The sequence below is a fragment of the Winogradskyella pelagia genome, from assembly GCF_017581965.1.
Lineage (GTDB): Bacteria > Bacteroidota > Bacteroidia > Flavobacteriales > Flavobacteriaceae > Winogradskyella > Winogradskyella pelagia.
Genome location: NZ_JAGEVF010000004.1, coordinates 1 through 115,343, shown reverse-complemented (window position 1 = coordinate 115,343; position 115,343 = coordinate 1). Strand labels below are relative to the sequence as shown.

104 protein-coding genes and 1 other RNA gene are annotated in these 115,343 nt (G+C 35.4%); 66 read left to right on the top strand and 39 right to left on the bottom strand.

From position 1 onward, the window contains the following. Window positions 1–992: 992 nt before the first annotated feature. From J4050_RS06585 to J4050_RS06545, 9 genes are all read left to right on the top strand, one after another. Window positions 993–1,505: a DUF6943 family protein gene (locus J4050_RS06585; protein WP_243878570.1), complete on the top strand. Its 513-nt coding sequence runs from the start codon at window positions 993–995 to the stop codon at window positions 1,503–1,505. Between the two features lie 125 nt (window positions 1,506–1,630). After that, window positions 1,631–2,272: a DUF6266 family protein gene (locus J4050_RS06580; RefSeq protein ID WP_208153542.1), complete on the top strand. Its 642-nt coding sequence runs from the start codon at window positions 1,631–1,633 to the stop codon at window positions 2,270–2,272. 396 nt (window positions 2,273–2,668) lie between these two features. Further along, a complete protein-coding gene (locus J4050_RS06575; protein ID WP_208153540.1) occupies window positions 2,669–3,082 on the top strand; it encodes a response regulator in 414 nt (137 codons plus the stop codon). Continuing rightward, window positions 3,083–3,622: a heme NO-binding domain-containing protein gene (locus tag J4050_RS06570; RefSeq protein WP_208153538.1), complete on the top strand. Its 540-nt coding sequence runs from the start codon at window positions 3,083–3,085 to the stop codon at window positions 3,620–3,622. It begins immediately after the preceding gene. Continuing rightward, window positions 3,622–6,102 carry a PAS domain S-box protein gene (locus J4050_RS06565; RefSeq protein ID WP_208153536.1) on the top strand — a complete coding sequence of 827 codons (2,481 nt, stop codon included), beginning with the start codon at window positions 3,622–3,624 and terminating at the stop codon, window positions 6,100–6,102. Before J4050_RS06570 ends, J4050_RS06565 begins: the two co-directional genes overlap by 1 nt. 2 nt (window positions 6,103–6,104) lie before the next feature. Further along, the gene (locus J4050_RS06560) at window positions 6,105–6,422 is read left to right on the top strand and encodes an Hpt domain-containing protein (protein ID WP_208153534.1); all 318 of its coding nucleotides are present in this window, start codon (window positions 6,105–6,107) and stop codon (window positions 6,420–6,422) included. 9 nt (window positions 6,423–6,431) lie between these two features. Next, a complete protein-coding gene (locus J4050_RS06555) occupies window positions 6,432–7,142 on the top strand; it encodes a LytR/AlgR family response regulator transcription factor (RefSeq protein WP_208153532.1) in 711 nt (236 codons plus the stop codon). Between the two features lie 117 nt (window positions 7,143–7,259). Further along, entirely contained in the window at window positions 7,260–9,860 is a 2,601-nt protein-coding gene (locus tag J4050_RS06550) for a T9SS type A sorting domain-containing protein (RefSeq protein WP_208153530.1), read from the top strand. A gap of 436 nt (window positions 9,861–10,296) precedes the next feature. Continuing rightward, window positions 10,297–10,452, top strand: coding sequence for a hypothetical protein (locus J4050_RS06545; RefSeq protein WP_208153528.1), 156 nt, complete (start codon window positions 10,297–10,299; stop codon window positions 10,450–10,452). A 159-nt stretch (window positions 10,453–10,611) separates the two neighbouring features. Here the strand turns inward: J4050_RS06545 and J4050_RS06540 are convergent, their stop codons facing one another. Then, window positions 10,612–12,675 (bottom strand): tetratricopeptide repeat protein, encoded by a 2,064-nt coding sequence (locus tag J4050_RS06540; protein ID WP_208153526.1) that lies wholly within the window; start codon window positions 12,673–12,675, stop codon window positions 10,612–10,614. Window positions 12,676–12,829: 154 nt separating this feature from the next. Between J4050_RS06540 and J4050_RS06535 the strand changes: the two genes are divergently transcribed. The 3 genes from J4050_RS06535 (at window position 12,830) to J4050_RS06525 (ending at window position 15,718) form a co-directional block, all read left to right on the top strand. Beyond that, complete coding sequence (locus J4050_RS06535; protein ID WP_208153524.1) at window positions 12,830–13,108, top strand: STAS domain-containing protein; 279 nt, start codon at window positions 12,830–12,832, stop codon at window positions 13,106–13,108. A 24-nt stretch (window positions 13,109–13,132) separates the two neighbouring features. Continuing rightward, a complete protein-coding gene (locus J4050_RS06530; RefSeq protein ID WP_208153522.1) occupies window positions 13,133–14,383 on the top strand; it encodes an oligosaccharide flippase family protein in 1,251 nt (416 codons plus the stop codon). 108 nt (window positions 14,384–14,491) lie between these two features. Further along, window positions 14,492–15,718 carry a glycosyltransferase gene (locus J4050_RS06525; protein WP_208153520.1) on the top strand — a complete coding sequence of 409 codons (1,227 nt, stop codon included), beginning with the start codon at window positions 14,492–14,494 and terminating at the stop codon, window positions 15,716–15,718. On the opposite strand, the gene J4050_RS06520 is transcribed toward J4050_RS06525, so the two are convergent. Genes J4050_RS06520 through J4050_RS06510 form a run of 3 tightly spaced genes read right to left on the bottom strand, consistent with a single transcriptional unit; the run spans window position 15,708 to window position 21,518 of the window. Next, window positions 15,708–17,222, bottom strand: a complete 1,515-nt coding sequence (locus tag J4050_RS06520; protein ID WP_208153518.1) for a glycoside hydrolase family 2 TIM barrel-domain containing protein — start codon at window positions 17,220–17,222, stop codon at window positions 15,708–15,710. The genes J4050_RS06525 and J4050_RS06520 overlap by 11 nt on opposite strands. Next, a complete protein-coding gene (locus J4050_RS06515) occupies window positions 17,215–18,429 on the bottom strand; it encodes a hypothetical protein (protein ID WP_208153516.1) in 1,215 nt (404 codons plus the stop codon). The genes J4050_RS06520 and J4050_RS06515 overlap by 8 nt, the downstream gene beginning before the upstream one ends. Continuing rightward, window positions 18,429–21,518, bottom strand: coding sequence for a putative glycosyltransferase family protein (locus J4050_RS06510; protein ID WP_208153514.1), 3,090 nt, complete (start codon window positions 21,516–21,518; stop codon window positions 18,429–18,431). Before J4050_RS06510 ends, J4050_RS06515 begins: the two co-directional genes overlap by 1 nt. A gap of 181 nt (window positions 21,519–21,699) precedes the next feature. Here J4050_RS06510 and J4050_RS06505 point away from each other — a divergent pair, with 181 nt between their 5' ends. The 16 genes from J4050_RS06505 to J4050_RS06430 all read left to right on the top strand — a co-directional run bounded on the left by J4050_RS06505 (window position 21,700) and on the right by J4050_RS06430 (window position 38,669). Continuing rightward, a complete protein-coding gene (locus tag J4050_RS06505; RefSeq protein WP_208153512.1) occupies window positions 21,700–22,887 on the top strand; it encodes a response regulator in 1,188 nt (395 codons plus the stop codon). Between the two features lie 18 nt (window positions 22,888–22,905). After that, a complete protein-coding gene (locus tag J4050_RS06500; RefSeq protein ID WP_208153510.1) occupies window positions 22,906–23,397 on the top strand; it encodes a family 2 glycosyl transferase in 492 nt (163 codons plus the stop codon). Window positions 23,398–23,408: 11 nt separating this feature from the next. Continuing rightward, window positions 23,409–24,410: a type I phosphomannose isomerase catalytic subunit gene (locus tag J4050_RS06495; RefSeq protein WP_208153508.1), complete on the top strand. Its 1,002-nt coding sequence runs from the start codon at window positions 23,409–23,411 to the stop codon at window positions 24,408–24,410. 152 nt (window positions 24,411–24,562) lie between these two features. Further along, window positions 24,563–25,363: a sulfite exporter TauE/SafE family protein gene (locus J4050_RS06490; RefSeq protein ID WP_208153507.1), complete on the top strand. Its 801-nt coding sequence runs from the start codon at window positions 24,563–24,565 to the stop codon at window positions 25,361–25,363. Window positions 25,364–25,436: 73 nt separating this feature from the next. Next, the gene (locus J4050_RS06485; protein ID WP_208153505.1) at window positions 25,437–26,852 is read left to right on the top strand and encodes an MBL fold metallo-hydrolase; all 1,416 of its coding nucleotides are present in this window, start codon (window positions 25,437–25,439) and stop codon (window positions 26,850–26,852) included. Between the two features lie 103 nt (window positions 26,853–26,955). Continuing rightward, window positions 26,956–27,297 carry a rhodanese-like domain-containing protein gene (locus J4050_RS06480; protein WP_208153503.1) on the top strand — a complete coding sequence of 114 codons (342 nt, stop codon included), beginning with the start codon at window positions 26,956–26,958 and terminating at the stop codon, window positions 27,295–27,297. Between the two features lie 114 nt (window positions 27,298–27,411). Beyond that, window positions 27,412–28,674: an NAD(P)/FAD-dependent oxidoreductase gene (locus tag J4050_RS06475; RefSeq protein WP_208153501.1), complete on the top strand. Its 1,263-nt coding sequence runs from the start codon at window positions 27,412–27,414 to the stop codon at window positions 28,672–28,674. A 363-nt stretch (window positions 28,675–29,037) separates the two neighbouring features. Then, a complete protein-coding gene (locus J4050_RS06470; RefSeq protein WP_208153499.1) occupies window positions 29,038–30,243 on the top strand; it encodes a hypothetical protein in 1,206 nt (401 codons plus the stop codon). A 17-nt stretch (window positions 30,244–30,260) separates the two neighbouring features. Continuing rightward, entirely contained in the window at window positions 30,261–31,523 is a 1,263-nt protein-coding gene (gene dddY, locus J4050_RS06465) for a dimethylsulfoniopropionate lyase DddY (RefSeq protein WP_208153497.1), read from the top strand. 54 nt (window positions 31,524–31,577) lie between these two features. Further along, window positions 31,578–32,834: a serine hydrolase domain-containing protein gene (locus tag J4050_RS06460; RefSeq protein WP_243878569.1), complete on the top strand. Its 1,257-nt coding sequence runs from the start codon at window positions 31,578–31,580 to the stop codon at window positions 32,832–32,834. 27 nt (window positions 32,835–32,861) lie between these two features. Continuing rightward, entirely contained in the window at window positions 32,862–33,638 is a 777-nt protein-coding gene (locus J4050_RS06455) for a glucose 1-dehydrogenase (RefSeq protein WP_208153493.1), read from the top strand. Window positions 33,639–33,668: 30 nt separating this feature from the next. Beyond that, window positions 33,669–34,385, top strand: coding sequence for an outer membrane beta-barrel protein (locus J4050_RS06450; protein ID WP_208153491.1), 717 nt, complete (start codon window positions 33,669–33,671; stop codon window positions 34,383–34,385). 51 nt (window positions 34,386–34,436) lie between these two features. Further along, a complete protein-coding gene (locus J4050_RS06445; RefSeq protein WP_208153489.1) occupies window positions 34,437–35,504 on the top strand; it encodes a PCMD domain-containing protein in 1,068 nt (355 codons plus the stop codon). Between the two features lie 63 nt (window positions 35,505–35,567). Continuing rightward, window positions 35,568–36,752 (top strand): hypothetical protein, encoded by a 1,185-nt coding sequence (locus tag J4050_RS06440; protein ID WP_208153487.1) that lies wholly within the window; start codon window positions 35,568–35,570, stop codon window positions 36,750–36,752. Next, complete coding sequence (locus J4050_RS06435; protein WP_208153485.1) at window positions 36,749–37,765, top strand: META domain-containing protein; 1,017 nt, start codon at window positions 36,749–36,751, stop codon at window positions 37,763–37,765. The genes J4050_RS06440 and J4050_RS06435 overlap by 4 nt, the downstream gene beginning before the upstream one ends. A gap of 22 nt (window positions 37,766–37,787) precedes the next feature. Then, window positions 37,788–38,669, top strand: a complete 882-nt coding sequence (locus J4050_RS06430; RefSeq protein ID WP_208153483.1) for a mechanosensitive ion channel family protein — start codon at window positions 37,788–37,790, stop codon at window positions 38,667–38,669. A 19-nt stretch (window positions 38,670–38,688) separates the two neighbouring features. Here J4050_RS06430 and J4050_RS06425 read toward each other — a convergent pair whose 3' ends face one another. Continuing rightward, window positions 38,689–40,446 carry a mechanosensitive ion channel family protein gene (locus J4050_RS06425; protein WP_208153481.1) on the bottom strand — a complete coding sequence of 586 codons (1,758 nt, stop codon included), beginning with the start codon at window positions 40,444–40,446 and terminating at the stop codon, window positions 38,689–38,691. Window positions 40,447–40,656: 210 nt separating this feature from the next. Here J4050_RS06425 and J4050_RS06420 point away from each other — a divergent pair, with 210 nt between their 5' ends. The 3 genes from J4050_RS06420 (at window position 40,657) to J4050_RS06410 (ending at window position 43,431) form a co-directional block, all read left to right on the top strand. Beyond that, on the top strand, window positions 40,657–42,744 hold the full coding sequence (locus tag J4050_RS06420; RefSeq protein ID WP_208153479.1) for a lipocalin family protein: 2,088 nt from the start codon (window positions 40,657–40,659) through the stop codon (window positions 42,742–42,744). An 86-nt stretch (window positions 42,745–42,830) separates the two neighbouring features. Further along, window positions 42,831–42,971 carry a hypothetical protein gene (locus J4050_RS06415; protein ID WP_208153477.1) on the top strand — a complete coding sequence of 47 codons (141 nt, stop codon included), beginning with the start codon at window positions 42,831–42,833 and terminating at the stop codon, window positions 42,969–42,971. A 97-nt stretch (window positions 42,972–43,068) separates the two neighbouring features. Continuing rightward, a complete protein-coding gene (locus tag J4050_RS06410; RefSeq protein WP_208153475.1) occupies window positions 43,069–43,431 on the top strand; it encodes a DUF4870 domain-containing protein in 363 nt (120 codons plus the stop codon). A gap of 129 nt (window positions 43,432–43,560) precedes the next feature. Here the strand turns inward: J4050_RS06410 and dnaN are convergent, their stop codons facing one another. From dnaN to J4050_RS06380, 6 genes are all read right to left on the bottom strand, one after another. Continuing rightward, window positions 43,561–44,679: a DNA polymerase III subunit beta gene (dnaN, locus tag J4050_RS06405; protein WP_208153473.1), complete on the bottom strand. Its 1,119-nt coding sequence runs from the start codon at window positions 44,677–44,679 to the stop codon at window positions 43,561–43,563. A gap of 87 nt (window positions 44,680–44,766) precedes the next feature. Then, window positions 44,767–46,440, bottom strand: coding sequence for a gliding motility-associated ABC transporter substrate-binding protein GldG (gldG, locus tag J4050_RS06400; protein WP_208153471.1), 1,674 nt, complete (start codon window positions 46,438–46,440; stop codon window positions 44,767–44,769). Beyond that, complete coding sequence (locus J4050_RS06395) at window positions 46,421–46,918, bottom strand: C2 domain-containing protein (protein WP_208153469.1); 498 nt, start codon at window positions 46,916–46,918, stop codon at window positions 46,421–46,423. Before J4050_RS06395 ends, gldG begins: the two co-directional genes overlap by 20 nt. Beyond that, the gene (gldF, locus tag J4050_RS06390; RefSeq protein WP_208153467.1) at window positions 46,915–47,643 is read right to left on the bottom strand and encodes a gliding motility-associated ABC transporter permease subunit GldF; all 729 of its coding nucleotides are present in this window, start codon (window positions 47,641–47,643) and stop codon (window positions 46,915–46,917) included. Before gldF ends, J4050_RS06395 begins: the two co-directional genes overlap by 4 nt. A gap of 33 nt (window positions 47,644–47,676) precedes the next feature. After that, window positions 47,677–47,973, bottom strand: a complete 297-nt coding sequence (locus J4050_RS06385) for an antibiotic biosynthesis monooxygenase (protein WP_208153465.1) — start codon at window positions 47,971–47,973, stop codon at window positions 47,677–47,679. Between the two features lie 4 nt (window positions 47,974–47,977). After that, window positions 47,978–48,814, bottom strand: a complete 837-nt coding sequence (locus J4050_RS06380) for an SAM hydrolase/SAM-dependent halogenase family protein (protein ID WP_208153463.1) — start codon at window positions 48,812–48,814, stop codon at window positions 47,978–47,980. 109 nt (window positions 48,815–48,923) lie between these two features. On the opposite strand from J4050_RS06380, the gene J4050_RS06375 reads away from it, so the two are divergent. Both J4050_RS06375 and J4050_RS06370 read left to right on the top strand, forming a co-directional pair. After that, window positions 48,924–49,877: a PhoH family protein gene (locus tag J4050_RS06375; protein ID WP_208153461.1), complete on the top strand. Its 954-nt coding sequence runs from the start codon at window positions 48,924–48,926 to the stop codon at window positions 49,875–49,877. Window positions 49,878–49,894: 17 nt separating this feature from the next. Continuing rightward, a complete protein-coding gene (locus J4050_RS06370; protein ID WP_208153459.1) occupies window positions 49,895–50,845 on the top strand; it encodes a phosphoribosylaminoimidazolesuccinocarboxamide synthase in 951 nt (316 codons plus the stop codon). Here the strand turns inward: J4050_RS06370 and J4050_RS06365 are convergent, their stop codons facing one another. The 6 genes from J4050_RS06365 to rlmD form a co-directional block, all read right to left on the bottom strand. After that, window positions 50,846–51,985 (bottom strand): alpha/beta hydrolase-fold protein, encoded by a 1,140-nt coding sequence (locus J4050_RS06365; RefSeq protein ID WP_208153457.1) that lies wholly within the window; start codon window positions 51,983–51,985, stop codon window positions 50,846–50,848. 170 nt (window positions 51,986–52,155) lie between these two features. Continuing rightward, window positions 52,156–52,683 carry a DinB family protein gene (locus J4050_RS06360; protein ID WP_208153456.1) on the bottom strand — a complete coding sequence of 176 codons (528 nt, stop codon included), beginning with the start codon at window positions 52,681–52,683 and terminating at the stop codon, window positions 52,156–52,158. A gap of 87 nt (window positions 52,684–52,770) precedes the next feature. Continuing rightward, window positions 52,771–53,514 (bottom strand): DUF6048 family protein, encoded by a 744-nt coding sequence (locus J4050_RS06355; protein ID WP_243878568.1) that lies wholly within the window; start codon window positions 53,512–53,514, stop codon window positions 52,771–52,773. Then, the gene (locus tag J4050_RS06350; protein ID WP_208153454.1) at window positions 53,495–54,070 is read right to left on the bottom strand and encodes a DUF6452 family protein; all 576 of its coding nucleotides are present in this window, start codon (window positions 54,068–54,070) and stop codon (window positions 53,495–53,497) included. Before J4050_RS06350 ends, J4050_RS06355 begins: the two co-directional genes overlap by 20 nt. Before the next feature lie 60 nt (window positions 54,071–54,130). Then, window positions 54,131–55,630, bottom strand: coding sequence for a TlpA family protein disulfide reductase (locus tag J4050_RS06345; protein ID WP_208153452.1), 1,500 nt, complete (start codon window positions 55,628–55,630; stop codon window positions 54,131–54,133). Between the two features lie 3 nt (window positions 55,631–55,633). Continuing rightward, entirely contained in the window at window positions 55,634–57,085 is a 1,452-nt protein-coding gene (rlmD, locus tag J4050_RS06340) for a 23S rRNA (uracil(1939)-C(5))-methyltransferase RlmD (RefSeq protein WP_208153450.1), read from the bottom strand. A 206-nt stretch (window positions 57,086–57,291) separates the two neighbouring features. On the opposite strand from rlmD, the gene rocD reads away from it, so the two are divergent. Continuing rightward, on the top strand, window positions 57,292–58,572 hold the full coding sequence (gene rocD, locus J4050_RS06335; RefSeq protein WP_208153448.1) for an ornithine--oxo-acid transaminase: 1,281 nt from the start codon (window positions 57,292–57,294) through the stop codon (window positions 58,570–58,572). A gap of 73 nt (window positions 58,573–58,645) precedes the next feature. On the opposite strand, the gene J4050_RS06330 is transcribed toward rocD, so the two are convergent. After that, window positions 58,646–58,984, bottom strand: a complete 339-nt coding sequence (locus J4050_RS06330; protein WP_208153445.1) for a CCC motif membrane protein — start codon at window positions 58,982–58,984, stop codon at window positions 58,646–58,648. Between the two features lie 5 nt (window positions 58,985–58,989). Then, window positions 58,990–59,289 (bottom strand): DUF2752 domain-containing protein, encoded by a 300-nt coding sequence (locus tag J4050_RS06325; protein ID WP_347879104.1) that lies wholly within the window; start codon window positions 59,287–59,289, stop codon window positions 58,990–58,992. A 91-nt stretch (window positions 59,290–59,380) separates the two neighbouring features. On the opposite strand from J4050_RS06325, the gene J4050_RS06320 reads away from it, so the two are divergent. Together J4050_RS06320 and J4050_RS06315 are read left to right on the top strand one after the other, a co-directional pair. After that, on the top strand, window positions 59,381–59,599 hold the full coding sequence (locus tag J4050_RS06320; RefSeq protein ID WP_208153443.1) for a hypothetical protein: 219 nt from the start codon (window positions 59,381–59,383) through the stop codon (window positions 59,597–59,599). Next, complete coding sequence (locus J4050_RS06315; RefSeq protein WP_208153442.1) at window positions 59,589–60,146, top strand: Smr/MutS family protein; 558 nt, start codon at window positions 59,589–59,591, stop codon at window positions 60,144–60,146. Before J4050_RS06320 ends, J4050_RS06315 begins: the two co-directional genes overlap by 11 nt. Here the strand turns inward: J4050_RS06315 and J4050_RS06310 are convergent. Further along, entirely contained in the window at window positions 60,143–61,084 is a 942-nt protein-coding gene (locus J4050_RS06310) for a hypothetical protein (protein WP_208153440.1), read from the bottom strand. The two genes, J4050_RS06315 and J4050_RS06310, sit on opposite strands and share 4 nt — an antisense overlap. Before the next feature lie 86 nt (window positions 61,085–61,170). Between J4050_RS06310 and J4050_RS06305 the strand changes: the two genes are divergently transcribed. Continuing rightward, window positions 61,171–62,316, top strand: a complete 1,146-nt coding sequence (locus tag J4050_RS06305) for a cysteine desulfurase family protein (protein ID WP_208153438.1) — start codon at window positions 61,171–61,173, stop codon at window positions 62,314–62,316. Window positions 62,317–62,320: 4 nt separating this feature from the next. On the opposite strand, the gene J4050_RS06300 is transcribed toward J4050_RS06305, so the two are convergent. The 4 genes from J4050_RS06300 to J4050_RS06285 form a co-directional block, all read right to left on the bottom strand. Continuing rightward, window positions 62,321–63,169, bottom strand: coding sequence for a tail fiber domain-containing protein (locus J4050_RS06300; RefSeq protein ID WP_208153436.1), 849 nt, complete (start codon window positions 63,167–63,169; stop codon window positions 62,321–62,323). Between the two features lie 83 nt (window positions 63,170–63,252). Further along, window positions 63,253–65,106, bottom strand: coding sequence for a T9SS type A sorting domain-containing protein (locus J4050_RS06295; RefSeq protein WP_208153434.1), 1,854 nt, complete (start codon window positions 65,104–65,106; stop codon window positions 63,253–63,255). 145 nt (window positions 65,107–65,251) lie between these two features. Beyond that, complete coding sequence (locus J4050_RS06290) at window positions 65,252–67,717, bottom strand: TonB-dependent receptor (protein ID WP_243878567.1); 2,466 nt, start codon at window positions 67,715–67,717, stop codon at window positions 65,252–65,254. 11 nt (window positions 67,718–67,728) lie between these two features. After that, a complete protein-coding gene (locus J4050_RS06285; protein ID WP_208153432.1) occupies window positions 67,729–69,417 on the bottom strand; it encodes a M23 family metallopeptidase in 1,689 nt (562 codons plus the stop codon). A gap of 180 nt (window positions 69,418–69,597) precedes the next feature. Between J4050_RS06285 and J4050_RS06280 the strand changes: the two genes are divergently transcribed. From J4050_RS06280 to rny, 4 genes are all read left to right on the top strand, one after another. Then, entirely contained in the window at window positions 69,598–69,888 is a 291-nt protein-coding gene (locus tag J4050_RS06280) for a coiled-coil domain-containing protein (protein ID WP_208153430.1), read from the top strand. Between the two features lie 16 nt (window positions 69,889–69,904). Continuing rightward, window positions 69,905–70,192: a cell division protein ZapA gene (locus J4050_RS06275; RefSeq protein ID WP_208153428.1), complete on the top strand. Its 288-nt coding sequence runs from the start codon at window positions 69,905–69,907 to the stop codon at window positions 70,190–70,192. 59 nt (window positions 70,193–70,251) lie between these two features. Then, window positions 70,252–70,381, top strand: a non-coding RNA gene (gene ssrS / locus J4050_RS06270) — 6S RNA. A 52-nt stretch (window positions 70,382–70,433) separates the two neighbouring features. After that, complete coding sequence (gene rny / locus J4050_RS06265; RefSeq protein ID WP_208153425.1) at window positions 70,434–72,011, top strand: ribonuclease Y; 1,578 nt, start codon at window positions 70,434–70,436, stop codon at window positions 72,009–72,011. A 56-nt stretch (window positions 72,012–72,067) separates the two neighbouring features. Here rny and J4050_RS06260 read toward each other — a convergent pair whose 3' ends face one another. Further along, entirely contained in the window at window positions 72,068–72,976 is a 909-nt protein-coding gene (locus tag J4050_RS06260) for a site-specific tyrosine recombinase (protein ID WP_208153423.1), read from the bottom strand. Between the two features lie 70 nt (window positions 72,977–73,046). After that, window positions 73,047–73,421, bottom strand: coding sequence for a TM2 domain-containing protein (locus J4050_RS06255; RefSeq protein ID WP_208153421.1), 375 nt, complete (start codon window positions 73,419–73,421; stop codon window positions 73,047–73,049). Window positions 73,422–73,530: 109 nt separating this feature from the next. Here J4050_RS06255 and J4050_RS06250 point away from each other — a divergent pair, with 109 nt between their 5' ends. From J4050_RS06250 to J4050_RS06230, 5 genes are all read left to right on the top strand, one after another. Next, window positions 73,531–74,433 (top strand): hypothetical protein, encoded by a 903-nt coding sequence (locus J4050_RS06250; protein WP_208153419.1) that lies wholly within the window; start codon window positions 73,531–73,533, stop codon window positions 74,431–74,433. Window positions 74,434–74,679: 246 nt separating this feature from the next. Then, window positions 74,680–75,273, top strand: coding sequence for an outer membrane beta-barrel protein (locus J4050_RS06245; RefSeq protein ID WP_208153417.1), 594 nt, complete (start codon window positions 74,680–74,682; stop codon window positions 75,271–75,273). Between the two features lie 123 nt (window positions 75,274–75,396). After that, window positions 75,397–75,996 (top strand): porin family protein, encoded by a 600-nt coding sequence (locus J4050_RS06240; RefSeq protein ID WP_208153415.1) that lies wholly within the window; start codon window positions 75,397–75,399, stop codon window positions 75,994–75,996. A 76-nt stretch (window positions 75,997–76,072) separates the two neighbouring features. Further along, window positions 76,073–76,498, top strand: coding sequence for a type II 3-dehydroquinate dehydratase (gene aroQ, locus J4050_RS06235; protein ID WP_208153413.1), 426 nt, complete (start codon window positions 76,073–76,075; stop codon window positions 76,496–76,498). Continuing rightward, window positions 76,495–76,977: a hypothetical protein gene (locus J4050_RS06230; protein WP_208153411.1), complete on the top strand. Its 483-nt coding sequence runs from the start codon at window positions 76,495–76,497 to the stop codon at window positions 76,975–76,977. Before aroQ ends, J4050_RS06230 begins: the two co-directional genes overlap by 4 nt. Window positions 76,978–77,037: 60 nt before the next feature. Here the strand turns inward: J4050_RS06230 and lpdA are convergent, their stop codons facing one another. From lpdA to msrB, 3 genes are all read right to left on the bottom strand, one after another. Further along, window positions 77,038–78,414: a dihydrolipoyl dehydrogenase gene (gene lpdA, locus J4050_RS06225; RefSeq protein WP_208153409.1), complete on the bottom strand. Its 1,377-nt coding sequence runs from the start codon at window positions 78,412–78,414 to the stop codon at window positions 77,038–77,040. Between the two features lie 131 nt (window positions 78,415–78,545). Further along, window positions 78,546–79,097 carry a DUF1572 family protein gene (locus J4050_RS06220; RefSeq protein ID WP_208153407.1) on the bottom strand — a complete coding sequence of 184 codons (552 nt, stop codon included), beginning with the start codon at window positions 79,095–79,097 and terminating at the stop codon, window positions 78,546–78,548. A 70-nt stretch (window positions 79,098–79,167) separates the two neighbouring features. Further along, entirely contained in the window at window positions 79,168–79,644 is a 477-nt protein-coding gene (gene msrB / locus J4050_RS06215) for a peptide-methionine (R)-S-oxide reductase MsrB (RefSeq protein ID WP_208153405.1), read from the bottom strand. A gap of 158 nt (window positions 79,645–79,802) precedes the next feature. Between msrB and glgA the strand changes: the two genes are divergently transcribed. The 8 genes from glgA to J4050_RS06175 all read left to right on the top strand — a co-directional run bounded on the left by glgA (window position 79,803) and on the right by J4050_RS06175 (window position 92,739). Beyond that, window positions 79,803–81,017, top strand: a complete 1,215-nt coding sequence (gene glgA / locus J4050_RS06210; protein ID WP_208153403.1) for a glycogen synthase — start codon at window positions 79,803–79,805, stop codon at window positions 81,015–81,017. Continuing rightward, a complete protein-coding gene (locus J4050_RS06205; RefSeq protein ID WP_208153401.1) occupies window positions 81,010–82,275 on the top strand; it encodes a glucose-1-phosphate adenylyltransferase in 1,266 nt (421 codons plus the stop codon). The genes glgA and J4050_RS06205 overlap by 8 nt, the downstream gene beginning before the upstream one ends. Window positions 82,276–82,405: 130 nt before the next feature. Further along, complete coding sequence (locus J4050_RS06200; RefSeq protein ID WP_208153399.1) at window positions 82,406–84,343, top strand: alpha-1,4-glucan--maltose-1-phosphate maltosyltransferase; 1,938 nt, start codon at window positions 82,406–82,408, stop codon at window positions 84,341–84,343. Between the two features lie 3 nt (window positions 84,344–84,346). Beyond that, entirely contained in the window at window positions 84,347–85,978 is a 1,632-nt protein-coding gene (locus J4050_RS06195) for a maltokinase N-terminal cap-like domain-containing protein (protein ID WP_208153397.1), read from the top strand. A gap of 5 nt (window positions 85,979–85,983) precedes the next feature. After that, a complete protein-coding gene (glgB, locus tag J4050_RS06190) occupies window positions 85,984–87,894 on the top strand; it encodes a 1,4-alpha-glucan branching protein GlgB (RefSeq protein ID WP_208153395.1) in 1,911 nt (636 codons plus the stop codon). 152 nt (window positions 87,895–88,046) lie between these two features. After that, window positions 88,047–90,452 carry a glycoside hydrolase family 31 protein gene (locus J4050_RS06185; protein ID WP_208153393.1) on the top strand — a complete coding sequence of 802 codons (2,406 nt, stop codon included), beginning with the start codon at window positions 88,047–88,049 and terminating at the stop codon, window positions 90,450–90,452. A 97-nt stretch (window positions 90,453–90,549) separates the two neighbouring features. Then, window positions 90,550–91,377: a M48 family metallopeptidase gene (locus tag J4050_RS06180; protein WP_208153390.1), complete on the top strand. Its 828-nt coding sequence runs from the start codon at window positions 90,550–90,552 to the stop codon at window positions 91,375–91,377. Between the two features lie 63 nt (window positions 91,378–91,440). Then, window positions 91,441–92,739, top strand: coding sequence for an MFS transporter (locus J4050_RS06175; RefSeq protein WP_208153891.1), 1,299 nt, complete (start codon window positions 91,441–91,443; stop codon window positions 92,737–92,739). 47 nt (window positions 92,740–92,786) lie between these two features. Here the strand turns inward: J4050_RS06175 and J4050_RS06170 are convergent, their stop codons facing one another. Genes J4050_RS06170 through J4050_RS06155 form a run of 4 tightly spaced genes read right to left on the bottom strand, consistent with a single transcriptional unit; the run spans window position 92,787 to window position 95,735 of the window. After that, a complete protein-coding gene (locus tag J4050_RS06170; protein WP_208153388.1) occupies window positions 92,787–93,512 on the bottom strand; it encodes a head GIN domain-containing protein in 726 nt (241 codons plus the stop codon). 30 nt (window positions 93,513–93,542) lie between these two features. After that, window positions 93,543–94,631: a hypothetical protein gene (locus tag J4050_RS06165; protein WP_208153386.1), complete on the bottom strand. Its 1,089-nt coding sequence runs from the start codon at window positions 94,629–94,631 to the stop codon at window positions 93,543–93,545. Further along, complete coding sequence (locus J4050_RS06160) at window positions 94,609–95,172, bottom strand: hypothetical protein (RefSeq protein WP_208153384.1); 564 nt, start codon at window positions 95,170–95,172, stop codon at window positions 94,609–94,611. Before J4050_RS06160 ends, J4050_RS06165 begins: the two co-directional genes overlap by 23 nt. Then, window positions 95,172–95,735 carry an RNA polymerase sigma factor gene (locus J4050_RS06155; protein WP_208153382.1) on the bottom strand — a complete coding sequence of 188 codons (564 nt, stop codon included), beginning with the start codon at window positions 95,733–95,735 and terminating at the stop codon, window positions 95,172–95,174. Before J4050_RS06155 ends, J4050_RS06160 begins: the two co-directional genes overlap by 1 nt. A 228-nt stretch (window positions 95,736–95,963) precedes the next feature. Here J4050_RS06155 and lon point away from each other — a divergent pair, with 228 nt between their 5' ends. From lon to cmk, 4 genes are all read left to right on the top strand, one after another. Next, on the top strand, window positions 95,964–98,417 hold the full coding sequence (gene lon / locus J4050_RS06150) for an endopeptidase La (RefSeq protein ID WP_208153380.1): 2,454 nt from the start codon (window positions 95,964–95,966) through the stop codon (window positions 98,415–98,417). Beyond that, window positions 98,401–99,135 (top strand): LysM peptidoglycan-binding domain-containing protein, encoded by a 735-nt coding sequence (locus J4050_RS06145; RefSeq protein ID WP_208153378.1) that lies wholly within the window; start codon window positions 98,401–98,403, stop codon window positions 99,133–99,135. Before lon ends, J4050_RS06145 begins: the two co-directional genes overlap by 17 nt. Window positions 99,136–99,206: 71 nt before the next feature. Beyond that, window positions 99,207–100,226 (top strand): type IX secretion system protein PorQ, encoded by a 1,020-nt coding sequence (gene porQ / locus J4050_RS06140; protein WP_208153376.1) that lies wholly within the window; start codon window positions 99,207–99,209, stop codon window positions 100,224–100,226. Next, window positions 100,226–100,915, top strand: a complete 690-nt coding sequence (cmk, locus tag J4050_RS06135) for a (d)CMP kinase (RefSeq protein WP_208153374.1) — start codon at window positions 100,226–100,228, stop codon at window positions 100,913–100,915. The genes porQ and cmk overlap by 1 nt, the downstream gene beginning before the upstream one ends. Before the next feature lie 52 nt (window positions 100,916–100,967). Here cmk and J4050_RS06130 read toward each other — a convergent pair whose 3' ends face one another. After that, a complete protein-coding gene (locus J4050_RS06130) occupies window positions 100,968–101,345 on the bottom strand; it encodes a LysM peptidoglycan-binding domain-containing protein (protein ID WP_208153372.1) in 378 nt (125 codons plus the stop codon). A gap of 320 nt (window positions 101,346–101,665) precedes the next feature. Between J4050_RS06130 and rpsA the strand changes: the two genes are divergently transcribed. Both rpsA and J4050_RS06120 read left to right on the top strand, forming a co-directional pair. Then, window positions 101,666–103,501: a 30S ribosomal protein S1 gene (gene rpsA / locus J4050_RS06125; protein ID WP_208153370.1), complete on the top strand. Its 1,836-nt coding sequence runs from the start codon at window positions 101,666–101,668 to the stop codon at window positions 103,499–103,501. Between the two features lie 69 nt (window positions 103,502–103,570). Continuing rightward, a complete protein-coding gene (locus J4050_RS06120) occupies window positions 103,571–104,047 on the top strand; it encodes a hypothetical protein (RefSeq protein ID WP_208153368.1) in 477 nt (158 codons plus the stop codon). Window positions 104,048–104,055: 8 nt separating this feature from the next. Here the strand turns inward: J4050_RS06120 and glgP are convergent, their stop codons facing one another. Further along, window positions 104,056–105,699, bottom strand: a complete 1,644-nt coding sequence (gene glgP / locus J4050_RS06115) for an alpha-glucan family phosphorylase (protein WP_208153365.1) — start codon at window positions 105,697–105,699, stop codon at window positions 104,056–104,058. A 186-nt stretch (window positions 105,700–105,885) separates the two neighbouring features. On the opposite strand from glgP, the gene pyrR reads away from it, so the two are divergent. From pyrR to J4050_RS06095, 4 genes are read left to right on the top strand one after another with little or no spacing between them, the layout of a single operon-like run. Beyond that, the gene (pyrR, locus tag J4050_RS06110; RefSeq protein ID WP_208153363.1) at window positions 105,886–106,425 is read left to right on the top strand and encodes a bifunctional pyr operon transcriptional regulator/uracil phosphoribosyltransferase PyrR; all 540 of its coding nucleotides are present in this window, start codon (window positions 105,886–105,888) and stop codon (window positions 106,423–106,425) included. Between the two features lie 30 nt (window positions 106,426–106,455). Beyond that, on the top strand, window positions 106,456–107,385 hold the full coding sequence (locus J4050_RS06105; RefSeq protein WP_208153361.1) for an aspartate carbamoyltransferase catalytic subunit: 930 nt from the start codon (window positions 106,456–106,458) through the stop codon (window positions 107,383–107,385). Window position 107,386: 1 nt separating this feature from the next. Then, window positions 107,387–107,719 (top strand): ribonuclease Z, encoded by a 333-nt coding sequence (locus J4050_RS06100; protein ID WP_208153359.1) that lies wholly within the window; start codon window positions 107,387–107,389, stop codon window positions 107,717–107,719. A gap of 2 nt (window positions 107,720–107,721) precedes the next feature. After that, a complete protein-coding gene (locus J4050_RS06095; RefSeq protein WP_208153357.1) occupies window positions 107,722–108,627 on the top strand; it encodes a ribonuclease Z in 906 nt (301 codons plus the stop codon). Window positions 108,628–108,702: 75 nt separating this feature from the next. Here the strand turns inward: J4050_RS06095 and J4050_RS06090 are convergent, their stop codons facing one another. Next, complete coding sequence (locus J4050_RS06090; RefSeq protein WP_208153355.1) at window positions 108,703–109,116, bottom strand: hypothetical protein; 414 nt, start codon at window positions 109,114–109,116, stop codon at window positions 108,703–108,705. 68 nt (window positions 109,117–109,184) lie between these two features. On the opposite strand from J4050_RS06090, the gene pdxH reads away from it, so the two are divergent. Together pdxH and J4050_RS06080 are read left to right on the top strand one after the other, a co-directional pair. Next, complete coding sequence (pdxH, locus tag J4050_RS06085; RefSeq protein ID WP_208153889.1) at window positions 109,185–109,832, top strand: pyridoxamine 5'-phosphate oxidase; 648 nt, start codon at window positions 109,185–109,187, stop codon at window positions 109,830–109,832. Between the two features lie 187 nt (window positions 109,833–110,019). Then, complete coding sequence (locus J4050_RS06080) at window positions 110,020–110,517, top strand: CAP domain-containing protein (protein ID WP_208153353.1); 498 nt, start codon at window positions 110,020–110,022, stop codon at window positions 110,515–110,517. Between the two features lie 304 nt (window positions 110,518–110,821). Here J4050_RS06080 and J4050_RS06075 read toward each other — a convergent pair whose 3' ends face one another. The 3 genes from J4050_RS06075 to J4050_RS06065 form a co-directional block, all read right to left on the bottom strand. Further along, window positions 110,822–112,726, bottom strand: a complete 1,905-nt coding sequence (locus J4050_RS06075; protein ID WP_208153351.1) for an OmpA family protein — start codon at window positions 112,724–112,726, stop codon at window positions 110,822–110,824. Window positions 112,727–112,739: 13 nt separating this feature from the next. Then, complete coding sequence (locus J4050_RS06070) at window positions 112,740–113,675, bottom strand: PorP/SprF family type IX secretion system membrane protein (protein ID WP_208153349.1); 936 nt, start codon at window positions 113,673–113,675, stop codon at window positions 112,740–112,742. Between the two features lie 12 nt (window positions 113,676–113,687). Next, the coding region (locus J4050_RS06065) for a T9SS type B sorting domain-containing protein (RefSeq protein WP_208153347.1) at window positions 113,688–115,343 on the bottom strand (1,656 nt) is incomplete at its 5' end.

Below are 115,343 nucleotides of genomic sequence, written 5' to 3'. Positions count from 1 at the left end.
AAAACCCAGTTTTTTCGTACCTCAAAATCCTCTGTCTTTTGTGTTGTTCCGCGCGCCAATGCATAATTGGTTTTATGTCATAATACTTGTAGCCAACGCTATAATAGCACATTGCTTATTTTATTTAAAAGTATCCATTTTAATAAATTGGTACAATAAAAAAGCAAAGAGCCATTGCCAACGCTCAAACAATTATTACGCCACAAAACCAATCCCAAGCTATGTTACATAATAGAAGTTATAGGAGCAAAAATCCTTTCAATGGTTGCCTAGGGCGTTTTATTATATTTTCGTCGCTATAACTGCTATTATGTAAAATATCCGCTCATCCAACGCTCACATCCGAACTTCTAACTACATTTTGAACAAACATTAAACAGTCGAACATTCAAAGGGTAACGTTAATTTATTATAATATTCGTTATCTCATTCAACTGCACAAAACCATCGTTAAGTCCAAGTATTCCTTACCTCAAGTCTTTGTTTGTCTCATTTCGTTAACAAATATTAAAGACCACTTTTCCCCACCACCCAAGAAATAGGATATAAAAAAATAGGTTTACAATATTTTGTAGTGCGCCATAGCACATTACTTTTTATCGTGCCTCAAAAAAGTTATAAGCTATTGTCTAAAAATCCTGTATAAGTAGCTTATTTAAATGCTGTTTTATCAAACAACTATTTAAAACGCTACATATACAAACGCTTAATCCAACGTTCAAATACGAACTGAAACCTATTTTTTTAAGTGTTAATTCCCCAGAAAAGTTAAAAGTAAATTGAATCAAGTTTAAACAAATTTGAAATACTAAAATAAAAAAAGATGGCAAATATATGTGGCTGCCTCTGCCAACCGCACAAGGCTATAAAGGTCAAGCCCTACGGGTTTTGAATAAAACTTTTTTCAAGACCCTTTTTCTTTTGATTTAGACATTCAACTCAAAAAACTTTTATCCAAAAACCTTGACAGCCTTACCCACGCCACAACAACTATGGCTATCTTTTTTCTTTTCAAAAAAAATAATGGCGCGAAGCGTAGCGAAGCAATTTTAAATTGGATAGCTATGTCAACTTTTGAACTAAAAACACACCAAGTCGGAAAAACTTACTCGAACCCTCATTTTTTCATTCTAAACAAAGGTCTAAACAGCGGAAAACCACTCTTAAAATCCTGTGCTAACTGTTTCGTTGTCACTACTACAACAGAAGAGGTAAAACACACACTTTTTCACTTATCTATGATGTTGCAAATAGGCGGTTTTTACGCTTACTATTTAAAAGGTAGTGTTATTCCGTTTATTTCAATAGATGATTGTAGGAACACTTTGAAAAACAGCTACAGCTCATTGTTTTATGATGCAATTCAGTTGCAAAAACATATTAATATTGTGTCAGCAATTAATAAAAAGGAAAAGGAGCTTCATAAAATCATTTCAAAAATGGCAGATTTGAAAGTATCATATATTCAAAGTTTATTTTCTAAAATGCAAAAAGAAGCAATCTAAAGCAACAAAATCCATATCAAAGGAATAGCATAAAACTTGCCATATATTTCAGCGGAAGGTACAACTTCGTGTTAAGTCCGTACCAAGTCCGAAGAAAATTATGTTTCATTTAAATTATTTATGTTATGGGTAAAATTGCTCAAGGTATTTTAGGAGGTCTTTCAGGTAAGGTTGGTAACGTTATCGGTGGAAGCTGGAAAGGAATTGATTACATTAGAATTAAACCTTCAAGTGTAGCCAATCCAAGAACTGTTGGTCAAGTAAACCAAAGAACCAAGTTTACTGCCACTTTAGAATTTTTACAGGCTGTAAAGCCTTTTATTAAGTTAGGATATAAAGGGTTAGCTGTTAAGAAAACAGAATTTAATGCTGCAATGTCGTATGTATTGAATAATGCGATTACAGGTACTGAACCTAACTTTGTTATTGACTATCCAAACGCTTTAGTAAGTCGAGGAGGTTTATCTGGTGTGCTAAACCCAACGACTGATTTAGCAACTGCTGGAGAAGTAGCGTTTGGTTGGGATGACAACTCTGCTGAAGGTAACGCAAATGCTACTGACAAGGCGATGTTATTGGTTTACAATCCATCAAAAAAGGAATCTATTTCTTTACTTGATGGAGCAGACAGAACAGTAGGTTCTCAAATTATTCCAATCCCAACAACTTATGCAGGAGATACAGTAGAGCTATTTATGGCTTTTATTTCTGCTGATGGTAGTCAAGTATCAAACAGTATTTATTTAGGCTCTGGTACAGCTAATTAATGCTTGGTGTTTTTATTTGGAAACCGCTCTAATCGAGCGGTTTTTTTTTATGCTATATTTGTTGCTCTATTTATTAATAGTTGTTACTAATCTTCTCTTATTATCCATTTTTTGTATGCTATTTGTTGCCTAAATACAATAGCACTAATGAATACAAGGGTAGTTAAATATTGTATCGGAAAGTAACTGAAGATAATCCTCTCTATTAAGTACTGTTTCTCTTGATAGCGATAGAAATAGGAAAGCCTGCTTTTTGCATCTGGTATAACTTAAAAAGACCTGTATTTCCATTCGTCGACACTTTTTGGTCATTCAACTACACTTGACATCACTCTAGCGAAATATAAAGGCATTAGCACTTCCTTGTTGTATTTTTCTTTCTTTAATAAATCCCTAATGAAAGAAAAATTGAACATACTACTCATAGAAGATGATATGATTGAGGTTATGAAATTAAACAGAGCCATAAGTTCATTGCATCTTACCCACCATATTGTCGAAGCCAATAATGGTGAAGAGGCACTTCAAATTCTTCAGAATAAAAACGAACTACCAGATATAATTTTATTAGATTTAAACATGCCAAAATTAAACGGTATTGAATTTTTAAGTATCTTAAAAAACGATGATGATTTAAGGTATATTCCAACCGTAATTTTAACCACATCCAACAACCAAAAAGACTTGAAAGAATGTTTTAAAATAGGCGTTTCTGGTTATGTATTAAAACCATTGAAATATGAAGAGTATGTAACTAAGGTTTCAAAAATTTTAGATTATTGGAGCATTAACGAACTAATAACTAATTAAATGAAGGGATTTATTTTTACGGAATTCTTAGACCTTGTAGAAGAAAAGTTTGGTCTAGAAATGGTAGATAAGATTATTACGCAATCTAACCTTGATTCTGGTGGAGTTTATACGTCTATTGGAACTTACGACTTTTCAGAAATGCTGGGATTGGTATCCAATCTTAGTAAAAATACCGATATAGCAATTGATGACTTACTCATAGTGTATTCACAACATTTATTTAAGGTTTTAGTAAGATTACATCCTAATCTTATTGACCATTATGATGATCCTATGGAGTTTTTGGCCTCTATTGAAAACCATATCCATATCGAAGTACAGAAAATATATCCCGAAGCGCAATTACCGACATTTGAGATGGTAGAACGTCACGATAAGCATATGACCATGATCTATAAATCTGACAGAGCATTATATATGCTTGGTAAAGGTTTGATGGACGAAACTTTTAAACTATTCAATGTAAAAGGGTCAGTTCATGTAGAAAAGCTCAATGATGCTGGTACAGAAGTAAAGTTTGTTATCGAAAGACATTAATGGGGCAGGATGAAATTGGCATATTAAAGCGAGCGCTAGAGCGCGAAAGAACAGCGAGACGACAAGCCGAAAAAATTCTCGAAGAAAAGTCTACTGAACTTTTCGAGGCTAATACTCAATTAGAAAGACTAAATAAAGATTTAGAATCGCTACTTACCAGAAAAGATTCCCAATTACAAGGTGTTTTTGAGAATATTGTAGATTCATACGTTATTATGGATTTATCTGGTAATATTCTTAAAATGAATAACGCAGCGGCCAATTTACTTGATTTTGAGGATACCAAAGTAGATTTTAATCTCAATCAAATGGTCTTGCCAGAAGCTTATAAGAGCGTTTCCGATGCTTTTAAAACGCTTATAAAAGATGGTACCTTAACTGATTTTGAAATAGAAATAGTCACACGGAAGGGTGAGAAAAAAATGGTACACATCAATGCAAGTGTTATCTATGATAAAGAAGTAGCCGTTGCAGCACAGGGAATCATAAGAGATATTACTTCCGCCAAAGAAAAAGAATTAGTAGTTGAAGTAATTAATGATATTGCGCAATCTATTTTAGGCAAATTCGATTTGTATGAGATTGCTTATCAAATTACTGACAAAATAGCCAAGTATCTTCAGTCAAATGATTGTGTTATTTACCTCTACCACCAAAGTGATAATACCCTAGAGCAAATTTCTGCTTATGGCGAAAAACTTGATGACAATAGCCAACTCGTAAATAAAATTGTTTTAAAAGAAGGAGAAGGTATTGTTGGTGCAGTGGCAAAATCAGGGAAAGCCGAAATTGTTAATGACACATCGCAAGACGAACGCTATGTTAGAGATATAGCAGACTGTAGGTCTGAAATTACAGTGCCTATTATACTTGGTGATAAAGTTATTGGTGTCATCGATTCTGAAAACGAAAATGAGAGTTTCTTCAATGTTAAACAGCTACAAATGCTTAATAACATAGCAAGCATAGTGGCACTTCAACTAAAAAGTGCAATTGACTTAAGGGAACGGAAAAAAGCAGAAGAGCAACTTATAGAATCCGAAAACAGATTATCCACGCTTATTTTAAATTTAGATAGCGGTGTATTACTTGAAGATGAGCATCGTAAAATAGTTGTTACCAATAAGAAATTCTGTGAGTTCTTTCAGATTCCGGTAGATCCAAACATGCTGATTGGGCAAGATTGTACAGGTGCTGCAGAACAAAGCAAATTTCTTTTTGATCATCCTGAAAACTTTGTAGCAGGAATTGACAAAATATTAAAAAACAAGACAACGGTTTTAGCTGAAGAAATTAAGATGGCAGATGGAACCATATTGGAGCGTGATTATATTCCTATTTTTAAAAATAGTGTATACAAAGGTCATCTATGGACTTATAAAGATGTCACTCTAAATAAAAAATACAGACAAAGTTTAGAGGCACAGAAACAAAAATACAGTAGCATTATTGCCAATATGAATTTAGGCCTTATTGAGGTTAGCCTTGATGACGAAATTCTAATGATTAATAATAGTTTTGCAGAAATGTCCGGGTACTCAGAAGATGAACTAATTGGTAAAATAGCAGGTCAAATATTTCCTTTAGAAAAGGATAAAAAGACAATAAAAAAAGAAAATAAGGACAGAACTAAAGGGATGTCTAACTCCTATGAGATTAAGGCAAAACGCAAGGATGGTGAGATTAGGAATTGGTTGGTGAGTGGTGCACCTAACTATAATCTAAATGGTGAAGTTACAGGTTCTATAGGAATTCATTTAGACATTACAGATATAAAGAATCTTCAAAAACAGAAAGAGGCATTAGTTAAGGATCTTGAGGCCACCAATAATGAATTGCAAGAATATGCCCATATCGTCTCACATGATTTAAAATCACCTTTACGCAGTATCAACGCCCTTGTAAACTGGTTGAGGGAGGACAATAAAGATAAATTAGATGAGGCGAGCATGCAGAATATTGGGCTTATAGAAAGTACCCTCGAAAAAATGGAGCAACTCATATCAGATATTTTAAACTATTCAAGTGTAGGAGCAGATAAGTCTAAAAAGGAAAATATAGATTTAAGTAAAATTTTAGAAGAACTTTTACCATCTATGCATATTCCATCACATATCAATATAGATATTAAAAAACCACTACCTAATGTAGTAGGCGATGCAACGATGCTCCAACAAGTGTTTCAGAATTTAATCGGAAATGCCATACGTTATAACGATAAAGAACAGGGAATTATTGAGATTGATTACGCTAATAAAAATTCGTTCTATCAATTTTCTGTAAAAGATAACGGTATAGGGATTGATAAGAAATATCATGAAAAAATATTTAAAATATTTCATTCACTAAAAAAGAGTAGAGAATCTTCAGGGATCGGCCTTTCAATCGTAAAAAAGATTATTGAATCCCATAATGGTAAAATTTGGTTAGAATCAGTTCCAGGGCAACAAACTACATTCTACTTTACAATAAAAAAGTAAATATGGAACAGCCTAACTTATCATATATTCAAAGTATGTCTGGTGGAGACAAGGCTTTTGAGCAAAAGTTAATCAGTATTATAAAAGTAGAGTTTCCACTAGAGAAAAATGTATATTTTGATAATATAACGGCTAAAAATTTTAAAGCTACCGCAGAAATCGTACATAAACTTAAGCATAAAATCAGTATTTTAGGGCTCGTTAAAAGTTATGAGTTAGCGGTTCAGTATGAGAATAACCTTATAGAAAAGAGCACTAATGGTAAAGATGAATTTGAATCTGTTTTACAACTCATGACCGATTTTTTAGAGACCTTATAATCCTAATTTATGAATTGTATTATTATTGACGATGAGGCTACTGCAAGAGCTATTATTGGGCAGTTATGCGCATCAGTTCCAAGTTTAAATGTAGTAGAAGAGTTCCCTAATGCAATTCAGGCTATCAAATACTTAAATCAGAATGAAGTTGATCTTATCTTCTTAGATATTCACATGCCAGATTTTACAGGTTTCGACTTTATTGAGACCTTAAAAAATCCACCCAAAATTATTTTGACAACATCAGATCCTAACTTTGCCATCCAAGCATTTGAATACGATTGTATAGTGGACTATCTTGTAAAACCCATTACGCCAGAGCGTTTTCAAAGAGCTATTCAAAAAGCAGAATCTGTACAAAAGGTGTCGGTTCCAGAAGGGGATTCAAATAAAGTAGAAACCAGTTCTGGTAATGACTTGTATGTCAATATAGATAGACGTCTTATTAAGATTGATATTCCCAGTATATATTTGGTAGAAGCGAAAGGAGACTATATACAGGTAAAAACTGAAGAAAAAAATTATACGGTACATTCAACCTTAAAGAAAATCGAAGACAAGCTTCCAGATACTTTATTTTTAAAGGTCCATCGCTCTTACATTATTAATGTCGATAAGATTATTGATATTGAGGACAATAGTGTGCTTATAAAAAGGGACGTTATACCTGTAAGCCGTTCTAATCGTCCAGAATTAATGAAACGGCTTAATCTGCTCTAAAAACCATTCACCGACACTAAATGGATTTATAACGTTGTCGACTTTTCATCGAGCGAAAATCTCTAAAAAGACTTATTAATCAAAGTAGTTTTGTTTCAGAATTTAAAATGAAACAGAATGAAACTTCAACTTTACGCTTTTAAAAGTCAACTTCTACTAATGGCTGTTTTTGCCTTTATTTCTAACATTTATGGTCAGGAAGATATTCCATTTAACTGCGACTATAATGCTTACTTATTTCAGTACAATGATGTCTTTGCTATAGATTTAGCCTCTGGTAATTCGTATCTGGTTGCTGAGGATGTTACGGAAGAATCAATTAATGCTGCTGCATATAATCCTGCAGATGGCTTTATTTGGGGATCACTAAAAAATTCTAAGGACATTGTTAGAATTGGAAAAAATTTTACAACTACGGTTTATAATGTACCAGAACTTCCAGATAGCAATAGATATATTGGCGATGTAAGTGCAGATGGTATATATTACCTTAAAGGAGGTGGAACAACATATTACAAAATAGATTTAGATCCTGAGTCTCCAAATTATATTCAACATAATGCTACTGAAGCTTTATCGCAAAGTATAAGTATTCATGATTGGGCTTTTAATGCCGTAGACGGTCAACTATATACTGTTGAAAAAGGATCTAATATTTTATACAGAATTAACCCTGAAAATGGAGTGGTAACGGCTTTAGGTGAAGTGCCAATTATGGCAGGTAATAATTACACCTATGGCGCTGTTTATTTTGATGTTGATGGCCGTTTTTATGTGTCAGCAAATCAAACCGGAACTATATATGTGATCCAAGAAGTACAAAATGTAAATACTTCAGCAGATATGAATTCTAACTTATTTGCTTTTGGACCATCTAGTGCCAGTAATGACGGAGCACGATGTCCTACGGCACCTGTCCTACAAGAAATTTGTGATAACGGGGTTGATGATGATGGTGACGGATTAATAGATTGTGAAGATCCATCCTGTTCAGGTTTTGGTTTGTGTGAGGTTATTGAACCTCCGACATCCGGAGGAAACCAGGGCGGACTAGAAAGTAACAATAGATTGTCAGAGCAAATCAATGCGCGTAACTTTAACAGAGCGAAAACAGGCTATACCTTTAATAGAACAATGGCCCCTAGAGTATCACGTAACTTTCAATATGCACAACGTAACTCTAGTGGGTTTACTATACAAGACTTCATTCCTTTAGAAGTCATTGGAGAAACAGAAGCTATTGAGTCGACGCCTGCAGACCTAGTTAACATTACTAATGCTACAGATATTTATGCAGTCGATTATATGAATCAAGACACTCCTTTTGCCACCATCCTGGCTTTAAAAACCGAAGATGGCGTGTACGAACATACCAAGTACATCTGCGATAGACTTTTAGGTGCTCAATTGATTTCAGTGAGTACCATGACTATTAATGAACAGCCCTTTATAAAATCCATTATCAGAAATATAGATGGTACCTATGAGTTTGTTTTAAGCTTTTCTGCAAAAGTGATTAACAATGATGAGAACTTTGCTATAGAAAGCCATTGGAATCTCGATCAGTACCAAAGTGATGTCACGTTCTACAATTTTCAAATATGGGCTAACTCTGTTGATGATCTCTACCTTTTAGGAGAAGAAGTTTTGAGTTTATTGACTATTGAAAAGCCAATTTCTGACTATAACAATTCAACTCCACCAACAGTTTTTGTTAGAAAAGGAGAGTACGATAATGGAGCTTTAAACTTGCAAATTGTAAACACTAATGGTACAGATACTGTAACATTAGATGCAGGTTATAGAACTACAGAAACCAGCGATTTTGAAACCTTTAACAGCACTCTAAACTTAGGTGGGCAATACATCACCAATCTGACGGTGGAGACCGGGTCTTTGTTTGACATTGGCTTTAGGATTGGTGATGGTACGGCTACACCAGACGATTTGTTTATGTCTGACGGACCCTGGGGAATTGATGCTTCACAAAACGGAACTGAAGTAGTACTTTACGATGTAACACCAAATAGTTTTGAGTTTGAAACAACTGATTTCCCTATAGAGCGAAATGTCGAGTTACGAGCCACTACCCAAACCTATGTGGCAGCGTACAGAGCCTTAACACCGAGATTTAAGGCTATGAATCTTACAAGTTACAGTAGCCTTAAGCTAAGTGCCAAAGGTACGGGGAATTTAGAAATTACCTTTGTAAAAGAAAGTGAAACCAATTGGGAAGCACAATTTAAAACCACGATTGCCCTAGGCAGTACCATGCAAGATTATAGTATTGCTATTACTGATTTTCAAAATGCATATGGTGATATTCCAGAACTCAATGATGTCGTGACCTTAGTATTTACTATGGTCTCAGAAGATGGCAATACAAGTTCTAAAATGATGAATTTAGAGAACCTAAGATTATCACAGGACGCTGCGCTATCTTTAGATGAGGTGACGGAGAACACGCATGCTTTAAGAGCATTTCCAAACCCAATGACCACTAAAACTACCATTGATTTTACATTAGCACTAGGTGAAACTATACAATTCATAATTTACGACCAGTTGGGTAAGCAGGTTTATCATACAAGTTTTAAAGCTGTAACTGGACAAAACAGTATTACCATTAACAGAAATAATCTAAGCAAAGGCTTTTACTTCTGTAAACTAATTAGTGGTCAGTGCGAGATTAATCCTTTAAAACTGATTATTAATTAACCTAGATTGATAGCAAATTTTCATGAGGCAAGAGCGAAAGCTTTTGCCTTTTGTGTTTTGTGTTATATAGAGCGAAGCGAAGAATTTCACTTCTGATAATGATTAGGTTAAGCGAAAGATAAAAAACTACTGACAATAACACTGTAATGCATTGCTGGTTTCCAATAAGCTGGAAATTATTTCCTACATTTAAACTAAAATAAAGGCATGAATTTTACGAGCATCCAGCTAGCTTCGCTACTGATTAGAATAATAAAGCACACCGTAATTGGCGTTAGGCCGCGCTGCTAAACGCAACGGAATCCTAGCTTAGACCTGAGCCATAAGGTAAAATGAACTAACCTTTAGACTTCAATTAAAACTGAGACCTTCAAAACGCAAAAAAGTAATAATTCAAGCTTTTAAAGACATGAAAAGGAATAAGTAACAACAACTAATGACCATCCAAATGAAAAAAAATAAAAAATGGTATATAGCAACGGGAGCAGGATTAGGTATGATTTTTGGATACGCGATATGGAATGCGGGAATTGGATTGGTTATAGGAGCATCAATTGGTCTGATGCTATTTGCGTTACATAAGAACAAATAAAATTTCACTAATAGTAAAGTAAAACCCTAAGGGCTTAGACCATGTATTAATTAATTGCTTGGTCATTACCAACGTGTGAAAATTATGCCGAAATTCTCTACCTATAATTTAATCGCTAAATTAGATATCTAAACATAAAACTGAATAGACATATTACCGTTATCTTCTAACGGAAGCTTTCTTTAAAAACACCCACTTAAATCGCAACCCAATTTCCGTAAATGTAAACCCAGCAGCTGTTGCAGCCGCAATATTACTATGGGTTCCATAAATATTTAATAAACTACGCTCAGAGAATTTGTAGCCAAAAGCACCTTGTAATCTATAGGCGGTTTGTTTTGGGTCATCCTCTATAATCTGGTAACCAAATGCACCAGTAAGATTGTAAAACCATTCGTTAGGTTTAGCAATAGCCTCATCTTTAATAAGATTTACAAAGACTTCGTAATTATTAAAATTTTCTGGACTAAAGTAAATCGTTGGCACTTGATCTTTAAAGGTAATGTACTGGTAATTAAATCCAACTTTTAAAGCTGGCTTAGGCAATAGATTATAATACACAGAGGTAAACAACAAGTTTCTGGTATTACCATCATTTTGTGTTGTATGCATGAGTTGTGTAAACCAGCCTAAGTTAAAGTTAGTTCCTAGATTATAATTAGCGTAGTAGTTGTTTTGTACTAGCTCACGGTCTAATAAATCTGCATTAAAACTTTCTACTTGTCGCTTATAGCCAATATCAAGGGTTTGTAGTTTAAACGCCTTAATAGTCAAGGATACATGGGTTAAGAGTTGTGTGTAATCGGTGCTTTCTGTATCTGCAGTCGTCATACCTGCAGTCCCTCTAAATGTGACATTTGGGATGACTTGATAGGCTAGTCCTAAAGATAAATCTTTAGAGTTGGCACTGTTATCTGTCACGGTATTATTAGTCGTTCTGTAATTATAGTTCCCTAGTAAGCTCAACTTAGTCGATAAGGGATAAACAACATTGGTGTTAAAGGCAAAGGCCTTATTGTTTCCATTATCAAAAGTATGCGACGCCTTAGACTCTAGTGTTGGACTAAAACTTATATCCATCTTATTGATAAAGTTAACCGCATCTTTTTGGTTGTTGTAAAATGATAAAGTATTTTCTGCCGAAGCATATGCATCATCAAAACGTCCTAAGGCTTTTAAAACATTTGCCTTTCCGAGATTACCATCAAAAGAGGTACTGTCGTTGGCTAAGATTTGGTTGTAATCGGCTAAGCTTTCTTTAAAGTTGCTTTTATAGATATTTAGAGTGGCCCTTAAGGCCAGTACCCAGTTTTGATTTGGGTGAGTCTTTATGAGTTGGTCAATTAAGGATGAGGCTGCTTTATATTTTTTATTCCAAATTAGGGCTTGTACGTAACGCTCTAATGTTTGTTGTGCAGTGGTTTTATCTGTATTAACGGTTAAGCTTTTTTTGGCCTGCGAACTTAAGGTCAAGGCATTTTTATCTTTTCCATATAAATGTGCCACTAAGGCCAAACCGTTTAATGCAAGTGTTTTGTGTTCTTGTTGTTTGCCCAATTTGCCATACATGGTTTCGGCATTGTAAAGCTTATTCCATATTAAATAGAGATTGGCGAGATTTAATAAGGTGTCTTTATCGTCACCAAAGGTTTCGAGATTTTTAGTCAGAAGTGTTTCAGCTTTATCGTAGTTCTGAGCTTGTTGGTTTTGGTAAGCATACCCTAAATAGATATACTTTTTAGAGGTCATAGCATTTGGGTTTCTTGGTGAAACTTCTAAAGCGTTATTGACATATATTATAGCATCCTCGTATTCTTTCAGATTCGATAACGTATTAGCAAAACCTAATAGTGCCGCAAAGCTTTTTGGCTCTTCTGTCACTAAACCTTTATAATAGACTTTGGCATCTGCAAAGTTTTTATTCCATAACAAGGATTCTCCATAATTAAGCTTTACTTCAAAATCATTTGGATAGTCTTTAAGTAAATCAGAGAACAAATCATTTGCCTCTTGTGTCTTTCCATTAAGACCTATAGCACGTCCATAGCAAAGTCGTGCTGTTTTACTATCAGGATAGTTTTTTAATATAGTATAGAAAAAGGTTTCAGCTTGTGCATAATTCCCCGTTTCTAAATACGTAAATCCTTCTTGCATGTTTTGACCAGATGTGCTAAAAACAACTAATAAAAGGATACTAATAGAAAGTGATTTTAAAGTTTTCATCTCTGTCTGTTTAACTAATTGCAAGTTACGGACAGGTTGTGCTTCATTCATCTACACCAATCGACCATCCGTCGAAATAGAATGCTCATACATGGAAATACACTAGATATTTGCGTCAGATTCAAACCAATAATCATTTAAAAATTACACAATTATGGCACTTACAATTAAAGAAAACGAGGGCATATTTACAGTAGAAGGTGTAGTTGATTCTACGACTGCAAACCAGTTAAAAAACCATTGTGAAATACTATTAAATACCTGTGGTGAAGTTATTATTGATTTGCAACATATAGCTTCTATTGATATTAATGGATTATTAACTCTAAGAGCTTTGTATACCTATGCTGAAGCATCAAACATGTCGTTTAATGTTATTGGTGATGGTGGCAGTATTACCACTAAAAGGAAAAAATTTAAAGTAGCAGCTTAACAGAAGCGTAAAACAAAAAGGATTATGCAATTAATAGCAACATTAAAATCTAAAAAATTAACACCCGAGCAAATATTTATGGTCAGTGTGTTGGCCGTTAATGGCGGTAATTATTTATACAATCTCATCTTGGGACGTGTATTAGGGCCAACAGCATTCGCAGACGCTGCTGTACTTATTACATTTCTGTTGGTCTTGTCTTTTATTGCTATGACATTTCAATTAGTAACAGCTAAGTTTTCAGTGTTATTTGAGAATTCAGTATTTGGAAGTTTTATAACTCAAGTGTATAAGCGCGCATTTGGAGTTGGTATTATTTTAGGGATAGCCATTATTTGTTTTGCTGGAGAACTGCAAGCGTTATTTAATACAACTTCAAAATCAATGTTTGTGATTTTTGGTTGTGGAGTACCACTTTACTTTTTAATGAGTGTTAACAGAGGGACCTTTCAAGGTAAAAAAGATTATAAAGCCTTATCCATTACTTATCAAGGTGAAATGCTTAGTCGTTTACTTATTACTATTGGTATTATTTTGGTGTTTGATATTACATCGTCTTGGGTTATTGCTGCAGGGATATTATTATCCTTTGGTTTTGGACTGTTTCCGTTTAAAGTGAAACAATTCAACTTAAAAAAAATCTTACCCTTAGAGGAAAAATATAGTAATCAAATTAAAAAGTTCTTTTTACTAACGGCTTTTTATGAGCTCACACAGATAGTTATAAACAACAGTGATATTTTATTGGTTAAACATTATTTTGAATCCTATGAAGCAGGTCTATATGCCTCACTAGCATTAATAGGTCGTATGGTGTATTTTATTGCTTGGATGTTTGTGATGTTGTTATTACCTGCAGTAGTAGAATTAAAGAAAGAAGGTAAAGAAACCGCGTCAATTCTCTTAAAATATGTTGGGTATATAGCTATAATATCAGCACTCATTATAGTGACATGTATAAGTCTCCCTGAGTTAATTATACATATCCTTTTTGGAGAGGAATACCTTGCCATGGCGCCGTTGTTATGGAAATATGCCATAGCCACATCCATGTTTGCGTTCTCCAATATTTTTGCTTATTACTATCTATCTTTAGATAAATATATACCAGTAATCATTTCGGGAATTTTCGGGATGTTACAAATGGTATTAGTTATATTTTATCACGGATCACTAGAGCAAGTGGTACATATGCAAATTGTAGCAATGGCTTTATTATTAGTAATACAATTGGGCTTTTTTAAGCTAGAAACGAGGAAACCAAAAAATGCTTAATCTAAAGGAAATAACCATTCATCTACAGTAAAAGTTCTCCTAACGAAGTACAACTGTAAATAGAAATGTAAAACCCCAAATTTGTACTGTAATTAAAAATAAATTATCATGAAACTAGCAATTGTCACAGCATATCCACCAAGTAAAGTCACTTTAAATGAGTATGCCTACCATTTAGTAAAACAATTTAGAAAAAACCAAAACATAACAGAGCTAATCTTATTAACCGACAGAACTGAAGGGACCAAAGATATTGAGTTTGCTGAGGAAGGGTGTAGGATTACTGTGAAGGAATGTTGGTCATTTAATAGCTATAAGAATATATTTTCAGTAACTAAGGCTATCAGCCAAACACAACCAGATTCAGTATTGTTCAACTTGCAGTTCATGAAGTTTGGTGATAAGAAAATAGCGGCTGCATTAGGTTTAATGTTACCCTTAGTGTGTAAATTGAAGAAGATTCCCAATATCGTTTTATTACACAATATCCTTGAAGAAGTAGATTTAGGAAGCGCTGGTTTTACTTCAAATAAGCTGATGCAAAGTATCTATGGATTTATAGGAACGACTTTAACAAGACTCATTTTACAGGCAGATACAGTGGCCGTCACAATGAAGAAGTATGTTGATATATTAGAGGATAAGTATGGAGCTACCAATGTAAAATTGATTCCGCATGGTACATTCGAAATTCCAGAAGAACCAGATTATACTTTACCAGAAGGACCAATGCAAATAATGACCTTTGGAAAATTTGGAACTTACAAAAAAGTAGAAGGGATGATTGAAGCTGTTGAAATGGTGAGAGCATCTACTGGTTTAGATTTAGAGGTTGTTATAGCAGGCACAGATAATCCAAATGTACCAGGATATTTAGCTAAGGTTCAAGAAGCTTATAAACATGTACCTCAAGTGAGATTTACGGGTTATGTAGAGGAAGAAGAAGTACCCGGGCTATTTAATGAAAGTGCAGTAGTTGTTTTTCCATATACCTCTACAACTGGAAGTTCAGGTGTGTTACATCAGGCAGGAAGTTATGGCAAGGCAGTAGTCATGCCCGATTTGGGTGACTTATCACTATTGGTAAAGGACGAAGGTTATTTGGGCGAGTTTTTTGACCCAAATAGTGTAGGAAGTTTAGCAAATGCTATTGAAGCTTTGGTTGTAAATGAAGCGTATAGATTGCGATTGGCTAAGCAAAATTATAAAGCGGCTACAGCACACCCGATGTCACAAATTGCTGAGATGTATTTAGAAATATTTCATCGGATTATAGATAGTAAAAGCGTCAACACATCCAAGCAAACTGAACAAGCACAAGAAATCATTCTTTAGAAATATATTCGAAAGAATCCTTCTTAATCCCATTTTTATCAATAAAACCAAAATGCTTTTGTGCATTTTTACGCCAAGGAAATCGCCCTACGACTTCCTTTGGTATTTCAGTGTAGTCGTAAAGTGTCCATGACATAAACTGAATTTTATTTTCTGAAAATAGCTTCTGCATGGATTTATGATATTCGGCCTGATCGTCTTCGGAATTACCGAAAGGATTCCATAAGCCGCTATAAGATGAGGTTCCAAATTCCGTAATCACAATAGGCTTCTTAACAATCTGAGTTTTTAAAGCATTATAAGTATTCGCTAATTGGCTTACATCTTCATAATAATGAAAGGACACAAAATCTAACTTCTCTTTTAAAATTAAGCTACTTTCTGCATCAGACCAACCAATAGTGACTCCGTGATTAAAATCTTGAGACTTTACGAAATCCACCATCTTGTCTAACCATGCTGTGACCAATGCTTTTCCGCGCGATTCAAAATCTAAATCCGGTTCGTTTTTTATATCCCAAGATGCTAAAGCGTTGTGGTTTTTTATGGCATTTACGATTGTTTTTGCATGACGTTGGGTAAGTGTCCAATCTAACACATTATAATCACCATAGAAATCAAAAAGCGTGACCATCACTTTAAGATTTGCTGTTTCTGCAAGGTCTAATAATGTTATGAGTTGTGAGAGTTTGTCTTTTTCAACGCTAGATTTTCCAAAACCCTCATAAGGCACAAATATTCTTATACTATTTAATCCACTTGATGCAATTAATTTAAAATCTGACGCGATAATATCAGCATCAAAATTATCACCAAACATGTTCCAGGGAGTCGCTTGCGGATAGTAGTTAATCCCTTTTATATTGGAAACCTCATTAACCTTTTTGCCATGCAGGGGGCTATAAGGCTCACTCTTAACTCTAACCAAATGTCGTATTCTCCAAAAGCCATCTTCTAATAACAAGGTGACTTTATAGGTTGATTTCTCATGTACCTCCGCAACTAATTTGTCGTTATTAAAAATACGCTTGTATTCAAGAACCTCGTGGTCTGTAAGTACTACCATCTGTCCGTCTTCACTAAAAAATTCGAGTGTAGGGTGATGTTCTAATGTGGTGCTTTCTAATGAGGTGTTTTGATCAGTGTTTAATGCAATGATATTGAAAATATTTTCTCGAGCACTTTCTGTATAATAGTCCTCTATACCAGCTCTAGTATTTGTCATAAAAGCAACATGCTTAACATACCAGGCATCCAAATAATCATTTTCAATAGACTTCAATGTCTGCTCACCCATCGGTCTTCCCTTATTGGTTAAAGGCGCCCAAGTCAATTCTGGTAAATATTGGTCAATTTGCATGACTTCCGTATGTAACATTTTACTGCGGTCGGCTCCAGTATTGAGATATGATAAAATAGCAGAAATACCATAAATCACCAGAGCTATAATAATGACATAACTTATTAAAATAATACTTCGTAATAGGGTTCTGTTACTAATCATAGCTAATATCAGTGAATGATTTTGAGAGTCCAGCAGTATTGACTTCTATGGTGTAAATTCCTTTAGGAAAACGGTCTATACTTAGTTTAACCGTAGCGAAACCATCTCGACTTTGCGCCATAATTTGATGCGCTAATTTTCCGCTTTCGTAAATCTTAACTGTCACATCTAAACCATCTGGAATGTATTGTTCCATAAAACTCTGAAGCGGTCCTACAATAATTGTCCTTTTGTCTTCAGAGAAGGAAACCTCAAAATCTGAAACCGCTTGTTCATAGTTTAAAACAATGGCATCACTGTTCGCCATACCTTCAATATAGGCTTTAATAGTCCATTGCTCCTCATGATCTGGATGTAACATTTTAGCTGTAGCAACACCATCTATAGTGGCACCAGAGGTTGTCGCTATATATCCACTTTTATTCGTAATAAAGAAGGTTACGAACGTTCCATCACTAACAATATTACCAAAACGATCTCTAATGATTGACGTTTTGAAGGTTGTGATCTGATTAGCATCTGCATACTTGTGAATACGATCAGCAGAAATACTGAAATTTGTTGGAATTGCGGGCATAACATTGACATCGAATTCCTTTGAATTTAGTCCTAGGCTTTCGGAACTTATAAGCACACGACCACTGTTTTCATAGGAGTATATTTTCTTATAACTGAAGCCATGCTCCGTATAAATAAGACTAGTGTCCTGCGTTTCTAAAAATTGATGTTTAACAGAAACTTTTGTGCTATCAGCCATAGGATTATCAAAGGCATCTGTTGGTATAGCAACAAACATGGTATAATCTGTTCCACCGGCTTCTATACTTGGAGGGCCTATGTAGGTTTCTATGGTCTCAATTTCTTTTTTTGGTAGTATTGTAAACTGACCAATAAGACGTTTGCTTGCTGCTTGTAATTGCCAATTTAAAATGCCTGATTTGTTTGATAGAATTTCTGGAATTTCAAATCTTAAAGTCTTATCAACTATTGGATTTAATACAATGGACCCATAACTATTTGAGCAATACAAGACGACTTCAGGATTACCTTCAAAAGAAAATTCTAAAGAAATAGGATCGCCTGCTGTATATGCTTTAGCTGTTGAAATTAGAGTATAGCTATCCTTATCTGCAGCTGCAGGCATACTTAGTCCTAACATAACAAGTATAAGGCTACTGATTACTTTATATATGTATTTTATTGACATTAGTTGGGATTACCAATATAAGTATTGACCTCTAGTTTTATATATTTATAGTTGTGATGATTTATGGTTTGCAATTCTTCATTAGTGTGATTTATAATCCGATTTTTAACTATCTTATTAGATATGTCTTTATTTGGAAGTCCATTAACAAAACAATTAGCCATGTCGTCATTAATAGTTTGCAATGTATTGAGATCTAATACGCCATATTCAAAAGGCTGTTTTCGCTGTTGACGAATACCTCCATCTACAAACAAATGATCTACCCACATTAAGTTTTCTTTGTTGTCATAATAAGATACAAGTAATTGTGGAATAGTAACCTCTTCAGCACCTCCATTAAATAGGCTTCCCGAGATATGTTTGTTATTAATTTCTGATATAGAAACCGTAGTACTTTTAAATAAATCCGATCCAGAAACATTACCCGCAGCCTGAAGATTAAATTTAGTGGGTTGCTCCTCAAATTCTACAGGTGTAAACTCATCTGGATTAAAGGTTTTTGGAATAGCATCTTTTGTCTTGGACCAAGCAATACCTTCAAAATTAATCCGAAATGAACTCACTTCTTTAGGCATTAATTTATGTTTGACATGATATTTTGCGTTGTAGGTAGCCAATGCCTTGTTATCGTCATTATATAAGGTACCTTTTAAAACCACATCTGAAGGGACGTTGTCTATATTCTGAACTTCGCCAACAATAGCATAGTGATTTTGAAACTTCACAAGTTTGGCAGAAAGAATTTCAAGCACAGGTTGTTTTAATACATCTTCATGATGTGTTTGTTCTGTGGTTATTCTGCGTCTGCCCTGATTGAAATAATTTGTTGTATTACTCGCGTATAGTTGGTCTGGAGGTAAATCTGCATTAATATCTTCAGGCTCCAAATACCATTTACCATGTACTTTAACTAATGCTTTGTAATAGGTCTTATTGATTTTTTCTAAAGGTGTAATCCAAAAGGTATTTACTTTAACTCGCGCTAGAGAATCAGTTTGGCTAATAATTTCCGTATCGATAGCATCTAACTTGGCATAAGAACTGAGTAAGCCGTCAGTAACAGATATTTCTAACATAAATTGTGCAATAGACAAATCGCTTTTAGGATTAACTAATCCATGTGCCTTTTCGAATTCTTTAAAATCTAAGGCGTCGTAGTAAGCTAATATGGCATTTTCTGGTGAGTAATGCGATTCATTTTTAATATAGAATTGGTATAGCCCAAACCCGATAATTAGTGCTAATAGAATAGACCAAATATGTGTAATTTTTAATATATTCTTTGAAAACTTAGAATACTCATTTTTAAAACTAAAATAAACTGGCAACGATTTAACCTTCGTTTTTAATCCATGAATTAAAAGGGTTTGTACATTGAGTAAAAAGGCAATTAATACGGTAAGAAACGGGATAATTCCCCAGAGTAATTTTTGCCAGGTGCCAACATCTTCTTTTGGAAGTATAGATGATAAAGGTGGTACATTTAGTTTTTCCCAGACCATAATACCGTTTTCGAGTTGCCGTAAACGTTGCCAACCACAGAAATATAAGATTGGGTCATAAAACTTATCGTTAGAGAATATGTACTTTAAATTGTATTTTTCTGGAGTGGTTAAAAACTGTTGTAAGGAACCAATGCCTTCAACCCCTTTGAATTTTGAGTTCTCTAAGCGCTCAATTGGCCTAGTAGTGAGTTCTGGTAGTCGTCTAGCTGAATGGTAATTACCATCTACGGACATCGCATTAGTCTGTGCAGATAACCACGCCATCTGATCACCAAAACCTAAAGTCATGTAGCGCCATTGATCATGCTGATCCTGATTGAGAAAATTAACAATAGGCAGCGTTTTTATTTTTTGTGGCTGAGAAGGTTTAAAATAACCAAGACTCATGGTGAAAACGGTCATAAATAAAAATAGACTTGCTAATACACCACCTGCAATTCGATGATAAACTGCTCCAAACTTAGATTGAATAAGAGTTTTTAAATCCCCTTGTACAAATCGATAGGTAAACTCGCCAAACAACGGTAAGGACATTATAGAAGCCCAAAGCGTAAAACGGTCTAGGGTTAAAATATTGAAAGCTGTTTCACCTAGAACAAGTCTTGGAATTGGTGTTGTGCCGCCAGTTCCGAGAATAAAAAGAATGGTTATGGATAACCCAAAAAATAAGTAACGTTTGCAATAAAACCTGTAAAAAATATAAGGCAGTAGAATAAGTAAAATTCCCCAAGGAATTAAAAAGAACACTAAACCAGAGGAGGTGATTTCTATAAAATTATCCCTTGATCCATGAGGTATTGGAACTTGAGTTATAGGATTGTTTTTAGAATTAATCCAATAGGGAAGTATACAACCAATAATTATCGATAATGAGAGTAAACCAAAGCCAACAATGCGTTTAAATAATTTAAAAAAACTATTTAGAAATAGTTTGAAAGTAACTGCTTTAATAGAATCAACTTGTTCCCTTGCATGATCCATAATAACCATACCGATAAGTGGGAATATGAAAAATACCATTCCAAAAATAGGTGTCACATGATGTGAAGTTACAGTAACCGCTATTAAAGACAGTGATGTGGCAAGGTAACGTCTTTTACCCGTTTTAAGCCATAAATAAATTTCGGGTAAGGCATGCATTAAAATGGATATCCCAATAATACTTGGCAATTGCCCAAAGATGTGCAATGTTTCAACAAATGAAGAGGAAAATACGGCTAGAATTGAAGCATAACCTGCAACAATTCTATTTGATGTAATGAGTAATGAAAATCTATAGACACCAGTGATAAATAGAATGATTCCTATTAATGCCACAGTGAACATACCAAACTTAAGTCCTCCGACTAGTGATAAAGCTGCAATAGATTGATGCACTAAAGGAGGATAGCTCATCACCGTAAAACCTGTATACCATTTATAATTCCAAGGCTCAAACCAACTATTCGCATAATGATCGGCAAAAAATAAATGAATAAGGGCATCATAGGTCGTTTCTAAAGTAAAAAAGATAGACGTCCCATGAAACGCTATACCAATCAGTAAAGCTGCAATCAAGTATTTGTTTGTTCTATTATTCATTTAGCGCATTGACTAATTATCAACTTGGTAAAGATATAGAATTTACAAAGTGATGCTGTTTTTAATTAACTATAGCAACCTACCATTGGTCTACACTAAGTGCTTCATTTGTCTAAATTAAATTTTTGGAGACGGCATCTCAGGTACTTTTGAACCGTAAATAATAAGAAAACAAGCCATCATGAAAGTTTTAGCAATAGACGATCAACAATTAGTATTACTACCATTACAAAAGCGTTTGGTGGATTTAGGATATGATGTTAGAATTGAAACAGACGCACAAAGAGGACTAAAGTTATATGATACTTTTAATCCAGACCTGGTTATTGTAGATGTTAATATGCCAGATATATCAGGTTTTGATGTGATAACCCATATTAGGATTACTAAAGGATCAGAAATCCCAATAATGATTTTATCTGGAAATACAAATGATGATGTGATAACAAGTGCTTTTGACTTAGGAGTAAGTGATTATATGAAAAAGCCATTAACCCTCAATGAGATTTGTGCGAGAGTAAAACGTTTAATTGGAGCCCCTGAATTAGAAAAAGCAATTGATACCAATAAAGGTATTATGATTCAGCAACGCTGTGTTGGTGTGGTGATTCCATGTTATAATGAAGAGGAACGCTTATTAAGTGATGAATTTTTAAATTTTATAGATAAAAACTCTGGTTATCACCTCTGTTTTGTTAACGATGGAAGTAATGATAAGACCTTAGAGGTTTTACATGGTTTAAGAAAGGGGAGAGAGGATTTTATAACTGTTTACGACTGTGATAAAAATGGCGGTAAGGCAGAGGCAGTTAGGCTTGGGATGTTATATATGGCAAAGAAAGAAGACTTAGATTATATAGGTTTTTTAGATGCTGATTTATCTACAGACCTTTCTGATTTTGATGATTTAGTTAAAACTATAGAAACGTCAGATTATAAGATTGTAAGTGGATCTCGTATTTCTAGAATGGGCGCTAATATTACTAAAGAATCAGCAAGAAAGATTATCAGTTTAACAATAAACTTCATCATAAGAAAAATCCTTTCAATGGATTTCAAAGACACACAATGTGGTGCAAAAATCTTTCATAAAGATGTTATCGATATCGCTTTTAGCAAAAAGTTTGTCACGCAGTGGATATTTGATGTGGAAATCTTTAAAAGAATAACGATTCATTTTGGACTAAAGAAAGCGAAAGCAATGCTATGCGAGCAACCACTAAAAAGGTGGATACATGCAGACGGCTCAAAATTATCTATGAGAGATTCTGTCAAAATAATCTTTCAGCTAGCCCAAATCGCTTGGGTATATAGACCTAAAAGCGATAAAAAATTTTACGAAGTTAAAAATGAACTAGAGATTGTATAAATAAGCACATAAATCAAAATGAACATTGGCATAATCATCATATTTCACAACAATGAAATTAACATAAACCCTAAAGTGTTTATTAAAAATATTAATGCAACTGAGAATATTAAAATGTGTTTTGTTGATAACGAAAGTAATACTGACACTTTAGAGAAATTATCAGAAATAAAAGACATGTGTATTGATAAAGTTTCAATTGTTCAAATAAAGAGGAGAGTTAGTCGAGAGGCAGCAAAAAGAGCAGGTGCAAGGTTTATGTTCAACGATTTTAATTTAAAGCATTTAGGATTCATCGACACTAATGCTCTAATAGAACATAATTACAACATCAATGAAATTGTAATGTCGTTGTGCATTAAAAGGGATGAAATTATTGCATTTGATAAGCAAAACAAAAGTAAACAACGCATTAAATCAACATTGTTTAAAAGCATTTTTTCTATTCTGGATTATTTTAAATATAAGGATACAGATAAACGAAATAATATACAACAAACAATAATTTAAAAAACTACATTATGAATGCATATCCAATAAAGTTTAGGCCCATATTAAAAGAAAAAATTTGGGGTGGTGAAAAGTTGTCACTGCTGCTAAACAAAGAAACAATGTCAAAAAACATTGGTGAAAGTTGGGAAATATCTGGAGTCGAAGAAAATATTTCAATTGTTGCCAATGGGCTTTACAAAGGCATATCCTTAAATGATTTAATTAAAAAGTTTAAAGGTGATTTTCTAGGCCAAGCCAACATTTGTGCTTTTGGTGAAAACTTCCCTTTATTAATTAAATTTTTAGACGCCCAAACTAATTTGTCTGTGCAGGTGCATCCAGATGACAAGATGGCTTCCAAATATCATAACTCTTATGGCAAAACAGAAATGTGGTATATCATGGATGCCGAAAAAGATGCGGAAATTGTATTAGGGTTAAAGGACAAATCCATTGACAAATCTGTATTAAAAGACATTAATGCCTCCAATGTCAATTCCATTTTTAATAATAGGCCTGTAAAAAAAGGCGAAAGTTATTTTATTCCAGCTGGTGAGATTCATGCTATTGGTGCAGGGATTTTAGCTGCTGAAATTCAGCAAACTAGTGATATTACATATCGTGTTTACGACTGGGAAAGAGAAGATATAAATGGTAACATGCGTAAATTACACACCGAAAAGGCCATTGAGGCAACCAAGGTCTTTCCAAACGATTCGGTAAAAGAAGATCATTCTACTGATGATAAACATACAAAGCTAGTGTCTTGTGATTTTTTTACTACCAATGCATTTTATGTTAACGGAATAGAGGTTAAGGATTATAAGCTATTAGATTCATTTGTTATTTATATGTGTGTTGAAGGGAATGCAAATGTCAAAATCGGTGAATATCAAGAATTGGTGAAGATGGGAGAAACTATTTTGATTCCAGCTAGAGCTAAAAGGGTTGAGATTGCTTCAAAACATTCAAAATTCTTGGAAGTATATATTCCCTCACCATCACTCAATTTAACTCAAAAGGCTTCCTAGCTGAAGTTGATTACACATATACGCTACATTTTTTTAATATCTTAAAGTTAAAAAGATATTCTTATTTTCCCCTTGGTAATATTGAGGTAACAAATGTTACGGAATACCAAGGGGCTTTGATTTAGTTTTAGCCCTAATTAAACAACTTAATCATGGATTTAAATCAAATTTTAGGGTATGCTGGAGCTTTGCTAATCGGTGTGGTCCTCGGTTTAATTGGAGGAGGAGGCTCCATATTAACTGTTCCTATATTAGTGTATTTACTTTTTATTAATCCGGTAACAGCCACAGCTTATTCATTATTTGTTGTCGGAGTATCTTCTTTAGTTGGTGCCATTAGAAATATTCAAAAAGGATTGGTAGACTTCAGGACAGCAATTGTATTTGCAGTTCCAGCCTTTATAGCTGTTTATATTGCAAGGAAATATCTGGTTCCTGCTATTCCCGATGTGGTGTTAACAATAGGTGATTTTGATGTCACCAATAACATCGCCATAATGCTTTTTTTCGCTTTGGTTATGCTCGTGGCTTCGGTTTCTATGATAAGAAATAAAAGAGAAGATAATGGAGAGGATTCAATAGTATCCTATAACTATCCACTCATCATTGTAGAAGGACTGCTAGTTGGACTTGTTACAGGTATTGTAGGAGCCGGTGGAGGATTTTTGATTATTCCCGCACTAGTATTGCTGGCTAAATTACCAATGAAAAAGGCCGTGGCAACGTCACTTCTCATAATTGCCATTAAATCATTGATTGGTTTTATTGGCGATGTAGAGAATTTAGAAATTGACTGGCCGTTCTTATTATTATTCACATCACTATCCGTAATAGGTATTTTTATAGGTATCTATATGTCTAATTTTATTGAAGGAAAGAAGTTAAAGAAGGGGTTTGGGTGGTTTGTTTTAGTAATGGGTATTTACATCATTTACAAAGAGTTAACTATGTAACTTAAGTTACAAATGTATTTTAAAATCTTACTTAATTTAAGCAATAACTAGTTAAATCTAAATCAATATAAAAATGAAAATCGAACAAATTTATACAGGATGTTTAGCCCATGCGGCTTACTACCTAGAGAGTAATGGAGAAGTGGCCATTTTTGATCCCTTGCGAGAAGTCCAGCCTTATATTAATAGAGCTAAATTAGATGATGCCAAAATAAAATACATTTTTGAAACTCATTTCCATGCCGATTTTGTTTCAGGTCACTTAGACCTAATGAAAAAAACTGGAGCTCAAATTGTTTTTGGACCAACTGCAAAACCTAATTACGATGCTATAGTAGCCGAAGATGGTCAAGTTTTCGAAATTGGTGATTACAAGGTCAAAGTGATTCATACACCTGGTCATACCATGGAGAGTACCACCTATTTATTAATTGATGAGAATGGGGAAGAGCATGGCATCATTACAGGAGATACGTTATTTATAGGTGATGTGGGTAGACCGGATTTAGCCCAAAAAGTGGTAGCAGAACTAACTCAAGAGAAGTTGGCCTCGCACCTTTATGATTCATTACGAAATAAGATTATGCCATTGAGCGATGATTTAATTGTGTATCCAAATCATGGTGCTGGTTCTGCCTGCGGTAAAAATATGAGTAAGGAAACAACAGATACACTTGGTAACCAAAAGAAAACAAACTATGCCTTACGCGCTGATATGACCAAGGAGGAGTTCATTGAAGCTGTGTTGGATGGATTGACAGAACCGCCTGGGTATTTTCCGCAAAATGTGATGATGAATATAAAAGGATATGAAAGTTTTGATAGTGTAATACATAAGGCCCAAAACGCCTTATCACCAAAAGCATTCGAGGCCGCAGCTAACGAGACCGAAGCTATTGTATTGGATGTTAGGCATCAATCAGAATTTATTAAGGGTCATATTCCGCGATCAATTTTTATTGGCATCGATGGTAATTTTGCTCAATGGGTAGGGGCTTTGATTGTAGATGTCACTCAACCCTTGCTTTTAGTGACTCCAGAGGGAAGAAAAGAGGAAGTTGTAACAAGATTATCCCGAGTGGGTTTTGATAATGTCATTGGCTACCTGGAAGGTGGTTTTGAGGCTTGGAAGGATGAAGGCATGGAGTATGATACTCTAAATTCAATTTCGGCTGAGGAATTCTCTAAGCTCTATGAAGCTAATAAAGATTATGTCTTTGATGTAAGGCGTGAAGGTGAATACGTTGCCGAGCACGTAGACGGTGCAAAGAACACACAACTAGATTATTTAAATAATTATTTAGGGGAATTCCCAGAGGATAAAACCTTTTATGTGCACTGTGCAGGAGGTTATCGTTCTGTAATTGCATCTTCAATATTAAAGAGTAGAGGTATACATAATTTGGTTGAAGTGGCTGGAGGCTATAAGGCTATTAAACAAACTGATATACCTCGTACAGACTATGTTTGTCCTTCAACCTTAAAATAGAAAACAGGTTGTAATTATAATAAAGCATGTGTTACGGTGGTGGTAGTACATGCTTTTTTTGACCAATTCTTTAAAAATTAACACTTTATACGCATCATTTATTATGTCATTTTTTTCATCATTATTTGGACCTAAAAAATCTAAAAGTACGGCTATTACATTATTATCTCCTGAGGAGTTTAGAGAAAAAGTAAATCAAGGAGACATTCAAATAGTCGATGTTAGAACACCTTCAGAGTATAAAAGCGGACATATTAAAAATGCTCAAAACATAGATTTTTTCTCAGGTAAATTTAACGTCGAGTTCAATAAATTAGATATGGCTAAACCCATTTATCTCTATTGCAGGAGCGGTAACCGCAGTAGACAAACCGCTAAAAAATTAGAAAACATTGGCTTTACAGAAATTTACGATTTAAAGGGTGGTATTTTAAATTACAAATAGCGGAAGCGATGGTTTCGCTGCTCAATAGGTCTAAATGTAACAATAGTTACAGTTTTTCATTTTTAAGACTATAACTTGATAAGGTAAAAACTAACTAACAATCTATAATCAAATATGAAATCACACTATCAAATTCTGGTTATTGGAGGTGGATCAGGTGGTATTATGACAGCTGCCAACCTTTTAGCCAAAGACAAGACTTTAGACATCGCCATTATCGAACCTGCAGAATGGCACTATTACCAGCCCGCTTGGACCTTAGTTGGAGCAGGAACTTATGACTATGAAAAAACCAGAAAGTCAATGGCATCAGTAATGCCAAAACAAGTCGATTGGATAAAAGATTACGCCACTGGATTTATGCCAGATTCTAATACCGTTTCTACCAAGGAGAGTGGTAATATGACCTACGATTATTTAGTTGTTTCTCCCGGCTTGGTAATGGATACAACGCTCATTGAAGGTTTAACGGAGTCTTTAGGAAAAGATGTGGTTTGTAGTAATTACACAAATCCTAAGCATACATGGGAGGTCCTTAAAAATTTTAAAGGGGGAAATGCCGTATTTACCCAGCCTACAACACCGATTAAATGTGGTGGAGCACCCCAAAAAATTGCTTATTTAGCGGCAGATTACTTTAAGAAAAATGGATTAAAACATAAGAGCAATATTGTTTTTGCTACACCAGGCTCTGTTATTTTTGGGGTTAAGGAAATTAGGGAAAGTCTAATGCAGGTGATCAGTAAATATGGTATCCATTTCAAACCATTTTACGCGCCTATTAAAATTGACAGCGAAAATCAAATAGTTACTTTTAGAGGCGTAGGTACCGGAGAGAACAAATGTGTTATCAATGAAGATAATGAATTACGGGAAATTATGTCTGGTGAGTCTATAATTGAAATGCCTTTTGATATGCTGCATTTGGCACCACCACAGACGGCACCAAAATTTGTCAAGAACTCTGTTTTGGTCAATGAAGCAGGTTGGCTAGATGTAGATAAACATACCTTGCAGCATAACAAATACCCAAATATTTTTGGTTTAGGTGATGTGGCAGCTTTGCCAACGGCAAAAACTGGAGCAGCAATCCGGAAACAAGTTCCTGTGGTGTCAGATAATATATTGAACCTCATTGCCTACAGTAAAAAAGGAGATAAATCTTACAACGGTTATTCATCTTGTCCTTTGGTAACGGGTTATGGTAAAATGATACTCGCAGAATTTGATTACGACAGCAATTTTATTCCAGATCCAAAGCTAAAGCAGATGTTGGTTTTTAATAGTGAAAAAGAACATTGGAGACTTTGGATGCTGAAAAAATACGGATTACCGTATTTATATTGGAATAAGATGATGAAGGGTAAAGAGGTTTAAACTCAATTAAGACTTTAGTTTAATAGCATATATAGTTATGAGTTGATAATAAGGACAAGACATGCTTATATTTTATTTTAAGTTGATTTATTCTTAATTTAGTTGGGTAAGATGCTATCTAAACCCTTCCAACGTGATTCAATTTTTAAATAGACTTTTTCAAATAATACCTTGCAAAATATGGATTTCATCTCAAGTAATTATCACCTAGAGTAAAGCATACAATATAAAGAACAAAAGACTCATAGTTACAATAGTAAATTGTCAAATTCTCAATAATTCAATCTAAAAAGTAGGAATTATTTTTTTTTTTTTGGTTTTGTTTAATAATTTTAAGGTGGCTACTAAACAAAATTACCGCAAATGAAAACCCTAACCTCATTTTCTGTTATTGCGCTCCTATTCGCAACAACATTCCTAAACGCTCAAGAAAAAAATATCCTTAGTCCTAATGACACAATTCCGGGTCAAGGGATAGAAATTAATGTAAGTCCAAAAACTAGTTTTTCTTTGGGCGGTGCCCTTTGGATGCGATCTGCTTTTCAAGACTGGCAGCAAGACAATAATGCCAATCAAAGAGGGTTCTATTTCGATCAATTTAGAATATCGGTTTCAGGTGAACATGGACTGGCAAATGAGTCTAAACTTACATTTTCTGCACAGGCGCGTTGGTGGAGCTACCAGTTCGCTTTGCACCATATGTGGTTTGGTTTGGAGATAGATGAACACAATGAGATACGATATGGAATTACACAAAGTCCGTTTGGAGCAATGCCTTCAATTTCTTCGAGCTTTTGGTATTCGTTAAATTATTATCTCGGATTAGAAGCCGATCATGATGCAGGGTTGCATTATATCTATAATAAAAACGGTTTAGATTTTCAATTGGCATATTACCGTAACGAGGAGTACAATGACCCAACGGCCACTAATCGCTGGGCTCCAGACTTAATTGTAAGTGGAGACCAACAAAACTTTGAGCGTAATCAATTCAATTTAAGACTGGCTTATACATTTGGTTATGGCTCAGATAAAACCACTGAGTTTGGTTTCTCTGGAGAAATCGGACAAATAAAAAACCAGCTTGTAGAGGATGACGGTGATCGTTGGGCTGCTGCTTTACATTATGTTGGGTATTATAACAACTGGAATTTTTATGCTCAGGGAACACGTTATGAGTATAATTTGAAAAACCCTGCTGGTGTCGATGAGAATACGGTGCTAATGGGTTTCTTTTCAGACCAACGTTTAGTGGCGGCTAAAGCCACCACCTTTGTGGGAGGTGTTAGACGGTTATGGGATATAGACTGGTGGCTATTTGATAAGTTTAATGCTTATATAGAATATAGTCATGTTTGGAAAGATGAAAATTCCTTCAAGGACTCTAAACTTTTTAATCCAGGCGCAGTACTGCAAGCAGGACCATTTTATTTATGGTTCGATTTTATGGCTGCTCAAAATGCATGGTGGTTTAACGATTCTCAGACCAATAGTGGATTAGGAGCAGGTTCTATTAATCCCGATGATTGGGAGTTTAGGTACAATTTCTCTATTCAGTGGTATTTCTAATAAAAAACTAATTTAACATGACAACCAATACAATTAAAACACTCACTACGGTATTAATGGCAGTATTAATAACGTCCACTTATGCCCAGGATGTACCAGATTTCATAAATCCTGAAGATTTAAAAAATGTAGATTGCAAATGCCTTGAAAAAAAGGTGAAGTACAGCAAAAACGAACAGCGGTATATCGATATATTATGGGAGGAATCCCTAAAATACCTAGAGGCTTATGCCGTTGCTTTAACAACTTCTCCAGAAGGCAGTAAGTGCATTAATTCTGATGAAGCGACTTACGAAACAGTAGATGGATTTAAGAAAATGTGCGTCATGGATCGCCGGGACATGCAGCTTTTAGTAAAACATATTTATCAAATTCTTGCTAATCCAGATGAGGCTAAAAGGTGTTTTGCAGCTCGGGAGGATGTCGATTGGATTTACAGTCCGGGCGGTGAACTGGAGGCTAAATCTGAGGTGGCACAATGGCTAAAGCGAACTACATTCAAAGATTTTTTTGAAACTAAGGTTACAGATGCAGAGGTAAAGGCTTATGGCAAAACATTTACAGATAATTTTTATGAGATGGTTACTGCTGATGCTGTAAAAACACCCCCAAACTTCCCTTATGATGTCAGCGCTAGGTCACTACCAAACCTTTGGGCATCTGTAGGTTGGTTCCCTATGTATGCTGAGGAAAGTGAACGCAATAAACGCAATTTTGATAATGTCAGAGGCGGTTACGCCTATGCTGAAATTCTTGGGCACTGGGGATTATTGCGCATCGATGAAATTAATGGCGAGAAAGTTGGAGCAGAAGTGGGTATGGTAGTACAATCCGTGAATACCTTATATCCGTACCACAATCATGCGATCTCAGAATTGTATTATACCATGCGTAAGCCAGCTTGTGTTAACCAGTTTAAAACTTTTGCTGTAAGGGAAAATAACAAGCATGTTACTACTGTTTCTGAATCACAAAACGAACGTGTTATTCAATTCGATGCCAGCGCACCCAATGAGCACGCCATGTGGGCAAGTTCAGCATACGACAGGGACCCATTGGTATATTTTCACGAGAATACTATTCATGCCTTCGAGGTTGATGGGGATTGTGAAAGTAGTCCTGAAGAGAGTGCGCTCGTAACGGTTTGGGCGAGGTCAGATGCACACGAGCGTGCTAATGATTACGGAACGACTAAACTTTGTGAATGTGCTGATAAACCCAATACACCGGCTGTGAGAGGAAAAAAAATCCAGTGCCAATTAACTAAATTAAAATATTAAGTAAGACAAGTTGTTATGCAAAAATATGTTCTTTTCTTAATCTTTATTTTGATAATGAGTCAGATCCATACAAATGCTCAAGACATTTTAGATAGTAAGGCCTCGGACCCTAATAAACTTGCATGGATGCAAGGCTTTCCTCCAACTAAAGACAAAATAATTTCTGCAATAGATGGTAGTTTTTTTCAGTTTCCGGCACTGCGCTATAGCGTTTGCCATATGCGTCAGTTTATGCCAACCACTGTGGTTAAATCACATTCGGGCAAAGGGTATAAGTTTAAGGTAAGGTTAGATGAGGACATTGACAATGTTAGGTTTACACCAACTAATAGTTCGGAAACTATGACATGGCGAGAATCCTTAGACAAGAACTACACTGATGGCATGCTCATTTTACATAAAGGCAAGATTGTTTATGAATACTATTTTGGTGCATTGAAGCCAGATGGTGTTCACGCAGCCATGTCTGTAAGTAAAACATTTACAGGTACTCTTGGTGGGTTGTTAGTAGCTGAAGGTGTTTTGGATGAAAATAAAACAGCCGAATACTACATACCGGAACTTAAAGGATCTGCGTTTGCAAATGCAACGATTCGCCAGATTTTAGATATGACTACAGGTTTAAAATACAGTGAAGATTATTCTAACCCAAAAGCAGAGATCTGGGCATTTACAGCTGCAGGCAATCCATTTTCAAAAATTGAAAACGGACCCTCTAATTATTATGAATATTTAGCTACCGTCCAAAAGGAAGGCGTGCATGGCGAGGTGTTTGGTTATAAGACGATAAATACTGATGCTATGGGCTGGATTGTATCTAGAGTAACAGGTAAAAGTATACCTCAATTACTTTCAGAGCGCATTTGGAAACCACTTGGAACACACGTCGATGGCTATTTTCAGATTGACGGTGCAGGAATAGCCTTTGCAGGAGGTGGTTTTAGTGCCAATATGAGAGATATGGCTATGTTCGGTGAAATGGTACGTAACAAAGGGAAGTTCAACAAAAAGCAAATATTACCTATCGCATTAATAGAAGATATTATGAAAGGTGGCGATAAGGAAAAATTCAGTAAATCAGTATATGGTAGTTTAAAGGGATGGAGTTATCGCAATATGTGGTGGCATACGCATAACGAACACGGCGCTTTTGCAGCACGCGGTGTTCATGGGCAAACCATATATATTGACCCAACAGCTGAAATGGTAATTGTAAGGTTCGCTTCACACCCAGAGGCCAAAAATGCCTACATAGACCCAACGTCTTTGCCGGCTTATCACGCAGTGGCTAAATATCTCTTGTCTAAATAGCAGATAGAACGTATTAATAAAAAATACATGAATCCAGCAGATTTTTTTGATCTAAAAAATAAAACGGCAATAGTTACAGGAGGAGGTAATGGTATTGGAAAAAGCTGCTGTGAAACCCTTGCTGAATTTGGTGCTAATGTTGTCGTATCAGACCTGAAAATGGAAGATGCAGAAAAGGTTTCCAATGAAATTAATAGCAGGGGTGGAAAAGCAACTGCTGTTACCTGCAATGTTACCAAAGACCAAGACTTAGTAGACCTAGTTCATACTGCTATAGACCAGTTTGGAAGTATTGAAATCTTGGTCAACAATGCTGGCGGCGGCGGAGGTGGCCGAGAAAATCCCTTTAATATTGATGTAGACCACTTTAAATGGGTCTTTGAGCTTAATTTGTTCAGTGCTTGGCGTTTATCTCAATTGTGCGCACCGCATATGAAGGCAGCTGGATATGGTTCCATTATTAATATTACATCTATGGCATCAATCAATAAAAGCCCTAATATGAGTGCTTATGCAAGCTCAAAGGCAGCTTTAATTCATATGTCAGCAAACTTGGCACATGATTATGGTCCTTTTGGTATACGACTGAATTGTGTAGGTCCAGGAGCAACAAAAACCTCAGCTCTAGCTAAGGTTCTTACGCCAGAAATAGAAAGAAAAATGCTTCAGGGCACTCCAATAAAAAGGCTTGGTGAAGTTGAAGATATTGCAGGTGCCGTATTGTACTTTGCAGCTCCGGTATCTGAGTGGGTAAGTGGTCAGGTCTTGTTTGTCAATGGTGGCGGCATTCAAACTTTAGATTAATCATTATATTAATAACACATTGAGTAACCAATGAGAATATTATTTAAATTATTAGCTCTCGGATTAACTGTTCTGTTAGGACTACAGGGTAATGCGCAAAATCTTGATGATAACCAAGAAGAATACGGGATAAAAAAAGGACGGTATTATAGTGCACTCACCTTTTCATTAGATCAGCGTAAAGCTGAAAATGAAGATCAACTCCTCAGACAGGTCGTAAACCAAGACCGTTTAAATTACAGAATTGTAGGAAATGGTGGTTATGCCATTAAAGATAATTTCACAATAGGATTGTCATTGGGATACGGTCGGCAAAAAGAAGATATAACCTTCTTAGATGAAAATGATCAAGAAATTACTTCAAAACGCTTACAGGAAGGGTTGTCTATTGCGCCTAACATACGTCAGTACATTCCTATTGGAAAGGGTAAACTACAAATTATAGTACAGACCGAGCTCGGTTTCACCTTTGGGGAATCCTTGGAGCGTATATTTAGAGTGGACGACATAGATAAAATTAATGGTGATTTTTTTGAGTTTAATCTTGGAGTCAGCCCTGGTGTGGCCTTGTTTTTTACCAGGAATTGGGCCTTTGAGACAACGGTTAATATTGCAGGGCTAAAAACACGAGTTGAAGAAGAGGTTCTAAATAATAATGAAGCCAACAAACAACGTGTGGAAACTACCAGCATAGATTTACAGTTAAACCTACTAGCCTTAAACCTTGGTGTGGCTTATTATTTTTAATAAATAATAAACTCACAGTTACAATGAATTAAGATGATTAAATAAAAAATTATGACATTTAAAAAACATCCATTTTTAGTTGTGCTTCTTGTCTCACTAATCGGCTTCAATAGCTGTATTTCTGACGATGAGTTTGGGCTATCTAGTTTTAAGGAAATAAAAGCGTTTGACTTACCCGGACAGGCGGGAGTCACAACAATTAATAGCGACGAAAGAACGGTAATTATACCCATGAGTGAAGAAGCTAACCTTAGTAGTATTACACCATCACGAATTGAAATATCCAATCTCGCTAGCATTTCACCGACCGTTAATGACGTTCAAGACTTTTCAGAACCTGTGATTTATACTGTTACGGCAGAAGATAATTCAACAGCTCAATGGACTATAAATGCAGTAGCGGCACTTCCAAACCCACAGTTACCGAATAGTAGTTTTGACCTCTGGTATAATGTAAGTGACTACCAACAACCCGGACAAGACGCTGACAACACCGTTTGGGGAACGGCAAATAGAGCTTTAGCTATTGCTGGTGATGCCAACACCAATCCTGAAGACCTAGGGGGTGGAGATTTTGCCGCCCGATTAACTAGTGTAGAGGCACCACTTTTGGTTAGAATGGCAGCGGCGACTTTATTTACTGGAAGTTTTACAGAAGGTTTTCCAAATCCGGTAGATCCTAGATCAAACATTAATTTTGGGACACCTTTTAATGGTAGGCCGAGTGCATTCAGCCTTGATTATTTATATACACCTGGACCGTCTTACGAAGATGAAGATGGAAACCCTTTGCCAGGAGGTGACCAATGTGATATATATGTCCTTTTGGAAAAGCGAGAAGGAGATGCCGTTGAGAGAATTGGTACAGGTTGGTTTAGAAGTGGCACTACAGTTAACAATTTTAGCAATCTAGAAGTGGAGATAAAATATGGTGAACTCACACCTTCAGATCCAGAATTTGAATATGCTAATATTAGGGATGATGAATCTTGGGGAAATCCACAAGACACTCCAACACATATAACAGTGGTATTCTCATCCAGTGCCTTGGGAGACTTTTTTACTGGTGCCATTGGTAGCGAACTATGGGTAAATAATTTTGAATTGATTTATGAATAAAATACCTTTAAAAAATACTTGAATAAAACGTTTTGGCTAAGGCTATTTCCTAACACCAACCATATGCTATATAGAAGTAAACGCTTATTTAGTTCATTTAAACATACTGTGAGGCTTATTGCATTCGTGCTTTTGGTTTCATGTATCTCTTCATGCTCACTCGTTAAAATTGAAAGCGAACAGAAGCCTCTCGGGACACGGGAGCTAAACACACGATTACTGACCCAAAATTATGCCCAGACCGCCATGGATAGGGTAGAACTGGCTGCTGACAGTATTACAAAATTAGCTGTTGATGATAAGGATATTCAAATCAATACTTTGTATTGGAAAATTCAAACCTCTGAAGAGTTAGGGAAACTGAGTTTTCAAACTGAGCCTAAAATCGCCTTGATGGATACTTGGTCTTATTTTTTAGAAGTCAAGCAATCTTTTCAAAATCCAAAATTAGAGCCTGTTTTTGGTACTTACAAACCTATAGCTATAGATGCTGTTAATCAAAATATAGACGGAATAGAGCGTATTGCAGCAAGCGTTTTACCCACTAAGGAATTTCAAAAGATTAAGACCTTTGTTGAAGACTACGCTAAAAATACGCCGCTCCTGCTTCAACAAGAGTTTAAGCATAAATCTATTCGTGAAGACTATTTAAAGTTTAAGGACATACCAGATAGTACAGCCGTTCAAACGGTTGGTACTTTATCTGAAGTGGTTGCAGATGCCACCAATAGGTTTGGGTATTATTCCGACGCTTCGAGTAAACGTCTTAATTGGAAGGCTGAAATGCTGCTTAAGAAAAAGGGAATTGATTCCATGGATTTTGAGGCTAAAATGGCGGAAATAGATCGCCAATTTGAGCGATTAATTACGGTAGCGGAAAATTCGCCCGAGACCATTAAAGATGCTATTATCGAATTTAGATATAATATTAGTCCTTTGTTTGAAGGGCTCAATTATGAAATTGGTTCAGCAATGGAAAGTTTATCGGAAGACCTGACCTCAGTGGATAGCATGTTGTTGCGAGAACGCGTAGCACTAGATTCTATTATTAAACGTGAGCGCATTGCTTTAACAGAGAAGGCAGATACCTTAGTAGATGAAGGCATAAAAACGGCTTTTGATAGTATAGGTGATACTTTGAGCAGTTTAATCCTGTATTTTATTCTTTTGTTTATAGTTGTCTTAGGATTGCCGTTCTATTTAGGGTATCTCATAGGCAAACAAAAATCTAAATCTCAATCCAAATGAAATTAATTATTTATTCTTTATTGTGTTTCGTAATGCTGTCTTGTGGAAATGATAAATCTACAACTGAAGTTTTTTGGGTAAGTGGATTTAAAACTACTTGTGATGTTGGCACCGGATTATCTGATTGTTTGCTTATATCCAAATCGGAACGTCTGGATCAGGCCGAATGGGAATTATTCTATTCTGCCATTGAGGGATTCAATTTTGAAGAAGGCTACCTTAAAAAGGTAGAGGTAGAGGTGACGCAAAAGAAAGATACAGTTCCAGATGATGCATCTGCTCTAGAGTATACTTTTATTAAGGAATTAGAGACAGTGCCAGATACGAGGATAGAGTTAAATTGTGATTGGATACTACAATCGATTGGAGAAGAATTAATTAATCAAGATACTGTAACTCCATCACTTTCATTTAACTTTGAGGATATGCGAATTTCTGGCAATGGAGGTTGCAATGTGTTTAATGGTACCATTGAATCCATTGGTTTAAGTACCTTAAGCCTTGGAAAGGTGTTAAATACATTACGTATATGCGAGTATCAAGATTTGGAGGACAAGTATCTTAATATTTTACAGGAGTGTACAAATTTTAACGTAGAAAATGAGACACTGACCTTACATGGTGAAGATAAATTACCCAAGTTAGTTTATAGGAAAATGGCAAAAACATCTCATAAAACTCGGATTCACGATATTTGGACTGTCGCTCGTATTGGAGGATATCCTCTAAATAGAATGGTGTCCCTTCCTCGGTTAGAAGTAAACACCACAGAAATGAAGATATATGGCAATGACGGCTGTAACGACTATTTTGGTACATTGACAAGCCTTACGGAAAGTGAAATAGCTGTTGGTGGCATAGGATCTACTCGTAAAATGTGTGACGATATGGAAGTACCAAATCGCTTTAATGAAGCCCTTACCAAGATTGGCAGTTACAGATTTGATAAACAATTTTTAATTTTTGATGATGAGGACGGCAAAGAGATACTGGCCTTTATCAAGACCGATTAAGTAGTTGGCTACATAAACACCTATGGAACAGATTATAGATTTTTTTAAAAGTGGTTTAGGAAAGAGCATCTTTTCTCTTGTTATAGCCATTATTGTCATCACTTTAATTTCGTTAATAATAAAACGAATTATACCAAGGCACATCCCTGATGCAAGCTCTAGGTATCGTGCAAGGAAGTTTGTGAATATCATCGGTTATATAGCTGCTATAACTGTAGCTTTGGTTGTATTTAGTAACCAATTATCCGCACTAAATGTCGTTTTAGGTGTAGCTGGTGCTGGTGTTGCCTTTGCATTTCAAGAGGTAATAGCCAGTTTTGCTGGGTATCTGGTTTTGCATACGTCCAATTTTTTTAAAGTAGGCGATAGGGTCCTACTAGGAGGAATAAAAGGCGACGTTATTGATGTTGGGCTGTTAAGAACCTCCTTGATGGAGACAGGAGATTGGATCGACGGTGACCGTTATAATGGCCGTATTACAAAAGTGGCCAATAGCTTTATTTTTAAAGCCCCTGTCCATAACTATTCAGGAGATTTTCCTTTTTTATGGGATGAGATTCAGGTGCCTATAAAAACCGGAGGGGACTTTGAATATGCCAAGAAAAAATTCCTAGAAATTTTAATGGATGTACAAGGTGATTTTGCTCAAGAAGCTAAGGATTATTGGCTTAAAATGACTGAGAAGTATATGGTAGAGGATGCTAGGGTAGATCCATTTGTTTTAATGAAGTTTGATGAGAATTGGATTACATTTACGCTGCGTTATGTTGTAGATTATAAAATGAGAGGCTCGACAAAAGATAAGATATACGAAAAAGTACTACTTGCCGTTCGTAACTCTAATGGTAGAATGGAAGTGGCTTCAGCAGCGTTTGAAATTACGGCTTTTCCAAAGCAAACTTAGATTACAATTTAATCATGTATTAGGTATTACCTTCATTGGGAGGGTATTTCAAAGTATTTTTCAGCGATTCAATAGTTTGGCTATCAAAACTTGGTATTTGTAACGCATTGTTATCAATCCATTCTTTAACTTTGGCTTCGGCTTCTGCCTTTTTAGTTTCTGACAAACCTTGGTCTTGCGAGATATAGACAGTTTGTGATGGGAACGCGAATCCACTACCACTATCTTCAATGACCTTTGCGATTCTTAGATTGATATCTTCTTGTACACCAAGATATTCATTCCAATCTGCCACACGTATATAAGCAAAAATTTCAACCTTTAAGGAGTCGCTTCCATAGCCTAAAAAGCGCACACGTGCGGGCTCTGGATCTACTTTTGGATGTGCGTAAAGTATTTTTCTCAATTCCACTAAAATATACCGCATTTGATCAGAGGAGGTTTCATAGCGCAACCCTAATGTTGTCAGGAACAAAAACATATCTCTTTCAGCGTAATTTTCTATGAGTTGGGAGGAAAAATCCGCATTTGGTATGGTTACTAAAGTGCGGCCTAAGGTTCTAATTCTGGTAGAACGCATACCAATTTTTTCAACTGTGCCAACCGTATCACCAAATTTACAGAAGTCGCCAACACTTACCGGTTGATCAAAAACAACAGATAAGCCGCCAACAATATTTTCAACTGTTTTTTGAGCACCTAAAGCCAAGGCAATACCACCAACTCCTAATGCCGCAATACCTGCCGTAACATTAAACCCTAAGGTTTCAAAAACAATTAATATAGCAATAACGACAAGCGCAAATTTAGCACTGTTTTTAAGGAAGGAAACTGCAGATAGGCCACCAAATATTTCACGCTCCCGCAGCCGGTCTTCACCAATTGATGATATGGTATCAATCAAAAGCCAAATAAAAATGAATAAAGCTGTCCACAAGGCTATTAGGTTCACATAGCTAAATGCTTGTCTTACCACAATCGATAGTCCTACAATACGGCTTATATTTAATACAATTGCTACTGCTATAATTAAGCGTAATGGTATTAAAAGCGTTCTTAGAAATTTACTGTACCTACTTTGACTGTAACCACGCCAAAGGGAACGTACAATTAGTTTTATGAGTGTGGTAATAAGCCATGCTGCCATATATGAAGCAAAAGCCAGGACTATTATAGCTATCCAATCAAATAATGGGGCTCCTTTCCATTTGCCCTGCAAAAGTTCGTCTGGGATTGGACTTTCCAAGCTAGAGAATTCAGTAGAATCTATATAGTTTAAAAGGGCTTTGGTTGTTTCTCCAGAGATCAACCAAATAGGGGCCTCACTTTTTACTTTGATTCTCTCAAGGTTTATGGCTATTTTTTTCTTGTCAATATCTAAAGTTCCAACATTTTCAATATTGACGTCTAAACCGTCATTAATGTCACCGTCGGTCGAATTATTTATGATACTAACCGGCAAAATGCTTCCGTATTTATTAAATACGATTTCAATATCTTCTATTGTCCCTATAGAAGAGGAGTCAATAACACCAATGTTAGTTTGCGAGAAATCAATATACTCAGCCGCTCTTAAAAAATTCTCATTGGCTAAAGCCCTAAGAAAACCATCCACTGTACCTCTGGGATTTGAGCGACCTATAGGATCTAGACTACTCTTATTTGATTCAGCTTGGATAGTATCATTTTGGGACTTCTGAAGAAGTTGATCAGCATTTGATTTTTGAAAAGGGCAAACAAAGACAATTAGGATTAATAGAAGAATTCTAGTATTCATTAGGGTATAATACTTTTTATTAAAAATTAAATTATAATCTTAAAGATATGAAAAACAGCCGAAAATTTGATGATGTAAATTAAGGTTTAAAGATTTGACAGCATAGCTTTCATAAGACATTTTATAAAATTGTATTAGAAATATACTGTACGATTATACTGCAGATATTTCTCAGGTATTTTTATATTTATCATAGCTAAATTAATTGCTATGTCTAAAGTTAGTTTTGTACTTGGGTTTTTACTTTTAGTATTTGTTTTTTCCTGTGACAAGGATGATGACAATTCAAATGGAACACTTGCTTTTTATAACGGAGCCTTAACAAGTGTTACGCAAAATGATTTGCTTGGGACATGGGCTATTTTTAATATAGAATATGAGAATGACATATTTGATGTTCCGATTAACTACTCTGACTGTGGAAGGGATTTTTTAGTCTTTTCAGAAAACGCCGTCTATACGGAATATCTCTTCCTAGGAAGCGATTGCAGTTACGAGGTCAATACGCTAAGTTGGGAGCTTAACAATGGTGTTATCACACTTTCTAATCAGTTTCAGCAATCTGAGGACTTAGTGGTTACAAGTTTCAGTAATGACCAGTTTTCTTTTAAGGGAAGATTAGATATCGATGATGATGGTGTATTGGATATTGTTACCTTTTATCTTCAGCGCTATATACCCATAGAAATTGATACGGTAACACCAACTTTTATTCGCAATCAAGATGAAGCCTTCGAAAACCTTATTAGTTTCACATGGCAACCTTATAATGGTTTCAATCAGTTTGACCGCTATGAGATTTATAGAAGTTTTGGGGATAATTGCTCCATTGCAAATGCACAACTTATCTATACGAGTTCTAATATTGAAGTGACTGAGTTTACTGATTTAAACCCTGATACCGAGCAGTATTTATGTTATTACTTAAGAGTTTATACCGACCAAGGTCTGTTAGGCGAAAGTTTTGTGCAATCGGTATGGACAGACAATATTTATGTTGAGGCTGTTAATCTGCAGCAACCGCAAGTTGTGGGTACAAGTATTGAGTTTAATTGGGCACAAAGTACTGACCCTTATTTTTCGCACTATGAGTTAGTGTACTCAAATTATGATGCTAACATAACAGGTTCTGGTAAACAAGTTTATACGGCTGTTAGTATAGACGATCCCGAGAATACTTCCTTTACAGAAGAAAACCCTCCTTATTTGGAAAATCCATATTACATATTATATGTTCATAATATTTTTGGCAATAAATCTCCAACAGGCGTTGCAAATGTAACAACCTACTGGCAGGTACCTTTTATGCGAGATGAGATTATAGGTTTTCAGGATATCGATTTTATTGCTGTTGATTATGAGGAACCGGTTGTTTATTTCTATGGACGAGAAAGTGGGTCTGGCTTTTCAAAAAATATTCATAGGTATAATTATTTAACCAAACAAACGGAAGCCGTTGCCAATTTAGAACCACAATCTTCAACTGCAGTACCAATGAAGCTTATAGATTCTGGATTTGGTAAGGAATTGATTTTTGAACAGGCTAATGAATTATTTGTTTATAATGCCGTTACACTAGAGTATAAATATACTTTGAATCCTTCAGCAGGTGCAGGTTTTATAAGTATCAACGATTTTACATTCTCGGATAATGGCTATTGGATTCTCGTTGATAATGACGATGTATATACCTTCACTAGAGATAATATGAACTTCGATTTAATCGATGTTCAACCACATTTCCCAAATCATCAGGGTAATTATTATTATCAGGTGTTTTCTCTTAACAATGATAAACTTCTTGTAGGACACAATAACGAAAACAATAGCTACGTGTATAACCTTGAGACTGACGGTTCCTTGGTTTTTGAAGCAATTGTGCCAATTCCTATTTTAGACGGGTGGAATCACAAAACCGAATATAGCGCCTCAGGTGACTTTATAATCAACTATTTAGAAAATCGCTTATATTCAACACAGACGTTTTCTTTGTTAGAATCTTTTGGAGAGCCATTCTTTTCTTCTGGATTGAGTATTGACGGCAATAGAATTTTTGGTACTAATAATGATCCAGATTGGCAAGTAACTACAGAAAGTAATCATATAAAGGAGGCTATTGTATACAATAGAACTACTCAGCAGGTTTCTACTTCAATAACCATAGGATATCCACATGTTATTTTTGAAAATTATAATGGTGATATTATCTCTATTTCAAGTGGTCTAAAGAAAGAGGATTTAGAACAGAACATAAATAATACAGCTGATATATTTTTAGAGGTTGTACCATTTAATTAATGTTTAAAATTTCTTTCTAAATTGACATTTATCATATTTATTTTAGAAAGCATCTGGTAATTTTATAGCCGATAAAATAATTTACTATGATAAATTTATTAACAGCTCTTTTATACGACTGGAGCAACGGTGTTATTATGATTGGTGTTTTTGCTCTAGTTGTTGTTATACTTATAGGGGTCTTAATTAACTTTATGCTTAGCGGCAAAGGAAAAGAGGACAGCTAGACTAACTATTTCAATTGTTTTTAAGAGCACAAGATTTGTGCTCTTTTTTGTAACATTTTGATGTGATACACGTCATATATATGTAATACTATTATAAATGGAATCTAATTATCATACAATGAAGCGTACAGACAATCAACTAATTGTTATTACGCATTTAGCTCAGCTTTTAACCTATGTTACTGGTTTTGGAGGACTCATAGTTCCTTTAGTGATTTGGGCAACACAAAAAGACAATGTTGAAGGTATGGACTTGCACGGTAAGTCTATTCTAAATTTTCAATTGAGTGTTTTAATCTATTCAATTATAAGTATTCCGTTAATCTTTGTTTTTGGATTGGGTATATTAACTTTAATTCTAATTGGCATTATAGCTTTTGTTATGCCAATTGTAAATGCTATAAAAGCTAGTAATGGAGAATTACCTAGCTATCCTTTATCTCTTAATTTTGTTAGTTAGTTATGTTTAGTATTGAATTCTTATGCTTAGAGCAAGCTCGAAGCATCTTTTCAATATCTCAAGAGATAATGTAAAAAGGCTCGCAATTAGCGAGCCTTTTTAATATCATTAAATTCAAAAATAAGATTATTAATTGTTGAGCATTACGGGCATAACCAGCATAGTAATATGCTCACCTTCATCTAATCCATCAATTGGTGTTAAAATACCTGCCCTATTGGGGAGACTCATCTCTAATTGCACATTGTCTGAATTCAAGTTATTTATCATTTCCGTAAGAAAACGCGAATTGAATCCTATTTGCATATCGTCTCCTTGGTAATCACAAGACAAACGCTCCTCCGCTTTATTACTGTAATCTATATCTTCTGCCGAAATATTCAATTCTGCACCTGCAATCTTAAGTCTGATTTGATGGGTGGTTTTATTAGAAAATATACTAACACGTCTTACAGAATTTAAAAATTGTGTTCTATCAATTACCAGTTTATTTGGATTTTCTTTTGGAATTACGGCTTCGTAATTTGGATATTTACCATCGATTAAACGGCAAATCAGCACAGAATTATCGAATGTAAACTTTGCATTAGATTCATTGTATTCTACTAACACATCGTCTTCATTCCCAGCTAATATCCCCTTTAATAAATTAAGCGGTTTTTTTGGCATAATAAACTCAGCGGATACTGTGGCGCTAACATCGTTTCTCGTGTATTTTACTAGTTTGTGAGCATCTGTTGCTACAAAAGTTAAGTTATCTTGTGAGAACTGAAAAAACACACCACTCATTACAGGTCTTAAGTCATCATTTCCTGCAGCAAAAATAGTTTTACTTATAGCATTTGCTAAGATATCACCCATAATAGTCGTGGTACTAGCATCCTCTATTGATACAGCATTAGGAAATTCAGCACCATCTGCATAAGCCAATGCATATTTACCGTGGTTTGAGCTTATTTCAACCGTATGGTTGTCCTCTGCTACAAACGTCAATGGTTGTTCCGGAAAGGTTTTCAGCGTATCTAATAACAATCTTGCAGGTAATGCAATACTACCTTCAGAATCACTTTCGACATCAATTGTTGAGGACATGGTTGTCTCTAAATCGCTAGCTGATATGGTTAATTTAGATTGATTTAATTCAAACAGAAAATTGTCAAGAATTGGTAGTGTATTACTGTTGTTAATAACGCCACCAAGCGTCTGAAGCTGTTTTAATAAATAGGTACTAGAAACTATAAATTTCATCTTTACTTTTCCTCTTTAATACTTTAGGTTTATCCTACAAATATATCTTAATAGGAGGGTTTTCTAAAACAAACTTATTAACAAAATCTAGCTGTATTTGCGTTGTCTTAAGTATTGAAATAACAATCCAAAAACACCCAGTAAAACTAAAGGTAAGACTATATTTAAGAGCTGCCATTTGGTCTTATTATTTTTAATTTTATTAGCATCGAGATAAGCTATGTCTATTTCCTTAGCTCTAATGTTTATAAGTCCGGTATCGTCTAATAAATAACTTACAGCATTTAGTAAAAATTCTTTGTTGGCAAATGCTTGCCCTGATATATTATCAAAGCCCAATTCTTGGGGTCTGTTTTTAATAACATTGTTTTTAATCACATCGCCATCTGAAATAACAATCATTTTATTTTCTTTTCCTTGAGCTTGAAATCCGGGCATCTTAAATGGTAATACCCTATTGTCATAGACGGAAGTAAAATTACCTTCGAGGAGTACTGCTAGGTTTTGAGAACCAGCATTATAAGTGGCTTCGTCTGGTGGCTGGGTAACCGTAGACAGTGCTATTGCCTTAGGCACACCTTCTAGTTTTGACTGCTCAGAGCTTTGAAGTAATACTGTTTTTTTAATCGTATTCTTTAATGTGTCGATTGGGCTAGCAAAGTCATATCTCACTAAACCAAGGTTTTTGGTCATTGGATGCGATGGATTGGCTGATGCTAAGGGTGCATATTGCCATTTAACAGGTTGTAATTGTGCTTGACTTCCCTCACCAAAGGCTAGCATAATTGGGGCGGAGTAGAGGTCTTTTACTAAACTTGGATTAATTCTTAAGCCATATTTAAAGAAAAAGTCGTTAAGATTTAAATCCTTAAGTGTAGAAACGGTAGTTCCTTTATCATTGTACAAACTGTCTTTATCCATTACTACGGCCTCTGTTAGCCATAAACTTTTACCACCATTAATTATAAATTGATCTAATGCTAGTTTTTCCTCCTCTGAAAAAGCCTCAGTTGGTTTGGCCGCAATAACCAAATCGAACTGATTTAAATCTTTTAGCGTTCTAAGCGGATTATTTGCAACACTATCTAATGTAAATGGTGCAATATTGTAGTGTGGCCCAAGAGCTTTAAGAAAATCAGCGAGATAAATATCTTCAAGTTCACCGTTGCCTCTAAGTACTGCAATTTTCTTGGCTTTAGGTTTTATGAGTTTATCAAATCCATTGCTAAAAGCATATTCTAAAACTTCTATGGAATTGTCTACCTGCTCAGCCAGTGGTTTTGTAATACTCCGCTTTAGTAGAGGAATTTTAACCGTTTTATCTTTGTAACTAGCAAAAGCCCATGGGAAGATTAGATTTTGGGTAATCTTACCATCTGATTTATCAGTATTTATAAAAGGATTAAGGCCAGCATTAGTCAATTCTTTGATATTTCGTTCTCTGGTCTCTTCATCTTCTAATGGGTCTATATAATTGACTGAAATCTTATTGGAAACAAATTGAAATTCCTCTATAAAGTCCTTGACTTGAGATTGTAAAAGCTTAAATTCAGTAGGAAGGTCTCCTTCTAAAAATATATCCAAGACTAAAGGAGACTCTAAGTCCTTAACTATAGATTTTGAGGTGTCCGAAAGGGTATATCTTTTATCCTTTGTTAAGTCTACCCTATAGTATAAAAGCTCCGAAAGATAATTGATAAGAAACAACCCAACGATGACAACTGCTATATAGATGACTCGATTATTCTTCAGCTTTGTCATAATTAATAATCTCTTGATAAGGTACTACAGTTGCTACCGTGTTGTTCTTGAAAATAATTTCTATACACTCCTTCTTTTTATTAAAAGCACCAGGTTCTATTCCTAATCCGTAATTCCATTTGGTACTATCATGTTGCTTTTTTACATCATTCCACGATAGCCATTCGTAGGTTCCTAATCGATTTTCTAAATCTCTTTTAGTAAGTCCTATTAATGTGTCTGATGTAATCATATGATCCATAATTTCATAACGTAGTGAGGGATTGTCAACCCATAATTCACTGTTAAAATATTTCTGGTGATGGTAATTACTAATAATATTAATAAAAGGATAAAACACATAGAAGTAGGCAATCGGTGTTAGCAATAAAGCAATGATGCCAGTTAACCATTTTCGTCGGTCTATGGTATTTAAAAACAAGAATAATGCTATAAATACTATTATTAAAAAAACGATAAGTGAAGGGGTTATAATCATACTCTACTGTTTTTTATTTTGAAAATAGTAAACAGTACAAAGGCAGCGGTGATACTTATAAAGTACAGTATATCTCGCGAATCTAAAACACCTCTGGCCATGCTATTAAAATGAGATGACATTCCCAAATGTTCTAAAGCTAAAACATTGCCAAAAATGACGAATTGCGAAAGACCTTCAAAACCAAAATAGAAGAAAAAACAGATAAAAACAGAGGTTATAAATGCAACAATCTGGTTGTCTGTTAATGCTGAAGCAAATATCCCAATAGCTACGTATGCACCAATTAGAAAAACGAGTCCAATATAAGAGCCTAAAATACTGCCATAATCAAGTGATAAGTTGTCTATACTTAGATTACCCAAAGTATAGATATACAATAGTGTTGGTATAATGGCAATTAATACCAAACCAAAGGCTCCAAAATACTTTCCTAAAACTATTTGAGTATAGGAAAGAGGTTTGGTTAGTAATAACTCCAAAGTTCCTTGTTTCTTTTCGTCACTAAAGCTGCGCATGGTAACTGCCGGAACTAAGAATAATAATACCCATGGGGCAAGTATAAAGTAGTTTTGAAGGCTTGCCACACCAGAGACGAAAATATTGAATTCGCCTTTAAATATCCAAAGGAACAAACCATTTAATAATAAAAATATGCCAATAACAAGATAGGCGATAGGTGAATTAAAAAATGTATTTATTTCTTTTTTTAAAATTGCTAGCATGCCATCTACGTTTAATTAATCATCGGCAATCTGTTATTGCAAGGATACAACTTTATCTACACTCCAAGCTTCTGGCTTGGCCGCAAATAAAGGTTTGGTTTTAGACCAAACCGATTTAAACAATCCGGATGTTCTATAAGATTCTAAGGCTTCTTCAGATTCCCAGTAACTATACGTAAAATAAATATTGGTATTGTGCTTGTCGCGATATAATTCTAGAAAAGAACAACCGTTAAAACTTCTAATAGCGTCTTTATTTTTATCAAAATTCGTTTTAAACGTTTCGATATTAGAAGGGTGAAATGTCATTTTAACTATACGTACAAACACAATTTTAGGATTTCAAAAAGTTAACAGTTACTGTATCCATAGTTTTTAAGCCCATTAAGGTTGAAGCACTTCCAACTGTATTGCAATTGCTTTTGTAAACGGCAATTTCTAAATAGCCAGACGAGTTAAAGACTACCAAACCTTTTCCTTCGTCATTTCGTTTAGATTCCTCAATTTCAAAATTTACGATATCGCTATATTTTGTATGGATTTTATTGAATTTATGGTTTCTTGCCGAAATCTCATAAGGCCTCGTTTTATGCACTCCTTCAAAAAACTTTCGCTTAATGTTGGTAATTACATTACCGTAATTATCTATGTAAATAACGGTGCCTATAATTTGATTTTTTTCATCATTAACAAAAGGCACTAAATTTTTAATTGGCTTTATGTTGTTGATAACTTTACCAATGACCTCAAGCGTACCACCTCTTGCGACATGGCAAGCTACCTTAACAAATACATCTAGAACAGGAAAACTCGTTTCTATTTTGTCGTGAATGTTAATCTCCACTATTTTTTCTGGGGCAATTTCAGAACATAGCATACTCATAATACCATTGTTAGCACATATAAAGTAATGCTCATCTAATTTAACGGCAATATGCTTATTATCAGGATTTAACTCGGAGTCAATACCGATAATATGAATAGTCCCTTTAGGAAAACTGCTGTAGGCATTTAAAATAATATAAGCGGCCTCAGAGATGTTAAAAGGAGAAACGGAGTGCGATATATCAACAATTCTAATATCGGACAACTGACTGTAAATTGCCCCTTTGATGGCACCTGCGAAATGATCTTTTTCGCCAAAATCAGTTGTTAAAGTGATTATTGCCATAGGTTTTATTGTTGATAATTTTTTCTAGAATCCTCGTTGTAAAATTGTTAGATTTGATTCACAAAACTAAGAAAAGAAAACAGATTAACACACTAAATCAAACAGCCTTTTGAACGAACTTATTTTAGAGCTCGAAGAAATAACTCCTAAAGAATTTTTTGGTGCTCAAAACGCTAATATTGAACTTTTAAAAAAGTACTTTCCTAAATTAAAAATTGTTGCAAGAGGTAATAAAATCAAGGCTTATGGTGATGAAGACCTCCTAGAGGAATTCGATACACGAATGATGATGCTTATGCAGCATTTTGGACGTTACAATAAGCTAGATGAAAATGTTATTGAGCGTGTTTTAACCAGTAATAGCAGTGAAGATTATTCTACATCTGCCAAGAGTGGAGATGTTCTTGTGCATGGTGTTGGTGGCAGACTTATAAAAGCCCAAACGGTCAATCAAAGGAAGATGGTAGAAACCATCCGTAAAAATGATATGGTTTTTGCTATTGGACCTGCCGGAACAGGAAAAACCTACACAGGTGTTGCACTGGCCGTTCAAGCTTTAAAAAGTAAAGAGGTAAAGCGCATTATTTTAACCAGACCTGCTGTAGAGGCAGGGGAAAATCTTGGATTTCTTCCTGGTGACCTAAAAGAGAAACTAGACCCTTACATGCAGCCTCTATACGATGCATTACGTGATATGATTCCTCATGAAAAATTAGATAGCTACATTGAGAAAGGTGTTATACAAATAGCGCCTCTAGCTTTTATGCGTGGGCGAACTCTGGACAATGCATTTGTTATACTCGATGAAGGCCAGAATACCACCCATGCCCAAATGAAAATGTTTTTAACCAGAATGGGTAAAAATGCTAAGTTTCTGTTGACAGGCGATCCTGGTCAAGTAGATTTACCACGCCGTACCATCTCCGGATTAAAAGAAGCATTATTAGTACTTAAAAATATTGAGGGTATTGGTATAGTGTATTTAGATGATAAAGATGTTATACGCCATAAACTTGTAAAAAAGGTAATTGCGGCCTATAAAAGCATTGAAAATAGGGATTAAGCTAAGATAGATTACTCATGAATAATACAATAATAGATACTAATTTTAAATTTCCTAACCAGAAAAGTCTTTACAAAGGAAAGGTAAGGGAAGTATATAATATCAACGATGAAATCTTGGTTATGGTAGCTACAGATAGGCTTAGTGCTTTTGATGTAGTAATGCCAAAAGGAATTCCTTACAAAGGCCAAATCCTCAATCAGATTGCAACTAAAATGATGAAGGCTACAGAAGATTTAGTTCCAAATTGGTTAGTGGCTACTCCAGATCCAAATGTGGCAGTTGGGCATCTCTGCGAACCCTTTAAGGTAGAAATGGTTATCCGTGGTTATTTGTCTGGTCATGCAGCTAGGGAGTATAAACTAGGTAAGCGACAGTTGTGTGGGATAACAATGCCAGAAGGAATGATAGAAAATGATAAGTTCCCTCTACCAATAATTACGCCTGCCACTAAAGCAGAAAAAGGTGATCATGATGAGGATATTTCTCGAGAAGAGATCCTTAAAAGAGGTATTGTTTCAGAGGAAGATTACTTGGTGCTTGAAGATTATACCAGAAAATTATTTCAACGCGGTACGGAGATAGCGGCAGAGCGAGGTTTAATTCTTGTGGATACAAAATATGAGTTTGGTAAGACCAAGGATGGCAAAATAGTCTTAATTGACGAAATCCATACACCAGATTCATCACGCTATTTTTATGCTGATGGATACAAAGACCGACAGGCCAAGGGAGAAGCGCAAAAGCAGCTTTCTAAAGAATTTGTTAGGCAATGGCTCATCTCTAATGGTTTTCAAGGTCTAGACGGTCAGTCAGTGCCTTTTATGAGTGATGACTATATAGAAACAGTAAGTGAACGTTATATAGAACTCTACGAAAACATTACAGGTGAACCTTTTGTAAAAGCTGATGTATCGGCGATTCAAAAAAGAATAGAACAAAACGTCCTCAATTATTTAAATCAATAATTAATCTGTTTTTAATTCTTCAAGTTTTTTTCTTGAAGCAGGGTTTTCTTTTAGAGCAAGGGCCTGTTCGAAGCTTTTTATTGCTTTTTCCTTATTCTTTGTTGCTAGACAATAATCTCCGTAGGAGTCATAAACGTTAAAGCTTTTAGGATAATAATCAATATTCATCTGAAAAAACTGTTCTGCTAAATCCATATTGCCCATTTGCATTAATTGATAACCCATGCCATTTACCATGGATTCATCGGGCTTATTTTCATATCCCAACGTCTGAGTAACCTCAGTATAATGCGCCTTCATTCTACTCACAACGTCTGAATTTGGAGTCGTAACATCTTCATACTTTACTTCAAATTCATAAAACTTAAAAATTTGTTTTAAACCATCATAGGTGGTGATTAAAGGAGCCGAACCATGAGATTCATTTTCGTAATATTTATAATTAAATTCAATATCAGAAGAGGAATTGTTTTTTAGTAAATCTCGTGTTTCAAAAATAGAATTTATATGAGCTACCTCAGGCCCCTTCACTTTTCTAACAGAGGTTGTATCCATGCCCGAATCCAAGGTGTTTGCAATGCCTAAATAGAGTGATTTGTTCTGATATTTAGCACCTTTAAGATTTGAATTTTTAAATGCGGTTAATAACCTTTTGTTGTCCCACCACATCGAGGGGTCAATAGAAATATAACCATTAAAAAGCTCTGGTTTATCTTGGAGGACGTCCATAGCAAAGAGGCCTCCAAATGAATGACCGATTAAAAGGCGGTATGGAGCGGTAGGATATTTATTTTCAATATATGGGAATAACTCCTTCTCTAAAAAATTCATAAAATTCTTGCCTCCTCCAGATTGTTCAGCTAAGTCTTGTGGAACCATAGGTGGTGAGGGTTCAGCTTTAGAAGGTGTCAAATCTCTGTTCCTGTTTGTATTAGGTATGGCCACTACTATCATGTTGGGCATTGAAGTATTACTTAATTGTTCTAAAAGTCCAACAACAGACCTGAAGTGTGCATCACCATCTAAAAGATATATAACAGGAAAGTTTTTATTTACATAAAGATCACTTGTGGCTTCTTCAGGGACATGAATCATTAACTTTCTTGTTTCATTTAGGATTGTGGACTTTACGCTATCCATTTTTCCTATAACTATATCGTTTTGGGAAAATAAAAAAAGTTGAAAGAAAAAAATGAAACTGAGGGAAATTGAGCAACGGAACTTCATAGTTGATTGAATTTATGATGTTTAAGTTACACAAAATAAATGAATTAGTTTTCCAAAGGGAATAAATGCCTTTTAGACTTAAATTAACTGTATTTCTTTTTTAAGATGTCTAAATGATGCTCAACATGGTATGCTGACCACATAATGATTTCCCTAACAGGCATTTTACCCATTAAAGGATGGGGCAAAACTAAAGTGTCTAAATTCTTTTCGGAAATTCTCTTTGTTTTATACTGAAGCTTTTTACTTTCCGTTTGTATTCTGTTTATTAAGTAATGTTTATCGCTAAGAGTCGGTATCTTCATATTCTGTGATCCCTTAAAGGTTTTTCCTTTAGATTGCTCTAAACGCTCTTTATATCTTTTAATTATGGCATCATATTCACGAACAGCTCTATTGGCTTTTCCGAACCTATAGCGCACAACAAATTTTGGAAGACTTAAAGCATTATTTAGCGGTATTGTGCTTTGTAATACGTGAAGGACGTGCTGTCCTGTAGTCCATTTACCCTCAGGACCATGAGTCCATAATTCATCAGGATGATTTTCTATCCACTCTATAAGTGCGCTGTACTTTTCATCAATTAAATTGGCAATGGATTCTTTTTCCATACATAGAATTTTAGCATAGAAAAGATAGGTAATTATTTTAATAGAATCAATTTAAAAAATGGTAGAAAAGTAGATAATTTAATAGTCCTAATTATTGGATTCAATATCCTTAACTATAATCTTATCTTTTTTAAATATTGGGATAAGATAGGAGAGGTTGAATCCAAATCCAGAACCAAAACTACCGCTGTCATAGGTTCTATTAAACCCTGGAATATAAAGGTTTTCAAAATTGTCTGGAGATGTTTGCGAGACTAATATTTTTAGTTGTGCATTGATTCCTGCAAAGAAATTAGTAAACAATTCTGCTTTTAAACCAATAATAAGCTCTCCCCAAATTGCCGTTAGTCCATTGAATTCTTGAGCTTCTTGAATAGAAAATTGTTCATCCCAATATTGATTGTTCACATTGTAAATATCGTAGCTATTTCGTGTTTGGCTAAACGTACTTGCACCAACTCTAAAACCGGCATATATCATGTTTTGCATATCTAGCCAGTTTCTGTAAAAGTTCATATCTATCCCACCTTTGAAATAACTTCCTTTGGCAGTACTACTAAGTACTTCATTTTCAATTGTACGCTCTTCATTTCCAATTTCACCTGCTAAATAAATCCGTTTTGTTAGGCGATAGTCCGCCATAATTTCAATACCAGTATAATTCTCATCAATAAATGATCTCGCTAATTTACTAATATCAGCACCTATTCGTAGGCCATATTTTTGTTTATAGATTAAAGTGTCTTTAACTACCTCGCCATCATTCTGAGCAATTCCCAAAGTTGAAAACGTCAAAAAGACAAGCAGTATTTTAATGAAATATCTGTACATGAATACTATTTTCGTTTTCAACAGTGGCATTAATGGTATCGTCAATAAGTATGTCTATTATCCAATTATCAGAATCATCAACACGTAAAACTTCCAATTCCGTAAAAATACTTTTATAACCGCACGCTCTAGATACGTATACAAATTGCGGTTTGTATTTAATTTCAATAATATCTTCATTCGATTGCGTATTAGGGTCTTCATCGAGCCTAAGGTTTGTGTTTTTTTCTAGTATAAATCTAGTGGTTATTTCTTCACCTTCATTACCAATACGCAATGGTAAAGAAAGCTCTGTTGTATTAGAATTAAAAACCAATGTAGCCTCCGAACTACTTGTTGGTTGGCTCGGTTGGCCATTTTCATCTAAAACAAGACCTTCTCCATAAGCTGTAAGTCTTAAGACACTTTTAAATTCCTCTTGATTTGAAACATCGTAGAAACCAACTACCATGCGCGGCGTGGTTTCGGTCCCTTCAGCACAAATATCATCGCGCTCGCAGGTCACTGTTAGTAATAATAGGATAATGGCGAACTTTATTTTATTTAATTTGGGCATTAACCTTCTTATGATTTGGTTATTTGGTCTAGCAAATAAATTAAAAACCTTAGACATATACTAGAGACTTGTGTCATTCTGTAAAAGACTGTCAATAATTTTAGATGTGACTTCACGGCTAGGTCTATACTGAAAATCTGACTTAACAATCTCGCCTTTTTGGTCTATTATGGTATAGGTTGGATAACCGTCAACCGTCATTTGTTTCTGTAATGTCTCGATCTCCTCATCGGTAACAAAGTAATGTTTGCCGCTAAGTTGAAATTTCCGAATCATAGGCTTCCACTGTTCTATTTCAGAACGATAGCAGAGATATACAAACTCAATATCATCCTTATATTTCTTTTTGAAATTAGGAAGTGCATTTTTAAACTCACCTATGCATGGCCCACACCAAGTTGCCCAATGATCAATATATACTACCTTACCATCAGCCTTTGCAATGATTTCATCGAGGTAGTTTTTAGGGTCTTTAGACTCAAAATTAATAAAACCAGCATCACTTGGCATTTTAATTTTAGCCAATTCTGCTTTAGTTTTCTCATAGGTCTCAAAAACAGCCTCTCCAATTTTGGAGTCCGCATAAATAGATTTCAATTCATTCAAATTATTATCTATAAAAGTTGTATTCATACCTTCTAAGCCAGCCCTTATTTTATCGGATAATGCTAGTTGAATAGGTAATGGATTATTTTTGAAGTCTTTCTGTAAGGCATGGAATAAAAGTGAATCTTGAAGCTTTGTATCCATAGACTCATTATTAGGGTTGATTTTCTCATAATAGTGAAAAATCAAATGATTACTCAATGAGGCAGTATTACTATTAACAAAGTCTTGTTCTGTCATTGAACTTAAATTGCTGACGGAATTAAAAAATCCCTCCGGATATTCAGAGATTTTGGCTTTATCCCGATTATACATTCTATAATACATCGGAAATTCTAAAACGTTGATTATAGGAACGATGTCTTTTTCCATCTCTAACCAAGACCTTAAGCTTTTATCTATTCTGGTATTTGAATCAAGGAACTCCGTAATGTATTTTTTTCTATAGGAAAATACGCTATCATGGTATCTTTTAAAATCTTGTGGAGCTAGTTTTGAAATTGGCTTATAGTAATTATCTAAAATGGAATCGTTTAACAAAAATTGATGGAAATCGGTATTCAAGTCTTTAGAATCTCCAGCTAAAGTCATACTAGCATACAAATCCTGTTTTTCAGCTTGGTTCCCATCAAACGAAAGTTGAATGGAATCTCCTGGTTTTAGGATTAAGGACAGCCAGGCTCTGTAGTAAAAGGAAATATCTTGTGGATGCGCTAGTTCAAATTCTGAGTGAAAATTACCTAGACTATCAATTTTAACTTCGTTTGTAATCTGGTTAAATAAGTCGTCGTAAAAGAAAAGTTTCATCTTACTTGGCATAGAGACCGGATTGTAGGGCTCTATGGTTCCACTAAGAACTGTTTTAGCATTTTTTTTCCAGTTATTTTCAGAATCGCTGTTTGAGTTGCAGCTTAAGAATAGAACTATAAGGAAGAGAAAATAGAGGTATTTCATATTTTATTTTTCAAAAAGAGCAATGGTTTCAATATGTGATGTATGAGGGAATTGGTCCACTAAACTCATCTTTTTTAGCTTGTAACCAGCAAGGACTAATTGTTCTGTATCTCTTGCCTGTGTTGCTGGATTACAAGATACATAAACCAAACGGTCTGCTTTAATATTTATTATTTTTTTAAGGGTCTTTGGTGCGATACCAGCACGAGCGGGATCTAAGATTATGGTTCTTATAGTGTTGTTATATTGTGGATGTTCTACTAAAAACTTACCAACGTCTGCTGCAAAAAACTTTAAGCCTTCAATACCATTTCGGTTTGCATTTTCTTTAGCATCTTCAATAGCTGATTTTACAATATCCACGCCAATGATTTGGGTATTATTAGACTTGCTAGCTAAGATTTGTCCTATAGTACCTGTCCCACAAAATAAATCGAGTACAACAGAATTATCTATTGCAGACTTATCTTCTAAAGCATAGTCTACTACTTTTGCATAAAGGCGTTCAGCACATTTTGGATTAGTTTGAAAAAAGCTCTTCATGCTTATTTCAAACTGCAGTCCCAGTAAATGTTCAACAATTTTATTTTCTCCGTATATAAGTTGTATTGATCCTGTTGTTGCTATAGTTCTATCACCGATTTCGTCGTTAATAGTATGTAGAAATCCAGCGACACGGTCACCGAATAATTCTATAAGGTATTTTGAAAAGGCTTTTAAATCAAATTGAGCTAGTTCATGAGAAGTTGTTACTAAATTAAATAATAATTGGTTGGAGTGGTAAGATTTTCGTACAACTAAATATCTAAAGAATCCTTCCTTTCTAGGTGCATGCCATGCGGCGAGTCCTGTTGATTTACAATAGGCTCTAATGTGTTTTAGATGATCTTCAACTTGAGCATCAAATAATCCGGAATCTTTATCCAAATTTTCGGCACACCACCAAGTTCCGCGTTTTTTGAAACCTAATGTAAATTCGTCAACGTCTGTTTTTAACTTACGATCATAGCCAATAGCTGAAAATCCATATTCCATTTTATTGCGATAATGGAATGTGTTGGGAGATGGAATAAATTCATCGAGTTTGGTTTCAATATCAGAAATTTTCCCAATGCGCTTAAACAACTCAAGTGTACTTTTTCTTTTATACTCGTGCTGTATTTCAATAGGTAGATTTATATATGGAGCACCAGGAATATCTTGATAAGGGACGTCCACCTCATTTTCCGCATGTTCTATAACCTCGAGGAGTTTACACTCGGCATAAGTCTTACTGGATTTTCTCACCTGTGCTTTAACAAGTTGTCCTGGTAAAGTATTAGGAATAAAAACAACAAACTCGCCGTGCTCATTTCTTATTTTACTAATCCCCTTTCCTCCAAAAGCATAATCCTCTATTCTCAGCGTTAGGATTTCTCCGCGTTTTACAAATTTGTTTCGCTCTCGTCTTGGCATGAACTAATTATTAGACTGCAAATATAGAGTCATTTCCTAGATGAAAGATGTGAATTGTTCCTTAAAATGCCTGCGAGATATTGTGAGATTTTATTAACTTGCCAACATCTAGGGATGATTTCTTTCCCACGCTGAATTTTCGAGACTTTCGAAAGGATAAAGGTAGATAAGAAATAGCTTTTTATTCACTTTTAAATTTTATGAAAATGGCTGTTTTAGACCACATTTCATCGCAAGAAGCGATGGCATTAGAAAATAAGTATGGAGCCCAGAATTATCATCCACTTCCTGTTGTACTGAGCAAAGGCGAAGGCGTTTTTGTTTGGGATGTTGAAGGAAAAAAGTATTACGATTTTTTATCGGCGTATTCATCATTAAACCAAGGGCATTGTCATCCAAGGATTGTAGAGGCGATGACGGAACAAGCACAACGCTTAACTTTAACCTCTAGGGCGTTTTACAATGATATGCTTGGTCGTTACGAAAAGTATGCTACAGAATACTTCAAATTCGACAAGATGTTACCCATGAATTCAGGAGCAGAAGCTGTAGAAACAGCTTTAAAATTGTGCAGAAAATGGGCATATGAAGTTAAGGGTATCGACTTAAATAAAGCTGAAATCGTTGTGTGTAAGAATAACTTCCACGGAAGAACAACGACAATTATTTCATTTTCTAATGACCCTATAGCACGAAAGCATTTTGGACCTTTCACGGACGGATTTATCAAAGTAGAATATGATAATCTCAAGGAATTAGAACAGGTATTAAGTACCAATCCTAACGTCGCCGGATTTTTGGTCGAGCCAATACAAGGTGAAGCTGGTGTCTATGTGCCAAGTGAAAATTATTTAAAGGAAGCTAAAGCGCTGTGCGAAAAGTACAATGTGCTGTTCATTGCAGACGAAGTACAAACAGGGATAGCAAGAACAGGACGTTTATTGGCGTCTTGTGGAAATTGCACATGTGAGAATAAAGATTGTTCTGGTACTCCAGATGTAAAACCAGATATTTTGGTTTTAGGAAAAGCCTTGAGTGGCGGTTTATATCCGGTTTCTGCAGTGCTGTCAACCAATGAGATTATGAACGTCATTCAACCCGGTAACCACGGAAGTACTTTTGGAGGTAACCCTATAGCTGCTGCTGTGGCAATTGCTGCTCTAGAAGTAGTTAAAGATGAAAAATTAGCTGAGAATGCTGATTATCTTGGAAAAGTATTCCGTGCAGAGATTAATAAATACATAAAAACAAGTAATATTGTTTCTTTAGTACGCGGTAAAGGCTTACTTAATGCTATTGTTATTAATGATGATGAAGACAGTGATACCGCATGGAACATATGCTTGAGATTGCGCGATAATGGTTTATTAGCAAAACCTACTCATGGTAATATGATACGTTTTGCCCCTCCTTTAGTAATGACTGAAGACCAGTTGTTAGAATGTGTTTCTATTATTACAAATACTTTAAAGGAATTCGAAGTTTAAAACTGCAAGATGCATATATAAAAAAAGCGATTTTCATTGAAAATCGCTTTTTTTAGTTTATATAGTTTAGGAATTATTCAATATCAATTCCCATTTGTTTATAAACTTCTTTTTGTTGTTCCATATAACCTTCCCAACCGCCTGCAGCAACAATAGTATAGATGCTCCATGCCAATGTTAATATTGCCAAAACAAGCCCTATAATAGCAATAATTTTAGCGGTCTTAATTTGGCCGAAGTTACTGTATAACTCTGGTTGTTCGGCATAGGTCTTTTCGTCTTTGTTGGCTAAGAAATAAGCAATTCCAGATAAGATAAGGCCTCCGATACCTGCACTAAAACAGCAGCAAATAAAAGAAATACTGCCTAAAATAATTGAGGTGGTTGCATTAGGTAATTTTTGTTGTTCCATAATGATTATTTAAAATAAAGTTTAAGTAAATAGCTAAGAATGATTACTGCGACATTAGTTATAGCCAAGATAGCAATAATTTTACTGCCATTTTTAAAATTTTTAAAACTGTTGATGAGAATAAACCCAAATAAGGCAATAAGGGTATAAATGGCAGGATACATCAAAAATGCTCCAGACAAATCGCCTTGTAATAAAAGCAAAGCAGACCGCTGAAGTCCGCAGCCCATGCACTCAAAGCCAAATAGCTTTTTGTTAACACATGGAAGCATATAATCTTCTAAACCCTTAACTAAAATATACACAAGGCTAATTTAATAAATTAGAATTTACCTTAGAAATCTATTTTGAAATTGAACTAAGCTGTATTTTTGTAGCATCTCAAAAGACTATAGAATGAATATTTCTAGGATTATAAGTTTGGTGTGCATTGTATCAGGAGGTGCTGTGGCCGTTTATGCACAAGCCGAGGAACAACAAAATACTTACCTACTAATAGGAGGGATAGCTCTTTTAATGATTGGAGTCTATAGTATATCAAGAAATATTCCCAGCAAGTACGACAAGCAAGAAGAAGAGTCCTTTATAAAATCTGAACCAGAAGATGACAATTAAGATAGGTGATACGGTTGAAGCCATAGACGAAGATTTTATAGGCGTGGTGAAATCCTTAATCGGTAATACGGTAAAGGTTGAGGATGCAGATGGTTTTATAATCGAATTTCAGTCTCATGAAGTGATGCTTAGTGCGTCGAATAGGTCTTTAGATGAAGCTATTTATAAAACGGATTTTGAAACCGTAAAACAACAGAAACAAGAGCGTAAACCAAAACCTTCTACCAAGGCAAAGCCCAAAGACCGTCAGAAGGCACATTTCGTAATAGATTTACACATACACCAATTACGAGAATCCACAAAAGGGATGACTAATTTTGATATGTTAAATTTACAATTAGATACAGCGCGCCAGCAACTAGAATTTGCCATTCGCAAACGGATTCCTAAAATGGTATTTGTACACGGAGTAGGAGAAGGTGTTCTCAGGCAGGAGTTATATACGTTATTAAGGCGTTACAATAATGTGGAGTTTTACGATGCCGATTATAAGACCTACGGATTAGGTGCTACTGAGGTTAAAATTTTTCAAAATATAGCCCCTTAATTATTTGTCTGCGGAATTTCATTGATATAGTCTCCCAAATTGTATTCATCACCTCTGATGATATCTAAATCAAATCCTTGTACTACAAAATTTGTAGTTACAATGCGCAGATAATCTCGCCAATCAGGGTTGGGATTGGCTCCTGGGTCACCGTAATTAATAATTTCTAGAGCATTGAGATAGTGCGCTACAATACTACCATTGGCATCTGTATTGGTATCATTTCGAGGGTCCTGATCTTGATTTTCGTCTTCAAAGCGTGTATCTATATCGTCACCATCGTCATCTTCATCTAAATAATTAGGTATACCATCACTATCTGTATCTAGTGGGTTTGTATTAGGGTCACTATCCGTGTCGCTATCATTCAATTCATCTTCAGTAGGGACGTTATCGCCATCGTCATCCTTGTCTAGATAATCTGCTATACCATCTCCATCTGTATCTTGCGCATTTGGGAACTCGCCATTTTCATCAGACTCACCACGACCTTCAAAAATAGTAGGCACACCATCTTGGTCATCGTCTTCAACAGTTACGGTAACTAAAATTCTACCAGTTGAGGCTTCATAATCTTCTAAAATCACTAAATCAAAAGCAGGCACTAAATCGCAGAGTTCACCATTATCGCCATCGCTAATATCTCTATTGTAGGTTCTATATATAAATCTTGTAGTAGTTCCGTTGATAGGAATCTCTACTGATTCATTTGGAGGTGTGGGTAATTCAAAGAGTAAGGACGTTATATCATCATTAGGGAATGTAACTCCAATGGATTCACTAGGATCGCGCCTTAAATCAAATACAAAATAAGATTCTGAGTTATTATCACAGCGGTCTAGGTCTTTATCAAAATCTAGATTAACTGTGATGATATCGCCATCATCACAAGTGTATAAAAACACAAGACTTATTACAAGAATGAAACGTCTTAACATATAATAGCTTTTTAGCAAAAATAGCCGATTTACAAAATAATAACGTGCCATTGTTTAAATAATTTTATTTACAATATTTTTACAGTATGAAAGCGGTTTATTTAGATAATGCAGCAACGACAGCGCTAAGGCCTGAGGTTATAAAACGGATGACAGAGGTATTGAGCGAAAATTATGGAAATGCTTCCTCAACTCATAGTTTCGGACGCTCGTCCAAGGCTATTTTAGAACAGTGCAGAAAAAATATTGCAGCTCATTTTAATGTTAGTCCTGGTGAAATTGTATTTACTTCTGGTGGCACAGAAGCCGATAATTTAGCGTTAAGAAGTGCTGTAAGAGACTTGAAGGTTACGGACATTATTACCTCCAAAATTGAGCATCATGCCGTTTTGCATACAGCGGAACAACTACATAATGAGTATGGCACAAATTTGCATTTTGTGAAATTGGATGATTGCGGTGCTGTAGATTATAATCACCTAGAACAACTCTTACAGCAATCTAATAAAGCGCTGGTAAGCTTAATGCATATCAATAATGAAATAGGAACGATTTTAGATATTGAGCGTGTTGCCAATCTGTGCCTAGCAAATGACGCCCTATTTCATTCTGATATGGTGCAATCGGTGGGTCATTTTAAATTAGACTTAAGTACAACAAAAGTAGATTTTTTGGCTGCTAGTGCTCATAAATTTCATGGTCCAAAAGGTGTAGGCTTTTGTTTTGTTAGGAAAGCATCTGGCTTAAAGCCTTTAATATTTGGAGGCGAGCAGGAGCGAGGCTTTAGGGCTGGTACGGAGTCTTTGCATAATATTGTTGGCATGGACGAAGCTTTAAGTTTGGCATACAACAATATAGAAGCTGAACAAAAGTATATAGAAGGTCTAAAGACTTACTTTATTGAACAACTCAAAGAAAGCATCCCAGGAGTTGCATTTAATGGCAATTGCGATGATTTAAAACAATCTACTTACACCTTGGTCAATGTATGTTTACCTATTGCGCCAGAAAAAGCGCCCATGTTACAGTTTCAATTGGATTTAAAAGGTATTGCGTGCTCCAAGGGCAGTGCTTGCCAAAGTGGAAGCAATCAACAATCGCATGTATTAACTGCTATCCTGAACGAGGAACAACTGAAACAGCCTTCCGTACGCTTCTCCTTTAGCATATATACTACCAAAGCGGAGTTGGATTATGTGGTTGGTGTTTTGGAAGAGTTTGTTAAGTCTTGATAAATCAATTTTTTAAAATGTCATTTAATTTAGATTCTATCCGTGACAGTTTTTCGCTTAATGATTTCAGTTCTGCCTTCTGAGTGTCTATGATGTATTGTTGCTCTTTCATAGCTTGGACCAAAACTGGGATTATAGCCGTATAATCCACGACGTTAAGTGTTTTGGAAACCATTGCTTCATTAATATTTGATTTTGGACTTTGTGAATCTGCTGGAAATTTTACACTTTTTTCTGCTACGGCATGGGGTAGGTGTTCTTTAACATTTTGTGCCATAAAACCATAATGAATCTGATTGTCATTTGCTCTTTTTGAATTATAGGAATAAGAGTCATATTTATAAGTATAAGCTTTTAAACCTTTTATTTTCAACAAAGCATTATCAATTTCTGAAATATCCCGTTTAGCTCTTGCATCTGACAAGTTATAAATACCGTTTGCATAACCAAGACCACCAATAAAAAGCCCTCCATATCCTAACCATGACCCTGTAGTAGGTACAGAACCAAATACACCTATTGCGTCGGAGCTATTAGCTACTCCATAAACACCATAACCTGTTCCAGCCGTTGGTGATGACAACCCATATACACCAGAAAAGAGCCCTTCTGTTACCCCTTCAAAGGCGTTAAAGCCATTAGCTGAAGAAACGTTGAAACCGGATAGTGCAACACCATCGTCCCCAGAGTTTGTACTTTCCGCTAAAGATGTTGCGCCAATATCTCCGTCATTAACCACTTGGAAAGTGTAGGCTGGAGTTTCTGTACCTACACCCACTTGAGCTTGCGCGATAAAGCAAACCATTAGGCCTATTACAAATACGATACTTTTGATTGAGTAGAAATGTTTCATAATTATTATATTTAAAAATATATCCTTGTAAAAGCGGTGAATTAAATGACATTACTTGTGCTACAAGTTCTTTGGTTTATTCTCTAATTCTTAACAATAACTTTATCAGATGTAACCGCCTCTGAAGCCGTTTTGATGTTTACCACATAAACGCCATCACTTAAATCTAGCGTAGAAATATTATACTGGGATTCCACGGTATTTACAGGATTGGTAATAACACGTCTCCCTGAAACATCGTAAACTTCTATAGAAGAAATATCTACAGCGTTTGGATTAAAAATTTGTAGCTGGTGTAGTCCATTATTTTGAATGACGCTCAAGTTATCCAAATCAACCGCTTCGTTAGATAAGGTGGTTTCTGCTGTAAATACAACCTCAAATCGGTCGGTGTAATGACCGGGTTCTATATTCAATTCATAATTGATATCCCTGAGATTGATATACATATCTGTTGTGGAATCGTAAATGTAAATGCCCTGAGAATCCTCAAAATTCTGGATATCAAAAATTCTAAAGCGCAGCGGTTGCTGTTCCTCAATGTCAATAACTAGAGGAATTCTAAGGTCTTCTCCAAATGGATAGGCTTGTGCGCCATAATCTTCGCCATCCAATTCAAAATAAGCATCAGAGTCGTATGCTTGAGCACGTTTTAATTCCAGCCCTCTGTCGTGACCAAATGTTGCCGAATCGTGAAAATTAAGTACTAATTGTCTTGTGTACTGGCTTTCACCTACCGTAAAATCAACATTAACTCGAAATCTTTTGTAGTCATCAGGCACTAGGGATAATCCGTTATCTTGATATTGGATGTGATTAACACCTGTTTCATTACTACTATTTGACGCTGCATTGGTTTGTCCATTTCTAAAAAAGACACTGTTAGTTCCGTCTTCCTTTACAAATTCTCGCATAGAATTATTAACGGTGACCTCTCCATTTGGACCATTAATGCCTTCAACCATAAATCCTTGACCAATTGGAATATATCTTCTCGCTCGTTTGACTCCTTCGGCTTGAGTAAATGGAGGAGCAGGAGGCGGTAAATAAACTGGTGTTGAATTGTCGTTTTCATCGTAAGTTGAAAATAGTGCAAACGTGAAAGTTTCTATAGGTGCACCACTGGTATTTATTGTATAAGTGGCATAGCCTCCTATATAATCTTGAAGTACATGAGACGTTACGGTTTGACTTTGTTCCCAATAAAACAAAGTACCTGTTATTTCGTTTACATTAGATGAATTGTGAATTAAATCTCGAGCATCGATGGCACTTGGATAAGGATTGCCAATTAAAGTCCATTGACCATTCGCAACTGGGTTTGTAATTGTGCCATTATTGGGTTTTCCTCTAAAATCATATAATTGGCTTTCTGTTGGTGTAGTACCGTTACCTTTCATTGTAAATCCAAGTCCAGGGTCTAAATCATTTGTAGAGCCAACGTAGATCCATTCACTATATTCATCAGAAGAAACAAAAGACCAAAGCCAACGGTCTGAAATGGTCAAAGGACTCCCTATACCATCAAAGCCAGGCGTAAACAAAGCAGGAGTGGAGTTGGTGACATCAATAACATCATTCAATAAACTTACTCTTGAAGGTTCATTGCCGTTTGCAACGTTAGGTACACCAACAGGCGAGCACCAATAGTTATAAGACCATCGGTTCACATTCCCTTCTTGATACACACTTAGTTCACCTAGACCAGAGTTACCGACATCATTGCCCTGAAGTAACTGTGCTTCATTACGTAAATAGATATGACCACCACCTTCTATATTCACATCATTAGTGACAAAGACAGGTGCTACATTCGGCCCTGGTGTAAAACCATCACCATCAACATAAATAAAACTACCATTGCTAACAAATAAATCGGACTGGGCAAAAGCTATACTGCAGGTGAGTATAAAGCATAGGATGAGGGAACGTTTCATGCATTACAAATTTAACTATAGCTTAATAGGGTAACCTAAAGTGTATTAGCCAATTACAAATCTATAAAAAAAATAAGTAATGGGGTGGCGGTTGTCGTTGTTTTAAGTAGTTGCACTAATAATTGGTCAAATTTTGCCGTTTCAACTAAAACCTAGCGGATAATCTAACATTAAACACACGAGGTGTTAAAAAATTTGGGATAGCAAATTGTCGTTTACTGTAAACGTCTCTAACCCAAGTATTGGTAATACTATTTTGGTTATTAAACATGTTATAAATTTCGAAGCCTATAGATAAATCCTTAAAGGCTTTTTTCCACCTGGCCTGATACTCTTTTTCGGAATCTACAATTACATAAGAAATCCCTAGATCGGCACGTCTGTAATCTCTCAATCTAATTTGATAATCATAAGGGTCTGCATAGCTAGGAGAGCCGCCAGGTACTCCCGTATTGTAAACTAAATTAAGGTACATCTTTAAATCTGGCATATTTGGGACGTAATCTTGGAAGAGTACCCCAAATTTTAAACGTTGATCTGTAGGTCTCGGTATATAGCCACGACCATCTATATTCTCTTCTGTTTTGAGATAACCAAAACTGAACCAGGATTCCGTACCTGGCACAAATTCACCGTTTAGTCTCATGTCTAGACCATAAGCATAAGCTTCAGCATTGTTTCTAGCACGGTAGCGGATTCTAACATTTTCAAGAGTGTAAGGATTAACATCGGTCATTCCCTTGTAATAGGCCTCCGTTACCAATTTAAATGGTCGTTCCCACATCTCAAAACTGTATTCATTGCCCAAGACAATGTGAAACGATTTTTGTGCTTTTACATTTGGCTGTACAATTCCTGAAGAGTCTCTTAGTTCCCTGTAAAGCGGTGGTTGATAATATAATCCGCCTGCAACTCTAAATAACATGTCTTTTTCCCAATTTGGTTTAATAGTGAACTGGGCTCTAGGGCTTATAACAGTCTGTGTATTTGACGTAATGCCTTGTCCGCTTACGGTCCAATTATGCAGTCTTGCACCGATATTGTAAAATACTTCATTGTCTCCCCAAGTTGTTTTTTTACTCAATTGAGCAAAGGCTTGGACTCGGTTGATTTGAGTGCGGTTGAGTGCTCTTATATTTTGAAAGGCTGTCAGTGGACCTGAAAAAGGCTCGTAAGGCTGTAAATTTGGTGTGCTAAAATTTGGAGGTCTAATTGAGAAACCAGCGGAATCAATAACCTCCCATTCTACAAGTCGGTCTCTAATATCTTCGTGTGTATACTTAACTGACCACTCTACGTTTGTTTCTTCGTCAACATTGTAATCACCACGATGTTCAAGATTTACAAAAAAGGCATCCAAATCATTTCTGGCATGCGTCAATTGCGAGCCAATACCTTCACTGAATTCTACTTCACCAAGGTCTTCATCACCAATATTGGTATTGACTTCCCCTAATCTATATTGGGCGAAAATATCAAAGTATTCTTGTTCTAGGGCATGGTAAGCAGACCCTATTAGTTTAAGGGTTAAATCGTCATTAGCGTAATAATTAGCCTTAAATGCCCCAAAATAGGTTTGGTATTCTGTTTGCTCCATACCATCATAAAATACTAACAAGGCAACAGGTTCTTGCAAAGTACCAAAATTGGTTTGGCGATTCTGTGGTTCGAAATTGTATTGATTTACTGAGATGTTGCCTAAAAAATTGAGATGAAATTTATCTGTAAATTTATAGGTGAGGTAGGTTTGGGCATCTGCAAAAACCGGTTCTACATTGCCTTCAGTTTCTAAATTATTTAATATAAGGCTGTTGTCTCTGTAGCGAACACTGGCTATACCAGAGAATTTACCGTTTTTAGAAATGGTCTCACCGGTTAAACTTCCGCCTAAAAGACTTAAATCTGTTCTAATCTGTGTGTTGATGGGACTTCTATAGGTAATATCTAAAACCGACGATAGTTTATCTCCAAACCGTGACTGGAAACCACCAGCGGAGAAATCTACATTTTGAACCATGTCTGTGTTAACGAAACTCAATCCTTCTTGATTACCCGAACGGATTAAGAACGGTCTGTACACTTCAATTTCATTGACATAAACAAGGTTTTCGTCAAAATTTCCACCACGTACGGAATATTGAGTACTGAGTTCATTTGATATGTTTACTCCAGGTAAAGTTTTAAGAATGTTTTCTACTCCTGGTTGAGCGCCTTTTATCTTTCTAATAATCTCTGGCGAAATTGAGGTTACGCCATCTACAGATTGACGCGTATTGGTGCTTATTACAACTTCTGATATTTGCTCTACATCTACTTTTAAAACAGGATTGAATTCCGTTTCTTGGCCATTTTTTAGATTGAATTTTACCTCTACGCGCTTGTGTCCTAAATGGGTAAAAACAACGGTGACTTCAATGTCTGAGGGGATTCTTAGTTCATAAAAACCATTTTCGTTAGAGGAAGCGCCCTCTCCCGTGTTAGCTTTAATGTTAACCTCGCTAATTGGGTTGTTGAATTCATCTAAAATAACACCTCTAACAACAGCACTTTGACAGAATGACAAAAAAGAAATAGTCAGTACTAAAAGCCCAATACAATACTTAAGTTTCAAATAGCTAGGTTTTATTTTCTATAAAAGGTTGCTTCAAATGTAGAACTATTTCCAACATTATCCGTAACAATTATTTTCAAATTATTTTTTGTGTCCGAAATCACATTATCATTAAAATCGTGCACAAGCATATCTGTTTTGTAATCGTATTCCATCAGAATCCATTTACCATTGACAGTGGCTCTATATTTGCTAATTCCTGATAAATCATCATCGATTTTTACCTTAAGATATCTGTATTTACTCAGCCATTTTTTATCCTGAAAATTCACTGGTGTAATTTTTGGGGCGACGGTATCCATAGCTAAAGTGTAGGTGCCAAAGACCTTGCTGCCAGCGCTTAGTGTATCGCCTTTACGTTTTGCACCAACATAATATGGTTTCTTATAATAGCCATATAGCCTAGCGATGTATAATTTGTTTCGGTCCTCTGGCTTGTAATGGCTAATATCGTAATTGATGTAGAAATTCTTTTGTAAAGGAATGACATCTTTGTGCAAGAAAAGCGTGTCACAATTAACTTTAAAATCAATAAACTTATCGTCGTATAAAGTATTGCTATAAAAACTGACGCTAACTTTATCGGAATTTAAAACGGTAGTCTTATTAGATTTTAGCAAGGTCTTATCAGCTTCTAACGTGTAAGTTTCTTTAATCAAATTTGTTTTTTTTCCGACTATAGGAATGTTGACCCAGGTTTCGTTGCCCAGAAAATCTAAGATACGTATTCGATATACAGAGGCCGTACTGTCTTCAACTTTTATATAGCCATCGTCATAAGCCTCTTTATATAGGCTTAGAGGGTTATTCTCCTCAATGAATAATTTCTGAATTCTTGATTTATTGGTTTTAAAATATTCGTAATCAATAAGGCGTTTGATGTGCTTTGACTCATCAAAGCTGAAGCGCTTAAAATCAATTTCTAAACTTTTACTACCATTAAAAAAGGATTGGATTTTACTTACGCCGTTTTTGTTGGGCGCGTAATCTTGCCTATCATAGCTTACAACACCAAAACCAATATTGCCAAAGGCTTCAATTTTTTCTACATCAAAGCTGCCATTTTTTTTTGGAATTAACCGTAAGGGAATGCGTCCTGTCTTACCATTAACTGATGCTGTATCATTTTCTGTGTAAGCAAAAACTTTTAGAACGAGCGGCACCTTTGTGTCCTTGGTGTTAATGCCAAATAGCATCGGGTTAATTGGGCGCTCCTGATTGTCTCTAATTTCAAAATGAAGATGAGGGCCACCAGAACCACCTGTATTACCAGAATATGCAATAACTTCATTGCTTTCTATGGGTAGTTCTGAGGGGTTGGGAAAAACTTCAACTTCAAAACTCTCTTTATCATACTGACATTCTTTTATGTAGGCCTCTAATCGTTTTGAAAATTTTTGCAGATGCCCGTAAACAGATGTATATCCATTAGGATGTGTCACGTAAATCGCTTTGCCGTAACCAAAATGTGAAATTTTGATACGACTAACATATCCAGGGCCAGCGGTGTATACCTTTAACCCCTCTCGGTATTGGGTTTTAATATCTAGTCCAGAGTGAAAATGCCCTGATCGCAATTCCCCAAAAGTCCCTGATAATACGACAGGTATGTCTAGAGGCGTTCTAAAATAATCTTGAGGGTATTCCGATTGAGCGTGGGAAGATAAACAGATTAAAAAAAGAATAAACAATGCTCTCATTCGCGATAATGATTAGGGCTAAAATATTAATTTGAATGTCATTTTCAAGAATTGAAGGTATATTATTTTCTTCAACGTCTTAAAAAGCTATAATCTTATATGGTTTAAAAATAATTGTAAAACAATTGTGAATTCTCGTTAGGTATGTTAACTTTGTTTGTATAGTATTGAATTGCTTTAATGAGTAAGTTAGAAGAAATTGTTGACGCTTTAGAGAATAAAATAAGCAAGGTTTTACATAAGCAAGAAGTATTAAAACAGACTAATGCAAAACTTTCGCAGCAATTGCAAGAGCACCAACAAAAACTTTTCGATCAGCAAGAGGAAATAGCGACTTGGGCTGATAAATATGAGACGCTCAAAATTGCTAATTCAATGCTTGGTAGTGACGATAATAAACGAGAGACTAAGTTAAAAATAAATGCATTAATAAGAGATATAGACCATTGTATAGGTCAGCTCTCTGAATAAATGCAGAACAATTGAAATGCCAGATCAATTAAAAATTAAGCTTTCTATAGCGAATAGGGTTTATCCGTTAACGATCAACCCAACCCAAGAAGAAGGCTTAAGAAAAGCCGCTAAGAAAATAGAGGGAATGATTGGTCAGTTTGAGCAGAATTATTCAGTAAGGGATAAGCAAGATGTACTCGCAATGTGTGCGTTACAGTTTGCCGCTCAAGTAGAACAAAAGTCAATTGATAAGGAATATGTCAATGAAGAGGTTCAAGAAAAGCTAGTTGCATTGAATGAACTATTAAGCAAGCATATTTAACTCGTACGTTCTTTAAAATAAAAAAAGGTTACTGCCTACATTAGTTATATTTTTGATAAACTCAACGTTAATTCTTTAAAAAGGGTGAGTTGAAATTGTAAAATCGTGCTGTTAGTGCCAAACTCGCTTTGGTATCTTAGACAGATTTTTGATCAATTTGTTAGCCCTAAACTTGTTTTTAAGGAGTTTATACAAAATCAGAGCTGATGTAGGCTTTTTTTATAATAACTAAATATAAACTATGGATACTAATACAATCCTATATATAGTAGGAGCAGTCGTTTTGGGAGTAATAATAGGCTATCTCATTGCAAGCTCGCTTCAGAAGGGAAAAGCTTCTAAAGTGATAAGAGATGCCCAGAATGAATCCAAATCAATTTTAAAGCAAGCCACAGCCGATGCTGAAGCATTGAAAAAGGATAAAATACTTCAAGCGAAAGAAAAGTTTATCGAGCTAAAGGCCGAACATGAGAAAGTAATCCTATCTAGGGATAAAAAAATGGCTGAGGCCGAAAAACGAATTCGAGACAAAGAATCACAGATATCAAATGAGCTTTCTAAAACTAAAAAAACGAATCAATCTCTCGAAGATAAAAAGAAAGACTATGATTTTAGGTTAGAGTTTTTAGAGAAAAAGCGCGTTGAAGTAGAAAAAGCTCACAAGAGTCAGATAAAGCAGCTGGAGGTTATCTCCCAATTGTCAGCGGAAGAAGCAAAGGAACAATTAATTGAAAGCCTTAAGGAAGAGGCTAAAACAGATGCTATGGCTTTTGTCCAAGATAGAGTAGAAGAAGCCAAACTTACGGCCCAACAAGAGGCCAAGAAAATTATAATTAATACCATACAGCGTATTGGTACGGAAGAGGCTATTGATAACTGTGTGTCTGTTTTCAATATTGAATCAGATGATGTTAAAGGTAGAATTATTGGTAGAGAAGGGCGTAATATAAGGGCTATTGAAGCTGCAACAGGTGTAGAAATTATTGTAGACGATACGCCTGAAGCCATTATTTTATCCTGCTTTGATTCTGTAAGACGCGAAATTGCTCGACTGTCACTACATAAATTAGTAACGGATGGACGTATCCACCCAGCACGCATAGAAGAAGTAGTGCGCAAAACAGAAAAACAAATTGAGCAAGAAATTATTGAAGTTGGAAAACGTACAGTGATAGACTTAGGTATCCACGGACTTCATCCAGAATTGATTAAGATGGTTGGTCGTATGAAATACCGCTCGTCCTATGGTCAAAACTTACTACAACACTCACGGGAAGTCGCTAAATTATGTGGTGTTATGGCTGCTGAACTTGGCTTAAATCCAAAATTAGCCAAGCGCGCAGGTCTTTTGCACGATATTGGTAAGGTACCATCTTCTGAAGCAGATATTGAAACACCTCATGCTATTTTAGGTATGCAATGGGCTGAAAAACATGGTGAAAAGCCAGAAGTATGTAATGCAATCGGCGCACACCATGATGAGATTGAAATGACTACGTTATTGTCTCCAATCATTCAGGTTTGTGACGCTATTTCTGGGGCTAGACCAGGAGCACGACGACAAGTGTTAGATAGTTACATACAACGCCTTAAAGATTTAGAGGATGTAGCCTTTGGCTTTACCGGAGTAAAAAAGGCGTATGCAATTCAAGCAGGTAGAGAACTCCGTGTTATAGTAGAAAGTGAAAAAGTTTCTGACGATAAAGCGGCAAGCTTATCTTTTGAGATTTCACAGAAAATACAAACAGATATGACCTATCCAGGACAAGTAAAGGTTACGGTTATCAGAGAAACAAGGGCAATTAATATTGCCAAATAAGAGTCAACTAACTCAAATGAATGAGAAGGGTATTGATCTAGTGTCAATGCCCTTTTCTATTTTCTGGGATGGTATTTTTGCAAAACATTACTTAGGTGTGAGCGGTCCACGTGCATATATATTTCAGTAGTAGTTATACTCTCGTGGCCTAGCATCATTTGTATAGATCTTAAATCAGCACCATTTTCTAAAAGATGTGTAGCAAAGGAATGCCTAAAGGTATGTGGCGAAACCGTTTTATTTAGACCAGACGTTTTGACCAATTGTTTTATTATAGTAAATATCATCGCCCTGGTCATTTGTTTTCCCTTGTAGTTTAAAAAAACAATATCTCTAGAGTTTGGGTCAATTTTAATGTGGTTTCTAATATCTATCCAAATAGTAATGTATTTTTGAGTAGATACTCCTATAGGCACAAATCGTTGCTTGTTGCCTTTCCCTGTGATTTTTAAAAAGCCTTCTTTAAAAAATAGATCAGATATCTTTAAGTCAACAAGCTCACTAACACGTAAGCCACAACTATATAAAGTTTCAATAATAGCTCTGTTGCGTTCACCAAGATTAACACCGTTATATGTATAACTCAAATCAATGGCAGCAATAAGATTGTCAATATCCTTTACCGACAGAGTGTCTGGCAGTTTCCTGCCTATTTTAGGAGATTCTATTAAATCAAGGGGATTTGTTGTTCTGTAATTTTCAAAGATGAGATAGTCAAAGAAATTCCGAAGTCCAGAAATAAGCCTTGCTTGCGACCTTGGATTTAGTGATTTAGACACCTCGTAAATAAAAGATTTTACCTCATCTGCGTCAATAGCCTCAGGAGAGACCGAAATAGAATGGTCATTGAGGTAATTTGTGAGCTTTTTAATATCAAAACTATAGTTGTATATTGAATTTTTAGACAATCCTCGCTCAATGCGGAGGTAGTTTTGATAATCTTTAAGAGCTTGGTCCCATCTCATAGAATAAAAATAAAAAAAACACTTTACGAAAAATGCAAAGTGTTTTTTAAAACTTTATTGTTTTTAAATTCTAAAAGAACTTACTTTTAAAATTAGCTTTTGGATAATTCTCAGTGAAAATATCAATTAAGTCAATAATCCACCAAATTCCTAAACCACCTAAGGTAAGTATAAATAGGATGTTCCATCCTATAGGACTTTTTAAGTACCATCTGTGGGCGGCAAAACCTCCAAGGAAAAACCATAAAATAATGGCTATACCTTTACTTTGTTGTCCTGCTCTTGCCACTGGAGTAGACATTTCCGCGGAAGCAGTTACCTCGTCAGTAGAACTTACATTTTCTGTTGTGGTTGCCACTGTAGCGCGATCTACAGGGAATGAAGCGTAAGCCGCACTTACGGTAAGCATTAAGAAAAATGCTGATAAGAATAATTTAATTTTCATAAAATTTTGGTTTAAGTTTAGGTGAATTTAGAAAAAATCTCACAATATTTGATACTCCAAATAAAAAAATACCTAAAAAAATTATCAATTCTTTGAATAACATATAGTTATGGTTAAAATAAGATTATCATTAAATATTATTAGTCACCTAGTTTTATTGCTCTCGTTACTTTTTACCACTAACTTAATGCAAGGTCAAGAAGATGTAAATACATTTATGGGGTTTATTAAGATCCAAGATTCACTATTAATTAAATATAAGGTAGAGCTCCAGCAAGAAAATGGCGTGGTGAGCGGCTTCAGCCTTACTGATTTTGGAGGTGAGCATGAAACCAAATCTAGAATAGAAGGTACTTACAATGAAGAGAGAAGCCTACTTTCGTTTAGGGAGGTAGAGCTCATATACACCAAATCGCTCTATGAAGAGCAAGATTTTTGTAACATCCATCTAGAACCTACCAAGTTTAAATGGGATAGTGGCAAGCTCATGGGCAATTTTAAAGGAAAGTTCAACGATGGTACAGAATGCATCAATGGAGAAATTGCCATGAATTCTATTGAGAAGATTGATAAGCGGATAACAAAATTTACTAAGAAATTAAAAAACTCTAGGCGTGTACCAGATAGCATCAAGCAACAGCTCGATAAGATGAAAATAGTAGACACACTTAACCTTAATGTTCTAAAGAAGGACGAAGTAACTTCTATTCTAACAGCGTCAAAGAAGATTACCTGTACCATATACGATGGTGGCCAAATAGATAAGGATGTGATAACCGTATACAAAAACGGCAAAATCTTGTTGTATAAATACGAAATATCCGATACTAAAAAGATACTAACCATTCCTTTAACGGACAAAAGGTCTCGCATTACCATTGAGTCCAATTCCGTAGGTACTATTGGAGAGAACACAACGTTTATAGAAATCTCAGATGGTGTTAACAATATAAGGACCATGACCAATCTTAAGATTGACGAGAAGACCGATATCGATGTTATCCTAAAGTAAACTACCCAAGAACAGGATTATTTAAGGCTTAAAGCAGGCTTAAATGTGATAGTTTTACCACCAAAAGACTATCATCCAACACGGTTTAACTTAAAAAATTGTTAATAACGTAAAACATAAAGAGTTAATAATCAAACAAATAGATTTTTATGTTTATTAAATTGTTAATAAGTCTTGATAATTTCTTTAAAAATTAAAAAAAATACACTTCATTTGTACCAATCAATTTTAAAACTTAATAATATTATGAAACGAATTTTACTTTCTGCATTAGCAATATTTGCTTTTGCAACGATTAGTGCCCAAGATGAAGGCACACCTGGTTTTGCTAAAGGGGATGTTTATGCTTCTGGTACTGTTGGATTTAACAGTGGTAAGCAAGGAGATTTTAAAACAAACGGCTTTGATTTTATGCCTGCTGTTGGTTACTTCATAAGCGAAAATATTGCTTTAGAAGCAAATCTTATTGTAGGTTCTGGTAAGGACGAATTTCCTGGCGGAGGTGAGGATAAGTTTTCTTCGTTCGGAGGTGCATTAGGTGCAACGTATTTCTTTACGCCGGCGAGTCGCTTCTCTTTTACAGTTGGAGCAGGGTTGTCTTATGTAAGTACAACGTTTGAGACAACAGGTTCTCCTGATATATCAAATGATACTTTCGCTATCGCTGTGTCTCCTGGTATCAATTACTTTGTATCTAATAACTTCGCATTAAGAGCGTCTGTAGGGGCTTTATCTTACGCAAGTTCTAAGAATGACACACCTGGTGCAGAAGCCTTTAATACTTTTGGATTAAATTTAGATTTATCAGACATCAACTTCGGTGTGACTTATAAATTTTAGACCATAATAATTTTAGAAAAAGCCGAGGTAATGTCCTCGGTTTTTTTTTTGTCTAAAAATTAAAGTAACGCTTGTTCACTTTACGAATAATCTTACATTTATCGCCAAACTATATCTATTCATATGAAAAAACTTTTACTTATAGTCGTTTTGGCTGTTCTGCCTTGCCTAACTATTCAAGCGCAATCAGATAGTGGTGATTTTACGATCTCACCACAAATTGGGGTCAACCTTTCAACCTACTCATCTGATGCTACCTATAATTCTAGAATATCTTTTGCCGCTGGTGTAATTGGTGAATACTATTTCAGTGATCGCTGGAGTTTACGCTCTGGGTTGCTTTACAATCCTATGGGTGCAGAAGATGGTTTAAATATTGTTGATAAACTGAATTACTTAACAATTCCATTAAATGCAAATTGGCATTTTGGCAAAAAAAGAAATTGGTATCTAAATTTTGGTCCTGCTGTATCTTTTCTATTAAAGGCAGAATCAGAATTCCCAGATGGGAATACTCTAGACGTTAAAGATGTTGTGTCTTCCTTAGACGTCGGTTTGGTAGTGGGTATTGGATATAAATTTGATGTTGCAGAAAATTTCCAACTTAATATTGATTATCAAGGTTACGGTGGCTTTATAGATATTGATGATGCAAATAATTTACCATTCTCTATTACAAACTCTAGAAGCTCCTTCAACATTGGAGGCGTTTTTTCGCTTTAAACTACAGTATATAATTTTCTTAAACCGAGGCAATAGTCTCGGTTTTTTTATGTTTTGTATTTAGTATCTTTATATCATGAAGACAATTGCTATTATTAATGGTCCCAATCTTAATTTATTGGGTAAACGAGAGCCAGAGGTTTACGGTAACCAATCTTTTGAAACCTACTTAGAAACCTTGCGGAATAAATTCAAAAGTATCGAATTTATCTATTACCAATCTAATATAGAAGGTGAGATTATTAATAAACTGCACGAGGTTGGTTTTAGCTATGATGGTGTTATTCTTAATGCAGGAGCTTATACACATACTTCTGTTGGTATAGGTGATGCGGTAAAAGCCATCTCTACACCAGTAATAGAAGTGCATATTTCTAATACCTTTTCTAGAGAATCTTTTAGGCATCAATCTTATATTTCCCCTAATGCAAAAGGTGTAATCATCGGTTTTGGACTCCAATCATATGATTTAGCAGTACAAAGTTTAATACAAGCAAAATGAAGAGATTCTTAAAGTATATTTCCGTTTTTGGTTTTATAGTCGGTTTCGGACAAGTCCAGGCTCAAACTGAATTTGGTTTAATTGGTGGCCTCAATCTCACGTTTTTTGATGTCATAGAAGGGGACTTTGGTCCTAATGCAACGGTTGATGTTGGATACTATGGAGGTTTTTTTGCCGATATTGAAGTTGATAACGGGTTTCACTTTCAGCCAGAGCTACTTTATATTGGTATTGCCGATTTTAGATTTATAAATGCGCCTTTATATCTTAAATATGATATCAATAACAATTTTCATATCCTGGTTGGACCAAGTCTCAACTACTTTTTCGATTTCTTTACCAATAATTTTAAGGTGAGGGCAGATGTAGCTCTTGCCTACGACATAACAGCGCGGCTAAACATTCATTTGAAATATACCTTGGGTATTGAAGAACTTTCGCCAGATGTTATGTTTCTGGGCCTTGGATATAGGCTATAAAAAAAAGGACAAAATTTTAATAAGCTTTGTCCTTTTAAAATAATATGATGTCTTATCCTTTTAAAGGTGGATGACCTCATCATAAGCATCAGCAACAGCTTCCATAACCGCTTCGCTCATAGTTGGGTGAGGATGAACCGCTTTTAAAACTTCATGACCTGTAGTTTCCAATTTTCTGCCTAGTACTGCTTCGGCAATCATGTCCGTCACACCAGCACCAATCATATGACAGCCTAGCCACTCACCATATTGGGCATCAAAAATAACTTTTACAAAGCCTTCTTTATTTCCACCAGCACTTGCTTTACCAGATGCAGAGAAGGGGAATTTTCCAACTTTAATGTCAAAACCTTGTTCTTTGGCTTGGGCTTCAGTTAAACCTACACTAGCTATTTCAGGTGAACAATACGTGCAACCCGGCACGTTACCGTAGTCTAAAGCATCGACGTGTTGCCCAGCAATTTTTTCAACACATAGAATACCCTCTGCCGATGCTACGTGTGCTAAGGCCTGACCTGGTGTTACATCTCCAATGGCATAATAGCCAGGAATATTGGTTTGGTAATAGTCGTTAACCAAGATCTTATCCCTATCAACTGCAATACCAACATCTTCTAGTCCAATATTTTCAATATTAGATTTAATGCCTACTGCAGATAATACGATATCAGCTTCTAGAGTTTCTTCTCCCTTTTTAGTTTTTACTGTAGCCTTCACACCTTTTCCTGAGGTATTTACAGAAGTAACTTCAGCAGAGGTCATTATTTTTATTCCAGACTTTTTAAAGCTCCGTTCTAATTGTTTTGAAACCTCGTCATCTTCAACAGGAACTATTTTTGGCATGTATTCTACAATGGTTACCTCAGTACCCATTGAATTGTAGAAATAGGCAAATTCAACACCAATGGCTCCAGAACCTACAACTATCATTTTTTTAGGTTGCTTCTCTAAGGTCATGGCTTTTCTGTAACCAATCACTTTTTCGCCATCTTGTGGTAGGCTAGGCAGTTCCCTAGAGCGTGCGCCAGTGGCAATGACGATATGGTCTGCGCTGTATTCTTTTCCTTCTACTTCAACCTTTTTACCAGGCTTTAGTTTACCAAAGCCTTCAATGACGTCTATCTTATTCTTCTTCATTAAGAACTTCACACCATTGCTCATGCCATCAGCAACGCCGCGACTACGTTTTACAACGGCGTCAAAATCATGTTTTGCATCTTTTACCGTTAGCCCGTAGTCCTCTACGTGTTTTAAATATTCAAAAACTTGAGCTGATTTAAGAAGTGCCTTAGTAGGGATACAACCCCAGTTTAAGCACACACCACCAAGACTCTCTTTCTCTACAACGGCAGTTTTAAATCCTAATTGAGAGGCTCTAATAGCAGTTACATAACCTCCTGGGCCACTTCCTAAAACTATAATATCATATTTGCTCATAAGGGTGTTTTTTGTTGAAAATTGAGCCACAAAAATAATAAATTCTAAACATTATTGTCTATGCGGCCGTAACTTTAATGTATGCCATTTAGGCCAGCTTAAAAGAATTTATTAAAAATATTATCTGTAAATTAAACTTCATCAGTAAAGTGCCTGTTTTCTTTGTCTTTACTAAACCTATCCATGTTGTATGCTTTGGATTTCCCCTTAGGAATTGAAAGTGGACGCCAATCTCGACCCTTTACCAATTTTCCAATAAGTACAATTTGCCCAATGTGATAGGCGTAGTGCATCATTTGCCTATTTATAGCCTCGGTGACTGTATGGCCTTGATGTCTAATAAACACAATACGGTCTAAGTCTGATTCAGCAAGTTCTTTTAGAGCATGAAAAAGACAATTCCAGCCTTTATCCCATTGCTTAAGTAGTTCTTTTTTTGAAGTGTAGGTATCTACGAATTCATTATCCCGCTCACGCCAATTTTTTTCGCCATCCTCTTGTAGAAAGCTAGTCCAACGACTTAACATATTTCCAGCCAAGTGCTTTACAATAACACTAACAGAATTTGAGCTTGGCGAAAATTCTTTGGTCAACTCATTAAAGGTTAATTGACCGATGGTTTTTTCTCCTAAACTTTTATAGTAATTAAATTGTTTAATAGAGCTTGATAGATAACTATCCATAATATGGTATTTAGCTTTTGCTCTAAGTTAAGATTTATTAGAAAAAGATATTTTTTCTAACGGCTAAAGTCTATTTAGCAGGCACAAACTTAAGAGCTACGCCATTAATACAATGGCGCTTACCAGTTGTTTTTCTGGGTCCATCATTGAACATGTGACCTAAATGCCCTCCGCAAGTTGCGCAGTGCTCCTCGGTTCTTGCATAACCAATTTTATAATCTGTAGAGAAAGCAACATTGCCTTCAATTTCTCTATCAAAACTTGGCCATCCTGATCCAGAATCGAATTTATGTTCGCTTCTGAATAAGGGCGTGTCACAAGCAGCGCAGTGATAAACACCTGGGTTATAGTTTTTATTTAAAGGGCTTGAAAAGGCACGTTCTGTTCCCTCTTTGCGCAAAACGTAATACTGTTCTGGAGTTAGTTCTGCTTTCCATTCTTTTTCTGTTTTGTCAACAGCAAAATCTTTTGTTTTATCTGCTTTTTGTGCAGAGCTTTGGCAACTAAACCCAAGCAATATGGTAATTAAACCGAGTGTCTTTTTCATTTTTTAAATTTTTATAAAGGTAATTTTCAATTTTCATTAATAATAATCCTTTAACCTAAAATTAAAGGTTTTTCTTCCGAATTTAGCGTATCTTTATTGTCTATGTTTACATTGATATAAGTCGTTATAACTCGATATCACTTACACAAATTTAAAGGATGAAAGTACTTTTTTTAACTAGGGAATTTCCGCCTTATGTATACGGAGGTGCGGGAGTGCATGTGGAATATTTGGCAAAGGAACTTTCCGAAATCATGAAGGTTGATGTCCGAGCCTTTGGAGACCAAGATATTTCAAAAGAAAACCTTAATATAAAAGGCTATTCCTGGCATGATACTAATTTTGAAAATGCTGATGACAAATTAAAAATGCTTTTTAAAACCTTAAAGGTGGGTTTAGATATGAACCTTGAACCAACCGATGCAGATGTTATTCATTGTCATACTTGGTATTCTCATTTTGCCGGAATATTATCTAAACTGTGCTATGGCATACCTTTAGTAGTTACAACGCATTCTCTTGAGCCGCTGCGCCCGTGGAAAAGGGAGCAATTAGGTAGAGGCTATGATGCATCGTCCTGGATTGAAAAGACAGCTATTGAAATGGCAGATGGTATTATAGCAGTGTCCCAAGAGACTAAAACTGATGTCCTGAAGCACTTCAATGTAAAAGAGGATAAAATAGACGTAATATATAATGGCATAGACCTGAAGGAATATTCAGTAACTAGCGACACCTATGTTTTGGATGAATATGGTATTGACAAGTCAAAACCATTTGTGCTATTTGTAGGTCGCATAACACGTCAAAAAGGAATTGTACATTTAGTAAATGCTATAAAATATATTGATAGAGATACCCAAGTTGTTTTGTGTGCAGGTGCTCCCGACACTGAAGAAATAGCAAAGGAAATGAAAGATGCGGTAGCTGAAGCTTCAAAACAAAGAAGCAATATTTTTTGGATTGACAAAATGTTAGAAAAAAAGGATGTCATTCAATTGTATTCTCATGCTAATGTGTTTTGTTGTCCGTCTATCTATGAACCTTTTGGAATTATCAACATAGAGGCTATGGCATGTAAAACTGCCGTTGTAGCAAGTGCTGTGGGAGGCATCAAAGAAGTTGTTGTCCCAGGTGAAACAGGCATTTTGGTTTCTGTAGAACAGCAAGCCGAAGCACCATTTGAGCCTGTTGATCCAGATAAATTTTCGAGAGACTTAGCAGATGGAATTAATACAATCGTTGCCGATAAGGCACTTCAAAGCACAATGGCCAAGGCGGGAAGAAAACGGGTAGAAAATCATTTTGATTGGAAAGCCATAGCAAAACAAACAAAATCACTTTATAAATCTTTAATTGACTCTAATGTATAACCAAAAAGTACTTAGCATCATTTTAGGAGGCGGGCAAGGCTCGCGTCTATATCCACTGACAGAAACAAGATCTAAACCTGCTGTTCCAATAGCAGGGAAATATCGACTAGTAGATATACCTATTTCTAATTGTATCAATTCAGAAATTAAGCGCATGTATGTATTAACTCAGTTTAATTCGGCATCGCTAAATCAACATATTAAAAACACATATCACTTTAGTTTTTTTAGTTCTGCTTTTGTAGATGTTTTAGCTGCAGAACAAACCATTCATAGCGGTGATTGGTTTCAGGGAACCGCTGATGCTGTTAGGCAAAGTATGCATCATTTTTTACAGCACGATTTTGAATACGCGCTTATTTTATCTGGTGATCAGTTGTATCAAATGGATTATAATGATATGATCAATGCCCACGTGGAGGCTGGTGCAGATATTTCTGTGGGCACCTATCCGGTCAATGCAAAAGATGCCACCTCATTTGGAATATTAAAAACTGACAAGGACAATAATATTACTTCATTTATTGAGAAGCCCTCTTCAGACTTATTAAAGGACTGGAAGTCAGATGTAAGCGACGAGATGCGGTCCCAAGGCAGAGAATATCTTGGCTCTACAGGTATTTACATTTTTAATAGAGAGTTATTGATAGAATTAATGAATGATAAAACGACTGTAGATTTTGGTAAAGAGATTATCCCTCAATCTATAGGAAAACTTAAAACTATTTCTTTTCCTTTTGAAGGATATTGGACAGATATTGGTAATATAGACAGCTTTTTTGAAGCCAATATAGGCTTAACTGATGATATTCCTAAGTTCAACCTTTACGACATGAATCAAAGGGTATTTACCCATGCGCGTATTTTGCCAACGTCTAAAATATCTGGTACCACTTTAAATAAGGCCGTTATCGCAGAGGGTTGTATTATCCAAGCAGCTATGATCGAAAAGTCTGTTATTGGAATACGTTCTCGTATTGGTAAGGAAACAACCATCATTAATACGTATATGATGGGTTCTGACGTATATGAGTCGCTTGAAGAAATAGAATCTAAGCACATTAATATATTAACGGGAATAGGTGAACGTTGTTTCATTAAAAATGCCATAATAGATAAGAATTGCAGAATTGGTGACGATGTTAGGATTAATGGAGGCAAGCATTTAAAAGACGCCGAAACTGACACCTATTTTATCAAAGATGGTATTGTAGTTGTAAAAAAGGGAGCGGTAATTCCAAAAGGAACAGTCATTTAAACTTCTTTTCAACATAATATTTATTTCAAACGTTGTAGTTTATCATTGTTTAAGAATAATGAAATCTATACCTCGTTTTATATGCCTTTTTTATTAATTTCGAAGTCGTAATAGCAAATTTGTTATAGAAATGCAAAACCAAAAGCGTGTTGTCATCGATTATGTATCTCCTCAGATTAACGGTGGCGATTTTTTTATTAAGCGAGTAGTAGGTGAAATTATAAATATCGATGCACATGTTCTTGTTGATGGTCATGATGTGATATCAGCTTCGGTTTTGTACAAGCATGAAAAGGAGCGTAAATGGAGTGAGGCCAGAATGCATTTGGTAGTAAATGATGAGTGGAAATCTTCTTTTCATGTAGAAAAACAGGGTTTTTATAGTTATAAAGTACAAGGTTGGGTAGATTATGGACTTAACTGGCAACATGGTATAGAGCGGAAAATCGATGATGGGCAGCATGTAAAATCGGAACTGCTTGAAGGCATAAGCCTATTAAAACCGCTTATTAAAAAAGTTACGAAAGAAGAGCAAGATTATTTAGAATATTGTATAGCCAGTTTTAAAGACGAGGCAAAGTATGATTTGGCGATTAAAGAAGCTAAGAGCAGCGAGCTTTACGATATTTTTGTGAAATATCCTGAAAAGCACTTAGCGAATGAATCAAAAGAACTACAGGTTTATGTAGACAGAAAGAAAGCTAGGTTTAGTACGTGGTATGAGTTTTTCCCACGATCGGCTTCGGAAATTGAAGGCCAGCACGGAACGTTTAAAGATTGTGAGCGTCTGTTGCCAAGAATTGCCGAAATGGGTTTTGATACGCTGTATTTTCCGCCTGTACATCCTATAGGCTATGTCAATAGAAAGGGGAGAAATAACACTACAAAAGCTCAATCTGATGATGTTGGCTCAGCTTGGGGAATAGGATCACCAGAGGGAGGGCATAAAGACATACATCCAAAACTGGGTACCATCAAAGATTTTAAATCGCTTGTTAAAACAGCTAAAGAGCAAGGTATTGAAATTGCTATGGACTACGCTTTACAAGCAGCGCCAGATCATCCATGGGTAAAAGAGCATCCAGAATGGTTTAAATGGCGACCAGACGGAACTGTGCAATATGCCGAGAACCCACCAAAAAAGTATCAAGACATCTTACCTATTTACTGGGAATCTAAGGATTACAAAAACTTATGGAATGAATGTTTAGATACTTTATTATATTGGATAGACTGCGGTATAACCATTTTTAGAGTAGATAATCCACACACTAAGCCATATTATTTCTGGGAATGGATAATAGCAGAAGTAAAGCAAAAACATCCAGATGTTATTTTCTTGGCTGAAGCATTTACAAAGCCAAAGGTTATGCAACAATTGGCAAAACGTGGCTATACTCAGTCTTACACCTATTTTACTTGGAGAAACTCTAAGCATGAATTAATGGAATATCTCACTGAGTTAACACAAACGGAACAACGCGAATATATGCGTCCAAATTTTTGGCCAAATACACCAGACATTAATCCGTATCACTTGCAAGGAGCTAACGAGTCTAAATATTTACAACGTTATGTTTTGGCAGCCACACTAAGCTCTAACATAGGTATTTATGGCCCTGTGTTTGAACAAATGATTGATGAAGCGATTCCTGGAAAAGAAGAGTACTTCATGTCAGAAAAATTTGAGGTAAAGCACTATAATTGGTTCAAGCAGAATAAATTAACAACCATTATTTCTAGAATCAATCAGATCCGTCACCAGCACGAGGCACTGCAGCAAACAAATAACATAAAATTTTGCCATGTTGAAAATGATAATTTGATGGCGTATTATAAATGGAATGACGATAGGTCTGACGAGCTTTTAATCATTGTTAGTTTAGAACATCATTACTCACAACAAGGCACAGTTCAAATACCTTTGTCAGATTTAGGTATTGATCCTGGACATCAAATTAATGTAATGGATTTAATTACCGGCAGCAATTACAATTGGCATAGCGAATGGAATTTTATTGAGTTGCATCCTACTTTGCCATTTCATATATTTAAAATAAATAAGTAAGATATGGCTAAAAAGAAATCTTCTGCCACTACTTTTCATGTGCCTTATAATTTTGACGTGCGCTGGGAAGAATTAATGGAGAATAAAGATTTCGTGAAGATATTTTTATCTGATGTATTAGAAGAATACATTGTTAAGCAGCGCTGGTACGGTGGTAAGTCGAGTAAGCTAAAGTATATTGAGCTAGCAGAATATTTCAGAATTCAAAAAAATGAAGAGGTATATTATGGCTTAATTTTAGAAGTCAATTTTACCGAGGCCTTTTACCAACATTATTTTATACCTATTGCTTTTGTTTCGGACGAAAGTTTTGCTCAAGATGATCGTATTTTACCGATCAGCATCCAAAACCAAGAGGGTTATATAATTGATGCCATAAATTTAGAAGCTTTTAGAAAGGTCGTGTTTGAGCGCATCCTAACCGCTTTACCCAAAGATAAGACTCGTGTTCAATATCAAAAAAGCCCATCCTTTATAGACTGTGAGTATGAATCTTCTAGGTTTATGGGCATGGAACAGAGTAACACCTCTATAGTCTATAACGAGAAATATGTTTTAAAGTTTTTTAGGCGCATTTATGCAGATAGAAATCCAGATTATGAGATGAGCCGTTTTTTATCTGAGACAAAAGACTTTAAAAATACGCCAGCATATTTGGGCAGTGTGCAAATTAAAGATCACGAAAATGTAAATATTACTATTGCTCTAATGCAGGAGATGGTACCAAACGATGGTGATGCTTGGGATTACATGCTTAAGGAGCTGCATAAAGTTTTCAGTAATTTAGAATACAAGAAAATCGATATAGACAAATTACCTCAGACCGAGCAATTTGTTAGACTAGGTATAAGAGATATACCACCTCAAATTATAGATTGGGCAGGTCTCAATATTTTCAGTAAAATCCAAAAATTAGCGCAGCGAACGGCTGAGATGCACATTGCTTTAGGTTCAGAGTTTGAGGACACGGCGTTTACACCAACGCGGTTTAATGGAGATTATACGGTTTGGCTGAAGAATAGATTATTATATCAATTTCAAAATCGACTGAATTCTGTTGAGAATAACTTACATAAACTTGAGGGTTTAGCTTTAGAATTGGCCCAAGAGTTTCTCGAAAAGAAAAATGATATAAGAAAGCGTTTTGTAAATTTCAATTGGACCAAGCTTAAAGGAGAACGCCTAAGAGTTCATGGCGATTATCATCTTGGTCAAATCCTTGTTAAAGAAGATGATTTTTTCATTTTGGATTTTGAAGGTGAACCAGAAAGCACTATTAGAGACAGAAAAGTGAAACAGCCACCATTAAAGGATGTGGCAGGATTGTTTCGCTCCTTTCATTATGCGATTTACGCTACAATCTTTAATAATCTGGAGAAATACGTTTATGATCAAGAACAACTTTTTAAAGCAGGAGAGATTCTTTATCAGTACCTTATCGGTTTATTCTTAGGGACTTATGTTGTAGAGATTCAAAATGCAAATATTAATATAGGATATCAACAAGAGCGTGTATTTCTTTTAAAATATTGCCTACTTGAAAAGGCTGTTTATGAATTGGGTTACGAATTAAACTCACGTCCAAGATGGGCCGTAATTCCGTTAAAGGGAATTTCAAATATTATCAATCACTAGAATTTATGGCAGAAGTAATTGCACACAGTTTATTTACAGAATTTGATATTGATTTATTCAAATCTGGAAAACACTATCGACTTTATGAAAAATTCGGCTCTCACATTACTTCGGTTAATGGAGTAGAAGGCACATATTTTGCGGTTTGGGCACCCAGTGCTAAATCGGTATCTGTTATTGGTGATTTTAATTTTTGGCTAGAAGGCGATCATAAACTTCATGTGCGCTGGGACGAAAGTGGTATTTGGGAAGGTTTTATTCCTGGTGTGCGAAAAGGAAACATTTATAAATATAAAATTCAAAGCCACAATAACGATATAAAGACAGAGAAAGCTGATCCTTATGCTAGGCGTAATGAACATCCTCCAAAAACTGCCTCAGTAGTTTGGGATGACGATTACAAATGGAAAGATTCTAAATGGATGAAAGTACGTAAAGCAAAAAATGCTTTAGACGCACCGTTTTCAGTTTACGAAGTACATTTAGGATCATGGCGTAAAAAAATTGAAGAAAATCGATTTTTGTCTTATGCGGAATTGTCTAAAGAACTGGTTAGTTATGTTAAGGAGATGAATTTTACGCACGTAGAGCTAATGCCTATAATGGAATATCCGTACGACCCATCTTGGGGTTATCAGCTTACAGGATATTTTGCGCCAACGTCGCGCTTTGGTTATCCAGATGAGTTTAAACTTCTTGTCGATAAATTACATGAAAATGGTATTGGTGTAATTTTGGATTGGGTGCCTTCACATTTTCCAGAAGATGCGCATGGCCTTGGTTTTTTTGACGGTTCTCATTTATATGAGCATCCAGATAGACGAAAAGGGTACCATCCGGATTGGAAAAGTTTAATTTTTAATTATGGACGTAATGAAGTTAAGGCGTTTCTCATAAGTAATGCTTTATTTTGGTTAGACCAATATCATGTAGATGGCTTGCGTGTTGACGCCGTGGCCTCAATGTTATTTTTAGATTACAGTAGAGAAGAAGGTGAATGGGAGCCTAATATGTTTGGTGGTCGAGAAAACTTGGAAGCTATTTCTTTTATGCGAGAAATGAATGAAGCGGTTTACAGCGCTTTTCCTGACGTTCAGACCATTGCTGAGGAATCTACATCCTTTCCTATGGTATCAAAACCTACTTTTATTGGAGGGTTAGGTTTTGGAATGAAATGGATGATGGGCTGGATGCATGATACACTTCAGTATTTTGCCAAAGAACCCGTATATCGCAAACATCATCAAAATGATTTAACCTTTTCTATGACCTATGCGTTTACAGAAAACTTTATGCTACCGCTTAGCCATGATGAAGTGGTATACGGAAAACATTCCATTTTGGGAAGAATGCCTGGTGACGAGTGGCAACGCTTTGCTAATCTAAGATTATTATATAGTTATATGTTTACGCATCCTGGTACTAATCTTTTGTTTCAAGGGTCAGAGTTTGGACAGAGTGAAGAATGGAATTTTCAACAAAGTTTAGATTGGCATTTGTTGCAATATGAACCTCATAGAGGTGTTCAGACTCTTATTAAGGACTTAAATGCGTTCTACAAAAAAGAGCCTGCATTATATGAGAAGCAATTCTCAGGAGAAGGTTTCGAGTGGATTGATTATAATGATTCAGAAAACTCTGTTTTAGTCTATATACGCAAGGGTAAAGACACAAAAGATGATATTATTATAGCTTGTAATATGACACCTGTACCAAGGGAAAATTATCGCATGGGTGCTCCTAGAGACGGCAAATTAAAAGAAGTCTTTAATAGCGATTTAAAGAAGTATTTTGGGGGTGGAAGCTATAAAAACAAAATACAATCTACAAAAGAGGAGCCATGGCAATTTAGGGATTACTCTGTTGAAATTAACATCCCACCACTGGGTATGGTTGCCTTAAAGTATACTAAATAATGTTTTGAAGGATGTAATTCAATTTTTAACAAGGCCTACTTGCTGCGATTCACTAAAACGTTGTAGTTAGTAACTCATCGAAAATACCCTATTCCAGGCTTTTAGAAGTTCTATTTTTTCCGTTTTTTTACACGATTTTACAAAATCGTGCTATGATAGTAAATACTGAATTAGAAAATAAAGGGAATCAATTTCCTTCAAAGATTATAGGTTTTAAAAAAGATGTAGACAAACTCTATTTCTCCACAAGTAATGATGTTATACTTGAGCTTACTGTAGTTCGCGACAGCGTGTTCAGATTTCGATATACAACCGTTGGTAATTTTGATAATGACTTCTCTTATGCCATAACAAAATACGCTAGTATTGGTTACAATAAATTAGAAATTGAAGAAAAGACAGATTGCTTTGAGATTTCAACTTCAAAATTAAGGTGTGAAATCTCTAAGGAGAGTTTGAGAGTTTCAATTTATGATGTAAAAGATAACTTTTTAATCAATCAAGATGAAATTGGTTTCCATTGGGAAGAAAGTTATAAATATGGTGGCAATATTGTAAAAATGAGTAAGGTCTCTAATGATGGCGAAAGTTATTATGGCCTAGGAGATAAACCTAACCACTCAAACCTAAAGGGTAAGCGTTATAATAATTGGGTAACCGATTCTTATGCTTACGGAAAGGACAGCGACCCTATTTATAAAACGATTCCATTTTACACTGGGTTACACCATAACAAAGCTTACGGTATTTTTTTTGATAATACCTTTATGTCTTCCTTTGATTTTGCTCACGAAAGACGCAACGTAACTAGTTTTTGGGCACAAGGTGGTGAAATGAACTATTATTTCATTTACGGGCCTCAAATGAATGATGTTGTAGAGAGTTATACCGATTTAACCGGTAAACCGCATCAATTACCACCACTTTGGGCTTTAGGATTTCATCAGTGTAAATGGAGCTATTACCCAGAAAGTAAGGTTAAAGAAATTACCTCTACATTTAGAAAACTGCAGATTCCCTGTGATGCTATTTATTTAGATATTGATTACATGGAAGGGTTTAGGTGCTTTACTTGGAACAAAGACTATTTTCCAGACCCAAAGCGCATGGTTAAGGAATTAGCTGATGATGGGTTTAAAACAGTTGCTATTATTGATCCAGGAATAAAAATTGATAAAGAATATTCTGTTTTTAAAGAAGGTTTAGAAAATGATTACTTCTGTAAACGTGCAGATGGGGCTTATATGAAGGGTAAAGTATGGCCAGGAGAATGTTATTTTCCAGACTTTACAAATCCTGACGTTAGAGAATGGTGGTCTGGCTTGTTTAAAGAATTAATTGAAGATATAGGCATTAAAGGTGTCTGGAATGATATGAACGAGCCTGCTGTTATGGAAGTGCCCAATAAAACGTTTCCAGATGACGTAAGGCACGATTACGATGGTAATCCATGTAGTCATAGAAAAGCCCATAATGTTTATGGGATGCAGATGGCTAGAGCTACATATCAAGGATTAAAAAAATATAGTTATCCAAAGCGACCATTTGTTATTACAAGAGCGGCCTACTCCGGGACGCAGCGCTACACCTCTTCTTGGACCGGAGATAACGTTGCAACTTGGGAGCATCTATGGATAGCCAATATTCAGGCACAACGAATGGCCATGTCTGGATTTGGTTTCGTTGGAAGTGATATTGGGGGATTTGCGGAGCAGCCATCTGGTGAATTGTTTACAAGATGGGTTCAACTTGGTGCATTCCATCCATTCTTTAGGGTGCATTCTTCTGGTGATCATGGCGACCAAGAACCTTGGGCTTTTGATGAAGATGTAACAGATATAGTAAGAAAGTTTATTGAGATTCGCTACCAACTATTACCTTACTTGTATACAGCATTTTGGAACTATACAGACCATGGGACACCACTTTTAAAGTCACTCGTCCTTTATGATCAAGAAGATGTGCAAACACATTACAGAACCGATGAATTTGTATTTGGAGAGCAAATTTTGGTTTGTCCGGTACAAGAGCCAAATGCAAAAGGACGTCGTATGTATGTGCCAAAAGGCAACTGGTATAATTTTTGGACAGATGAGGTTGTAAAGGGAGGCAAGGAAATGTGGGTTGATGCGGACATAGATAGCATGCCAATATTTGTAAAAGAAGGAGCCGTTATCCCGAAATATCCAATTCAGCAATATGTTGGTGAAAAGGAAATTACAGAAATTACTTTAGATGTTTATTATAAAAAAGGCAAGGAAAAAAGTGAGCTGTATAGCGATGCAAATGATGGCTATGATTATACCAAAGGGCGTTACAGTCTTAGAACCTTTAATTTAACCGGCCGTACTAACGAATTAATTATTAATCAGCATAAAGAGGGTAAGTTTATTACTCCGTATGATACTTTTAAAATAAAAATTCACGGGCTACCTTTTGAAATTGGTGAGATTCAATTAGATAATGAAAAAGTATCTCTAGATACTCTAAAAATTAATGGGACCCTTACCTTTATTGTGGATAAGAATTTCTCAGAATTACATGTAATTAGTAAATAGATGATTAAGGATTATTTAATGTGACTTCTGTTTAAAATAGGGTCTTAATAATGATTGGATTTTTGTAATTTTAATTCATATACCAAAAACATTAATTATGATGATAAAAAAGACCATACTTTTCTTAGCTGTTTTGTTATCGATATTGTCTTGTGCTACCAACCCATTTACAGGTAAGAGCACAATGGCGTTTGTATCTAATGACCAACTTTTTCCAGCAGCATTTGCTCAATATAATCAAGTTCTTAGCGAGAATAAAGTCGTTACAGGCACTAAAGATGCTGAGATGATTACTCGTGTTGGTCAACGTATAGCTATCGCTGCAGAGCGCTGGCTAAATGCCAACGGCTACCAAGGGTATTTAGATGATTACAAATGGGAATATAAACTCATAGAATCTGAGCAAGTTAATGCATGGTGTATGCCTGGAGGAAAAATTGCATTTTATACAGGAATTTTGCCAATTGCCCAAAATGAAACAGGAGTTGCTGCAATTATGGGGCATGAAGTAGCACATGCGCTTGCAAATCACGGACAGCAGCGCATGAGCGCCGCTTACATACAGCAAGGACTAGCTGTAGCAGGAAATGTTGCCCTATCAGATGACCAGCAAGCTTTAGATATTTTTAATCAGTCCTATGGTGTTGCTTCTAATGTGGCCGGCATGTTACCATTTAGTAGAAGCCATGAAACCGAGGCTGATAAAATAGGCTTATATCTTATGGCTGTTGCGGGTTATAATCCAGATGAAGCTTCGGAATTATGGAAGCGTATGAAGGCCAATAGTGGAGGGCAAGCACCACCAGAATTTTTGAGTACTCACCCTAGTAATGATAGTAGAATTCAAAATTTACAGGCACTATCGCCAAAGGCAAAAGAAGAAGCTAAAAAATTTGGAATAACTTCTTTTAGGCCCATTAATTAAGACTCATAAATATTGATTACTTTAGAAGCTGTTCTATTAGAGCAGCTTTTTTTATTTAATTATATGAATGACGTTAAAAAAGGAAGTGCCAAGCTATTAAATGCTTGGGCCTTTTATGATTGGGCGAACTCCGTTTACACACTAACAATCGCATCTTCTATTTTTCCTATTTTTTATTCAGCTTTATTTTTGACTGAAATAAAAAAAGTAGTGGCATTTGGTTATGAGTTTAAAAGTACAGCCTTAATCACATTTGTCACAGCTTTTACCTTTATGGTTGTCGCCGTATTATCACCGATACTTTCTGGTATAGCGGACTATGTTGGTAACAAAAAGAATTTCATGAAGTTTTTTTGCTATCTGGGCTCTGCAGGTTGTATTGGGCTTTATTGGTTTAGTCTAGATAGAATTCACCTAAGCTTACTGTTTTATTTTATGGGTCTTATTGGTTATTGGGGAAGTTTGGTTTTCTATAATTCCTACTTGCCGGATATAGCCTTTGAAGAACAACAAGATAAGATTAGTGCCAAGGGTTTTGCTATGGGTTATATTGGGAGCGTATTACTTCTTGTTATAAATTTAGTGATGGTGATGAGTCAAGACGAAGGTGCTGAGAAGATGCAAATGATGCGCTATTCTTTTATAACAGTTGGTATTTGGTGGGCTTTATTTAGTCAATATAGTTTTAAGATATTGCCTAAGGGCACTTCATCTGGTCACAAGGTGACTAAAGAAGTTCTGTTTAATGGTCTAAAAGAACTTAAAGGCGTTTGGGGACAATTAAAACTAGACCTAAGGCTAAAACGATATTTGTACGCCTTTTTTGTTTTTAGTATGGCAGTACAGACAATTATGCTAGTAGCTGTTTATTTTGGCGAAGAAGAGATTGATTGGGGAAGTGATGAGGCTAAAACCACAGGGCTTATTGTAAGTATTTTAGTAATTCAGATTGTAGCTATTGTAGGTGCTATTTTAACATCGAGAGCGTCTTCTAAATATGGCAATATCAAAGCTTTAATTGTTACAAATTTCATTTGGATGTCTTTGTGCGTTTACGCCTATTTTATGCAAAGTCCTGTTCAGTTTTATATTGCAGCAGGTCTGGTTGGTTTGGTTATGGGAGGTATACAATCCTTAGCGCGTTCCACGTATTCAAAGTTTTTACCAGAGACTGAGGACACAACCTCTTTTTTCAGTTTCTATGATGTCGCTGAAAAAATAGGAATTGTTATTGGAATGCTTATTTATGGTTTTATAGACCAAATTACAGGTAGTATGCGTAATTCTATTTTGTTCTTGGTTCTGTTTTTTTTACTAGGAATCGTATTGCTTTTCAGAGTACCCAAGCATAGGGTAGTGTAATAAAAAAGCCACCTTTTGGGTGGCTTCTTTAACTGTCTTTTGATTGATTACGATTTAATGCTTCCAGAACCTGATACTTTAGTGTCTTTTGTTTTTGGAGTGCCTTTGTAAATAATGTCTCCAGAACCTGAGACGCGCCCTTTTAAAGCACCAGAGCAATTAACCTTAGCCGTACCTGATCCAGAAATGGCGGCATCTACATTTACACTTTTTAGGTTACTTCCATCAAAGTCTCCAGAGCCAGCTACTGCAATGCTCAGTGCGTTGGAGTTACCTTTTAACTCTATATCGCCTGAGCCAGCAATTTTAACTTTGGTATTAGAGGAACTAATATTTAGGTTGATATCTCCCGAGCCAGCTAAGGCAACTTCAAGGTCATCTGAATCTAAACTACCGGAATTATTAATGTCTCCAGAACCTGCTAGAGCTACATAATTAATAGACTCACAAGGAACGGTTACAACGAGAGATCGTGTTGTTTTTAAACTATAGCCGTCTTTTACTTTAATGATAAGATTGTTATTGGATATTTTAGTATCTATATATTCAAATAGATTTGACTCGCCTTTTATAACTATGGAACCTTCAATACCATTAACAAGTTTTACGTCCATCGAACCAGCAACTTTAACACCGTCATATTCTCCAAGTGATCTTATTATTGAGCTGACCTCACCATTTCCTTTAATTTTTTCTCCTTTGCCCCATTGTGCGCATGATACTGCAGAGAAGGTTATTGAAATTAGTAACAGTATAGTTTTTAAGTTTTTCATAATGAATTAGGTTTTAATAATTAGTGTGTGTTATTGTTTTTTAAAGCTTATATTGCTGTGTTCAGAATTGACTTTTATTACAGTTCCGGTATCTTTCATACCATGATAACCTTTATATCGTTTATCAGTCTGATCAATTTCCTTACTTGTAAACTTGAACCCTTCAGAATCCCTTAGGGATCCAAACTCTAAATTTAAATCAAAGTTAAAATTCAAGGCTGAATCAAAACCAATGGTCGTACTGGTAAATTCCGACTCTAGATTTACCTTGTTAACGCTAGGGGCTAAACGGTCGATTTTTAGGGTGCCATGGGTGTTGTCTAGACTTAAGTTTTTAAAAACATTACCAATCCTAGTCGTTAGGTGCTTCCCTTGCCCCTCTATATTATTCACATTTTCAATACTTATGGACCCAAAATCGCAGTCGTATTTAACATTTTCAGCGGCCTCAACAGAAGATTTGGTATGATCTGCATCTATGGTGATATTTTCGACTTTAGCAACAATGAATTCGCTGTGCTCAGCTTTAATGGTGGCCGAGTTAATATAGTCGAAATAACAGTTTTTTGAATGGCTAAAGCTAATTTTATTGTTTTGAGATAATAATTCTTTGGCCGTAATCTTACCGAAATCACAATTTAGTTGTGCAGAGCCTTTGAGTTTATCTACCGTTATGGCTCCGAACTCATTATTTAAATCTACATTATTGCTTATCGGAACTTTGATGATATAATCGATTTCAATTTTTAGGTTCATCTTTTTACCCCAATTCCACCAGTTTTTTTCATTCTTTCCAATTTCTGTTGAAGCACTAACTAAATCAGGGCTAGAAGAGAACTTAACGTCGATTCGTTCTAAACGGTCCATTACTTTTTCATCGTTATTACCGCTAACTTTGATAGTAATATCAAAATCAATACGATTTTCATCCCAAGTAATTACGGTAATATTTCCAAATGAATTTTTGACTTTTAATGTAGCATCACTGCTTACATTGAACGTTTTTTTTATCGTTCGTTCTTTTGTGGCTTTTGTCGATTTAAGTTCGGTATTTGCTAATACCATTAAAGGCATTAACAAAAAGCATATTAATAATTTATAGGGTATTTTTAGTAACATTGGTATTTGTTTTTAGTTGTTTGATAGTTTCTATTTCTTCTAAGACAGTGTTTAAAATGTCAATTCTACTCTGAAAATTTGAAATCATTGCGTAGATAACGCGCTGGTCTTCACCACTTTCGGAAAGACTAATTTTTAAGTTTTCATAATCTTGTTCCAACGACTTAATTTCCTCCATGGCATCCAAAATAATAGCCTCTGTAAAAGGTGATTTTTCTTTGTTTAATTTTCTTAATTCGTTTTCAATAGTCGCTGTAAAAAAATCTTGTGTTTCAGATAGTTGTGGTGATACATTGGCTAAATCGAGAACTTCAGGCTCTTTAGGGATAATCATAAAGATGCTAGAACAAAGTATTAGACTGGCAGCAATTGCAAGGAATTTTTGCCAAGGTGTAGATTGCTGGTTAGCATGACCTCCTTTGTGCTCAATTTCATCTAGTCTTTGTATAAATCTGGCTTTATGACCTTCCTGGGGTGAGGCTATATCAAATTCCCCTTTTAAGTTCTCAAAAAGCTTTTCTATGGTTTCATTTTTCTTCATTAGTAATTTTCTTTTTCTGTTAACAATAACTTTTTTCTTAAACTTTCTTTGGCTCTAGATATCATAGTTCGGCAATTACCATAGGATAAATTCATGATTTCAGAGATTTCTTCATAGTCATAACCCTCAATCAGGTGAAGCGTCAAGCTCAATTTATAATTAGGCTTTATGGACTTCATGGCATTTAAAATATGCTTCACTTTTTCATTGGCTTGATCATTCTCATTTATGCCATCATTGTCTTCAACCTTGTACATTACAGTATCCAAAGAGACTTCATTCTGTTTCGCGGTTTTATGGTATTGCGCAATACTATTATTTACAACAATGCGTTTTAACCATGCGCCGAACATTTTACTGTCCTCGAGTGAATTAAGCTTTGTAAAAGCTGTTAGAAATGATTCTTGCATAATGTCTTCAGCTTTAAAAGAATCTTTTACAATTCTTATAGCCGTATTATACATCGCTTTATTGTACCTATTGTAAACTTCCAATTGCGCTTTTTGGTTGCCATAAGTACAGAGCAACAATAACTCTTCTATATTTTGATTGGTTAGTGTCAAAAAAACAATTGCTTTATTATAAAGATTTATTTATTGTTAGGTTGTTACACTTTAGTAAAAAAAAAGTTTTTCCTAATGCAAATCCGTGGCATAACTATTGATTTTATAATGTTATTGATAAAGAAATATAATTTGTAATTTATTGATTGTCAACAAACAAAATAAAACTAATACATTTAAAAATACGCCAGTTATCCCTATGAGATGACATAATGGCTTAATAATATTATGAAGAAATCTAATTTCATACAACTAGACAGTTTGTCATTGCAGGATTTTGATGAGAATTCAGAATTAATTCCATTAATGACACCTGAAGACGAGGAACAAATAAATAATGAATCCTTGCCCGAATCGCTACCAATTCTTCCTTTGAGAAATACGGTCTTGTTTCCTGGAGTGGTTATACCTATTACGGCGGGAAGGGATACGTCTATAAAGCTTATAAACGATGCTAACAAAGGTAGTAAAGTCATTGGAGTAGTAGCCCAAAAGGATGAGGCTGTGGAAAATCCACAAGCTAAAGACATTTACAAAGAGGGCACTGTAGCCAGGATTTTAAAGGTGCTTAAAATGCCAGATGGTAATACGACAGTTATTATTCAGGGCAAAAAGCGATTTAAGGTCAATGAAATTATTACGGAACAGCCCTATTTAACTGCTAAGATATCTGATTTGCCAGAGCAAAAACCAGAGGTAGATAACGAAGAGTTTAAGGCAATTATTGAATCTATAAAAGACTTGTCTCTAGAGATTATAAAACATAGTCCTAACATACCAACAGAGGCAACTTTTGCCATAAAGAATATAGAAAGCAATTCTTTCTTGGTCAATTTTGTGTCGTCTAACATGAATCTGAAGGTAGAGGAGAAGCAAGAGTTGCTTAAGATTAATGATTTAAAGGAACGTGCGCTTCAGACCTTGAAATTTATGAATCTTGAATTTCAAAAATTAGAACTTAAAAATGATATTCAGAGTAAGGTTCAAAGTGACATGAACCAGCAGCAACGCGAATATTTTTTGCATCAACAGCTAAAAACTATACAGGAAGAGTTAGGAGGTGGTGTTGCTTATGGAGAGGAAGTCGAGGAAATGCGCAAAAGAGCTAAATCTAAAAAATGGGATGATAAAGTTAAGACCCATTTTGAAAAAGAATTGGCTAAAATGCAACGCATGAATCCCCAGGTAGCTGAATATTCTATACAAAGGAACTATTTGGATTTATTTTTGGACCTACCTTGGAATGAGTTTAGCGAGGATCAATTCGATTTAAAACGTGCAATGAAGATTCTAGACCGAGATCATTTTGGTTTAGACGATGTAAAAAAACGTATTATCGAATATTTGGCTGTACTCAAGTTACGTAATGACATGAAATCTCCAATATTATGTCTTTATGGTCCTCCAGGCGTTGGTAAAACGTCTTTAGGAAAGTCAATTGCTGAAGCCTTGGGTAGAGAATATGTGAGAATATCGCTTGGTGGATTGAGAGATGAAGCTGAAATTAGAGGACATAGAAAGACTTATATTGGAGCTATGCCTGGTAGAATTATCCAAAGCTTAAAGAAAGCAGGAACATCAAACCCTGTTTTTGTTCTTGATGAAATAGATAAGTTATCTGCTGGTAATCAAGGAGACCCATCTTCTGCTATGCTAGAGGTATTAGATCCAGAGCAGAATAACGAGTTTTATGACAACTTCTTAGAAATGGGATTTGATTTATCTAAGGTCATGTTCATTGCAACTTCAAATAGTCTTAACACCATTCAACCAGCGTTAAGAGATCGTATGGAAATAATTGATGTTACCGGTTACACTATTGAAGAGAAAGTAGAAATTGCAAAACGTCATTTACTGCCAAAACAACTAAAAGAGCACGGTCTGGATGGTACGGCATTAAAAATAGCGAAACCTCAATTAGAGAAAATTGTTGAGGGTTATACAAGAGAATCTGGCGTAAGAGGTTTAGAAAAACAAATCGCAAAAATGGTACGTCATGCGGCGAAGAATATAGCTATGGAGGAGGATTACAATATCAAAGTGACTAACGATGATATTATTGACGTATTAGGTAGCCCAAGAATGGAGCGTGATAAATATGAAAACAACAACGTGGCTGGCGTAGTTACAGGTTTAGCTTGGACACGCGTTGGAGGTGATATTCTGTTTATTGAATCTATATTGTCCAAAGGAAAAGGTAATTTAACAATTACCGGTAACCTAGGTAAGGTAATGAAAGAATCTGCCACCATTGCCATGGAGTACATTAAGGCCCATGCAGAACAACTTAATATTAATCCTGAAATATTGGACAAATATAATGTTCATATCCACGTACCAGAAGGTGCGACACCCAAAGATGGTCCAAGTGCAGGTGTAACGATGCTAACTTCTTTAGTGTCTTTGTTTACTCAGAACAAGGTAAAAAAGAGTTTGGCCATGACAGGTGAGATAACGCTAAGAGGGAAAGTATTGCCGGTTGGTGGAATCAAGGAAAAAATACTTGCTGCAAAACGTGCAAAGATTAAAGAGATTCTCTTGTGTGCGGATAATAAGCGCGATATCGATGAAATAAAGCCAGAGTACCTCAAAGGGCTTACTTTTCATTATGTGAAAGATATGAGCGAGGTACTGGATATTGCTATTACAAATAAAAAAGTAAAACATGCTAAAACTTTATAGCATATTTATTTTAATATTGGCCTTAACGTGCTCAACGCTTAATATTAAAGCTCAAGAAAAATCCAATTTTAAAGAGGTTGTTTTAGATGGGAAACCTGCAAAACTAAACCTCGAAACTGGCGAGATCACTTTAATTGCAACTGAGGCGATTATAGATAGCCTAAGGAAAAAAAAAGACACTATAGAGACGGAGGATAGAGAACTATCTAAATTCCACGAGGTAAAGGAAGGTGAATCATTACTGGATATTTCTAATCAGTACAAGGTCTCCCTAACAAGGTTAAAGAAATTAAATAATCTTGAGACAACTTTAATCAACGAAGGTCAGGTTTTGTTAATTGATAAAGGTGCTGATAACGGTAAGAATACTATCGCTAAGAATGTTAACAAAAAAGAGGTTACACCTGAAGCTACATCTTTTCACAAAGTTCAAAAAGGAGAAACCCTTTATAGTATTTCCAAAATGTATGGATTATCTGTGGAAACATTAAAGTCAAATAATAACTTATCATCTAATTTAATTAAGGCAGGACAAGTACTTAGATTGGTCAATGATGCTAATAATAAGGAAGAAACTTCAAATACATTATTAATAAAAAAGGGAGATACCCTCTATAGTATTGCCAAGAGATTTAATACTTCGGTAGAAAAGTTGAAAGAACTCAACAGCCTTAAAAATAATGTGATTTTAGTCGGACAAGAATTGCGTATAAGATAGTTTTTATCGCTATAAAAAATAAAAAAATCATATCCTCGTTTTAAGATAGATTTAGTTATTTTGCACCACTTATGATTAAAAGGATAGCCACCTTTATTTCCTTATGCTTAACAATACCTCTTTTAGCTCAGTTAGGTGGTGAATCTACTTATCAATTTTTAAATTTAATATCCTCACCAAGACAAGCCGCATTAGGAGGAAAAGTAATCACGAATTTTGATCACGACGTTACAGATGGGCTTTATAATCCAGCTTCTATAAATTGGCAAATGCACAATCAATTAGCTGTTAACTATTCTAGTTATTTAGGTGGTATAAGTTATGGAACGGCAGCTTATGCCTATACTTGGGACAGGCGAGTTCAAACGTTTCACGTAGGCTTTAGTTATATTAATTACGGTACTTTTGATGGTTATGACGTTAATGGTGTTTCTACAGGGACATTTACAGGTAACGAAGCTGCCTTGTCTATGGGATACAACTACAATATTCCATTTTCCGATTTTTATGTCGGAGTTAATTTAAAGATTATCACCTCGCTTTTAGAACAATATAATTCTGTTGGTGGTGCAGTAGATATTGGTGTGATGTATATAAATGAAAAATTAGATTTTCATGCAGCCTTAACCATTAGGAATTTGGGAACCCAGTTTACAACCTATGCAGGCCAAACTGAGCCATTACCTTTTGAAGTTAATTTTGGGATGTCACAAACGTTAGAGAATGTACCTTTGAGGTGGCACTTTACATTAGAAAATTTACAGGAATGGCCTATTGGGGTTTCTAATCCGGCAAGAGCTACAACGGATTTAGATGGAAACCAGACACAAGAGGAGGTCAGCTTTTTTAATAATGCATTACGGCATGTTATACTTGGAGCAGAACTTTTTCCAGACAGAGGATTTAATGTAAGACTTGGATATAATTTTAGACGCGCAGAGGAGCTTAGAATACAAGATCAGCGAAATTTTTCTGGGTTATCCATAGGAGTTGGTATTAAGTTGAATAAATTGCGATTTAGTTATACTCATGCCAGATATGCCAGTGCGTCAAACACTAGTTTTTTTGGTCTTCAAATTGATTTGCAATAGTGAAAAAAATAGTAATTGCCATAGACGGGTTCTCTTCAACAGGTAAGAGTACAATTGCCAAGAAATTGGCTAAAGCCTTAAATTATATATACGTAGATACTGGTGCCATGTACAGAGCGGTAACCTATTTTGCTCTAAATTCAGGTTGCATAAAAGACGGTTTGTTAGATTCAAAAAGGTTAATAAATGCCTTGCCAAAAATTCATATAGAATTTAAATATAATGAGCTTCTTGGATTTGCAGAGGTTTATTTAAATGGTGCAAATATTGAGGAGCAGATAAGAACTTTAGAAGTTTCTCAATATGTCAGTCCTGTTGCAACCTTATCCCAGGTGCGTAAAAAGTTAGTGCAGCAGCAGCAATTGATGGGCGAACATAAAGGGATAGTGATGGACGGCAGAGATATTGGTACCGTCGTATTTCCAGATGCGGAGCTTAAAATATTTATGACAGCTTCTTCGGAAACAAGAGCGACCAGACGATATAAAGAATTATTAGAACGAGGTCAAAATTTAAGTTACGAGGAAGTTTTAGAAAATGTAACTACTAGAGACCATATTGATTCCACCCGAAAAGATTCTCCATTAATCAAAGCAGATGGTGCAATAGAGATTGATAATTCTAATCTCACTATTGAAGAACAGCTTCAAACCATTTTAGCATTGGCAAAATCAAAAATAAATGAATAAAGAACCTGCTCATTTTTTGAGCAGGTTCTGTTATAATTCCTGTAATTCTGAATTATAAATTTGGAATCACCAACTCTTGATCGGGATAAATCAAATCAGGATTCTTAAGTTTATCCGTATTGGCTTCAAAGATTTTCTGATACTTCATTGGATCACCGTAATAATGCTTTGCAATCTTTCCTAAAGTTTCTCCCGATTTTACAGTGTGTCTGGCATAAACAGTTTCGTCTGCCACTTTTATATCCGCCATAATATCAGATGGGTTCTCACCACCAATTTCCTTGATTTTATCCCAAAGTAGATTTTTTTCATATTGTGTGGCCGCAGTGCCCCAAACATTTAGCTTACCTTCTTTTTCTTCAACCTTTCCGTTTTGGATATTTAATTTTTCTCCCAAGTTTAAAACATCCTGGTATTTTGCTTTAACCATAATAATAAGTTTTAATAATTAATAGTTCTATAAAGATATCAATTTTAATGCGATAAATAAGGTATAAAGTATTTCATAATATCTAATTTTTAGACACATAATTATTGGATTGGTCACAAGAAAATAATTACAAAGTATATCACTTTAATTAATTTGAACAATTATAGATTTATTTTGTAAAACTCTGATTTTATTGTACTTTTGCAGACCTTTTTGGCGGTTTAAGAAAGTAGAAAGGGAATAAAGATATAATTTCAATCATCTTCTGTGGCATCCGCTAGGCTTTCAAAATCTACAGAATACAAATTTTTATTCAGCACATGTCTGAAAAAGAAATAAAAAAAGCTGAAGTTGAAGCAACTGAAGCCCAAACTGTTGAAGCTCCAGTAGTATCTGAAGCTCAAGCAAATCCAGAAAAATTCTTAAAAGAGTTCGATTGGCACAATTACGAAGAGGGAATTGAGCAAGTAGCGGACAAAAAACTCGAAGAGTTTGAAAAATTAGTATCTGAGAACTTTGTAGATACTTTAGATGACGAAGTTGTTGAAGGTGAAGTGATTCACATCACAGATAGAGATGCTATCATTGACATTAATGCTAAGTCTGAAGGTGTAATTTCGTTAAACGAATTTCGCTATAACCCAGATTTAAAAGTTGGTGATAAAGTAGAAGTATTAATTGATGTGCGCGAAGATGCTACGGGACAATTAGTATTATCTCACAGAAAAGCTCGTGTAATTAAGGCTTGGGAACGTGTAAACAATGCCCATGATACAGGCGAAATCGTAAACGGTTTTGTTAAGTGTAGAACAAAAGGAGGAATGATTGTAGATGTTTTTGGCATTGAAGCATTCTTGCCAGGTTCTCAAATTGATGTTAAGCCAATTAGAGATTACGATGCCTATGTTAATAAGACCATGGAGTTTAAAGTTGTTAAGATCAACCATGAATTTAAAAACATTGTAGTTTCTCACAAAGCACTTATCGAAGCTGATATCGAGGAGCAGAAAAAAGAAATCATTGGCCAATTAGAAAAAGGTCAAGTGTTAGAAGGTGTAGTTAAAAACATTACTTCTTACGGTGTGTTTATAGACCTTGGTGGTGTTGATGGATTAGTCCATATCACAGACTTATCTTGGTCTAGAATAAACCATCCAAATGAAATAGTTGAACTAGATCAAAAATTAAATGTTGTAATCCTTGACTTTGATGAGGATAAAACAAGAATTCAATTAGGTCTTAAACAATTGAGCAAACATCCTTGGGAAGCTCTTGGAGAAGAACTTAAAGTAGGTGATAAAGTCAAAGGTAAAGTAGTTGTAATTGCAGACTATGGTGCATTTGTAGAAGTTGCCGAAGGTGTAGAAGGTCTTGTTCACGTAAGTGAAATGTCTTGGTCCACTCACTTAAGATCAGCTCAGGATTTTGTTGAGGTAGGTGATGAAGTTGAAGCTGTGGTCTTAACTCTAGACAGAGAAGAACGTAAGATGTCTTTAGGTATTAAGCAATTGACACCAGACCCATGGACAGATATTACAACTAAGTATCCTGTAGGTTCTAAGCATTCTGGTATTGTGCGTAACTTCACCAATTTTGGAGTGTTCGTTGAGCTAGAAGAAGGTATCGATGGATTAATTTACATCTCTGATTTATCTTGGACTAAGAAAATTAAGCATCCATCAGAATTCTGTAACGTAGGAGATAAATTAGACGTTGTCGTTTTAGAATTGGATGTAGAAGGGCGTAAATTATCATTAGGGCATAAGCAAACCACAGAAAATCCTTGGGACAAGTACGAAACGGAATTTGCTTTAAATACAGTTCACAAAGCAGCAATCTCTGAGATTGTAGATAAAGGTGCTACTATAGCATTTAATGAGGATATTGTTGCATTTATTCCTTCTCGTCATCTTGAAAAAGAAGATGGTTCTAAACTTAAGAAAGGTGAAGAAGCTGAATTCAAAATCATTGAATTCAACAAGGAGTTTAAGCGTGTTGTAGCCTCTCACACAGCTGTGTTTAGAGAGGAAGAAGCTAAAATCGTTAAGAAAGCTGCAAGAAAAGCAGAAGCTCAGGCAGCAGAAGCTAAACCTACTTTAGGTGACGCTAACGATGCTTTACAAGCTCTTAAAGATAAAATGGACGGAAAAAAGTAAAATTTCCTGAAATAATCATATTAAAAAAGTTCTTCATTTTTGAAGGGCTTTTTTTTTACTTTTAATTAAATGAAGTTACTTGTTTACAGTTTATTAGTATTTGTATTATTTGTCTTAGGCTATAACTATTATGAGCAGTTTTTTTTGTATTCAAAATCATTATTAGAGTTAGAAAATTTAAGCTTAGATAAAAGAAGTATTACAGATAAAAATAATGGTGCAATAGTTTTAGGAATCGTATTGGCAACGCTCCCGCTGTTTTATTTAGTAATAAGAAAAACAACAAACCTAAATTCAATTTTAGGTCAAGGCACAAGTATTTTTTTAATTGTTGTATTTGGAGTTCTATTTTGGAGACTCAGAATATTTGGTCTTAATGAAGAATTTCGCAAATTAACTGACTACGTTGATTCTTTCCAGACCGTTCCAAACGTCGAAATTGAATATTTAAAATTTGATATTTATGTTTTAATGGGCTTTATTGTTGGAGCATTAATTGCTATCCTTTTATTTAGGGATAAATCCAAACCACTCCTTGGCAATTAAGAAAAAGTCTATTTAAAGAGTTTTTTATAATATTCATCTGCCATTCTATGGCTTGAAAAAGAAGGGATGACATCATCAATGGCCTTATAAACTATCTTTTGCCACTTCTTAGGGTTTTTGTAATAGGTCGGTATAACTTCCTCCTCTAATATCTTGTAAAGATTGTAAGCATCTATTTTATCTTGATCCTCAACAGGAAGATTATGATTTAGCTCTGGCAATACAAAACTGTTTTTACCATGTTTTTGAAATTCTGGTATCCATCCATCGTTGATAGAAACGTTCACTGAGCCATTCATGGCAGCTGTCATACCGCTAGTTCCTGAAGCCTCACGAGTAATTCTTGGAGTATTTAACCAAATATCAGAACCAAGTTTTAATTTCCTTGAGAGCTCAATTTCGTAGCCAGTTAATACCGCTAAATTTGTATATGATTTAGATATGTGCACTAAGTTATTAAAAATGTCAATCCCAAATTTGTCGTGTGGGTATGGTTTTCCAGCCCAAATGATTTGTACCGGATAGTCTTTATTATTAATCAGTTTTAAAAACCTTTCAAAATCGTAAAGCAGCAAGTCGGCTCTTTTGTAACCGGCAAAACGTCTTGCCCATACTATAGTTAGTACTTTTGGATCAAATATTTTTTCTGTTTGGTTTACAACTTCAGCGAAAAGTTCTTTTTTAAGCTCTATCTTTCGTTTAAAGAAGGTTTTATCATTCTTTTTAACCCAAGATTGTTTCAACTGTTCATCTTGCCAAAAACTTTGATTTTGTGCATTAGTTATTGGAATAATAGAACAGGTGTTACTGTAATCACGCCACATTTCTTTGGATACCTTGGCATGTAATTTTGAAACAGCATTAGCTTTCTTGGCTAGTCGTAATGCTGAAACCGTATAATTAATTTTGCTATCATTAACGGTTTCATAAGCCAATTCATTTTCTGTTAATTTTCTTCCAAAAAAGCCACAATGATTTAAGAAATGTCCATCGCGCTCTTCATTACCTGCTTTTTCAGGAGTATGTGTGGTAAAAACAAATTGGTTCTTTTTTATCCCCTTATCTTTTAAGTAATAAAAAGCAGGAAGCGCATGGCCTTCATTCAAATGATATATATCTGCTCCTCCAAGAGCTTCGACAACTTTAGCACCACCAATGCCCAGAACAATGCTCTGAGAAATACGTGTTGTTTCATTAGCGTCATACAGGTGGTCTGTGATGGTTTTAGACAAATAATCGTTTCCTTCTACATCTGTACTTAAGAGATATAGTGGTACAGAGCCAAAGATTTCTGGTTTTAGCACATAGGCTTTTACGTTTACATTTGGGTTACCGTGAAGAGATACTTTAACTTCTATGCCTGTGTCTTCAAGAAAATTATAAGTTTTCTCAACAAAGTCAGGTCTCAGCGTTTTATCCTTATTGCGGGACTGGTCGTAGTAGCCGTACTTCCATAACACTCCAATTCCAATGATATTTTGCTTGAGCTCAAATGCAGAACGCATGTGAGACCCAGCTAGGAATCCTAAACCTCCCGAATAGATTTTTAAAGCTTGATGAATTCCAAATTCCATACTAAAATAGGCAACTTTTTTATCGTAAGGTTTAACTGGGCTGTACGGATGGTGCCAGGTACTGTATTTACTGTTCATAATAAGGTTGAATGTTAATCACAAAGCGGTAAAAATAAGCATTAGTAATGCATTATTTTGGTGACAATTATCATGAAATAGTTTAGTTTGCCATAAATATCAATCTGTTAATATTCTACGTTGATATGTGATAAATTCCTAAATTTTTACGTTAACTTTGCTCAGTGAATAACGCTGAGTGCTAATATGAGTCAGAAAGTTTTACTCAATTCCAAAGAAGTCAATATAATTCTCCACCGACTTGCCTGTCAGCTCATAGAAAATCATGAGAACTTTGAAGAAACTGTGCTCGTGGGTATACAACCCAGGGGTCGATTTTTGGCCAATAGATTAGCAGATTTGTTGCGAGAAGAATACAAGATTAAATCCATTCAATTAGGCCATTTAGATATTACCTTTTTTAGAGATGATTTTAGACGAGGCGATAAACCTCTTGCTGCGAATACAACAGAAATAGATTTTATTGTAGAAGATAAAAATGTAGTTTTTATTGATGATGTTTTACACACAGGACGCAGTATCAGGTCTGCTTTAACAGCAATTCAATCATTTGGAAGACCAAAGAATATTGAGTTATTAACATTGATAGATAGAAGATTTAGTAGGCATTTGCCCATACAGCCAACATATAAAGGAAGGCAGGTAGATGCGATAGACGAACAGCGCGTTAAAGTGAACTGGTTGGAGAATGCTGGCGAAGACGTGGTATATTTAGTAGATAAATAAAATAACCTTTGCAATTACAATAGTTAAAATATGAGTGAGTTAAGTGTTGATCACTTGTTAGGCATAAAATATCTGAACAAAACAGATATTGAACTGATTTTTGAAACGGCAGACCAGTTTAAGGAGGTTATTAATAGACCTATAAAAAAGGTTCCATCACTTAGAGATATTACAATTGCCAATTTATTTTTTGAGAACTCCACTAGAACTAAACTTTCATTTGAGTTAGCTGAGAAGCGTTTGTCTGCAGATGTTATTAATTTTTCAGCCTCCCAATCATCTGTTAAAAAGGGTGAGACATTGGTAGATACAGTAAATAACATACTATCAATGAAAGTGGATATGGTAGTGATGAGGCACCCAAATCCAGGTGCAGGTGTGTTTCTGTCAAAACATGTAAAGGCTAGCATCATTAATGCTGGTGACGGCGCACATGAGCACCCAACTCAGGCATTGTTAGATTCATACTCCATTAGAGAGCGATTGGGTGGAGTTAAAGGAAAAAATGTGGTTATCGTTGGTGATATTCTACATAGTAGGGTAGCGCTTTCAAATATTTATGCATTACAACTGCAAGGTGCTAACGTTAAGGTGTGCGGGCCAAAAACTTTGATTCCTAAGTATATAGAATCATTAGGTGTAAAAGTAGAGACTAATCTTAGAAAAGCATTAGAATGGTGCGATGTTGCGAATATGTTACGCGTACAAAATGAACGTATGGAGATATCATATTTTCCATCTACGAGAGAATATACCCAACAATTCGGAGTTAACAAAACCTTATTAGATAGTTTAGATAAGGAGATTGTTATTATGCACCCAGGACCAATTAACAGAGGTGTAGAGATAACCAGTGACGTTGCAGATTCAAAACAGGCCATTATATTAGATCAAGTAGAAAACGGAGTTGCAGTGAGAATGGCTGTGATATATTTATTGGCTTCAAAAATCAAACAGTAAAATGATTATTGATAGAGACGGTAATATCACCCTTATAACACAAGAGCATCCTTCAGTAAAAACTCTTGTGAATAACATAGAGCAGTCTTATGATAAATTTAAAAGCTATCATCTCATTGTTAATCTTTCTTCTTTACAAAAAAATCATTTAGAAGATATTGTTGAATTTTTAAGATTAAGCAACACTCACCGCAGAGACCAAAAGTCTTTCGTCATAGTTTCTGACAAAGTTGATTTAGATGAAATGCCAGATGAAATTGTGGTTGTTCCTACGCTGCATGAAGCTTATGATATTATAGAAATGGAAGATATCGAAAGAGACTTAGGCTTTTAGATATGAATCTTACCATCTTAGGTTGCCATAGTGCCACACCACGCGTAAATACTAATCCAACAGCTCAAGTCCTTGAGATTAAAAATCACTTCTTTTTAATTGATTGTGGCGAAGGCACGCAGGTTGAATTACGTCGAAATAAAATAAAGTTTTCTAGAATTAAGCATATTTTTATTTCCCATTTACACGGAGATCATTGCTTCGGTTTGGCTGGGTTACTTAGTACTTTTAATTTATTGTCTCGTGAAACGGAACTCCACATTTACTGTCCTAAAGGTCTAAAAGAGGTTATCACACTTCAATTAAAGCTCTCTGACTCATGGACTAAATTCCCACTGATTTTTCATGAACTCACCTCAAAGGGCTCTGAGCTTATATTCGAGGATGATAAGGTAGAGGTTTACACCATACCTTTAAAGCACAGGATATATACCAATGGCTTTTTGTTTAAGGAAAAAGAAAGCGAACGGAAATTAGATATTAATGCCGTACGCAATGCAAAAATTGATGTTGCTTACTATAGAAAATTAAAGCAAGGTGGTGATGTGCCTAATGAGCAAGGTGAATTAATAAAAAATGAGACTGTAACAAAAGACCCAGCGCCAGCAAAAAGTTATGCCTATTGCAGTGATACTGTTTATAACGAAGACATTATTCCTATTATAAAAAACGCTACAGTGCTATATCACGAGTCGACCTTTCTAGAAAAAAATCTTGACTTATGTCAACCTACAAAGCATAGTACAGCCAAGCAAGCGGCTACGATAGCTGAAAAAGCAGAAGTCGGTACCTTAATACTTGGGCATTATTCAACACGGTATAACGGATATGATGGATTTCTTAATGAAGCTCAAACTGTATTTGATAATGTTTTACTTTCGCGAGATGGTAAGACAATTAAATTTTAGAGTAATGAGTTTTCATTTTTTAAGTTTAATTTTAATATCGAGTACCGAGACTAAAACAACTTGTTATAGTAATAGTTATTGTAGTTCATCTAATTGATTAACCCAATTAATGGCTTCCAAGAGATTTTTTGCACGCTTAATTGGGATAGAAGCCAATTGTTTTTCAATATTGGCATTTATAAATGTAGAATCTCTATAACTTACAATTGCAGCAGCTATAAGAATACTATCGTCTTTATCAAAGTAAGACCATAACACAGGGTCTATTGAATATGCATTAACGCGATTAGCTATGTATGCTAAGGATTTATGATAACCATATTTATCCCTTAAAGAAGCTAAGAGTTGATTAAGTTTGTCCCAATTAAGATGCTCGCCTTCATTAACCTCCATTATAAAATAGTTATCTAACACGTAGTATTTGCCAAAATTTAATTCAACTTTTTCATAAGAAAGTGACATAGAAATAGGAGATTCTTCAAATTTCATTGTTCAATTTTTTGATAAATGTACTCTTTTTTTGAGCCAATAAAAAAATGGAGTATCTTCGTTTACCTATGGAAAGAGATCTAAGTAATTACCGCAAAACCTATCAAAAAGGGGAGTTATTAAAGTCCCAAATACCTGAAAATCCAATGGAATTATTCAGGGATTGGTTTATAGAAGTTGATACACATTTTAATGTTGGTGAAACTAATGCTATGACTATTTCTACCATTGGACTAGATGGTTTCCCAAAGAGTAGAGTAGTGCTGTTAAAGAAGTATACTTTTGAAGGTTTCATTTTCTATACCAATTACAAAAGCGAAAAGGGAAAAGCAATCTCTTTAAACCCAGCCGTTTGCTTGTCATTCTTTTGGCCAGCAGCAGAACGGCAGATTATTATAAAAGGAAAAGCAGAAAAAATAGCAGAAAATCTTAGCGATGGTTATTTTGAGTCACGACCGCGCGGAAGTCAACTTGGAGCAATAGTTTCAAATCAAAGTGAAGTGATTTCCAGTAGGGAAGAGCTAGAACAAAAATTGCAGACCCTTGAAAAAAGCTATGAGGGTAAATCCATAGACCGCCCGGATTTCTGGGGTGGTTACATTGTAAAGCCAGAAGAATTAGAGTTTTGGCAAGGTAGGCCTAACAGACTGCACGATAGAATACGGTACAAATTGCAGTCAGATTATTCATGGCAAATCGACAGGTTATGTCCTTAATAAAAATCGATTAAGTGGTATAATTCTTGGCTGAAATACCTTAAAAGATAATTTTAAAGTGCATTTCATCGATGTTTTGCAATAAAATTCGATGAAATACATGCTTTTAATCGATTTTAACATTATATTAACGTTTTAAGCTAGAGACCCTGTTAAATTAGTAGGACCAAATCTTAATTACCTACTTATGAAAGTGTCTAAACTGCTGCCACTTATGGCAATCGTAGCCCTCTTAGGCTTGTCATCTTGCTCAACAGATACGTCTTTAGAAGATGAGATAAACGCAATAGAAGTTCCTCAGGCTCCTTTAGCCAAACAAATTGAAATTGAAATTATGGAACTCATTAATGCACACAGAATAAACGAAGGCCTCAGTACGCTCCAAGATCACTCAACGGTTAAGGCGGTTGCGTTTACGCATACCGATTATATGATTGAAGTTGATAATGTATCTCATGATAATTTTTTTCAGAGAAAGCAAAGTTTACAATTAAATGCTGATGCTAATATTGTTTCAGAAAATGTAGCTTACGGTTTTAGTTCTGCTGAATCTGTTGTCAATGCATGGTTAAATAGTCCAAGTCATAGAGAGAATATTGAAGGTAATTTTACCGACTTTGATGTCTCGGCTGAGCAAAACGTAGATGGAAAGTGGTATTTTACCAATATCTTTATAAAGCGTTAGACCGCTTAAAAAGTTGATTAATAGCAAGAAAAAGACCGCTACTGCGGTCTTTTTTTATGGATAAATAAACACCTCTGATTATTCTTCTTTATTAAATCGAGTAGCTGGTGTTGTAAATTATCTTGTTTGCATAATGTTTATCCCCTTGTGCGTAAGTTTTTCTAATACTAGAATAAAGATTGAATAAAAGCTTTTATATATCATTAGACCTTGTGAATATTGCGGTTTAAAATGATTAAAAAAAAGCAAGTAATTTATATTACTTGCTTTTGCTATTTGTTAAATATGTTTTGTGACGTAGGATTTATTCCTTTACAATGTAGAAATAGGAGCGTCTGTTCATTTGATGTTCTTCCTCAGAGCATTTTACTCCGTTAGAGCATTCATTGAGTAATTGAGTTTCACCATATCCAATGGCACTCTCAACTCTACTTGAAGAAATGCCTCTAGAAATTAAATAATCTCTAGTAGATTTAGCTCTTCGGTCAGAGAGCTTCATATTATATCTGTCACCACCTCTGCTGTCTGTATGGGATTCAATTTTAATGACCATTTTAGGATGTTTTCTTAATACATCTACAATATTTTCTAGTTCGTACTGAGCATCAGTTCGTATACTCCATTTATCGAAATCAAAGAAGATAGGATTTATAACAATTTGGTTATCTATAATGAGTGGGATAAGCATTAAATCGGCTGAATTTATCTTATCATTATTGGCCGAAGTATTTACAACGACTTGTTTGTCTTTATAATCCATTTTATTCGCTGCAATTGTATAAGTTTTATTACAATCTACAGTAAATGAAAAATTGCTTCTGTTTTCCGTATTAAATTCTTCTAAAATTTTTCCAGTTTCGTCGATTAATCTGACAGTAACACCAGTTAATAAGATACCTGTATTACTATCTTTTACCTCTCCAGCAATTATTTCTTTACACTTTTGCGCGTTAAAACTGTAAATATCATCGCTTCCCTTTCCGTCAGGTCGGTTAGATGAGAAAAATCCTTTTTTGCTTTCGGAGTTTATGAAGAATGCAAAATCATCATAGCCACTATTGTAAGGAGAACCTAAATTTTCAGCTTCAGTACGTTCACCTTTAAGAATATCAGATTTAAATATATCTAAAAGACCAAGATTTAAATGGCCATCAGAAGAGAAATACAGAGTGCTGTCTTTTGCCACAAATGGAAACATTTCTCTACCTTCTGTATTTACAAGTTCACCTAAGTTCTCTGGTTCACCGTAATCCCCATCATCATTAATAGCTACAGAATAGATATCAGTTTGGCCTATACCACCCTCTCGATCTGACACAAAATACAAGATTTTATTATCAGGACTAAGGGCAGGATGACCAGTAGAATAAACATCATCATTAAAAGGTAATTCCACCACATCTGTCCATATACTATCAACTAGAGTTGCTTTGTATATTTTTAGATGAGTGGTACCTTTTTTATCATACTTTAAGCGATTTCTTTTATTCACATTATCCCTTGTGAAATAAAGCGTATTTCCGTCGTTAGTAATGGCTATAGAAGCTTCATGATATTCTGAATTAATATCAGTTGAATTTAATTCTAATTTAGAACTGTAGTTTGTTATTGCTCCATTTTCAGTAATTTCTACTTTGTAAATATCTAAGAAAGGTTCTTTGTTCCAGCTATATAAGTTTTCACCTTCACTATTAGCTGAAGCAAAATAGAGCGAACCATTTTTTATAAAAGCACCGAAATCTGAGTTTTCAGAATTGAACGGTACATTATCAATAGTTACAACAAGTTCATTTTTAGATGTTAATTTATCGTACAAATCAACTTCGTCTGGATTATAACCTTTAAGGCGACTATCGCCTTCATGCACAGCAACTAATTCTTTAAACCATTTATCGGCCTCATCAAACTTTCCAATACTTCTTAAAGACTGAATGTATTTATAGAGATACTCTGCATCTAATCGGTTATGTTGCTTTAGGGCTTCGCTATACCAAAATGCAGCTTTTTCGGACTTAGAATTATTGTAATAAGCGTCTCCTAATCTCGTGAGTACATGTGCACTACTATCACCTTTTTCTACTGCTTTTTCATATAGTTCAATAGCCTTTACGTAGCCGTAGTTTTTAAAAAACTTATCAGCTAATTTGGTTTGAGCAAATGTCAGCGATGAGCTTAATATGATTACTATAGCTATTAGTTTTGTTTTCATAGTACGTTTCATTTTAGAAGTATCTAGGTGATTTTATACGTCTACTTTTAAATACTTCGAACATAAGTAAAACTTCATGTGTGCCACTTGTGTAGGCCCTTATATCTGAAATTGGATATTCATAGGCATAACCAATACGTAATTGCTTTGATACCTGGAAATCCGCGATTCCTCCAATTGCCGCGGCCGATTCATTAATTCTATAGCCACCTCCAATCCAAAAAGTGTCATTGAAAAGAAAGTTAGCAGATATATCAAATGATAGTGGCGCTCCATTCGTTGCCTTTAATAATACTGATGGTTTTAGCTTAGTCGTTGCGCTTAAGTCAAAAACATAACCACCGGTAACATAATAACTAATGCGTTCTAGCGCAACATAGTCAATGCTGCCACTTCCGCCATTATTGTAATCTGTATTTAAAATTCTTGGTGCTGATAAACCAACATACCAACGTTGTGAATGCCAATACAATCCTGCTCCAACATTAGGACTCCAGCGATTAGAAACATCATTAAAAAAGGGGTCGTTAATAACCGATGGATCATTTAAAAGCTCTTGGTCAAGATTGTAATGTGTAAAACCTGCTTTTACACCAAATGCTAGTTTTGAATTCAAACCAGTTTGAATTGTATAAGAAAAGTCACCATATATATAGGAGAAATTCTCATAACCAAGTTTGTCATTGATAAATGAAAGGCCGATGCCAATTTTATCATTTCTCAAGGGTGCATGGACTGACAAGGTTTGTGTTTCTGGTCCACCTTCTAGACCTACCCATTGACTTCTGTGCAAACCTACTGCACTAAAAGTGTCTCTACTACCAGCGTATGCTGGGTTAATAGAAATGGTATTAAACATGTATTGCGTAAATTGAGGCAACTGTTGTGCTAGGGCAGTAGAAATGCTCAAGATAAATATTGCAACACTAATTGATTTAGTAAGCTTCATCGGTTAAGTTTATTAATTTGTTGCTACGTAAATAGGACCTGCAAATGGTTCTAATCCACTGTTTCTTAAATTTATAACATAATAGTAAGTTCCGGTTGGGACTTGGCCAGACCCTCCTACTGACGATCCATTGGCGATGCCATTCCAATTGTTTTGATAGTTATTTGACTCATAGATTTTAGCGCCCCATCTGTTAAAGATTTGGAGTTCAATAACAAATCCACAAACTTCAATACCCTTGACTTCAAAGAAGTCATTAATATTATCGCCATTGGCAGTAACTGTTTTTGAAATAACTACATTATCCTTTCCACAAGCCAACACTAAACAGTCATCATCAATGGTGACATCGACTTCTACTTCTGTTGGACATGGGCCTTCGGTAATGGCGTATTTAAAAGTGTAAACTCCAACTTCTACTGTAGATGGGTCAAAAAAGCTACCATCTAAGCTAGCATCACCTGAAACAACAGTCCAAGTTCCATCCATATCGAAATCTCCTGATAGTAAATCAAATAAATCAAATTCAATATCTAAAACACATCGGTTTGCATCAGTAGCTTCAATAACATTACTTATTTCTACCGTGATATTTTGAGTAAAAATATCGGAGTTGCCACAGTCATCAGTAACAGTCCATGTTCTAATTATTGAATAATCTTCAAAATCATTTACTTGAGTTGATTCTTCATTGAATTCAACATCTATTGCATTGGAACAAGCATCCTCAAAAACAAGATTTGGAACTTCAGGTATATCATCACACGCAGCTGTAATATTATCATCAATTGGCGTTACCAATTCAGGTGCTGTAGTGTCAGATACAGAAATAATCTGAATATGACTCACACTGTTTCCACAAGAATCAGCGGCTGTCCAAGTTCTTGTAATAATTTGATCACTAATACAGGCGCCCGCTGTTATCTCTTCACCAAAATCTACTACTATATCTTCACAATTGTCAAAGGCAGTTAATATTTCTGCTTCAGGTATAGCATCACATTCAACAGAGATATCAGGTGGTAAACTTTCATTGAATATAGGTGCCGTTGTATCCTGTACCGTAATAATTTGAAGATATGAGTTCATATTTTCACATTCATCCATAAGTAACCACTTTCTTTGAATGGTGTATTCATTTGGGCAACTTCCTTCAACTATTATATCTTGGAAGGTCGCCTGTAATCCTGTAGAACAGTTGTCTGCTTCGTCAGTCACATCTCCTGTTATGCTCAGGTCTGTTGGGTCTAAGTTGCACTCAATAGTGATATCTGCTGGTACGGTAAACGTAGGTATTGTGTTATCAACAACGTTTATGATTTGTTCAAGCGTACTCGTATTGCCGCACTCGTCCATAAGTGTCCATGTACGGGTAATAATTGATTCGTTGGCACAAGCTCCAGGTGTCGCGTTATCTGAATAACTAGCCTGTAGTCCTGAGGAACAGTTGTCGGTCTCGTCTGTGACGTCTCCGGTAATGTTCAGGTTTGTAGGGTCCACATCGCACTCAATGGTGATATCTGCAGGTACGGTAAATGTAGGTCCGCTGATATCCTCAATGGTAAATGTCGCTGTAGTGGAGCTTGCGTTGCCGCAATCGTCGGTCGCCGTAAAGGTCACGGTCGCCGTACCTGTTGCACCACAGTCATCGCTGAGCGCGGTAAAGTC

Bases quoted from the DNA above. Each gene is read 5' to 3' on its own strand.
- J4050_RS06520 (WP_208153518.1), bottom strand. From the start codon at position 17,222: ATGATTAGTAACAGAACCCTATTACGAAGTATTATTTTAATAAGTTAT.
- J4050_RS06345 (WP_208153452.1), bottom strand. From the start codon at position 55,630: ATGAAATACCTCTATTTTCTCTTCCTTATAGTTCTATTCTTAAGCTGC.
- dddY (WP_208153497.1), top strand. From the start codon at position 30,261: ATGACAACCAATACAATTAAAACACTCACTACGGTATTAATGGCAGTA.
- J4050_RS06445 (WP_208153489.1), top strand. From the start codon at position 34,437: ATGACATTTAAAAAACATCCATTTTTAGTTGTGCTTCTTGTCTCACTA.
- J4050_RS06460 (WP_243878569.1), top strand. From the start codon at position 31,578: ATGAGTCAGATCCATACAAATGCTCAAGACATTTTAGATAGTAAGGCC.
- J4050_RS06195 (WP_208153397.1), top strand. From the start codon at position 84,347: ATGGCTAAAAAGAAATCTTCTGCCACTACTTTTCATGTGCCTTATAAT.
- msrB (WP_208153405.1), bottom strand. From the start codon at position 79,644: ATGAAAAAGACACTCGGTTTAATTACCATATTGCTTGGGTTTAGTTGC.
- rny (WP_208153425.1), top strand. From the start codon at position 70,434: ATGGATACTAATACAATCCTATATATAGTAGGAGCAGTCGTTTTGGGA.
- lon (WP_208153380.1), top strand. From the start codon at position 95,964: ATGAAGAAATCTAATTTCATACAACTAGACAGTTTGTCATTGCAGGAT.
- J4050_RS06455 (WP_208153493.1), top strand. From the start codon at position 32,862: ATGAATCCAGCAGATTTTTTTGATCTAAAAAATAAAACGGCAATAGTT.
- J4050_RS06275 (WP_208153428.1), top strand. From the start codon at position 69,905: ATGCCAGATCAATTAAAAATTAAGCTTTCTATAGCGAATAGGGTTTAT.
- J4050_RS06435 (WP_208153485.1), top strand. From the start codon at position 36,749: ATGAAATTAATTATTTATTCTTTATTGTGTTTCGTAATGCTGTCTTGT.
- J4050_RS06540 (WP_208153526.1), bottom strand. From the start codon at position 12,675: ATGAAAACTTTAAAATCACTTTCTATTAGTATCCTTTTATTAGTTGTT.
- J4050_RS06220 (WP_208153407.1), bottom strand. From the start codon at position 79,097: ATGGATAGTTATCTATCAAGCTCTATTAAACAATTTAATTACTATAAA.
- glgP (WP_208153365.1), bottom strand. From the start codon at position 105,699: ATGAACAGTAAATACAGTACCTGGCACCATCCGTACAGCCCAGTTAAA.
- J4050_RS06565 (WP_208153536.1), top strand. From the start codon at position 3,622: ATGGGGCAGGATGAAATTGGCATATTAAAGCGAGCGCTAGAGCGCGAA.
- lpdA (WP_208153409.1), bottom strand. From the start codon at position 78,414: ATGAGCAAATATGATATTATAGTTTTAGGAAGTGGCCCAGGAGGTTAT.
- J4050_RS06440 (WP_208153487.1), top strand. From the start codon at position 35,568: ATGCTATATAGAAGTAAACGCTTATTTAGTTCATTTAAACATACTGTG.
- J4050_RS06535 (WP_208153524.1), top strand. From the start codon at position 12,830: ATGGCACTTACAATTAAAGAAAACGAGGGCATATTTACAGTAGAAGGT.
- J4050_RS06160 (WP_208153384.1), bottom strand. From the start codon at position 95,172: ATGAAGAAAAATGAAACCATAGAAAAGCTTTTTGAGAACTTAAAAGGG.
- J4050_RS06300 (WP_208153436.1), bottom strand. From the start codon at position 63,169: ATGAAACATTTCTACTCAATCAAAAGTATCGTATTTGTAATAGGCCTA.
- J4050_RS06295 (WP_208153434.1), bottom strand. From the start codon at position 65,106: ATGAAACGTTCCCTCATCCTATGCTTTATACTCACCTGCAGTATAGCT.
- J4050_RS06550 (WP_208153530.1), top strand. From the start codon at position 7,260: ATGAAACTTCAACTTTACGCTTTTAAAAGTCAACTTCTACTAATGGCT.
- J4050_RS06415 (WP_208153477.1), top strand. From the start codon at position 42,831: ATGATAAATTTATTAACAGCTCTTTTATACGACTGGAGCAACGGTGTT.
- J4050_RS06200 (WP_208153399.1), top strand. From the start codon at position 82,406: ATGCAAAACCAAAAGCGTGTTGTCATCGATTATGTATCTCCTCAGATT.
- J4050_RS06095 (WP_208153357.1), top strand. From the start codon at position 107,722: ATGAATCTTACCATCTTAGGTTGCCATAGTGCCACACCACGCGTAAAT.
- pyrR (WP_208153363.1), top strand. From the start codon at position 105,886: ATGAGTCAGAAAGTTTTACTCAATTCCAAAGAAGTCAATATAATTCTC.
- J4050_RS06245 (WP_208153417.1), top strand. From the start codon at position 74,680: ATGAAACGAATTTTACTTTCTGCATTAGCAATATTTGCTTTTGCAACG.
- J4050_RS06530 (WP_208153522.1), top strand. From the start codon at position 13,133: ATGCAATTAATAGCAACATTAAAATCTAAAAAATTAACACCCGAGCAA.
- J4050_RS06380 (WP_208153463.1), bottom strand. From the start codon at position 48,814: ATGGCAATAATCACTTTAACAACTGATTTTGGCGAAAAAGATCATTTC.
- J4050_RS06185 (WP_208153393.1), top strand. From the start codon at position 88,047: ATGATAGTAAATACTGAATTAGAAAATAAAGGGAATCAATTTCCTTCA.
- J4050_RS06320 (WP_208153443.1), top strand. From the start codon at position 59,381: ATGAATATTTCTAGGATTATAAGTTTGGTGTGCATTGTATCAGGAGGT.
- J4050_RS06560 (WP_208153534.1), top strand. From the start codon at position 6,105: ATGGAACAGCCTAACTTATCATATATTCAAAGTATGTCTGGTGGAGAC.
- J4050_RS06350 (WP_208153454.1), bottom strand. From the start codon at position 54,070: ATGCCCAAATTAAATAAAATAAAGTTCGCCATTATCCTATTATTACTA.
- J4050_RS06180 (WP_208153390.1), top strand. From the start codon at position 90,550: ATGATGATAAAAAAGACCATACTTTTCTTAGCTGTTTTGTTATCGATA.
- J4050_RS06100 (WP_208153359.1), top strand. From the start codon at position 107,387: ATGATTATTGATAGAGACGGTAATATCACCCTTATAACACAAGAGCAT.
- J4050_RS06570 (WP_208153538.1), top strand. From the start codon at position 3,083: ATGAAGGGATTTATTTTTACGGAATTCTTAGACCTTGTAGAAGAAAAG.
- J4050_RS06425 (WP_208153481.1), bottom strand. From the start codon at position 40,446: ATGAATACTAGAATTCTTCTATTAATCCTAATTGTCTTTGTTTGCCCT.
- J4050_RS06580 (WP_208153542.1), top strand. From the start codon at position 1,631: ATGGGTAAAATTGCTCAAGGTATTTTAGGAGGTCTTTCAGGTAAGGTT.
- J4050_RS06430 (WP_208153483.1), top strand. From the start codon at position 37,788: ATGGAACAGATTATAGATTTTTTTAAAAGTGGTTTAGGAAAGAGCATC.
- J4050_RS06490 (WP_208153507.1), top strand. From the start codon at position 24,563: ATGGATTTAAATCAAATTTTAGGGTATGCTGGAGCTTTGCTAATCGGT.
- J4050_RS06175 (WP_208153891.1), top strand. From the start codon at position 91,441: ATGAATGACGTTAAAAAAGGAAGTGCCAAGCTATTAAATGCTTGGGCC.
- J4050_RS06420 (WP_208153479.1), top strand. From the start codon at position 40,657: ATGTCTAAAGTTAGTTTTGTACTTGGGTTTTTACTTTTAGTATTTGTT.
- J4050_RS06240 (WP_208153415.1), top strand. From the start codon at position 75,397: ATGAAAAAACTTTTACTTATAGTCGTTTTGGCTGTTCTGCCTTGCCTA.
- J4050_RS06315 (WP_208153442.1), top strand. From the start codon at position 59,589: ATGACAATTAAGATAGGTGATACGGTTGAAGCCATAGACGAAGATTTT.
- J4050_RS06525 (WP_208153520.1), top strand. From the start codon at position 14,492: ATGAAACTAGCAATTGTCACAGCATATCCACCAAGTAAAGTCACTTTA.
- glgA (WP_208153403.1), top strand. From the start codon at position 79,803: ATGAAAGTACTTTTTTTAACTAGGGAATTTCCGCCTTATGTATACGGA.
- J4050_RS06495 (WP_208153508.1), top strand. From the start codon at position 23,409: ATGAATGCATATCCAATAAAGTTTAGGCCCATATTAAAAGAAAAAATT.
- J4050_RS06305 (WP_208153438.1), top strand. From the start codon at position 61,171: ATGAAAGCGGTTTATTTAGATAATGCAGCAACGACAGCGCTAAGGCCT.
- J4050_RS06170 (WP_208153388.1), bottom strand. From the start codon at position 93,512: ATGAAAAACTTAAAAACTATACTGTTACTAATTTCAATAACCTTCTCT.
- J4050_RS06165 (WP_208153386.1), bottom strand. From the start codon at position 94,631: ATGTTACTAAAAATACCCTATAAATTATTAATATGCTTTTTGTTAATG.
- J4050_RS06395 (WP_208153469.1), bottom strand. From the start codon at position 46,918: ATGATTATAACCCCTTCACTTATCGTTTTTTTAATAATAGTATTTATA.
- J4050_RS06410 (WP_208153475.1), top strand. From the start codon at position 43,069: ATGGAATCTAATTATCATACAATGAAGCGTACAGACAATCAACTAATT.
- J4050_RS06450 (WP_208153491.1), top strand. From the start codon at position 33,669: ATGAGAATATTATTTAAATTATTAGCTCTCGGATTAACTGTTCTGTTA.
- J4050_RS06355 (WP_243878568.1), bottom strand. From the start codon at position 53,514: ATGTACAGATATTTCATTAAAATACTGCTTGTCTTTTTGACGTTTTCA.
- J4050_RS06285 (WP_208153432.1), bottom strand. From the start codon at position 69,417: ATGAGAGCATTGTTTATTCTTTTTTTAATCTGTTTATCTTCCCACGCT.
- J4050_RS06470 (WP_208153499.1), top strand. From the start codon at position 29,038: ATGAAAACCCTAACCTCATTTTCTGTTATTGCGCTCCTATTCGCAACA.
- gldG (WP_208153471.1), bottom strand. From the start codon at position 46,440: ATGACAAAGCTGAAGAATAATCGAGTCATCTATATAGCAGTTGTCATC.
- J4050_RS06365 (WP_208153457.1), bottom strand. From the start codon at position 51,985: ATGGATAGCGTAAAGTCCACAATCCTAAATGAAACAAGAAAGTTAATG.
- J4050_RS06510 (WP_208153514.1), bottom strand. From the start codon at position 21,518: ATGAATAATAGAACAAACAAATACTTGATTGCAGCTTTACTGATTGGT.
- J4050_RS06585 (WP_243878570.1), top strand. From the start codon at position 993: ATGGCTATCTTTTTTCTTTTCAAAAAAAATAATGGCGCGAAGCGTAGC.
- J4050_RS06310 (WP_208153440.1), bottom strand. From the start codon at position 61,084: ATGTTAAGACGTTTCATTCTTGTAATAAGTCTTGTGTTTTTATACACT.
- dnaN (WP_208153473.1), bottom strand. From the start codon at position 44,679: ATGAAATTTATAGTTTCTAGTACCTATTTATTAAAACAGCTTCAGACG.
- J4050_RS06280 (WP_208153430.1), top strand. From the start codon at position 69,598: ATGAGTAAGTTAGAAGAAATTGTTGACGCTTTAGAGAATAAAATAAGC.
- J4050_RS06105 (WP_208153361.1), top strand. From the start codon at position 106,456: ATGAGTGAGTTAAGTGTTGATCACTTGTTAGGCATAAAATATCTGAAC.
- glgB (WP_208153395.1), top strand. From the start codon at position 85,984: ATGGCAGAAGTAATTGCACACAGTTTATTTACAGAATTTGATATTGAT.
- J4050_RS06075 (WP_208153351.1), bottom strand. From the start codon at position 112,726: ATGAAAACAAAACTAATAGCTATAGTAATCATATTAAGCTCATCGCTG.
- rocD (WP_208153448.1), top strand. From the start codon at position 57,292: ATGGCTGTTTTAGACCACATTTCATCGCAAGAAGCGATGGCATTAGAA.
- J4050_RS06475 (WP_208153501.1), top strand. From the start codon at position 27,412: ATGAAATCACACTATCAAATTCTGGTTATTGGAGGTGGATCAGGTGGT.
- J4050_RS06360 (WP_208153456.1), bottom strand. From the start codon at position 52,683: ATGGAAAAAGAATCCATTGCCAATTTAATTGATGAAAAGTACAGCGCA.
- gldF (WP_208153467.1), bottom strand. From the start codon at position 47,643: ATGCTAGCAATTTTAAAAAAAGAAATAAATACATTTTTTAATTCACCT.
- J4050_RS06205 (WP_208153401.1), top strand. From the start codon at position 81,010: ATGTATAACCAAAAAGTACTTAGCATCATTTTAGGAGGCGGGCAAGGC.
- pdxH (WP_208153889.1), top strand. From the start codon at position 109,185: ATGGAAAGAGATCTAAGTAATTACCGCAAAACCTATCAAAAAGGGGAG.
- J4050_RS06515 (WP_208153516.1), bottom strand. From the start codon at position 18,429: ATGTCAATAAAATACATATATAAAGTAATCAGTAGCCTTATACTTGTT.
- J4050_RS06575 (WP_208153540.1), top strand. From the start codon at position 2,669: ATGAAAGAAAAATTGAACATACTACTCATAGAAGATGATATGATTGAG.
- J4050_RS06130 (WP_208153372.1), bottom strand. From the start codon at position 101,345: ATGGTTAAAGCAAAATACCAGGATGTTTTAAACTTGGGAGAAAAATTA.
- J4050_RS06500 (WP_208153510.1), top strand. From the start codon at position 22,906: ATGAACATTGGCATAATCATCATATTTCACAACAATGAAATTAACATA.
- J4050_RS06370 (WP_208153459.1), top strand. From the start codon at position 49,895: ATGAATAATACAATAATAGATACTAATTTTAAATTTCCTAACCAGAAA.
- J4050_RS06485 (WP_208153505.1), top strand. From the start codon at position 25,437: ATGAAAATCGAACAAATTTATACAGGATGTTTAGCCCATGCGGCTTAC.
- J4050_RS06070 (WP_208153349.1), bottom strand. From the start codon at position 113,675: ATGAAGCTTACTAAATCAATTAGTGTTGCAATATTTATCTTGAGCATT.
- J4050_RS06505 (WP_208153512.1), top strand. From the start codon at position 21,700: ATGAAAGTTTTAGCAATAGACGATCAACAATTAGTATTACTACCATTA.
- porQ (WP_208153376.1), top strand. From the start codon at position 99,207: ATGATTAAAAGGATAGCCACCTTTATTTCCTTATGCTTAACAATACCT.
- J4050_RS06330 (WP_208153445.1), bottom strand. From the start codon at position 58,984: ATGGAACAACAAAAATTACCTAATGCAACCACCTCAATTATTTTAGGC.
- J4050_RS06545 (WP_208153528.1), top strand. From the start codon at position 10,297: ATGACCATCCAAATGAAAAAAAATAAAAAATGGTATATAGCAACGGGA.
- J4050_RS06555 (WP_208153532.1), top strand. From the start codon at position 6,432: ATGAATTGTATTATTATTGACGATGAGGCTACTGCAAGAGCTATTATT.
- J4050_RS06080 (WP_208153353.1), top strand. From the start codon at position 110,020: ATGAAAGTGTCTAAACTGCTGCCACTTATGGCAATCGTAGCCCTCTTA.
- J4050_RS06090 (WP_208153355.1), bottom strand. From the start codon at position 109,116: ATGAAATTTGAAGAATCTCCTATTTCTATGTCACTTTCTTATGAAAAA.
- rpsA (WP_208153370.1), top strand. From the start codon at position 101,666: ATGTCTGAAAAAGAAATAAAAAAAGCTGAAGTTGAAGCAACTGAAGCC.
- rlmD (WP_208153450.1), bottom strand. From the start codon at position 57,085: ATGCCAAGACGAGAGCGAAACAAATTTGTAAAACGCGGAGAAATCCTA.
- J4050_RS06260 (WP_208153423.1), bottom strand. From the start codon at position 72,976: ATGAGATGGGACCAAGCTCTTAAAGATTATCAAAACTACCTCCGCATT.
- J4050_RS06120 (WP_208153368.1), top strand. From the start codon at position 103,571: ATGAAGTTACTTGTTTACAGTTTATTAGTATTTGTATTATTTGTCTTA.
- J4050_RS06230 (WP_208153411.1), top strand. From the start codon at position 76,495: ATGAAGAGATTCTTAAAGTATATTTCCGTTTTTGGTTTTATAGTCGGT.
- J4050_RS06250 (WP_208153419.1), top strand. From the start codon at position 73,531: ATGGTTAAAATAAGATTATCATTAAATATTATTAGTCACCTAGTTTTA.
- J4050_RS06255 (WP_208153421.1), bottom strand. From the start codon at position 73,421: ATGAAAATTAAATTATTCTTATCAGCATTTTTCTTAATGCTTACCGTA.
- J4050_RS06480 (WP_208153503.1), top strand. From the start codon at position 26,956: ATGTCATTTTTTTCATCATTATTTGGACCTAAAAAATCTAAAAGTACG.
- aroQ (WP_208153413.1), top strand. From the start codon at position 76,073: ATGAAGACAATTGCTATTATTAATGGTCCCAATCTTAATTTATTGGGT.
- J4050_RS06145 (WP_208153378.1), top strand. From the start codon at position 98,401: ATGCTAAAACTTTATAGCATATTTATTTTAATATTGGCCTTAACGTGC.